Here is a 115,343-nt window from a genome sequence, read left to right as displayed (position 1 = left end):
CTTCGGCGGCGAATAGCCGTCGTCGTAGGAGATGAACTTGATCGTGCGGCCGCCGATGCCGCCCTCGGCATTGATCTTGTTGAAATAGGCTTCCTCGGCCTTGCCGATCGCCGCATAGGCGGAGGCCGGGCCGCTATAGGGCATGATGTTGCCGATTTTGATCTCGGTATCGGAAGCGCCGCTGTCGTATTTCTTCTGCGCCAGGACCGGGCCGCTCATCGCAGTGCACAACGCGAATGCGGCCAGAACGCCCGCAACCTGAAATCGAACGGCAGTCATCTTTCTCCACCCGGAACGGATCGCCGCCGCATTGAACAAGATTGATGCGGGACGTCAACAAAAAGCCCCCGCGATTCGTTCGCGGGGGCTTCTCGATGTGTCGGACTATAGCGTCAGAGCGTCACTCCGTGGCGATGTCGCCGCTGATGATCTCGCCGAAGAGTTCCCACTTCTCGCCCTTGAAACGCTGCATCTGGAGCTGGGCGATCAGGGCGAAGTCGGTTGGGCTGGTGTTGATCTTGACGCCGGGCAGCAGGGTATCCGGTGCGAAATCCTTCAACGAGGCCGCCTGCTTCATGATGTTGGCCCGGGTCAGATCGTCGCCGCACATCTCCAGGACCTTGGCCAGCGTCGACGCCGCGCCGTAGCCGTAGACCATGCTGGTGTCGGACTTGTCGGCACCCGGCATGTACTTGTCGACGAACTCGTTCCACTTCTTCATGCCGGGGTCGTTGGCCCACTGCGGGTCCGTGGAGTCCTTGGCATAGGCCGCCGACAGCACGCCCTGCGAGGCCTCGAAGCCGGCCGGCTTCATCACGCTGCCGACCGAGATCGACACGTTGGTGAGGATCTGCAGCGGCTTCCAGCTCAGCTCGGCGGTCTTCTTGATGGTCTGGGCCGCGAACTTCGGCGTCGCGTAGATCAGCAGGACGTCGGGATTGGCCGCCTTGATCTTGACGATGTGACCGTCGATCGAGGGTTCGGACACCTCGTAGCTTTCTTCCATGATGATCATGGACGCGCCCTTGGCGCCCAGGCCGTCCTTGGTGCCCTTGAGGTAGTCTTTGCCGAAATCGTCGTTCTGATAGAGGATCGCGATCTTGGCGTCCGGCTTTTCCTTCAACAGCCATTTCGCGTAGATCTGCGCTTCGCTCTGGTAGGACGGCTGCCAGCCCATGGTCCAGGGGAAGTTCTTCGGGTCATTCCACTTGGTGGCGCCGGTGGCGACGAACAGCTGCGGGATCTTCTTGGCGTTGAGGTATTTCTGGATCGCGCTGTTCGAGGGCGTGCCGAGCGGGTTGAACACGACGATCACCTCGTCGCTCTCGACCAGCTTGCGGACCTGCTCGACGGCCTTCGGCGGCGAATAGCCGTCGTCATAGGTGACGAAGTTGATCTTGCGGCCGTTGATGCCGCCCTTGTCGTTGATCATCTTGAAGTAGGCTTCTTCGGTCTTGCCGATGATGCCATAGGCCGAGGCCGGACCGCTATACGGCATGATGTTGCCGATCTTGATCTCGGTATCGGACGCGCCGGTGTCATATTTTTTCTGGGCGAATGCGGCGCCGGAGGTGAGAGTGATGACCGCCGTTGCCGTCACCAGCGCAGCGGTTCGCAGTGTTCTTTCAAAAAACAATTCGGGTCTCCTTAGCTTAATCAACGGGTTGTCAGTTCTTTCTGAGCCGGCCGACGAGTTGCTGGCCCATGATCGCAATCTGCCTCGCGCCGTGCGGCACGAGGTAGATGACGGCGAACAGGAGTACGCCGAACACCGCGCCGGAGAGGCCCTTGGAGATGCCCTCCGCCATGTTCGGCACGAAGATGATGAAGGCGGCGCCGACGAACGAGCCGGGCAGCCAGCCGACGCCACCGACGACCATGCCGAGGAACAGCGAGATCGCCAGCGTGATCGTGTAGCTGTCGGGCGCGACGAACTGCACGGCGATGGCGCCAAGCGAGCCGGCAACGCCGGTGATGCCGGCGGACACGCCGAAGGCCAGCGTCTTGTACAGTGCGACGTTGACGCCCATCGAGGAGGCCGCGATCTCGTTGTCGCGGATCGCCATGAAGGCGCGGCCCGACCGGGAGCGCAGCAGGTTGACCGAGAAGATGTAGATCGCGAGCACGACGGCGAGCGAGAAGTAGTAGAGCCAGGTGTCCTGCGACATAGGCAGCCCGAACGGCGCGTCGGGCTTGGTGACGACGAGGCCCTGCACGCCGCCGGTCCAGTGCTCGAGGAAGTTCAGCTTCAGCAGCTGCGGCATCGCGGTGGCAAGCGCAAAGGTCGCGAGCGCGAGATAGACGCCCGACAGCCGCAGCGCCGGCTTGCCGAACAGGTAGCCGAATGCGAAGCAGACCGCGGCGGAAATCGGAATTGTCAGCGCATAGTTGACGTTGAAGTACTCCATCAGCACCGCCGACGTATAAGCGCCCACGGCGTAGAAGGCGCTCTGGCCGAGCGAGAACTGGCCGGAGCCGCCCGTCAGGATGTTCAAGGCCAGCACCGCGAGCCCGTAGATCAGGAGCATCGTCATCTGGAAGATGATGAAGTTCTTGACGAACACCGGCACGATCAACAGCACCGCCAGCACCAACAGAGAGGTGCCCGTGCCCAGCGTCATCGCCCGCTTCGGAACCGCCTCGACGGCCGGGGCTTCCGTGACGACGTCTTCTGCAGCGCTCATGATCAAACTCGCTTGACGATTTGCCGGCCGAACAGGCCAGCGGGTTTGACGACCAGGACGGAAATGATCAGCGCGAGCGCGATCGGAAGCTTCAGCTCGTTGCCGACGCCGGGAATGTAGGTGCCGGCGAGGTTCTCGAAGACGCCGACCAGGAAGCCGCCGACCACGGCGCCGAACGGGCTGGTCAGTCCGCCGAGCACCGCCGCGGCGAAGCCGTAGATCAGCACGCCGCCCATCATATTGGGCTCGAGGAACACGACCGGTGCGATCAGCATGCCGGCGATCGCACCGATCGCGGACGCCATGCCCCAGCCGAGCGCGATCATCCAGCTCGTGTTGATGCCGACCAGTCGGGCCGATTCAGGCACGGAGGCGGCCGCGCGCATGGCGAGGCCGATCTTGGTGTACTGGAAGAAGAAGTAGAGGCCGAGCAGCAGCAGCACGGTGACGCCGATCATGCCGGCCTGGTGGGTCGAGATCAGCTGGCTGCCGAGGAAGGGCGAGGAGCCGAACGGGGTCGGATACTGCTTAATGGTGAAGTCCCAGATCAGGCCGGCCGAGGAGTTGATGATCGCGAACAGCGCGATAAAGCCGGCGACGTTGGTCAGCACCGGCGCCTTGGCGAGCGGCTTGAACAGGATGCGCTCGATCGCGATGCCGCCGACAAAGGACAATGCCAGCGTGATCACGAAGGCAGCCCAATATGGGATGCCCCATTGCATCAGCTGCCAGGAGATGAAGGTCGAGAACATCGCCATCTCACCCTGGGCGAAGTTGAGATGGTCGATCGCCTGATAGATCATGACCACGGCGAGCGCCATGCAGGCGTAGATCGCGCCCGTGGCGATGCCGGCCAGCACTTGGTTGGTGAACAGCTCCATCGTGCCGGCTCCTCAGTAACCCAGGTAGGATTTGCGGATTTCTTCGTTGTTCGCGATGTCCTTGGCGTTGCCCGACATCACGATGCGCCCGGTCTCGATCACATAGGCCTGGTCGGCGAGCTCCAGCGCGAGCTGGGCGTTCTGCTCGACCACCAGGATCGACACCTTGTCCTCGCGGTTGATCTTGCCGAGGATGCCGAACAGGTCGCGCACCACCAGCGGCGCCAGGCCGAACGAAGGCTCGTCCAGCAGCATCAGCCGCGGCCGCAGCATCAGGGCGCGGGCGACCGCCAGCATCTGCTGCTCGCCGCCCGAGAGCGTGCCGGCCTGTTGGGTATGCCGCTGCTTCAGCACCGGGAAATGCGCATACATGCGCTCGATGTCGGAGACGATGCCGGCGCTGTCCTTGCGGGTGATCGCGCCGAGCTGGAGGTTTTCCTCCACCGTCATGGTGGTGAAGGTGCCGCGGCCCTGCGGCACATGGGCGATGCCGAACCGCACGATGCTCTCGGTGGAGCGGTTGTTCAGCGGCTTGCCGTCGAACTCGATGCCGCCGGTTGAGCGCACCATGTTGCAGATCGCGCGCAGCGTGGTGGTCTTGCCGGCGCCGTTGGCCCCCAGCAACGTGGTCAGCGATCCCTCGCTGAGCGAGAAGGACAGACCGTGGAGGGCCTGGACCTGGCCGTAATAAGCGCGCAGGTCCTTGACGTTGAGCAGCGTCGTCATTGGTCCTTGCTCCCGAGATAGGCCTTGATGACGTCGGGATCCGCCTGCACCTGGGCGGGCGTGCCTTCCGCGAGCTTCTTGCCGAAATTCAGCGCGACGACGTGGTCGGCGATCGACATCACGAGGCCCATGTGATGCTCGACCAGCAGCACGGTCATGTGGCGTTCGTCGCGGATGCGGCGGATGAGGTCGCCGAGCACGTAGACTTCCTCGTGGTTGAGGCCGCCGGCGGGCTCGTCGAGCAGCAGGATCTTCGGATCGGCAGCGAGCGCGCGCGCCAGCTCGACGCGCTTCTGCGTGCCGAACGGCAGGCCCGACACGACGGTGTGGGCGACGTCCTCGAGGTCGAGATAGGCGAGGATCTCGTGCACCTTCTTGTTGACGTCGCTCTCGCTGCGGCGAACCCAGGCCAGCCGCAGCGAGTCGCTGATGATGTCGCTGGAGGTGCGGGCATGGGTGCCGACGCGGACATTGTCCATCACCGACAAATTCGGAAACAGCGCCACGTTCTGGAAGGTGCGGCCGATGCCGATCTCCGCGATCCGGTGCGGCGGGCGCGTCAGGATGCTCGCGCCCTCCATCAGGATGTCGCCGGACGACGGCTGGTAGAGCCGCGAGAGGCAGTTGAAGAGCGTGGTCTTGCCGGCGCCGTTAGGGCCGATCAAGCCGAGGATCTGGCCCTTGTGCATGTCAAAGGACACACCATTGAGCGCGACGATGCCGCCGAACACGACGCTGACGTCGCGAACCGCGAGCAGGGGCGATGTCCCCTGCGCGAGCTGTGCCTGCGTCATCTCGTCTCGCCCACTGTGTTCAGTGAGCGAAGGGGCGATGTGAACCGCTCCCGATGATGACAAAGGCTATCTGATCCCCTCGGCCACACGCGCAACTTTCCCTCCTGATTTCAGCTTTTTGCTGACGTCTTTTTTGGAATGCGGCATCAGACCCCCGAGTGCCGCTTCGATGTTCCTTACCATCGCAAGCAGACGCGGTCCAATGTCGTTGATCAAACGCTCTTCCGTGAAGCGGAATGCGGGCGCGCCGCAATTGAATGCGTAAGGACCGGTTCCGTCGTTGAGTCTGAGCGCGACGCCGGCGGCGCCGATGTCGTCGTGCCAGTCGCCGACCGAAATCGCAAATCCATATTTCGCGACCGTCTCGCCGGAGCGTTCCAACCCGTCGCGCATCTTGGGCCAGCGGCTGCCGTAATGTTCGCGCAAGACACGAGACAGTTCAGCGCGATTGTCTTCGTCGAGTGCCCAGAAATAGGCGCGGCCCATCGCGCTGGTTGCAATCGGCACGCGGGAGCCGACGTCCAGTTGAACGCCAACCGTCTCGCTGCCACGGCTCTGTCCGAAATAGATCATGCTGTGCCGGTCGCGGCCGCCGATGGCGACGGCGCCGCCGGTCGCACGCATCATTTCCTCGCGAAACGGCTCGGACAAATGCCGAACGCCGAGATTGGACAACGCGGCGTAGCCGAGCGCCATCGCGGCCGGCGCAAGCTGATATTTCTCGAAGCGGGGAACCGGCGTCAGATAGCCGAGCTTGGTCAAGGTATAGGTCAGCCGCGAAACGGTCGGCTTGGGCAAATTGGTGCGGGCCGCGATTTCCTGATTGCCAAGAAGTCCGTCGCTGGGCTGGAATGCGCGCAATACGTCAAGTCCGCGGGAAAGCGCGACGACGAAATTCCGATCGGTCGCTGTCTTCTTTCCTGTACGCTTCATCCCTGATCTGCTTCTTGCGCGGAGTCGTTGACAAGCCACGTGCTTCAAAATAACCCTGCCGTCAAGATGCGGAATTAAATTCTGCAGTGCGAAATTGAACAAAGTTACCCCACCAAGGAGGGACACCGTGAGCGAAGTGGTCAAGCTTGAGCGTCATGACGAAGTCGGGATCGTCACGGTCGACAGCCCTCCGGTCAACGCGCTGAGCGCCGCGGTTCGTGGCGGAATTCTGGAGTGCATCAAGGCCGCGGTCGCCGATCCCGCCATCAAGGGCATCGTGCTGACCTGTGCCGGCCGCACCTTCATCGCGGGCGCCGACATCACCGAATTCGGCAAGCCGCCGAAGCCGCCCGCCCTTAACGACGTGCTTTCCGAGATCGAGAATTCACCGAAGCCGGTCGTGGCCGCGATCCACGGCACCGCGCTCGGCGGTGGCCTCGAGGTCGCGCTCGCCTGTCATTTCCGCGTCGCGGTGAAGGAAGCCAAGCTCGGCCTCCCCGAGGTGAAGCTCGGCCTGCTGCCGGGCGCCGGCGGCACCCAGCGCCTGCCGCGCGCGGTTGGACCGGAGCTCGCGGTCAAGATGATCGTCGGCGGTGATCCGATCGGAGCGGCGGAAGCGCTGAAGAACGGTCTGATCGAGGAGATCGTCGAGGGTCCGGCCGCCGGTGGCGAAGCCTTCGTACGAAAGCTGCTGGCTGAAAAGCGTCCGCTGCGCCGCCTGCGTGACGACGACTCCAAGATCGCGGCGGCCAAGGCCGACCGCTCGATCTTCACCAATGCGGTCGCCGCCATGACCAAGAAGTCGCGCGGCCTGGAAGCGCCGTTCGCGGCGGCCGACGCCGTCGGCTACGCCATCGACCTGCCGTTCGACGAAGGTCTGAAGAAGGAGCGCGAGGGCTTCCTGAAGCTCGTCGCCAGCGATCAGTCCAAGGCGCAGCGTTATGCCTTCTTCGCGGAGCGCGAGGCCAGCAAGATCGCCGGCGTTCCTGAAGGGACCAAGCCGCGGCCCGTGAACCGCGTCGCCATCCTCGGCGCCGGCACGATGGGCGGTGGCATCGCGATGTCCTTTGCCAATGCCGGCGTTCCCGTCACCCTGATCGAGACAGGCGAGGAGCAGCTCAAGCGCGGCATGGGCATCATGCAGAAGAACTGGGAAGCGACCGCGGCACGGGGCGGCATCCCGGCGGATGCGCCCGCGAAGCGCATGGCGCTGATCAACGGCGTCGTGGGCATCGAGAACGTCGGCGACGCCGACCTCGTCATCGAAGCCGTGTTCGAGACCATGGCAGTGAAAAAGGAAGTGTTCGGCAAGCTCGACCAGTACGTCAAGCCGGGCGCCGTGCTCGCCTCCAACACCTCCTACCTGAACATCGACGAGATCGCGAAGTCGACCAAGCGTCCGCAGGACGTGCTCGGCATGCACTTCTTCTCTCCCGCCAACGTCATGAAATTGTGCGAGATCGTGCGCGCCGACAAGACCGCGCCGGATGCCCTTGTGACGGCGGTCTCGATCGCGCGCAAAATCGCAAAAGTGCCGGCCGTGGTCGGCGTCTGCGACGGCTTTGTCGGCAACCGCATGCTGGCCCAGCGCGGCAAGCAGTCCGAGAAACTGCTGTTCGAAGGCGCGCTTCCGCAGCAGGTCGACGCCGTCGTGACGAAGTTCGGCATGCCGATGGGGCCGTTCGCGATGGGTGACCTCGCCGGCCTCGACATCGGCTGGCGCTCGCGCAAGGACCGCGGCATCAAGTCGGAGATCGCGGATGCGCTCTGCGAAGCCGGACGCTTCGGCCAGAAGACCGGCAAGGGCTATTACAAATACGAAGCCGGCTCCCGTTCGGCGCTGCCCGATCCCGAAGTCGAGAAGCTGATCGACGAGACGCTGCTTCGTTTGGGCCGCAAGAAGCGCGTCGTCAGCGACGATGAGATCCTCGAGCGCATGATGTACCCGATGATCAACGAGGGCGCGAAGATCCTGGAAGAGGGCATTGCCGCGCGCCCGTCCGATATCGACGTGGTCTGGCTCTATGGCTATGGCTGGCCGATCTACCGCGGCGGCCCGATGTTCTGGGCCGACACCGTCGGCCTCAAGCACATCGCCGATCGGCTCTCCTTCTACGCCAAGGAGACCAACGATCCGAGCCTCGAGCCCGCGCCGCTGCTGAAGAAGCTCGCGGCCGAAGGCAAGACCTTCGCCTCGCTCGCGGCGGGCTCGAAAGCGGCGTGATTGGATTGGCGGTGGCTGTGATGTCTCGTCCCGGGCAACGCTCTCTCCGTTCCCTCCCCCGTTGTGGGGGAGGGTCAGGGACGGGGGCAGGCCCGGGCGCCGGCGTTTGTGGCCACCTCCTTCCCCAACCTTTCCCCACAAGGGGGAAGGGAGCCGGTCCGCTTGTGCCCACCTCACACGGTATCGTCGCGGCCGCCTTGCAGAGTAACGACCCCTAATGACCCATCCCGGCGAACAGTTTTATCCCGAGGGCGTGCGCTGGGACGACACCATCGTCCAGGGCACGCTGCCTGATCTGCTGGCAAAAGCCGCCGCCGAGTACGGCCCGCGCACCGCGCTGGAATTCCGCGACCATCCGATTACCTACAGCGAACTCGCCGCGATGGCTGAGCGCGCAGCCGCCGCCTTCCTGCGCGCCGGCTACGGCAAGAACAGTTCGGTCGCGCTGTTCCTCGGCAATACGCCGGACCATCCCGTCAATTTCTTCGGCGCGCTGAAGGCCGGCGCCCGCGTCGCGCATCTCTCACCGCTCGACGGCGAGATCGCGCTGACGCACAAGGTCTCCGATTCCGGTTCGCGCCTGCTCGTCACCTCTAACCTGGCGGCGTTGCTGCCGACCGCGCTGAAATTCCTGGAGAAGGGCCTGATCGACCGCCTGGTGGTCTGCGAGGACGATAATTGGGGTAAGGTCGGCACGCCGCAGGCTGCGATCCCCAGCGATCCCCGCATCGTCACCTTCAAGGCCTTTGTCGAGGGCGCCACCGCGCCGGCAGAGTGGCCGCAAGTGAGCGCCGACGATGTCGCGCTGCTGCAATATACCGGTGGCACCACCGGCTTGCCCAAAGGCGCGATGCTGACCCACGGCAATCTCACCTCGGCCGTGTCGATCTACGACGTCTGGGGCAAGCCGTCGCGCGCGACGCGTGGCGACGTCGTCGAGCGCGTGATCTGCGTGCTGCCGCTGTTCCACATCTATGCGCTCACCGTCGTGCTGCTGTCCTCGCTCAGGCGCGGCAATCTGATCTCGCTGCATCAGCGTTTTGACGTCGAAGCGGTGATGCGCGACATCGAAATCAAGCGCGCAACCTACTTTCCCGGCGTGCCGACGATGTGGATCGCGATCGCAGCCCTTCCCGATCTCGACAAGCGCGATTTCTCCTCGCTGGCGACGATCGGCTCCGGGGCGCGCCGCTGCCGGTGGAGATCGCGAGTTTCTTCGAGCGCAAAGTCGGCAAGAAGCTCCGCAGCGGCTGGGGCATGACCGAGACCTGCTCGCCCGGCACCGGCCATCCGCCTACAGGTCCCGATAAGCCCGGCTCGATCGGCCTGATGCTGCCCGGCATCGAGCTCGACGTCGTTTCCCTGGACGATCCCTCGAAGGTGCTGCCGCCGGGCGAAGTCGGCGAGATCTGCATCAAGGGCCCGAACGTCACCAAAGGCTACTGGAATAAGCCCGAAGGATCCGCGGAGGCCTTCGTCGACGGCCGCTTCCTCACCGGCGACATCGGCTATGTCGATACCGACGGCTATTTCTTCCTGGTCGACCGCAAGAAGGACATGATCATCTCTGGCGGCTTCAACGTCTATCCGCAGATGATCGAGCAGGCGATCTATACCATACCAGGCGTGCACGAGGTGATCGTGCTCGGTATTCCCGACCAGTACCGCGGCGAGGCCGCCAAAGCCTTCATCAAGCTGAAGACGGATGCAAAGCCGTTCTCGCTCGACGAGCTGCGCGCTCAGCTCGCCGGCAAGCTCGGCAAGCACGAATTGCCGGCGGAGGTCGAATTCGTCCACGATCTGCCGCGCACGCCGGTCGGAAAGCTGTCGCGCCACGAATTGCGCCAGCGGCAGAAACCGTCACAATCCGCCCAACTTGCCACCCGACTTGCATCAGGAGATCGCGCTTGACCGACGCCGTCATCGTTTCCACCGCCCGCACCCCGATCGGGAAGGCCTATCGCGGCGCGCTCAACGCCACCGAGGGCGCAACGCTGCTCGGCCACGCCATCGGCGAGGCCGTCGCGCGCGCCAAGATCGACCCCAAGGAGGTCGAGGACGTCGTGATGGGCGCAGCACTCCAGCAGGGCGCGACCGGCGGCAACATCGCGCGCAAGGCGCTGCTCCGTGCCGGTCTCCCCGTCACCGTCGCCGGCACCACTATCGACCGGCAATGCGCCTCGGGCCTGCAGGCGATCGCGCTCGCCGCGCGTTCGGTGATCTTCGACGGTGTCGAGATCGCGGTCGGCGGTGGCGGCGAGTCCATCTCGCTGGTGCAGAACGACAAGATGAACGGCTTCCACGCGCAGGACCCGGCGCTGCTCGAGATCAAGGGCGAGGTCTACATGCCCATGATCGACACCGCCGAGATCGTCGCCAAGCGCTACGGCATCTCGCGCGAAAAGCAGGACGAATATTCGCTGGAGAGCCAGCGCCGCACCGCCGCGGCGCAGCAGGGCGGAAAGTTCAAGGATGAGCTCGCGCCGATCACCACCAGGATGGCGGTGACCGACAAGGCCACCGGTGCAGTCTCGTTCAAGGACGTCACGCTGTCGCAGGACGAGGGCCCGCGCCCCGAGACCACCGCAGAAGGCCTCGCCGGCCTCAAGGCCGTCCGTGGCGAGGGATTTTCGGTCACCGCCGGCAATGCCAGCCAGCTTTCGGACGGGGCCAGCGCGAGCGTGATCATGAGCGACAAGGAAGCGGCAAAGCGCGGGCTGAACCCGCTCGGCATCTTCCGCGGCTTCGTCTCCGCCGGCTGCGAGCCGGACGAGATGGGCATCGGCCCGGTATTCGCCGTGCCGCGCCTGCTCAAGCGTCATGGCCTGACCGTCGACGACATCGGCCTGTGGGAGCTGAACGAAGCTTGCGCGGTGCAGGTGCTGTATTGCCGCGACAAGCTCGGCATCGACCCCGACAAGATCAATGTCGACGGCGGCGCGATCGCGGTGGGCCATCCCTACGGCATGTCGGGCGCGCGCCTCACCGGCCACGCTCTGATTGAAGGCCGCCGCCGCAAGGCGAAGTACGCGGTCGTCACCATGTGCGTCGGCGGCGGCATGGGCGCGGCGGGGCTTTTCGAGGTGTTGCAGTAGCCGTCGTCCAGTAACCGTCGTCCCGGCGAAAGCCGGGACCCATACTCCGCAGCAGGAGTGTGGCACGCGAACAACAATGGCCTTCGCAAACCAACGAAGGCCGGTGGTTATGGGTCCCGGCCTTCGCCGGGACGACACATTCACAGGAGGATCCGATGGATCTCGCATTCACGAAAGAAGAGCAGGCGTTTCGCGAGGAAGTGCGGTCATTCTTCCGCGACAACGTGCCGCCGGATACGCGGCGCAAGCTGGTCGAGGGCCGCCACCTCTCGAAGGACGAGATGGTGACGTGGTGGCGCATCCTCAACAAGAAGGGCTGGGGCGTCAGCCACTGGCCCAAGCAATATGGCGGCACCGGCTGGACCTCCGTGCAGCACTATATCTTCAACGAGGAGCTGCAGTCCTATCCGGCGCCGCAGCCGCTCGCCTTCGGCGTCAGCATGGTGGGTCCCGTCATCTACACCTTCGGCAATGAAGAGCAGAAGAAGCAGTATCTGCCGCGCATCGCCAATGTCGACGACTGGTGGTGCCAGGGCTTCTCCGAGCCCGGCTCCGGCTCCGACCTCGCCTCGCTGAAGACGAAGGCCGAGCGCAAGGGCGACAAGTGGATCATCAACGGCCAGAAGACCTGGACCACGCTCGCCCAGCACGCCGACATGATCTTCTGCCTCTGCCGCACCGACCCGTCCGCCAAGAAGCAGATGGGCATCTCCTTCATCGTGTTCTCGATGAAGTCGAAGGGCGTCACGGTGCGCCCGATCCAGACCATCGACGGCGGCGCCGAGGTCAACGAGGTGTTCTTCGACGACGTCGAAGTGCCCATCGAGAACCTGATCGGCGAGGAGAACAAGGGCTGGGATTACGCGAAATTCCTGCTCGGCAATGAGCGCACCGGCATCGCGCGGGTCGGCGTCTCCAAGGAGCGGCTCCGCCGCATCCGCGATCTCGCCTCCAAGGTCGAATCCGGCGGCAAGCCGATCATTCAGGACGCGGCCTTCCGCGACAAGCTCGCGGCCTGCGAGATCGAGCTCAAGGCGCTCGAACTCACCCAGCTCCGCGTCGTCGCCGACGAAGGCAAGCACGGCAAAGGCAAGCCCAATCCGGCTTCCTCGGTGCTGAAGATCAAGGGCTCCGAGATCCAGCAGACCACCACCGAGCTGCTGATGGAGGTGATCGGCCCGTTCGCGGCACCCTATGACGTGCACGGCGACGACGGCTCGAACGAAGCCATGGACTGGACCGCCCAGATCGCGCCGAGCTATTTCAACAACCGCAAGGTCTCGATCTACGGCGGCTCCAACGAGATCCAGCGCAACATCATCGCCAAGGCGGTGCTGGGGCTTTGATCGTACACCATCAACACGCACTCACCGTCACGGCCGGGCCTGACCCGGCCATCCACGCCTAGCGCCACGAAAGAACGTGGATGCCCGGCATAAGGCCGGGCATGACGAAATCGATACCGGAGAGCAAAGAACATGGATTTTGATCTGAACGAGGAGCAGCGGCTTCTCAAGGAAAGCATCGACGGCCTCTTGACCGATTCCTACGATTTCGAGAGCCGCAAGAAGTACATGAAGGAGAAGGGCGGCTGGAGCAAAGCCGTTTGGGGCAAGCTCGCCGACCAGGGCCTGCTCGGTCTGCCCTTCGCGGAGGCCGATGGCGGCTTCGGCGGCGGCGGCGTCGAGACCATGATCGTGATGGAAGCGCTCGGCAAGGCACTGGTGCTCGAGCCTTATCTCGCAACCGTCGTGATCGGCGGCGGCTTCCTGCGCCATGCGGGCAGCGATGCGCAGAAGGCCGCGCATGTGCCCGGCATCGTCGACGGCAGCAAGACGCTCGCCTTTGCCCAGCTCGAGAAGAACTCGCGCTACGATCTCTTCGACGTCACCACGACGGCGAAGAAGAAGGGCGACGGTTGGGTCATCGACGGCGAGAAGTTCGTCGTGCTCAACGGCGAGAACGCAGATACCCTCATCGTCACCGCGCGCACCAGGGGCGAGCGCCGCGACAAGAGCGGCATCGGCGTGTTCCTGGTGCCGGCCGACGCCAAGGGCGTCGCCAAGAAGTCGTACCCGACCCAGGACGGCCTGCACGCCGCCGACATCACCTTCACCGGCGTCGAAATCGGTGCCGATGCGGCGCTCGGCAATCCCGACGACTCGCTCGCGCTGATCGAGCGTGTGGTCGACGAAGCTCGCATCGCGCTCTGCGCCGAAGCGGTCGGCCTGATGGACGAATCGCTCAAGACCACGGTCGAGTACATCAAGACGCGCAAGCAGTTCGGGGTGCCGATCGGCTCGTTCCAGTCGCTGCAGCACCGCGCCTCCGACATGTTCGTCGCCACCGAGCAGGCGCGATCGATGTCGATGTTCGCGACCATGGCTGCTGATTTCGAGGACGCCAAGGAGCGCAGCAACGCTATTGCCGCGGCCAAGGTGCAGATCGGCAAGTCGCTGAAGTTCGTGGGACAGCAGGCGATCCAGCTCCACGGCGGCATCGGCATGACCATGGAGGCGAAGATCGGCCATTACTTCAAGCGCCTGACCATGATCGAGAACTCGTTCGGCGACACCGACTACCACCAGCGCCGCGTGGCGGACGGTGGCGGGTTGATCTAGCTACAAGGTCGCTGTCATCCCCCTCGCAGGCGGGGGATCCAGTACGCCGCGGCCCCTTGGTTCGAGTCTCGCCGTCTCTGGAATACTGGATCGCCCGGTCAAGCCGGGCGATGTCGTCTGAACAAGTGGCCTCAACGGAGCCCAACAACAATGAAGAACACCCCGTTCGATCTCACCGGCAAGGTCGCCGTGGTCACCGGCTCCAGCCGCGGCATCGGCCGCTCCTCCGCCGAGCTGCTCGCAAAGCTCGGCGCCAAAGTGGTGGTCTCCTCGCGCAAGGCCGACGCCTGCAAGGCAGTCGCCGACGGCATCAAGGCGGCCGGCGGCGAGGCCACCGTCATCCCCTGCAACATCGCGCGCAAGCAGGAGGTCGAGGCGCTGATCGCCGGCACGATCAAGCATTACGGCAAGATCGACATCCTCGTCTGCAACGCCGCGGTCAACCCGTATTACGGCCCGCTGCTCGACATCACCGACGAGGCCTTCGACAAGATCATGGGCAGCAACGTCAAGAGCAACATCTGGCTCTCCGCGCTTGCGATCCCGCAGATGGCGGAGCGCGGCAGCGGCTCAGTCGTCATCATCTCCTCGATCGGGGGCTTGCGCGGTTCGACCGTGATCGGCGCCTACGGCATCTCGAAAGCCGCCGACTTCGCGCTGTGTCGTTCGCTCGCCGGCGAATGGGGCCCGAAAGGCGTCCGCGTCAACTGCATCGCGCCCGGCCTCGTCAAGACCGACTTCGCCCGCGCGCTGTGGGAAGACGAAGCGAATCTGAAACGCCGCACGGCCACCACGCCGCTCCGCCGTATCGGCGAACCCGACGAAATCGCAGGCGCAGTGGCCTACCTCGCCTCCGACGCGTCGAGCTTCATGACGGGACAAACGATCGTCATCGACGGCGGCGTGACCACGGCGGCGCCGTAACTTCTGCTCTACTTGCAATGGTACGCCGGGCGCGCTTCACTTTTCCTCCGCTAGAGGGGGAGGGTCGCTTCGTGTTGCCCAGAGCGCAACGCGAGGCGGGGTGGGGTGAAGCCGCAAAGGCGGTATCGCTTGCGTCGACGAGACGGCTGCTGCTCAGAATTCGAAGCGCCAACTTCGCGGATAGTCTGTCACCCCGTCCCGGTTCGCGTTCCACTTCGCTGCATGCGAGCCCACCCTGCCCTCCAGGGGGAGGGTGGGAGGACAGCCGTCTTGACCTTGCCGCCCTAATCCGCTCCCTTTGGCGAAACACAATAGCCCCTCACCGGACAACGCCGGGAAAACGCCAAAGAAACCCCAAGGTTTGATTCCATGTCTTTCGTCCTCGCCATCGACCAGGGCACCACCTCCTCGCGCGCGATCGTGTTTCGCGGCGACATTTCCATTGCGGCGAAGGCGCAGGCCGAGTTTCCGCAGCATTTCCCCGCCTCGGGTTGGGTCGAGCACGAGCCCGAGGACATCTGGACCTCGACCGTGACGGTCTGCCGCGACGCGATCGCGCAGGCCGGTATCGGCGCAAAGGACATCGCCGCGATCGGCATCACCAACCAGCGCGAGACCACCGTGGTGTGGGACCGCGCCACCGGGCAGGCCGTGCATCGCGCCATCGTCTGGCAGGACCGCCGCACCGCCGACATCTGCGCGAAACTGAAAGCCGACGGCCGCGAGCCCGTGATCTCGCAGAAGACCGGCCTGATCATCGATCCCTATTTCTCCGGCACCAAGGCCGCCTGGATTCTCGACCACGTCCCCGGCGCACGGGCGCGCGCTGCCCGCGGCGAGCTGATGTTCGGCACCGTCGATTGCTATCTGCTGTGGCGTCTCACCGGCGGCAAGGTCCACGCCACCGACGCCACCAACGCCTCGCGCACGCTGCTGTTCAACATCCACACCGGCCAGTGGGACGACGAACTGCTCGAGATCATCGGCGTGCCGCGCTCGATGCTGCCCGAGGTGAAGGATTCCTCCGCCCGTTTCGGCGAGAGCACGCCGGATTTGTTCGGCGGCGCCATTGCGATCTGCGGCATCGCCGGCGACCAGCAGGCCGCGACCATCGGCCAGGCCTGCTTCCGTCCGGGGATGATGAAATCGACTTACGGCACCGGCTGCTTCGCCCTGCTCAACACCGGCACCACGCCCGTGGCCTCGAAGAACAAGCTGCTCACCACCATCGCCTACCAGCTCGGGGGCAAGCGCACCTATGCGCTCGAAGGCTCGATCTTCGTCGCAGGTTCGGCAGTGCAGTGGCTGCGCGACGGCCTCGGCATCATCAAGCATGCCGCCGAGACCGGACCTCTCGCCGATCAGTCGGACTCCATGCAGAGCGTCTATCTCGTCCCGGCCTTCGTCGGCATGGGCGCGCCGTACTGGAATCCGCGCGTGCGCGGCGCCCTGTTCGGCCTCACCCGCAACACCGGCCCGGCCGAGCTTGCCCACGCCGCCCTGGAAAGCGTCTGCTACCAGACCTTTGATCTCTGGGCCGCAATGCGCGCCGACTGGCCGAGCTCGGAGGTGGCAAGCGTCGTGCTCCGCGTCGATGGCGGCATGACCGCATCCGACTGGACCATGCAGCGCCTCGCCGACCTGCTCGATGCGCCGGTCGATCGCCCCGTGATCCAGGAGACGACGGCACTGGGCGCCGCCTATCTTGCCGGCCTCCAGGCTGGCGTCTATCCCGAGCCGACCAAATTCGCCGACAACTGGCGCCTCGAGCACCGCTTCAAGCCCAACATGAGCCAGGCGACGCGCGAGCGGAAGCTCGCGGGATGGACAAGGGCGGTGAAGGGCGTGCTCGCGAGCGACGAGGGCGAATAACGGGCGCGCACGACGCGCCAAACAACAACAAACGGGAGAAACGACAATGAACACGGATCTCAACCGGGTCGTCCAAAAGCTCTGCGGTGCCGCGATCTGCGCCGCGCTGCTCACCTCGACCTCCCTCGCGCGTGAGAAGCCGGACCCGCTCGGAAGCGCGCGTCAGGTCAAGACCGACGTCGCCGGTCTCAATGCTCCCGCGCAGATTCTGGTCGATGTCTGGGGCATCCCCCACATCTATGCAGACAATGAGCACGACCTGTTTTTCCTGCAGGGCTTCAACGCCGCGCGCGACCGGCTCTGGCAGATCGATCTCTGGCGCAAGCGCGGACTTGGTCTGCTGGCTAAGGATTTCGGCCCGGCCTATGCCGAACAGGACAAGGCGCTGCGGCTCTTTCTCTATCGCGGCGATATGAATGCGGAATGGGCGGCTTACGGCCCCAAGGGGAGGACCTATGCGGAGGCATTCGTCGCCGGGGTCAACGCCTATGTCGCCGATGTGCGCGCGGGCAAGCGCCCGCTGCCGATCGAATTCAGGATCGCCGGTACCAGGCCGGATCCGTGGACGGCGGACGACATCGTCCGCATCCGCAGCCACGGCCTGACGCGCAATGTCGCCTCCGAGGTCAAGCGCTCGTTGGTCGCCTGTGCGGCCGGCCTCGATGCCGATCGGTTTCGCGTCAAGCTCGAGCCGGCCTGGACGACGAAGATTCCCGATGGTCTCGATCCCTGCAGCGTGCCGAAGGCGGTGCTGGCGCCTTACGATCTGGCAACGCGTCCGGTCGCCTTTGCCGCGCCGAAAGATCGCCAGGCCGCACTCGCGCACGATCCCGACAAGTACCTCACCGAGGCCGACCAGCAACGCGACACCATCGGCTCCAACAATTGGGTGATCGCGGCGTCGCGGACCGCGACGGGACGGCCGATCCTCGCCAACGATCCGCATCGCGAGCACAGCGTGCCGTCGCTGCGCTACATCGTCGGCCTCAATGCGCCCGGCCTCTCCGTGATCGGTGCGGGCGAGCCGGCGCTGCCCGGCATCTCAATCGGCCACAACGGCACCATCGCCTTCGGTCTCACCATCTTCAACGTCGACCAGGAAGACCTCTACGTCTACGAGCTCAATCCGGAGAATCCCAACCAGTACCGCTATGGCACTGGCTGGGAGGACATGCGCATCGTCCACGAGAAAGAGCAGGTGAAAGGCGAGAGCGATCGCGATCTCGAGCTGAAATTCACCCGGCATGGTCCGGTGATCTATGTCGATGACGCCAACAAGCGCGCCTTCGCCGTGCGCTCGATCTGGTTCGAGCCCGGCACCTCGGCCTATTTCGGCTCCTCCGACTACATGACCGCGAAGGACTGGAACGGATTCCTCGGCGCAATGCGGCGCTGGGGCGCGCCGTCGGAGAATCAGGTCTATGCGGACACCAAGGGCAATATCGGCTGGGTCGCCGCCGGCAAGACGCCGCGGCGCGCCAACTATGATGGCCTGATGCCGGTGCCCGGCGACGGCCGCTACGAATGGCAGGGTTTTCTCTCGCTCGACGAACTGCCCAAGGCCTATCAGCCCAAGCAGGGCTTTCTCGCCACCGCCAACCAGATGAACCTGCCGGCGGATTATCCCGTCAGCGAGCGCAAGGTCGGCTTCGAATGGGCGGACAGTGCGCGCTGGCAGCGTATCACCGAGGTCCTGAAGGCCAACAGCAAGGTGACGCTGGCCGATGCCATGGATCTGCAGAACGACGACACCACGATGCTGGGCCGGCGGCTGGTCAAGCTGTTGCAGCCGCTCACTTCGGACGATGCCAACGTGAAGAAGGGCCTCGAACTGCTCAAGCCGTGGAATGCCCGTGATGCCGCCGACAGTGCCGCTGCTGCGGTGTTCGAGGTCTGGATCGCCAATCATCTTGGACCGGTACTGTTGAAGACCACGGCGCCCAAGGCCGCCGACCTGATCGCGCCCGAGGCGTCGAGCATTTCGGCGCTTGTTGCCTTCTTGGAATCTCCAGACGCGTCGTTTGGCTCCGATCCCGCCGCCGCGCGCGACCAGATCCTGCGCGACAGCCTCGGCGCCGCGGTGGCCGATGTGACGGCCAAGCTCGGGGCCGATTCCTCAACCTGGCGCTGGGGCCGCCTGCACGTCGCAAAATTCGACCATGCTCTGATGCCGCTTGCCGACAAGGCGACGGCCGCTCAGCTCTCGGTCGGTCCGCTGGCCTACGGCGGCGCGGCCAATGTGCCGCGCGCGGCCACCTACCGCCGCACCGATTATCAGCTGTTCGCCGGCGCCTCGTTCCGCATGGTGCTCGACGTCGGCAATTGGGATGCGAGCCGCACCATCAACACGCCGGGCCAGTCGGGCGATCCCTTCAGCGGCCACTATCGCGACCTCGCGCCGCTGTGGGCGACCGGCCAGTATGTGCCGCTGCTCTACAGCCGCGCTGCGGTCGAAGCGGCGGCGGCGGAGGCGATCACGCTGACGCCGCGGTGAATGAGGCGTATCCACAAACTCCGCCGTCGTCCTGGCGAAAGCCAGGACGACCCGGAATGTGTGGCCGGCGCTCAGCTTCAAAGGGACGCATCCCATGATCCTCCCCGACGGCTATTCCGACATCCCCGCCGGCAAGATCGCCGCCGTCGTTACCCATCTCGAGATGACCGCGCGCCCCGCGCGCCGCGCCGATCCGCCCGGCGCTCCATCAGGTCTTTGGACCCTGCGCAAGGTCGATACCCCCGCGCTTCATTGGTATCGCGACCTCCATCGCCGCGTCGGCGAGGAGTGGTTGTGGTTTTCGCGGGCGCGCATGAACGATGCCGAGCTCGCTGCCGTCATCCATGCGCCGGGCGTCGAGGTCTATACGCTTGTCGTGGACGGCCGCGATGAAGGCCTGCTGGAGCTGGACTTTCGCGAGGCCGGCCAGTGCGAGCTGGTGTATTTCGGCGTCACCGCAAAACTGATCGGCAGTGGTGCCGCCCGCTTCATGATGAACCATGCACTTGAAATCGCATGGTCACGCGATTTGTCCCGCGTCTGGGTGCACACCTGCACCTTCGATCATCCGTCGGCCGTTGCGTTCTATCAGCGCTTCGGCTTCCGCCCGTTCCGCCGCCAGATTGAGATCGCCGACGATCCGCGGCTCGATGGCACGGTGCCGCGGACGGCGGCGAGGCATATGCCGATCATCGGATAGTGCAGAGCTGCCTCCTACCCGTCATTGCAAGGAGCCCTTGCGACGAAGCAATCCAGTCTGTTTCCGCCGAGAGATACCGGATTGCTTCTCTGCGCTCGCAATGACGGAGCGTGGCACCGTCGTCCCTTTTCATTCGGGCTACGCGCTCCAGATCATGCGAAGCTCGCTAGCTGTTGAAATTCACCGCATTGGTGTTGGCGCCACAAACCAGTACCGCGACCCGCTCGCCGGGTGAGGGGCGATAGCGACCGGAGAGCAAGGCGGCAAATGCGGCGGCGCCGCCGGGCTCGGCCACCAGGCGCAGGCTCGACCACAAGGCCGACTGCGCCTGCTTGATCGCGTCGTCGGCGACCAGGACGACCCGCTCGACATGGGCCCGCGCAATCGGAAACATCAATTGTCCGACACGTCGCGGGGCGAGACTATCGGCGGCGATGCCGCCCGCCGGCGCATCGATCGGCGCGCCTGCCGCGAAGGCGGCGTGAAGCGTTGGCGACTGCTCCGGCTCGACCGCGACGATGCGCGTCCTGCCGGCACTCCAGGCCGCCATGCCACCGATCAGGCCGCCGCCGCCGACTGCAACCAGCACCGTGTCAATGCCCGGTGCATCCTGCTCCAGCTCCATTCCGACACTGCCCTGACCGAGCAAGGTCTCGACCTGGTCGTAGGCATGCACCGCCATGGCGCCGGTCTGCGCGACATGGGTTTCGCTTGCGGCGAGCGCGTCGGCATAGCGGCTGCCCGCAATCACGAGTTTCGCGCCATAGCCTCTGATACGCTCGGCTTTGGCCGGCGAGGTGATCTCGGGCACGAAAATCGTGGCCGGGATGCCGAGCCGCTGCGCCGCATACGCCACCGCCGCGCCGTGATTGCCGCCCGATGCGGCGACGACACCGGCTTCCGGCAGCCGGCGCAACAGCAGGTTGGCGAAGGCACCCCGCGCCTTGAACGATCCGGAATGCTGCAGCATCTCGAGCTTGAACGTGACGGGAGAAGCCGGCAGGCCAAAATCGGCGAGATCGGCCTCAACGAGCGGCGTGCGCCGTATGTGCGGACGGATGACGGCCTCGGTCGCCGCGATCCGCTCCCGATTGATGTCCATTGTTGCTGTCATGATGCCGTCCTTGATAACGCATCCGGCAGCCGCTGTCGCGGCGCCGTTGCATGCAGCGCAATGCTCCACTTCCATGATTTTGCTTGCGCCACTGCGGCCTTGCCGTGGAAACTGATCGGCCCTGCCTCGTCCAAAAGCCAGAGAAGAGCGCAAAACCATGTTCCTGATCGGCCAATATGATTCCCCCTTCGTCCGCCGCGTCGCGATTGCGCTGCGGCTTTACGGCCTCGCCTTCGAGCACAGGCCGTGGTCGACCTTCGGCGACGCCGACAAGATCGCGCCCTATAATCCGCTGCGCCGCGTGCCGACGCTGGTGCTCGACGACGGCGAGGCGCTGATCGAGAGCACGTTCATCCTCGATTATCTCGACGAGCTCGCCGGGCCGGAGAAGGCGATGCTGCCGCGCTCCGGCGCCGAGCGCCGGCATCACTTGCGCATCTGCGCGCTCGCGTCCGGCCTCGGCGACAAGGCCGTGAGCCTGCTCTACGAACGCGTGCTGCGGAAGGAGCAGCTTACGCTATGGGTCGAGCGCTGCCAGGCGCAGATCGCGGACGTGCTGAAAGCGCTGGAGGCCGAGCGCGCCAAGGTGACCACGCCGTACTGGCTGGGTGACCGCATCGGCCACGCCGATATTGTGGTCGCCTGCGTCGTCCGCTTCACCCGCGAGGCCCATCCGCAGTTGTTCGAGCCATCGCGCTATCCGGCGCTGTCGGCGCATGCCGACGCGTGCGAGGCGCTGGCGCCGTTCAAGGAGATCGTGCAGCCACTGTCACCGCCGAAGGGGTGATCGCCGCTACGCGAACCCGACCTTGATCAGGATCGTCAGGAACAGGCCGCCGACGACCGCGCAGACCGCGGCACCGATCAGCGGCCCCAGCGCGCCTCCCCGGCTTGCAGGCTCCAGCACGGCTTGTCCGGGCTGGTCCGGATCGTAATAGACTTGGACGCTCTTCCCAGGCCGATATTTCGCCGCGGCCTCTTCGGCGACCTCGCGCAGGCCGGAGATCATGGTGCCGTTCCAATCGACTTCGGTGCCGATGAAGTCGCGCTTGCCGACTCTGTAGGCGTAGCGCAGGTCGACCTGATAGCGGTGGACGAGCTTTGAAGTCGTCGGTCGATTGTCGTGCTCGGTCTTCTCTTCGATGATTTCCTCGATCACGTCGCAATGGGTGACCCTGCCCGACGCGGTCGGCCAGCGCAGGCTGGCGCTCGCCCGCCGGCGCGTCCGGACATAATCGGCGGCGAGGAACACCCCGCCCACGAGCACGATGATCGGCACCGCGAACGCGAACAGCGGGACGCCCTTGTCGGCGTAGAGCACGTGGCCCGCGAACGAATGCGCGGTCAGGGTGGCGGCGATGACGCCGAACACCATTGTGAACGCCACCAGGGCCGCGACGTTCTGCGCGGCGGCAGGCTCCAGCAGCGCCTCTGTCGGTTGCTTCGGATCGACATGGACCTCGACATGGGCGCCGACCGGATAGCGTCCGGTCAGTTTTGCGGCCAGGACCCTCGTCGTGATGACGGTGCCGCCGACAAAGATCTTGTCGCCTTCCAGCTCCTGGCCGCCGGCCTGATAGCGATAGCGGATGATGGGCTTGGCGTCGTTCCGATCGTCCGAGGAATGCGCCGTCGGCTGGTCGACTTGGGAGACCGTGATGATGCCCTCAACCTTGTCCCAGCTCCGCGCCGCCACCATCCGGCCCCGCATGCGGATCAGATTGAACAGCGTCAATCCAAACAGCAGCACGGCGATGCCGGCGGCAATCTGTGTCCACATCAATTGTTGGGCGTTCAGCATCCGATTCCCCTGCGCTTCGGCGGCGACCGCCATTGGTCGCGGCGAACGCGCTTTGCGTTCGATGCTGTGCGTTGCCCCAGCACATGCCAGGCATAGCTTCACCAATGTCGTCCTGGCGAAAGCCAGGACCCATTGCCCCAGCGGGTCATTTGGCGAAGATTGGTCGTTCGGTATTGCCTGCGATGGCCACCAATGGATCACCCGGTATGGATGGCTTTCGCCAGGACGACAGCGAACGTGTGGCACGCGCCGTGATGGCGACTGGCGAGGGAGTATCAAACGGGCACGGTCGGCGATGATGGAATGTTACAGGTGTTTTGCCCGACGCCGCAAGCAATTTCGGTAAATCGAAAAATTATTCGGTGACACCGCAAAAATTATCGAGCTTTTTCAACCCCATGCCTACTGTGCATGGGGTTGATTTCTCGTTTTCTGTTTGGAGGGCGCCTAACCCGCGCCCGCGCGCTTCTTCTGCCAGACCAGGTGCACCGCGCAGGTGCAGCCCGGCGGATGCGACGCAAGCTCCTTCGACGTCTCGTCGTTCGCCGGCGTTGCCGTGAACGCCGCCTTGTCGCTCGCACCCTCTCGCGTCGGGATGTAGTTCAGAATCGGCGCGAGCCAGCGCTCGGTCTCGGCGACGCTCATGCCCTTGCGCGCAGCATAATCCTCGACCTGATCGCGCTCGATCTTGCCGACTCCGAAATAATAGCTCTCTGGATTGGCGAGATAGAGCCCCGACACGGAGGAGCCCGGCCACATCGCATAGCTCTCGGTCAGCTTCACGCCGGCGGTGTTCTCGGCATCGAGCAGCTCGAACAGCGTGGCCTTCTCGGTGTGATCGGGTTGCGCGGGATAGCCGGGGGCGGGACGGATGCCCTGATACTTTTCGAGGATCAACTCGTCGGTCGAGAGCGCCTCGTCCGGCGCATAGGCCCAGAACTCGCGGCGGACGCGGGCATGCATGCGCTCGGCGAAGGCTTCGGCCAGGCGGTCGGCCAGCGCCTTGCACAGGATCGACGAGTAGTCGTCATTGGCCATCTTAAACCGGTCGGCGACCACATCCTCGCCGATGCCGGCGGTGACGACGAAGCCGCCGACATAATCGGGCACGCCGGTGTTGGCGGGCGCGACGAAGTCGGACAGCGCCGCGTTGAAACGGCCCTCGCGCTTCTCGAGCTGCTGGCGCAGCGTGTGCAGCGTCGCGATCGTCCTGGTCCGGCTCTCGTCGGCATAGAGCACGATGTCGTCGCCCTGCGCATTGGCCGGCCAGAAGCCGACGGTGGCGCGCGCGCGGAACCATTTCTCCTTGACGATCAGGTCGAGCATCTTGCGCGCGTCGTCGTAGAGCGAGCGCGCAACTTCGCCGACCTTGGCGTCGTCGAGGATGGCAGGGAAGCGCCCGGCGAGCTCCCAGGTCTGGAAGAACGGCGTCCAGTCGATATAGGGCACCAGCTCGGCGAGATCGTAGTCGTCAAAGCTTCGGGTGCCGAGGAAGGTCGGCTTCACCGGCTTGTTCGCGGTGAAGTCGACCGGCACGCGGTTGGCGCGGGCGGTCGCCAGCTTCAGCCGCTTCTTGTCGGCCTGGGCGCGCATATGGGCGTCCGAGATCTTTGCGTATTCGGCGCGGACTTCGGCGGCATAGGCCTCGCGCCTCTCGGGCGACAGCAGCGCCGACGCAACACCGACGGCGCGGCTGGCGTCGTTGACATGCACCACGGGGCCTGCGCGATAGCTCGGGTCGATCTTGACCGCGGTATGCACGCGGCTCGTGGTGGCGCCGCCGATCAAGAGCGGCAGCTTGAGGCCTTCGCGCTGCAATTCTGCGGCGAAGAACGCCATCTCGTCGAGCGAGGGTGTGATCAGGCCGGACAGCCCGACGATGTCGGCCTTCTCCGCCTTCACCGTCTCGACGATCTTGGCCGCGGGCACCATCACGCCGAGGTCGATGACCTCGTAATTGTTGCACTGGAGCACGATGCCGACGATGTTCTTGCCGATGTCGTGGACGTCGCCCTTGACGGTCGCGAGCACGATCTTGCCGGCGGACGAGGAGCCTTCCGTGCCGATGCCGTTGGCGAGATTGCGCGCCTTCTCCTCCTCCATGAACGGCATCAGCCAGGCGACAGCCTGCTTCATCACGCGGGCCGACTTCACCACCTGCGGCAGGAACATCTTGCCGTCACCGAAGAGATCGCCGACCACATTCATGCCGGCCATCAGCGGTCCCTCGATCACGTCGAGCGGGCGCTTCGAAGCCTTGCGGGCCTCTTCGGTATCCTGCTCGATGAACTCGGTGATGCCGTGCACCAGCGAATGCGACAGCCGCTTCGCCACCGGCCATTCGCGCCAGGCGAGATCGGCTTCCTTGGTCTGAGTCTTGTTGCCGCGGAATCTTTCCGCAAGCGCCAGCAGACGCTCGGACGCACCGGGGTCACGGTTGAGGATGACGTCCTCGCACACCTGGCGCAATTCGGGATCGATATCGTCATAGACGATCATCTGCCCGGCATTGACGATGCCCATGTCCATGCCGGCCTTGATGGCGTGATACAGGAACACCGAGTGCATGGCCTCGCGCACCGGCTCGTTGCCGCGGAACGAGAACGACAAATTGGACACACCACCAGAAATGTGCGCGCCCCGCAGATTCTTGCGGATCCAGCGCGTCGCTTCGATGAAGTCGACGCCGTAATTGTTGTGCTCCTCGATGCCGGTTGCGATCGCGAAAATATTGGGATCGAAGATGATGTCTTCCGGCGGGAAGCCGACGCGGTTCACCAGGATGTCGTAGGCGCGCTTGCAGATCTCGGTCTTGCGGGCGAACGTGTCGGCCTGGCCGACCTCGTCGAACGCCATCACCACGACAGCCGCGCCGTGACGGCGGGCGATCTTGGCCTCGTGAATGAACTTGTCCTCGCCTTCCTTCATCGAGATCGAGTTGACGACCGGCTTGCCCTGCACGCATTTCAGGCCGGCCTCGATCACGGAGAATTTCGAGCTGTCGACCATTACGGGGACGCGGGCAATGTCGGGCTCGGCGGCGACGAGGTTGAGGAAGGTCACCATCGCGGCTTCCGAGTCCAGAAGACCCTCGTCCATGTTGACGTCGATGATCTGCGCGCCGTTCTCGACCTGGTCGCGCGCGACCTGCAGCGCGGCGGTGTAGTCGCCGGCGGTGACCAGCTTGCGGAAGCGGGCGGAGCCGGTGACGTTGGTGCGCTCGCCGACGTTCACGAAGGGAATGGCGTCGGTCAGGATGAACGGCTCGAGGCCGGAGAGCCGCAAGCGAGGTTCGATCTCCGGCACGATGCGCGGCTTGTGCGGCGCGACCGCAGCCGCAATCGCCGCGATATGGTCCGGCGTGGTGCCGCAGCAACCGCCGACGATGTTGACGAGGCCATCGCGCGCGAACTCGCCGACCAGGCGGGCCATGTATTCCGGGGTCTCGTCATACTGGCCGAACTCGTTGGGCAGGCCGGCATTGGGATAGGCGCAAACAAGCGTGTCGGCGACGCGGCCGATATCGGCGATATGCGCGCGCAGATCTTCCGCGCCGAGCGCGCAGTTGAAGCCGATGGTCACAGGCTTGGCGTGCTGCACCGAATGCCAGAACGCTTCCGGCAACTGGCCGGACAGCAGGCGGCCGGACTTGTCGGTGATGGTGCCCGACACCATCACGGGCATGTCGATGCCACGTTCTTCCGTGATCTCGGCGATCGCGTACAGCGCCGCCTTGGCGTTCAGCGTGTCGAAGATGGTCTCGACCAGCAGCAGATCGACGCCGCCATCGAGCATGCCGTTGATCTGCTCGCCATAGGATTTGCGCAGGTCGTCGAACGTGACGGCGCGGTAGCCGGGATTGGACACGTCAGGCGAGATCGAGGCGGTGCGGTTGGTCGGTCCGATGGCGCCGGCGACGAAGCGCGGCTTGCCGTCCTCGGCCTCGACGCGGCGTGCGGCGTTGCCGGCGAGGCGGGCGCCTGCGCGCGCCATCTCGTAGACGATGTCGGCGAGATCGTAATCGGCCTGGGCGATCGAGGTCGTGGAGAAGGTGTTGGTGGCGACGATGTCGGCGCCGGCGCGCAAGTAAGCGGCGTGGATGTCCTCGATCGCCTGCGGTTGGGTCAGGATCAAGAGGTCGTTGTTGCCGCGCAAATCGCGATGGAAGTTCTTGAATCGCTCGCCGCGGAAGGCGGCCTCGTCGAACTGGAGATTCTGGATCATCGTGCCCATGGCGCCGTCGAGCACGAGAATGCGCTCGCGCGCGGCGTTGAGCAGGGTGGTTCGCTTGGGAGAGGTGGATACGGTCATGCTGTCTTAAGCCGCCTTCTGCGCGCTCTTGGCGCGGATGCCGAGCAAATGGCTGATCGCGAACACGAGATCGGCGCGGTTCATGGTGTAGAAATGGAAGGTGTCGACGCCGTGCTTCGCCAGCTTCTGCACCTGGCCGGCCGCGACGGTCGCCGCCACCAGCTTGCGGGTCTCGGCGTCTTCGTCGAGCCCCTCGAATTTCGCGGCGAACCAGTCCGGCACGGAGGTGCCGGCGCGGGTGACGAAATTGCGAGCCTGCTTGAAATTATGCATGGGCATGATGCCCGGCACGATCGGGATGTTGATCCCGCGCGCGCACGCGGTCGAGATAGCGGAAATAGAGGTCGTTATCGAAGAACACCTGCGTGATCGCGCGGGTCGCACCTGCATCGACCTTGGCCTGCAGCGTGTCGATGTCATCGTCGAAGTCGCGCGCCTCGGGATGCTTCTCAGGGTACGCCGAGACCGACACCTCGATATCGCCGTGCCGCTTCTTGATGCCGGCGACGAGGTCGGCGGAGCTCTGGTAGCCATCGGGATGGCTGGAATAGGCCGTGCCAATGCCGCCCGGGGGATCGCCGCGCAGGCCGACGATGTGGCGGACGCCGACCTCGTGATAGCGGTCGACGATCTCGTCGATCTCCCCGCGGGAGGCGCCGACGCAGGTCAGATGCGCGGCCGGCAGCAGCGCGGTTTCTTTCAGGATGCGCGAGATGGTCGCGTGGGTCCGCTCACGGGTCGAGCCGCCGGCGCCATAGGTCACCGAGACGAATTTCGGGTCGAGCGGGGCCAGCCGGTTGATGGTGTCCCAGAGATTGCGCTCCATATCTTCGGTCTTGGGCGGAAAGAACTCGAAGGAAATCGCAGGCCGCTTCAGGTACCCGTCTTGCCCGCCGGTGTGGGCAGGCATTGTCGCGTCAGTCATGGGCACCACTCACTCTCCAAGGGCGCGCCGGGTCGTTGGCGGCCGGCGGTCAGGTCTAGATTGCGAAAGGCCAAGATAAGCCAAAGCGGCCGCATCCGACAGCCCATCGGTAATGGGAATTGGCCCACTTTGGCGGTGTTGGCATAAAATATTTCGGTGATTTAGAATCGAAGTGGGAAGCTCGATTTGGTATAAAAAGATAAATATATCAGCCAAGTAGGGAGAACTTGCGGATTAACTGGCGCAATATATTGAGTGGGCAATATGAAAGTCATGTTGCCAGATTGATCATTGTCCCAACGCCGCGGCGCGGGTCCGGAGCGCGCGGGCCCTGGCCTGCACGTCAGATCTGCGCGCCCTCCCATTGCCGCCGCGCTGCCCTCCACTACGTTAGCGCGCCATGATCCCGCTCTCAGTCCTCGACCTCTCCGTCGTCACCACCGGCACAAAGCCCGCCGCGGCGCTGCGCAACAGCATCGACCTGGCGCGCCATGTCGATGGGCTCGGCTATGTCCGCTATTGGCTCGCCGAGCATCACAACCTCGCCTCCGTCGCGAGCCCGGCGCCCGACGTGATGATCGGGCAGATCGCGGCGGTGACCAAGCACATCCGCGTCGGCTCCGGTGGCGTGATGCTGCCCAATCACGCGCCGCTGGTCGTGGCCGAGCGCTTCAAGATGCTGGAGGCGCTGTTTCCGGGCCGCATCGATCTCGGCCTCGGCCGCGCCCCTGGCACCGACGGCGCCACGGCCTATGCGCTGCGCAGCCGGCTCGACCGTCGCGAAGGCGACGATTTCCTCGAGCGGCTGCACGAATTGATCCTGTGGCAGACCCGGGAATTCCCCTCGGGCCATCCCTATCACAACGTCGTTGCGATGCCCGACGATACGCCGTTGCCGCCGATCTGGCTGCTCGGCTCCAGCGATTATTCGTCGGAGCTCGCCGCGCAAATCGGCATGGGGTTCGCATTCGCCCATCATTTTGCGTCCCACGATGCGATCGATGCGATGGTGTATTATCGCAATCGTTTTCAGCCCTCGGCCTGGAGTGCGAGCCCGCGCGCGATCCTCGCGGTCGCCGTCATTGCGGCCGACACGGATGACGAAGCCGAAAAGCTCGCCGCGTCTTTCGACCTCAACCGCCTGCGCCGGGACCGCGGCCAGTATCTTCCGTTGCCGAGCGTCGAAGAGGCGCTGGCCTATCCCTATACCGACTCGGAGCGCGCCTCGATGCGGCGCAACCGTTCCCGTCTGTTCGTCGGCAGCCGGGCAACCGTGCAGAAGACGCTGCAGCCGTTGATCGATGCGAGCAAGCCGGACGAGTTGATGGTGATTACCGCCGTGTACGATCACGAGGCACGAAAGAAATCATATTCGCTGCTGGCGGAGGCGTTCGGGCTTAAGGCGGTCGGATAAGGCTCTGGTGCTCCGGCTCGCGCTTCGCGCGTCCGGGACACGAATCTATTCCATCGTCGCGCGGAACGGGTGCCCCGGATACACGCCAACGATGCGGAATTCGCGTGAGAAGAATTTCAGCTCCTCGATCGCGAAAGCGAGGCCCTTGTCCTCGGGGTGGCCGTCGACGTCGGCATAAAACTGCGTGGCGAAGAAATTGCCGTCGACCATATAGCTCTCGAGCTTGGTCATGTTGACGCCGTTGGTGGCAAAGCCACCGAGCGCCTTGTAGAGCGCGGCGGGCAAATTGCGCACCCGGAACACAAAAGTCGTGACCAACGGACCGGAGCCCTGTGCGGCCCATTTCGGTTCGCGCGCGAGCACCACGAAGCGCGTGGTGTTGTGGGCCTCGTCCTCGATGTCCTCCGCGAGGATGTCGAGGCCGTAGATCTGCGCGGCGAGGCGCGAGGCGATCGCGGCGACGGACTTGTCGTTACGCTCGGAAATGTCGCGGGCGCTGCCGGCGGTGTCGGCGTGCACGATTGGCTTGATGCCAAGCTTGCGAATGATGCGCCGGCATTGGCCGAGCGCGTGCACGTGGCTCTCGACGCTCTTGATGTCCTCGAGCCTGGTCCCCTTCACCGCCATCAGCTGATGCCGGACCGGCAGAAACCATTCGCCGATGATGAAGAGGCCGGAGGCCGGCAGCAAATGATGGATGTCGGCCACGCGGCCTGCGACCGAATTCTCGATCGGAATCATGCCGAGATCGGCTTCGCCCGACGAGATCGCCGACAAGGCGTCCTCGAAGGTGGCGCAGGGCATCGGCTCGGCGTCGGGATAGGCCTCGACGATGGCGATGTGCGAATTGGCCCCAGGCTCGCCCTGGAATGCGATTTTCAGCTTGCTCATGCTCGGCCTTGTAACAGCGGCTCAGGATTTGGAAAGGATGCTGCGGGCGGTTTCCAGGTCCGCCGGCGTGTCGACCCCGCGGGGCACGGTATCGACAATGGTGAAGTCGATGCGCATTCCGGCCTCGAGCGCCCGGAGCTGCTCGAGCTTCTCCTGCAATTCCAGCGGCGACGGCGGAAGCCGGACGTAGCGCTCCAGCGCGGCACGGCGATAGGCATAGAGACCGATATGGTGGTAGCGCGGTCCGTCGCCGGTCGGCGCGGTTGCGCGGGTGAAATAAAGTGCGCGCATGCGTCTGCCGCCGAGCGAGGTTCCGATCGCCTTCACGACGCTCGGCGCGAGGTCCTCCTCCTCGGTGTGGATCTGCGACGCCAGCGTTGCGATATCCACGGCGGGGTCTTGCAGCGGCGGCAACACCTCGCGGATGTTGTCGATCGTGATGGTCGGGAAATCGCCCTGCAGATTGACCACGATCTCGGCTTTGCCGTCCGGATCGAGCTTCTGCATGGCCTCGTGGATGCGGTCGGAGCCGGACGGATGCTCCGGGCGGGTCATCACGGCCTCGCCACCATGGGCGGTCACGACGGATGCGATCTCCGCGGTGTCGGTTGCGACCGCGACCCGGCCTATCCCGGCCGCTTCGGCACGGCGCATCACGTGCACGATCATCGGCTGCCCCGCGATATCGGCTAGCGGCTTGCCGGGCAGGCGGGTGGCGGCCATGCGGGCCGGAATCAGCACCAGGATGCGGGGATCGATCATCGGTTCAAGGGCCTGGAAACGGGGCGTTTTCCGCGCCGGGAAATGGGGTGGGGACGGGGGTGAAGCCCGCTCGCTTATACGGGTTGCCAGACCCCGGGCAAACCGATATCTCAATGGCAAAACTCGGGGAAACAGTAAGGAACGTTGATTCTCCGAGGCTCGTCCTGGCGGCCGCACTGGGCCGCTCGATCCTTCTTGCGGTGTGGGGCCTGGCCGGAAATGGACTCTTTCGAACTGAACAAGATTCTCGGTGCCGTGCTCGGCACCTGTCTCCTTCTGCTGGTGACGAGCTTCACCGCCAGTGCGCTGTTCTCGCCCAAGATGCCGGAGAAGCCGGGCTTCGAGATCGCCGTGAAGGAAGACGCCGGCCACGGCAAGGAAGGCGGCGCTGCCGCCGCGGCTGCCGAGCCGATCGAAAAGCTGCTCCAGACCGCCTCGGTCGAGAAGGGCGCCGCCGCTGCCAAGAAGTGCGGCGCTTGCCACACCTTCGAGAAGGGCGGCCCGAACCGTGTCGGTCCGAACCTCTATGGCGTCGTCGGCGACCATGTTGGCGAGGGCCGCGGCGGCTTCAACTTCTCGGCCGCGATGAAGGCCAAGGGCGGCACCTGGGACTTCGATGCGCTCAACAAGTTCATCGCCAATCCCAAGGCAGCTGTCCCGGGCACCGCGATGGGCTTTGCTGGCATCCCGAAGGATAGCGAGCGTGCCGACGTGATCGCTTACCTGAACAGTCTCTCCGACAGCCCGAAGCCGCTGCCGACCGCGGCGAAGTAAGGCCTATCGACTTCGATCTTAGTACGCGGCCAGGCTGAAAAGCCTGGCCGTTTGCTTATCCGGGCCTCGCGGCGTTGTTATCGGGGCGTTTGGCCGCAGCGATCGGCCAGCTGGCCCTCCAAGATGAGGAAAAAGCAACATATTCCGTCGAAACCTCGCCTATATTGGGAACTTAAAGGAGTAGCCTCCTTCAAGACAGGAATGTTGATTTGGCCCTTACCCGACGCGATCTCCTGCTCACCGGCACTGCTGCCGCAACGCTCCCCGCCCTTGGTTCCGTAGGGGGCCTTTCCGGCGTCGGCGTGGCACACGCGCAATCCGCCAACGAGCCCACCTGGCGGCACGCGCTGTCGCTGTTCGGACAGATCAAATACCCGGCGGATTTCAAGCGCTTCGACTACGTCAATCCGGAAGCGCCCAAGGGCGGCGTCGCGCGCCAGATCGCCGTCGGCACATTCGACAATTTCAACATCGTCGTCTCCGGTGTGAAGGGGCAAGTCGCCGGTGCCGTGGCGTTCATCTACGAATCCCTCACGACGGCCTCGCTTGACGAAGTCTCGACCGAGTACGGCGCGCTGGCCGAGGCCGTCAGCCATCCGGATGATTTCTCCTTCGTGACTTACCGCTTGCGGCCGCAAGCCAAATGGCACGACGGCAAGCCGGTAACCGCGGATGACGTGATCTTCTCGCTCGATTCCTTCAAGAAGCACCACCCGCAGTACTCGGCCTATTACAGCCATGTGACGAAAGCCGAGAAGGTCGGCGAGCGCGAGGTAAAATTCGTGTTCGACGCGCCGGGCAACCGCGAACTGCCGCAGATCGTCGGGCAGCTCACGGTCCTGCCGAAGCATTGGTGGGAGGGCACGGATGCGCAGGGCCGCAAGCGCGATGTCTCCGCCACCACGCTTGAAGTGCCTCTAGGTTCCGGCCCCTATCGGGTCAAGGAATTCGTTGCCGGGCGGTCGATCGCGCTGGAGCGCGTCAAGGATTATTGGGGGCGCGACCTCGCCGCCAATGTGGGCCGCAATAATTTCGACGAGCTGCGCTATGAGTATTTCCGCGACGCCACCGTGGCGATTGAGGCATTCAAGGCCGATCAGGTCGATTGGCGCACCGAGAACAGCGCGAAGAACTGGGCGACAGCCTACGATTTCCCGGCCGTCACCGAAAAACGCGTGATCCTCGAGGAGTTCGCCAATCGCAGCTCGGGCGTCATGCAGGCCTTCGTGCCGAACCTGCGCCGCGCCAAGTTTAAGGATCCGCGCGTGCGACGCGCGCTCAATTACGCGTTCGACTTTGAGGAGATGAACAAGCAGATCTTCTACGGCCAGTACAAGCGCATCAGCAGTTATTTCGACGGCATCGATGAGCTGATGGCGACCGGGTTGCCGCAGGGCAAGGAGCTCGAGATCCTCGAGACAGTCCGCGCCGAGGTCCCGCCCGAAGTCTTCACCACGGCCTACACCAACCCGGTCGGCGGCAGTCCGGAAGCCGTTCGCGACAATCTGCGCGAGGCGCTGCGCCTGTTCAAGGAAGCTGGCTACGAGGTGCGCGAGCGCAAGCTGATCGACGTCAAGACGGGCGCCCAGTTCTCCCTTGAATTGCTGAACTCGGATCCAAGCTTCGAGCGGATCACGCTGTTCTACAAGCCGTCGCTGGAACGGCTCGGCATTGCTGTCAGCGTGCGGACGGTGGATCCCACTCAGTACGAGAACAGGACGCGCGAGTGGGATTTCGACATCGTCACTAACTCCTGGGGCGAGTCGCAGTCGCCGGGTAACGAGCAGCGCGAATTCTGGTCCTCGAAGACGGCTGACATCGCCGGTTCACGCAACATCACCGGCATCAAGAATCCGGCGGTCGACAAGCTGATCGAGCGGGTGATCTACGCCAAGGGTCGCGACGATCTCGTCGCGGCAACCAAGGCACTCGACCGCGTGCTGCTGTGGAATCACTACGTCGTACCGCAGTGGACTTATACGAAGGTGCGCACCGCGCGCTGGGATCGGTTCGGCCGGCCGGCGGAATTACCCAAATACGGTCAGTCCGGCTTCCCGTTCATTTGGTGGTACGACGCGGACAAGGCGGCGCGGATCGCAAAGAAGTCGTGAAGGGCATTTCTCGCATGGCGCAGCTTTCACGCCGGCATGTGCTGGCCTTGGGTGCCGGTGGCGCGTTCAGCGCCGCCTGGCTCCGGGGCGCGACAGCGTCCGAGATGCCTGCAGAGGCCCACGGCATGTCGGCCTTCGGCGACCTCAAATATCCCGCCGACTTCCATCACTTCGACTACGTCAATGTCGACGCGCCGAAGGGCGGCACCTTCTCGCTTATCCCGTCGGTGCGCGCGTACAACCAGTCCTACCAGACCTTCAACTCGCTCAATGCCTTCATCCTCAAAGGCGATGGCGCGCAGGGCATGGACATGACTTTTGCGCCGCTGATGGTGCGAGCCAATGACGAACCGGACGGGATGTACGGGCTTGCCGCCAAGTCTGTAAATATATCGGCAGACAGGCTGGTCTATCGCTTCACCATGCGGCCAGAGGCGAAATTCCATGACGGCACCAAGCTTACCGCTCACGACGCGGCGTTTTCGCTGACGTCGCTGAAGGCCAAGGGGCATCCGCTGATCATCGTGCAGATGCGCGACATGGTCAGCGCGGAAGCCGTTGACGATGCGACGCTGGTCGTCACCTTTGCCAAGGGACGCGCGCGTGACGTGCCGCTCTATGTGGCGAGTCTGCCGATCTTCTCGAAAGCATATTATGCCTCTCGCGCTTTCGACGAAACATCGCTCGATATCCCGTTGGGCTCGGGCCCGTACAAGGTCGGCAAGTTCGAGGTCAACCGCTACATCGAATACGAACGCGTCAAGGATTGGTGGGCTGCCGACCTGCCCCCCTGTCGTGGCAGCTACAATTTCGACGTCGTGCGCTACGAATTCTACCGCGACCGCGATGTCGCTTTTGAAGGTTTCACCGGCAAGAACTATCTCTACCGCGAAGAGTTCACCGCTCGTATCTGGGCGACCCGCTATGACTTCCCCGCGGTCAAGGAGGGTCGCGTCAAGATGGAGGTCGTGCCCGACGACACGCCGTCCGGCGCGCAAGGATGGTTCATCAACACGCGGCGCGAAAAATTCAGGGATCCTCGCGTGCGTGAGGCACTGATCGACGCCTTCGACTTCGAGTGGACCAACAAGACCATCATGTACGGTGCTTATGCCCGCACGGTATCGCCATTTCAGAACTCGGACCTCATGGCGAGCGATGGGCCTCCGCCGCCGGAAGAGCTGAAGCTGCTGGAGCCGTTTCGCGGCCAGGTTCCGGACGAGGTGTTCGCCGCACCGTTCACGCCGCCCGTCTCCGACGGCTCCGGGCAGGATCGCAGCCTGTTGCGCAGGGCGCAGCGATTGCTGAGCGAGGCCGGCCTGCCGATCAAGGACGGCAAGAGGATGCTGCCGAACGGCGAGATCTTCAGGATCGAATTTCTGTTGGACGAGCCTTCGTTCCAGCCGCACCATGGGCCCTACATCAAGAATCTCGCGACGCTTGGCATCGAAGCGAGCGTGCGCCTCGTCGACGCCGTGCAATACAAGGTACGCCAGGAAGATTTCGACTTCGATATGACGACCCAGCGCTTCAGCATGTCGGCAACGCCGGGCGACGCCATGCGCTCGTTCTTCTCGTCGCAGGTCGCGGCAACGAAGGGCTCGTACAATCTTGCGGGCGTCGCCAATCCGGCCATCGATGCCATGATCGAGAAGATCATGGCGGCCGACAGCCGCGAGGAATTGACCGTCGCCTGCCGCGCCTTCGATCGCCTGTTCCGCGCCGGCCGTTATTGGGTGCCGCACTGGTTCAACAAGACGCACCGGCTTGCTTATTGGGACCAATTCGGTCATCCGCAGAAGCCGCCGCGTTATGCCAACGGCGTCGGCGCTCCCGACATCTGGTGGTACGATGGCGGCAAGGCCGCCAGGCTCGAGCAGGCGAAGCAGCCATGAGCGCCTACATCGCCCGCCGCATCCTGCTGATGATCCCGACCTTGCTCGGGATCCTCTTCGTCTCCTTCATCGTCGTGCAGTTCGCGCCGGGCGGCCCGGTCGAGCGCGTGATCGCGCAGCTCTCGGGCGCGGACACCGGCGGGACCTCGCGCATTTCGGGCGGCGGCGACTTTGCGCAGCGCGCCCCGGGGCAGTTGGGAGCCGGCGGCGACGCCATCAACTCGAAGTATCGCGGCGCGCAAGGCCTCGATCCCGATTTCATCAAGAAGCTGGAAGTGCAGTTCGGCTTCGACAAGCCGGCGCCGGAGCGCTTCGCGCTGATGGTCTGGAATTTCGCCCGCTTCGATTTCGGCAAGAGCTATTTTCGCGACGTCAGCGTCCTGCAGCTCGTCAAGGAGAAGTTGCCGGTCTCGATCTCGCTCGGCATCTGGCTGACGCTGCTGACCTACCTGATCTCGATTCCGCTCGGCATCCGCAAGGCGGTCAGGGACGGGACGCGCTTCGACACCTGGACGTCGAGCGTGCTCGTACTTGGCTACGCGATTCCCGGCTTTCTATTCGCGATCCTCCTGATCATCCTGTTTGCCGGCGGTTCGTTCTTCAACTGGTTCCCGCTGCGCGGACTGACGTCAGACGGCTGGTCGCAGTTTCCGTGGTATTGGAAGATCATCGATTACTTCTGGCATTTGACGCTGCCGCTGATCGCCATGGGGCTCGGTGCGTTCACCACCATGACGTTCCTGACCAAGAACTCGTTTCTGGACGAGATCCGCAAGCAATACGTGATGACCGCGCGCGCGAAGGGCTGCAGCGAGAATCGGGTGCTTTACGGTCACGTTTTCCGCAACGCGATGCTGATCGTCATCGCCGGCTTTCCCTCGACCTTCATTCACGCCTTCTTCTCGGGCTCGCTTCTGATCGAGACCATCTTCTCGCTGGACGGACTGGGACTGCTCAGTTTCGAGAGCGTTCTCAATCGCGACTACCCCGTGGTGTTCGGCACGCTCTTCATCTTTTCGCTCGTCGGCCTCGTGATCAACCTGATCTCTGACCTGACCTATATGTGGATCGATCCACGAATCGATTTCGAGGCGCGGGAGGTCTGATGACGCTGGCCGCCCCCACCACGCCGATCGAAACCACTGCGAAGTCGCCGCTCGGCAGTGCCGTGCCGATCACTCGCAAACCGTTCGTGCCGTCGCCGCTCAACAGGCGCCGCTGGCAGAATTTCAAGGCGAACCGGCGCGGCTATTGGTCGTTCTGGATCTTCCTGATCCTATTTGTGGTGTCGCTGTTCGCCGAGCTGATCGCCAATGATCGGCCGTTCCTGATCAAATATGACGGCCACCTTTATTGGCCGTCCGTCGTCACCTATTCGGAAACCACTTTCGGCGGCGACTTCGAAACCGCGGCCGACTATCGCGATCCCTATTTGCAGAAGCTGATCAGGGACAAGGGCGGCAGCATCGTCTGGCCGCTGATCCGCTATTCCTACGACACCCACAATCTCGATCTGCCGACGCCGGCGCCGTCGCGGCCGACCTGGATGTTGACGGAAGCGCAGTGCAAGCCCGTCGTCGAGAAGAAAGGCCTCAAGAGCTGCCGCGATCTCGAATACAACTGGCTCGGCACCGACGATCAGGGCCGCGACGTGGTGGCGCGGCTGATCTACGGCTTCCGCATCTCAGTGCTGTTCGGCCTCTGCCTGACCATCGTCTCCTCCATCGTCGGCATCGCGGCCGGCGCGGTGCAGGGCTATTTCGGCGGCTGGATCGACCTGTTGTTCCAGCGTTTCATCGAGATATGGACTGCGATCCCTTCGCTCTATCTGCTGCTGATCTTGTCGTCGGTGCTGGTGCCCGGCTTCTTCGTGCTTCTCGGCATCCTGTTGTTATTTTCCTGGGTGTCGCTGGTCGGACTCGTGCGCGCGGAATTCCTGCGCGGGCGCAATTTCGAGTATATCCAGGCGGCGCGGGCGCTCGGCGTGTCGAACAAGGTCATCATGTTCCGGCATCTGTTGCCGAACGCGATGGTCGCGACGATGACGTTCCTGCCGTTCATCGTGTCGAGTTCGGTGATGACGCTGACGGCGCTCGATTTCCTGGGGTTCGGACTGCCGCCCGGCTCGCCGTCGCTCGGCGAGTTGCTGTCGCAGGGCAAGTCCAACGTGCAGGCGCCGTGGCTCGGTTTTTCCGGCTTCTTCTCGGTCGCGATCATGCTGTCGCTTTTGATCTTCATCGGCGAGGCCGTGCGCGACGCATTCGATCCGCGCAAGACGTTCAGGTAAGCCAATGGACGCGATCAACCAGCCTTTGCTCAGCGTGCGCGACCTCTCGGTGGCCTTCCACCAGGGGGCGCCACCACGCTCGCGGTCGACAAGGTCTCGTTCCAGATCAAGCGCGGCGAGTGCCTGGCGCTGGTCGGCGAGTCCGGCTCCGGCAAGTCGGTCAGCGCGCTCTCGATTCTCAAGCTCTTGCCCTATCCAAATGCCTCGCATCCCTCGGGCAGCATCCACTTCAAGGGCCAGGAACTGATCGACCGGTCGGAGCAGGAGATGCGGGAGGTTCGCGGCAGCGACATCTCGATCATCTTCCAGGAGCCGATGACCTCGCTCAACCCGCTGCATACGATCGAGGCGCAGATCGGCGAGATCATTCAGCTGCACAATCCGACCAGCAATGCCGAGGCGCGCAGGCGGACGCTGGAATTGCTCACGCAGGTCGGCATTCCCGAGCCTGAAACGCGGCTGAAGAGCTATCCGCACCAGCTCTCCGGCGGCCAGCGCCAGCGCGTGATGATCGCGATGGCGCTCGCCAACGAGCCGGACCTCCTGATCGCGGACGAGCCGACCACGGCGCTCGACGTTACCGTGCAGGCGCAGATCCTGACGCTGCTCGCAGAGATCCGCGGCCGGCTCGGCATGAGCTTGCTCTTCATCACCCACGATCTCGGCATCGTGCGCCGCATCGCCGACCAGGTCTGCGTCATGAAGGGGGGCGAGATCGTCGAGCAGGGGCCGGTCGAGCAGGTCTTCAAGACCCCGAAGCATCCCTATACGCGCGACCTGCTCGCCGCGGAGCCGAAGCCGGATCCGGCGCCGCCGCAGCCGGATGCCCCGGTGGTGATGTCAGCCGACGACCTGAAGGTCTGGTTCCCGATCAAGCGGGGGCTGATGCGCAAGACGGTCGGTCACATCAAGGCGGTCGACGGCGTCAGCATCGCTGTGCGCAAGGGCGAGACGCTCGGCGTCGTCGGCGAGTCCGGCTCGGGCAAGACCACGCTGGGGCTCGCGTTGCTGCGGCTGATCTCCTCGAACGGACGCATTGTGTTCCTGGGAAAAGATATCCAGGGCCTGCGCTTCAAGGAGATGCGGCCGTTCCGGCGCGACATGCAGATCGTGTTCCAGGATCCGTTCGGCTCGCTCAGCCCGCGCATGTCGGTCGCCGACATCGTCGCCGAAGGCCTCACCGTGCATCAGCCGCAGCTCTCGCGAGGCGAGCGGGAGGAGCGTGTCGTCAAGGCGCTCGAGGACGTCGGACTGAAACCGGATACTCGCCACCGTTATCCGCATGAATTCTCCGGCGGCCAGCGCCAGCGCATCAGCATCGCGCGGGCGGTGGTGCTGGAGCCGGATTTCGTCGTCCTGGACGAGCCGACCAGTGCGCTCGACATGCTGATTCAGGCGCAGATGGTCGATCTGCTGCGTGAATTGCAGCGCCGGCGCGATCTCACTTACATGTTCATCTCGCACGATCTGCGCGTCGTCGCCTCGCTCGCCAGCCATCTGATCGTGATGCGTGGCGGCAAGGTGGTCGAGGAAGGCCAGGCCGCCGAGCTCTTCAAGAACCCGAAGACGGGTTACACGCGCGCGCTGTTTGCGGCGGCGTTCCGGCTGGAGACGGCGGAGAACGGGTCCGCGGCGACGTAGCCTCCGTCAGAGCCGCTTGATCGCGGCGACCTCGCTGCCGGCTTGCTTGATCCTTGCGATTGCCGGCTCGATCGGCTCGATCACCGTTGCCATGTGATGCGCATTGGCGTGAACCATGGTGCTGCCATCGCGGACGATGGCGACATGACCTTTCCAGAAAATGAGATCGCCGCGCAGCAAGCTGCTTTGCTCATGGGGCTCCAGCGCGCGGCCGAGGCCGGCCTGCTGCATGTCGCTGTCGCGCGGGCAGCCGATGCCCGCCGATGTCAGCGACATCTGGACCAGGCCGGAGCAATCGACGCCAAGGCTGCTCTTGCCACCCCAGAGATAGGGCGTGCCGACGAAACGCTCGGCGACTGCGACGAAATCCGGCTCGCAATGACCAAGCGGGGCGAGATGGGCCTTCGGCAGATAGTGTCCGTCGCGTGTCACGGCGAAGCTGCCGTCCTCGCGTGCAACCGCGATCTTCGATCCCATCACCAGCGTGTCTGCTGGCGGCAGCTTGATCGAGGGACCGGGGAAGGCAAAGGTTCGTAAAGCACTGACCATATGGGTCGGCGCGGCCGCGGGCTTCATGAGCGCTGCGTCCGGCAGCCAGCCGACATAGCCGTCACCTGAAAGTTGACCCCATGCCCAGCCTTCGCCGTTGCGGTCGTAAACCGTGACGCCCTCGCCGCGCAACGCTTGTGTCATTAGCATCGCGTTCGACGACGGCTGCTCGCGCACGGGCGCGATCGCCTCGATGATCTCGAATTCCTCGCCCGTGACGAAACGATCCGCCTGCACCTTGCTTTCGAGGTATTTCGCGGCGATGTCGCCGCGCGACGGTGTCAGCCTTGGATCGTATCTTGGATCGTGACTTGGATCGTGGCTTAGATCGTGTTCTGGATCACGCATAGCGCTCGCTCAGCAATGTGTAGATCGCGCGCGCGGCCTGGCACTCGCCGCCCTCGGGGCGTGCGGGCTTCGCCGACGGCGTCCAGCCGTAGATGTCGACATGCAGCCAGCTCCTGGCATGCTCGACGAAGCGTTGCAGGAACAGCGCGCAAATGATCGAGCCGGCAAAGCCGCCTGATGGTGCGTTGGTGATAGTGGCGGTCTTGGAGTCCAGCCACGCATCGTATGGCGGCCACAGTGGCATGCGCCACAACGGATCGTTCTCCTCGCCGCGCATCGTGCGACGTCAGCGGCAAGCGTCTCATCATTGGTGTAAAAGGGCGGTAAATCCGGCCCCAGCGCGACGCGTGCCGCTCCCGTCAACGTGCCGAGATCGATCAGCAGGTCCGGCTTTTCCTCGTCCGCAAGCGCCAGCGCGTCGGCGAGCACCAGCCGCCCCTCTGCGTCCGTATTGCCGATCTCGACCGTGATGCCCTTGCGCGAGGTGAAGATGTCGAGCGGGCGGAAGGCATTGCCCGCGACCGCGTTCTCCACGGCCGGAATCAGCACGCGCAGTCGCACCTTCAGCTTCGCATCCATCACCATGCGCGCCAGCGCCAGCACGTTGGCGGCGCCGCCCATGTCCTTCTTCATGATCAGCATGCCGCTCGGAGGCTTCAAGTCGAGCCCGCCGGTGTCAAAGCAGACGCCCTTGCCGACCAGCGTCACCTTGGGATGAGCCGGGTCGCCCCAGCCAATGTCGATCAGCCGCGGCGCGCGGCTAGATGCCATGCCGACGGCGTGGATCAGTGGAAAATTCGTCTTTAAGTCGTCACCGATGGTGCAGGCAAAGCTTGCGCCGAATTCGGCGGCGAGATCCTGCGCGGCTGCGGCCAGCTCCTCCGGCCCCATGTCGTTGGCCGGCGTGTTGATGAGGTCGCGCGCCAGCATTGCGGCGTCCGCCATGCGGTTGATGTCAGTCGCGTCGACGCCGTCGGGGGGAACGAGGCTGACCTCGGGGCGATCGGCCTTGCGGTACCGGGCGAAGCGGTAGCTGCCGAGCGCGAAGGCGAGTGAGGCGAGCCGTGCATCGTGCGGTGCATTGGCGAAGCGATAGATGCCCGGCGGCAGCAGGCCGGGCAGGGCGCCCGGTCGGAACAGGTCGCGCGATTTTGCACCCTCGTCCTCGAGCCCGAACAGCACTTGCGCGATCGCGCCATCGGGCGCGGGCAGCGCGAGATAGCCGCCCGGCTTTGCGGTAAAGGCGCTCGCAGTGGCGAACTGGCGTTGCGCCGCCGGTAGCCCCTCGGCGACCTGATCCCAGCTCGACTTGGTGACGAAGGTGATCGGGATGGCGGTAGGCGACGTCTCGAAGACAGAAGGCATTGGCGGGTCCGGATCGTCAGATCGAGCGGGTCATACGAACGGACGAGATTTCGCAGAGTTTTGCCGCCGCCGCAATCAGCTTTGCTGCCACCGTTCGGCGGTCCGCTACTCGCAGCAAAGGGGCCATGCTAGGTTCCGGCAACGGCCGTCAGGTGTGCAGATCTCCGGCGGCCGACGACAAAGCCGGCCGGGAGGAAATGCAATGGAATTTGTGTGGAGCGTGGTCACATTCATCGGGCAGGCGGTCGAGGCGATTTTTGGCTATGTCGAGCATCATCATTGGATATTCGCGTTCCTTGCCGGCGGTTACGTCTTCTATCTCCACGACCGCTCCGTTCACGCGCGGTTCGATGCATTGGACAAGCGCATCGATGAAATTCGCAAGAGGCTCGCTATCGAATATTGATCGGGTGAGCGAAACCACGGGCGAGCCCCGTCTCATGCCGAGGACACGATCCACGCGAGCGGCCGCAGGGCTTTACTAGCGCTGCGGTTGTGGCATTATTGCCCAATATTTTAGATTGTGTCGTACGGTTCTGCACGGAGTGCAACAACAGGGGATGGGGTCAATTCTTACCCGGCTCATCATGGCCCGGGCTGATTGATACCGGACTGAACCTGATCGTCGAAGGCATTTCTCTCATCGTTTGCGCGGCGCGGCATTCGCAAATAAGCGACGCAAAATGGATAGATCGTTCGTCATCGTACAGATTTCCGACCTGCATCTGGACGGGTCTGGTCGACTGCTTGCGACCATCGAGACGCTCAATGCCGCAATTCGCGAGAGGATGGCGGACTTCGCGGATGTTCCCGATCGCATCCTGCTGATCACCGGCGATATCGTGGACGACCCGACGCCGCCTGCGCTCGACGAAGCGCTCGCCGTCATTGCGTCCTTCCGGCAGACCGGGCTGTTCACCGACATTCAGGCAATTGCCGGCAATCACGACGTCAAGCGCCCGAGCCGGCGTGCAGGCCGCCACGACGTATATGATTACCTGCATTTGCCGCGAACCTCGAAGAGCGTCTACTACCGTCAGGCCGGTCTCGATCTGGTGCTGCTGGATTCCAATCGCGCGAGCCTCACGACGCTCGCGAGCGGCAATGTCGACCAGAGTGCCTATAACGCCATGGTTTCGGATGCCGCGCGGCTGAGCGCCGAGCTCGCGGGCAGCCTCGGGTCTGGCGGCCGCGCCGATTATGCCGAGCCGGTGGAAAACCTCGTACGTGTGCTGGCGCTGCATCATCATCCACTGCCGCAGGCGACCGGAGAAGGAAAGCGGTTTCTCGGCGTGCCTGACGAGCCGCTGATGTATCTCGCCGCGCCCGCGACCTTCCTCGAGGCGGCGACATCGCTCAACGTCGATCTGGTTCTGCACGGACACCGGCATGTCGAGGGGCTGACGCGCTATTCGATTCCCAATCCGCGCACCACGTCGAACGAGAGCGATGAAGCATTCTGGCGCACGATCTACGTCCTGTCCTGTCCGTCATCGACCGGGCAGGCCGGTGACGACGCCGGCTTCAACGTCATTCATTTCGGCCCGATGTCCGACCCGATGTCCCATGGCGGCCGCACAGAGTATCACTTCGCGATCACCCGCTACTCACGTCCGCGCAAGGATGGTGTCTTCAGGCCGCTCGATTCCAACCTGCCGCACGGCGTCGTCAGACTGCCGGCCGGACGGGATTTTTCCCGAGATCCGGCCGTCCAATCGGGCATCGAGATCGACGCATGCACCACGCTGAAACGGAATCAGGTCGCAGCATTCGCGCGCCGGCTCCTGCTGCGCCGCGCCTTCTATGCCGACGACGAGGTGGATTGGGCCAATTTGCTCCACGTCTATCTCCTGACCTCTCATGTCTGGGCCGATCTGGAAAGCAAGTTCTCGAGATCCGCACGCAAGCATGATGTCGAGGCCGCGGTGACGTCACTACTGCGCCGACTGATCGAGCAATCTGCAAATGTGCTCGGCATCGACGACGTTCAGCTCGACGAGCTCCGCGCGAGGCGTCTGGTCAATCGTGACGATCTTCGACGCGAATTGCCGAGGGTCGTGCGTCCGGGCATCGATGTCGAGATCGAGACGCGGCAACGACTGCAATTGCTGCGGGACCTGAACGAGCAGGCGAAGGCGCTCGGCCTCGATGCGGGTCTCGGCGGCGAGGTGCCGCCGCAGGCGCCGCAGTGACGGGCTCGGGCCGGGAGCATTAACCGGCCGTTAGGGTTAACAGTCTATTGCTGGCGCGTTCGGCTCGATCAATCGGCTCGAGAGTCAAAGCGTCATGCGTCAACGGTTCAGTCGTGAACGGTTAAGTCTTGCCCGGCTTCTTGCGTCCACCTCGCTGGTCGCAGCGGTGGCCATGGGCCTCGGCGGCTGCACGGCGGTGTCGAAACTCTCCGACGTCACGGGCTCGGTCGGGCCGCGGGCGGAAGCCGCTCCCACCGATCCCGCGCGCGCTGCTGAAGTCTATGGCGAGCGCTATCGTGCCAATCCCAAGGACGCCGACGCGGCCCTCGCCTACGGCCAGGCCCTGCGCGCCAACGGCCAGCGCGCCCAGGCTGCCGCCGTGCTCGAGCAGGCGACCATCGCCAATCCCGGCAACAAGGCGCTGATGGCCCAATACGGCCGCGCGCTCTCCGACAACGGCAATTTCCAGCAAGCCTTCGACGTGCTGTCGAAGGCGCATTCGCCCGATAACCCGGATTGGCGCCTGCTCTCGGTGCAGGGTACCGCGCTCGATCAGATGGGTCGTCACGAGGAAGCGCGCTCCTATTATGCGAGTGCGCTCAAGATCGCGCCTGGCGATCCCGGCGTGCTCTCCAATCTCGGCCTGTCCTACATGTTGTCGAGAGATCTGCCGAAGGCCGAAGACGCGCTGCGCCAAGCCTATGCCTCGCCGCACGCAAGCGCGCGGGTGCGGCAGAATCTCGGTCTTGTCGTCGGTCTCCAGGGCCGCTTCGCCGAAGCCGAGACCATCGTGAAGGCGGACCTGCCGCCGGACCAGGCTACGGCCAATGTCGCCTATCTCAAGGAAATGTTGACCCGCAGCGACGTCCGGCGTGGTGCGCCGAAGCGGACGCCGGTCGCCTCGCTCGGCCAGCCCGACTGATCAGACGTGATCTTCCGATCTTGATCTTCCAATCTTGAAGGCATCCTCGGACCGTACGCGGTCCACGTCTAAGGTCATTGCATCTCGGTGACCTTGATGCCAGTCGGTCCAAGGATGACGACGAACAGCACCGGCAGGAAGAACAGGATCATCGGTACCGTCAGCTTCGGCGGCAGTGCCGCGGCCTTTTTCTCGGCTTCGTTCATGCGCATGTCGCGGTTTTCCTGCGCCATCACCCGCAAGGATTGGCCGAGCGGGGTGCCGTAACGCTCCGCCTGCTGGAGCGCGAGACATACCGACTTGACGCCCTCGAGCCCGGTGCGCCGCGCGAGGTTCTCGTAGGCGACCTTGCGATCCTGCAAATACGATAGCTCGGCCGTGGTCAGGGTGAACTCCTCCGACAGCGCGATCGACTGGCCCACGATTTCGACTGCGACCTTCCGGAACGCCATCTCAACCGACATGCCGGATTCGATGCAGATCAGGAGCAGGTCGAGCGCATCGGGAAAGGCGCGCTTGATCGAGAGTTGGCGCTTGGAGATCGCGTTCCTGAGAAACAGCATCGGCGCCTGAAGTCCGAGATAGGCCGCACCGACGCAGATGCCGATCTTGATCGGCATGGACTGCTGCATATGCGCGATCAGGAACACGTAGACGACCGAACCGACGAACAGCACGATCGGGGCAACCAGGCGGGCAAACAGGAAGGTGATGTAGGGCGCCTGGCCTCGATAGCCGGCCATGATGAGCTTGTCCCGCGCAGCTTCCTGCGCGAGCCATTTGGTCAGGTTGAAGTCATCGACGACCTTCGAGACGAGCTGCTTCGGCGTCTGGCGCAGCGAGACTTTTTCACTCTTGTGGAGGCGCTCGCGCTCGCGCTGCCGGATGCGCTCACGTTCGTTCGCCACCGCCTTCATGCGCTTGGAAAGGCCCTCGCCGGCGAACAGCGGCATCACCAGCGTATACACGGTGGCGCTGGCGGCAATGGCCGCCAGCAGCATCGTCATGAAGTGGACGTCGTGAAGTTTCGCAACGAGGAACTCTACCATAAGACACCATCAGAAGTCGAAATTGATCATCTTCTTCATCACCATGATGCCGATCGACATCCAGACGACGCAGCCGACCAGCATGAGCTGGCCGGTGGGATGAGTCCAAAGCATCGAGATGTATCCTGGCGTTGTGAGGTAGACGAGGAACATCACGATCGGCGGCAGCGAGCCGATGATGCCGGCCGAGGCCTTGGCTTCCATCGACATCGCCTGGATCTTCTCTTTCATCTTCTTGCGGTCGCGCAGCACCTTGGAGAGGTTGCCGAGCGCTTCGGAGAGGTTGCCGCCCGATTTCTGCTGGATCGAGATGACGATGCCGAAGAAATTGGCCTCGGGCAGCGGCATGCGATCGTAGAGCCGCGTGCAGGCCTCGCCGAGCGGCATGCCGATCGCCTGCGTCTCGATGATGGACAGAAACTCGGAGCGCAGCGGCTCTGGCGCGTCGGCGGCGACCACCTTGATCGATTCGAACAGCGGCAGGCCCGCCTTGATGCCGCGGACGATGACGTCGACGGCATCGGGCAAGGCGGCCAGGAACTTGTTTTCACGGCGCTTCTTCAGGAAGCCGAGCGCCCAGCGGGGCAGACCGAGTCCGCCGGCAAACGCGAAGCCGGCGGCACCGAGCAGGCCGCCGCCGATGAACAAGGCGACTGCGAACAGCACGCCCGCCACGACGGCGGACACGATCCAGAATTTCTGCGGCGCCCAATCGAGGCCGGCCTGCGACAGGCGGACACTGAGCGGTACGCTCTTCTCCTGCTGGCGCCGCGCCTCGAGATCCTTGAGCGAGGTTTCGACCTGCTCGCGGCGCGAGCGCTGCGTCTTCTCGGCGGCGCGGGCCGTGGGCGCCTCGGCCCGCGAGATGGAGGCGCGGCGGCTCTCGGCCTTCCGTTCCCCGGACAGCATTGGATAAAGGAAGACCCAGGCGAGGCCGCCGACGGTGGCGGTGGCAAGGAAGGCGAGGGCAAGGACTTGCATGTTCATGGCTGCGTTGACCTGCTCACGTCGTGGGCGCCACTTCCGCCGCGTCGAGCGCCGCGGCAAGGCGCTTCTCTTCGCCGTAATAGCGGGCGCGTTCCCAGAATTTCGGGCGGCCGATTCCGGTCGACCGGTGCCGGCCGATGATCTTGCCGTTGGCGTCCTCGCCGACCATGTCGTAGAGGAAGACGTCCTGGGTGATGATGGTGTCGCCTTCCATGCCCATCACTTCGGTGATGTGGGTGATGCGGCGCGAACCGTCGCGCAGGCGCGCGGCCTGGACGATGACGTCGATCGAGGCGCAGATCATCTCGCGGATGGTGCGTGAAGGCAGGGAGAAGCCGCCCATCGTGATCATGGATTCGCAGCGCGATAGCGCCTCGCGCGGATTGTTGGCGTGCAGCGTGCCCATCGAGCCGTCATGGCCGGTGTTCATGGCCTGGAGCAGGTCGAACGCCTCGGGTCCGCGGACTTCGCCGACGATGATGCGCTCGGGACGCATACGCAGGCAGTTGCGCACCAGCTCGCGCATGGTGACCTGGCCCTCGCCCTCGATGTTGGGCGGGCGGGTTTCCAGTCGCACCACGTGCGGCTGCTGGAGCTGGAGTTCGGCGGCGTCTTCGCAGGTGATGACGCGCTCGTCGTGCTCGATGTAGTTGGTCAGGCAGTTGAGCAACGTGGTCTTGCCCGAGCCGGTACCGCCGGAGATCAGCACGTTGCAGCGGACGCGGCCGATGATCTGGAGGATTTCCGCGCCTTCCGGCGAGATTGCGCCGAACTTGACGAGCTGATCGAGCGTCAGCTTGTCCTTCTTGAACTTGCGGATCGTGAGCGTGGGGCCGTCGATTGACAGCGGGGGCACGATGGCGTTGACGCGGGAGCCGTCGGCCAGGCGGGCGTCGCAGATCGGCGAGGATTCGTCGACGCGCCGGCCGACCTGGCTGACGATACGCTGGCAGATGTTGAGGAGCTGCTGATTGTCGCGGAAGCGGATACCGGTGCGTTGGATCTTGCCGGCGACCTCGATGTAGACGGTGTCGGCGCCGTTGACCATGATGTCGGCGATGTCGTCGCGCGACAACAGGGGCTCCAGCGGACCGTAGCCGAGGACGTCGTTGCAGATGTCGTCGAGCAGCTCTTCCTGCTCGGCGATCGACATCACGATGTTCTTGATCGCGATGATCTCGTTGACGATGTCCCGGATTTCCTCGCGCGCGGACTCCGAATCGAGCTTGGCGAGCTGGGCGAGGTCGATGGCCTCGATCAGCGCGCCGAAGATGGTCGCCTTGACCTCGTAATAATTGTCCGAGCGGCGGGCTTCCATGGTCGGCGCAGGCTTCGCCGGGGCGAGCGGCGGCGAGGAGATTGCCGGCGGCGGCGGCACGCGCGACATGGCGGGCGCCGAAGCCGGGGCAGGCTCTGGCGACACGGCACCGGGCTTCGGGGCCCGGGCGTCGGCGTCTGTTCCGCTACGCTTACCGAACACTTAAAAACTCCATGCGGCGACCTATTTTCCCCGCAACTTGTCAATCAGGGGTGAAAGCAGGGACGACTTTTGCTTCTTCGTTTCGCTGCGGCCGGTCAGGCGCTGGGCGATCTGAAGGAACATCTCGATCGACTTATGGTTGGCCGAGATCTCCGCGATCATCTGGCCGTTATTGGCCGCCGAGCCGAAGATCTGCGGCTCGAACGGAATCGAGACGACCGGCTGGCTCTCGATCGCCTTGGCGAACTCCGCCGCGGCGATTTCGGGCCGTTTCGGCACGCCGACCTGGTTCAGGCAGTAGAGCGGCGGCCGGTCGTTGGGGCGCGCGGCCTTCAGGAGATCGAACAGGTTCTTGGTGTTGCGCAAATTGGCGAGGTCGGGCGCCGCCACGATCAGGATGTCGTCCGCTCCGATCAGGGCGCGTTTCGTCCAGCCCGACCATTGGTGCGGAACGTCGAGGACGATGCAGGGCATCGTGGAGCGCAACGTGTCGAACACGGAATCGAAGGCGTCGGCGCCGAAATCGTAGACCCGGTCGAGCGTCGCCGGCGCCGCCAGCAGACTGAGGTGGTCGGTGCATTTCGACAGAAGGCGGTCGATGAAGGCGGTGTCGACGCGATCGGGTGAGAATACGGCGTCGGCAATGCCCTGCGGTGGATCCTGGTTGTAGTCGAGTCCGGCCGTGCCGAAGGCGAGGTCGAGGTCGGCGACGACCGCGTCCATCGCGAGATCGCGGGCGATCGCCCAGGCGACATTGTGGGAGATGGTTGATGCGCCGACGCCGCCCTTGGCCCCGACCACGGCGATAATGCGGCCGACGGCCTTGGCTTCCGGCGCCGAGAACAGGTTGCAGATCGAGCGCACGACGTCGATCGCGCCGACCGGCGCGAGCACGTAGTCGCTGACGCCGCGGCGGACCAGCTCGCGGTAGAGCGTGACGTCGTTGATGCGGCCGATCACGACCACGCGGGTGCCGGCATCGCAGACGGTCGCGAGATGGTCGAGCCCGCCCAGGAGGTCGTTGCGGCCGTCGCTTTCGAGCACGATCACGTTCGGCGTGGGGGCCGAGCGGTAGGCTTCCACCGCAGCCGCCATTCCGCCCATCTGGATCTTCAGATGGGCCTTGCCGAGACGGCGATCTTCACCGGCTGACTGCACGGCGGCCGCCGTTTCCACGGTCTCGCAGAAAGCCTGGACGGAAACGCGGGGCGCCGGCGCAATATGCTCCTCGACCGGTGGGAGCGATGCCTCGGACTGATCTTCTTGGGGCTGGCGAGCGTAGCTGATCATCTGCCGGTGTCGCTGAGTTTGGCCTTGTCGGCCTCAGGATAGGCGACCGCCGTCGGCATTCCCTTGCGATACTTCTCGAACGCGGCGGTCCGCCGCGGCGTGTAGGACGGCGTTTCGGGCCGCGGCTGCTCGAGATCCGACGGATTGTCGACCATCGCTGCGAGGTTGCGCTGATAGGCGCAGCCGTAATTGTAGTAGTCCTTGTTCTCGAACCAGCTCTTGTTCTTCATCGAAGGGCCGATATCTTCCGGCCACAGGCCGCAGGGACCCGCGACTGCGGCGATCTTGGAATAGGTGAGCCGGATCGGCGGCAGGAATCGCTTGTCGTCCGGCGTGTAAGAGCGGGCGTTGACGCCGTGCGGCGGAACGCCCGCCGCCGACAGCATTGCCTGGATTTCGCGCATGGTGTCCGCGACCGGACGCGCGTTGGGCGTGCCGGACGGTACGTCGATCCGGATCGCGCCGCTGCCTTCGTGCATCCAGGCCGACGCGACGCCCATCACGTCGGCGCGCTGGGCGGCGGTCAAGCCGCCGCGGGCATGGCCGACGAAGACGACGATGGAACGATTCTGCTCCTCGATCGCGATCGGATGGCGCTGCTTGTAGTCGTCGGGAATGGAGGCCGTGACCGCTTCGTCATGCTGGCAGCCGCCTAGGGCGAGCGCCATGCCGACGAGCGCGCCGCCGAGGTGGATGGCGCGCCTGCGAATCTGGGGTGGTCTAGTGATCTTCATGAAGTCCCCGTTCCGCCTCAGTCGGTGATGAAGCCGTAGGTGCCGCGGTAGTTCTTGGCCGGTTCGGTCCGGCCGGGCACGCCGTAGATCCGGTTGATGTTGCCGAGCAGTTCGGCCTGCGGATCAGCCGGTGCGGAGAAGCCATCATCCGGCCGCGACAGGTCCTTTTGCGCAACTGCGCGAACGATGTAGGGCGTCACGATCACGACCAACTCGGTCGCGTTGTTGACGAAGTCGCGGCTACGGAACAGCGTGCCGAGGACCGGGAGCTGCATCAGACCTGGCAGTCCGCTGACCGCTTGCTTGGTCTGCTGCTGGATCAGGCCAGCCATCGCCATCGCGCCGCCTGAGGGAATTTCCAGCGAGGTTTCTGCGCGGCGGGTCTTGATCGAGGGCACCGTGAGCGAGTTGACCGAGGTCGAGGTCACGGCCTGGGACAGCGTGATCGCGTTTTCGTTCGAGAGCTCGGACACCTCGGTCATTACCCGCAGGCTGATCTTGCCCTCCGTGAGAACGACGGGGGTGAAGTTGAGCGAGATGCCGAACTTCTTGAAGCTGATCTGGGTGGTACAGACGTGCGTGGTGGGGTCGCACGCATAGCCCGCAGGCACCGGAAATTCACCGCCGGCAATGAACGTTGCCGATTCACCGGAGATCGCGGTCAGGTTCGGTTCGGCCAGCGTCCGGATCACGCCCGCGGTCTCCATCGCACGCAGCGTGGCCTGCACCGACGGGGCCGCGCCGAACTTCGTGGTCAGGTTATTGCCGTCGACGAGGTTGTGGCCGAGAGCCGTGAACGGATTGGAGTTGCTGAAGCTGACGACCGAGGTGCCGTAGCTGAGGTTGGCGGTGAGGTCGATTCCGAGCTGCTTCACGATGCTGCGCTGCACTTCCGCGACCGTCACCTTGAGCATGACCTGATCGCGGCCGCGGACCACGATCGAGTTCACGACCTTCTCGGGGCCGCCGGCGAGGCGCACTGCGAGGTCGTTGGCCTGCTGGGCTTCGGCTGGATTCGCGGCCGAGCCGGTCAAGATGATGCCGTCGCCTAGCCCGTCGATCTGGATGTCTGAGTTCGGCAGGACCTGCTTCAGCGCGGCCCGCACGCCGTTGAGGTCGCGCTTGACCGCGATGTCATAGGCCGCGATCTGCTGGCCGGCGGAATCGAAGAACACGATGTTGGTCTGCCCGATCGAGGCGCCAATGATGTAGGCACGCTGCGCCGAGCGGACGACCGCGTTGGCGATCTTCGGATCGGCGACAAGCACGTCCTTGATGTCGCGCGGAAGGTCGATCACGATCGACTTGCCGATGCCGAGCGAGAGGAATCGCGCGTTCATCTGACCGTCGGCCGCAGCCTGCGCCACAGGGCGATAGTCGGCGGCGACCACAGGGGTGAGCACCGGGTTGAGCGCGAGCGCGACGGCGGCCGAAAACGACAGGGCGCGGACCACCGGGGTTCGCATCGTCGCCAAATTCGCCCTGCATTTCATGTCGACAGTCCTCATCGTGCCTTCGCCGTCGAGCTTGGGATACCGTACCGAATGATCGAAATGCCCTCGCGCTTCTGTGCGGAGTCATCGAGCGTGATCTCGCTCAGCTTGACATCGACGATGCTGCGCAGCGCCAGCGACAGCGTGCCGCTCTGGCGTGCGGAGGAGAGCGTCGCAGTCTGCGCAGGATTGAGTTCGAGAGTGACGGTCTTGCCGACCACCGCGTTCTGGCCGTCCTTCTCCTTGGGAGCCTGGTCGATGGCCAGGACGCGGATATTGGCCAGGATGATCTCGGACGTGACGACATCGGGAGCGCCGCTGCTCTGGTCCGGGTTCTTGAGACGGCGCGTCAAAAGCACGTCGACGCGGTCGTTGGGCAGGATGAAGCCGCCTGCGCCGGTTTCCGGCGAGATCTCGGTCGAGATCGCCCGCATGCCGGTGGGCAGGATTGCCGCCATGAAGCCGGAGCCTTCGGCCTTGACCAGCTTCTGGTCCCGGATCGGCTCGCCCTGGATGAAGGGAGATCGTGCGATCGAGCCGGTGACCTGGGTTACCCCCTCGGGGCGCTCGTTGCGGCGGATGAAGGTGGCGCTGGCGGTCGCGGACGGCCAGGTCTGCCATTGCACGTCTTCCGGCTTGACGGTCTGGCCGAGGCCGATGTCGTTTTTCGCGACCAGGACGTCGACGGTGGGAAGCTGCGCGACCGGAGCCGGAGGCGGTGCAGAATTGTCCGAGCCGCTCGCCAGATACGCGGCGACACCGCCGGCGCAGATGGCGACCGTCAGGACGACAATGCGTGCCCTATTCATACGCTTCACTTTCCAACAAACGCCGCGACGCTGACGCCGCCGTAATCGGCAGTTGACCAGCTATTCGTCAAAGCATGGTTAATGAGGCGTATCTAAATCGCCTTAAGGCCGGGTTTACCCGATGCGTTCAGCGCAATGCGAGGTGAGCGAGGTCGATCGCCTTCACCCATTCGGTCTCCGGGTAGACCATCAGCGCGCTCAGTGCGAGCGCGATGCCGTAGGGAATGCCGCTGTCCTTGGCGTGCAGCCGCGCGAGCCAGGTCTGGCCAGCGAGCCCGTAAGGCAGCGGCCACTGCCGGAACTGGAGCAGGAGCAGCGTCAGCGCCCCGCCGAACAGCGAGGCGTAGAGCAGGAAGTTCATCAGCTGTGCGAACCCGAACCAAAGCGCGACGGAGGCCGCCACCTTGGCATCGCCGCCACCGACCCAGCCCATCGCAAAACAGGTGAAGGCCACGACCAGGACGAGCGCGCCGGCGCCGACATGGCCCAGCATCTCGTAAGGTGCCATGCCACCGGCGAGAGCGAGCGCGAAAAAGCCGGCGACCAGCGCCAGCGATACGCGGTTGGAGATCGTCATCGTGAAGAGATCGCTTGCGGCGGCAAACGCCATCAGGGCCGGGAAGAGCAGAAGGCGCGCAAGGTCGAGGATCATGGGCTGCGTCTTGAGGCCTGGGTGTGCCGCGGAGCTGGCGTCGCCGGATTCTAGCCGGCAGTGCTAAACAAACCGAAAACGGCGGCGGCGGTCTTGAGGGGTAGAACCAGCCGAAGGCGTGCTCACCAGAGGGAGGCGATGCGTGCGGCGAGCGCGACGGTCGCAAGCAGCAGGGCCAGGCAGACCCAGTAAGCCGGCGAGCCGGTCTGCGCCGCCTCGGCCGCGTTCGCCGCGACCACGGCATCGGTTCTGTACTTGCTCAACGCCACTGGAACTCGCCGTCTTAAAAACAAAGGCCCCGGAAATCCGGGGCTTTTGCAGTCGTTGGTCGATCGCCTACTTCAGCGAGCTGCTGATCGAGGTGAACTTGGCGTTCAGCGTGGTGCCGAGATTGTTGACGACGGTGATGATGGCCAGCGCGATGCCGGCGGCAATCAGACCGTATTCGATGGCGGTGGCGCCGGATTCATCTTTCGCGAAACGCGCAATCAGGTTCTTCATGAACAAAACTCCATCTGGGGTGGGATCGCCTCGTTCGGCGGTGTGCTTGACGCAACGACCATGAGATCCGAGCTCTTTCGGGAGAGTTAATTCGATCGGGCAAACGCGCTTGCCGCTGGCCAGAGTGAATTTCGCCTTAAGGCAGCCAGCTGCAATTCGTTCCGGTTCCGGATGTGCAGCAAGCGCAGCACCGGCTTCACCCTCCCTTAAATTTGGGGGAGTACGCGTAGGCGGGACCAGCAATTCGCAAGAGAGGCGACAATGTCGAGCCTGCCCATGGAAATCGCCCTGATGCTTGGCGAGACCATCGCGAAGGTGATCCCCGCGACCTTCGCGCTCGCGGTGGTCTTCACCGTGCTCGAGCATGTCTGGGCCTGCAATCCCGGCGTGCCGTGGTGGCGCAAGCGGGAGATCGTCACGGACATCTGCTACTGGTTTATCGTTCCGGTGTTCGCACGTGTCATGCGGATCGGCCTTCTGATCGTCGGTGCGAGCTTCGTCTTCAACATCCATGATGCCGACGGGCTCATCGCCTTCTACGACAATGGCCACGGCCCGCTGGCGCTATTGCCGCTCTGGGTCCAGGCCATGCTGTTCCTGGTGCTGTCCGATTTCATGCTGTACTGGCTGCACCGGTTGTTCCACGGCGGTGGGTTCTGGAAGTACCACGCGATCCACCACTCCTCGGAGGAGATCAGCTGGATTTCTGCGGCCCGCTTCCATCCCGTCAATCTCGTGCTCGGTACCATCGCGGTCGACGTCGTGCTGCTGATGGCCGGCATTTCGCCGAACGCCATGGTCTGGCTCGCCCCGTTCACGACCTTCCATTCGGCCTTCGTGCACGCCAACCTGAACTGGACCTTCGGGCCGTTCAAATATGTGTTGGCGACGCCGGTGTTCCACCGTTGGCACCACACCGCGCTAGCAGAGGGCGGCGACACCAATTTTGCCGGCACGTTCCCGATCTGGGACTTGCTGTTCGGCACTTTCCGCATGCCCGAGGGGCAACTGCCGCAGGATTACGGCAAGGATGAAGCCACCATGCCGAAGGAAATCGGAGGGCAGCTTGCCTATCCGTTCCGCCGCTAGGTTCTCGAGAGCCGCGAACGCCAGTCCGTTCAAACAATAGTCCGAGAGTTTGCGGAACGTTCACGAATTGAGGGCAGGTTAGCCGGGTCGGGCACCGGCTCGGCTGTTATCTGATCGCTTCTGCCGGTTTGTGACGTCCCGGGGGTAAGAGTATGCGTAAACAACTGCTGCGCCGTCATGCGCGCGTCTGTCTTCTGGTTGCGACAGCGGTGCTGGCATCGCCGGCTGCCGTCATTGCCGAGTCCGCCGATACCATCGCCGTCAATGTCGACCAGGCCAAGCTGGTGCGGCTGCCTGGCAAGGTGGCAACCATCGTGGTCGGCAATCCCCTGATCGCCGACGTCACGCTCCAGCCCGGCGGCATGATCGTCGTCACCGGAAAGGGCTATGGCGCCACCAATTTCATCGCGCTCGACCGCGGCGGCGAGATCCTGGTCGACCGCCAGGTCCAGGTCGAAGGTCCGAGCGACCGGCTCGTTACCGTCTATCGCGGGATCGAACGCGAGTCCTACAGCTGCGCGCCGCTTTGCCAGCGCCGCGTGACGCTCGGCGACAGCGACACCTACTTCAACAGCACGATGAGCCAGGCCGGTTCGTTGAGCAGCTCGGCGAGCGGCAGTGCCGGTGCGGGCGCCAAGACGAACTGACTAAGGCGAACTGAGCAAGACGAACCAAGTAAGACCAACCAGCAAGTTTGATTGGCGGATTTGGGGGCAAGGATCGTCCCCGCCCGCCGCACGCGCGCGAGTTTCTCTTTCCGTGTCCTCGTCTCCCTGGTCCGGGTCGTTCGCGGTTAACGCGCTCTTAACGGCCCGGGCCGCCGGGTGCGGATCGCCTGAAACACTTAAACAATCAGTTTCCGCTATTGAACATGGCAGATGATTGCTGCTGCTGGGGAATTTGATGCCTTCGCCTGCACCTACGAGATTCACGCTCCTCGCCACGTTGCGCCGGTTTCGTGGCAGCCGCCGCGGCTCCGCAGCCGTCGAGTTCGCGCTCGTTGCGCCGATGTTCTTTGCGTTGCTGTTCGCCATCATCGAGTCGGCGCTGATGTTCCTGGCGAGCCAGGTGCTCGAGAGTGCCTCGCAAAATTCTGCGCGCGTGTTGCTGACCGGGCAGGCGCAATCCGGCACGCTCACGGCCTGCGCGGTCTCCGGCGTCAGCACACCCTGCTCGCAAACGACGTTCAAGGCTTACGTCTGCAGCCAGATCCCGGCGCTGTTTGATTGCACCAAGCTCTACGTCGACGTCGTGAGTACAAACTCGTTCGGAGCGCTGAGCCTCACCAATTATGGTGATTCCTGCAGCTTCAATCCAACCGGCGTGCAGTACAGTGCCGGGGCCGCCAACCAGGTCGTCGTGGTGCGGCTGTTCTATCAGTGGCCGCTCTTCGTCACTGGCCTTGGCTTCAACATGGGCTGCAACAACAAGCGGCTGCTGATTGCGACCGCGGCCTTCAAGAATGAACCCTTCTGAGACAGATGGATCCGAGCGGACAGATGCAGGCGATTGCGAATATCTGGAGGAATGCCCGTAGCTCCGTGCGCGACTTCGTCGCCGACACGCGTGCGATCGCGGCGACCGAGTTCGCGGTCATCGTGCCGCTGATGCTGGTGATGTTCTTCGGGACCGTCGAATTTTCATCGGCCGTGGCGATCAATCGCAAAGTCACAATGATTGCACGGACTCTGTCCGATTTGACGTCGCAGTCGACATCGGTCGACGATGGCGACATGCAGGACACGTTCACGGCAAGCATATCGATGATCATGCCGTACGACGCTACGCTCGTGAACGGCACGGTCCTTCAGATCTATATCGACTCAAGCAAGGTCGCCAAGATTCAATGGAGCAAGTCCGCCACCATTGCCAACGGTGCGACGCAGGCCACGCTGACGGCTCCGCCCCCGACTCTGGTAGCTGGCACCACGGTCACCTCGATGATTCCGCCATCGCTCTTGATCGCGTCGACCTACCTTATCTTCAGTCAGGCGAGTTACGTCTACACGCCTTCTGTCAAATTCGTCCTGAAGACGGGCATCACGCTGAGCGATGTCTCCTACACGCGGCCGCGCCAGGTCACCTGCGTTCCTTACACGGGTGTAAAGTCGCCGTGCTGAAATACGAGAGCAGATCCTGGAATAAAAAAAGGCCGGGCATCGCGCCCGGCCTTTTCATTGATTGGTTCGCTCGAGCCGATCGGGGCCCGTAAGCGGTAGGCTCAGCCGGCGGAGCGGAGGTTGTCGGCTGCCGACTTGCCGGAACGGCGGTCGGCGACGATCTCGTAGGAGATCTTCTGACCTTCGCGCAGCGTGCCGAGGCCTGCACGCTCCACAGCGCTGATGTGAACGAACACGTCCTGGCCGCCATCGTCGGGCTGGATGAAGCCGAAGCCTTTGGTCGCGTTAAACCACTTCACGGTTCCCATGCTCATGGGGGTAGTCCCTTCTCAGATAACACAATGTCAGAGCCCGCTTGCGCGGACAGGTTAGATCGAATTTTTGGAAGGGTCGTCAGCGTGTCTGAACCGGCTGTACCGGTGGATGCTAATGTCGTCCGGCCGAAAATCGATTAAGTCATTTTATTGGAAACAGACACCCAAAACAATGCTGACGTGCACGATTTTTTGATCCGCCGTGATGGTCACGGCGGATCAGCATACACGTCGGAATTACAGGTCCGCGCTCGCGCGCTGGGGCCCCGCTAGCGGCGGCGGAACTGGCCGCCGCGCTGTCCGGGACGCGGAGGTCCGCCCATCCCGCTCGGACGTTCGTCCTTGTGGCGGAAAATCAGCCGGCCCTTTTCGAGGTCATAGGGCGACATCTCTACCGTCACGCGGTCGCCCGCCAGAGTCTTGATGCGGTTCTTCTTCATCTTGCCGGCGGTGTAGGCGACGATCTCGTGTCCGGCGTCGAGCTGCACGCGGTAGCGCGCGTCGGGGAGGATTTCGGTGACCAGTCCTTCGAACTGGATCAGCTCTTCCTTAGCCATGAATTTCTCCAGGTCGTGGACGGCTAGTGCGAATGGGGTTTGCGGTTCGGTTGGCCGTTCGGCCGACTCGCGGCGCAAAAAGGCAACGCCTTGTATCCCATCAGACGCCCCGGCGCTATGCGCGGAACGCTGTTCCGGACGGGCGTTTGGCGAAGAATGCGCCTTGCCTCCGGAGCGGCTGCGAGGAGCTGCCTTCGGGCCACTGCCGGGCCTTCCGTCGCCCTGCTTGGCGGCACTGTGGTGGCGCCCGTCCGCATGCCTTTCGTCGGCACGGCGACCGTCAGCGTGGCGTCCCTCACCATGCCTTGCGCCTTGCGGACGCTGGCCCGGGCGGCCCGGCCGACCCTGTCGTTGCTGCTGCGGGGGAGGGCCCGCATCGCGGCGGCCGGCGTCGGTGCGGCGATCCTCACGCGGCAGCGCCACTTTGATCAGCCGCTCGATGTCGCGGAGATAGGCGAGTTCCTCGCCGCCTGCGACCAGCGAGATCGCGGTGCCCTCGGCACCCGCGCGCGCGGTGCGCCCGATGCGGTGCACATAGGTCTCCGGCACGTTGGGCAGATCGAAATTGATGACGTGGGTGATGCCGTCGACATCGATGCCGCGGGCGGCGATATCGGTGGCGACCAGGGTACGGATCTCGCCGGTGCGGAACAGAGCGAGTGTCCGTTCGCGGTGGTTCTGCGACTTGTTGCCGTGGATGGCGCTGGCGGGGATGCCGGCCTTCTCGAGCGTCTTCACCACCTTGTCCGCGCCGTGTTTGGTGCGGGTGAAAACCAGCGCGCGGTTGACCTGCTCCTGCTTCAACAGCTGGGCGAGGAACGCCGGCTTGGCGGAGAAGTCGACCTGGATGATGCGCTGCTGGATGCGCTCCACGGTCGAGGAGACCGGGGTCACCGCGACGCGGGCGGGGTCGCGCAGCATGGCGTCGGCCAACTCGGCGATGTCCTTCGGCATGGTGGCCGAGAAGAACAGCGTCTGCCGCTTGATCGGCAGCTTGGCGACGATTTTGCGGATGTCGTTGATGAAGCCCATGTCGAGCATGCGGTCCGCCTCGTCGAGCACGAGGAATTCGACGCTGCCAAGCTTCAGTCCGTTGCTCTGCACGAGGTCGAGCAAACGGCCGGGGGTGGCGACCAGCACCTCGACGCCCTGCATCAGCGAGCGGACCTGACGGCCCATCGGCACGCCGCCGATGGCGAGCGTCGAGGACAGGCGGATGTGACGGCCATAGGCGTTGAAACTGTCGAGGATCTGGCCGGACAGTTCGCGGGTCGGCGACAGCACCAGGACGCGGGTCGTCTTCGGCTGCGGCTTGATGCGATTCTCGAGCAGGCGGTGCAGGATCGGCAGCGCGAAGGACGCGGTCTTGCCGGTTCCGGTTTGGGCGATGCCGACGACGTCGCGGCCGGTCAGCGCGGTCGGAATTGTCTGGGCTTGGATGGGGGTGGGGGTGACGTAGTTCTCTTCGGTGAGAGCACGGGCGATGGGCTCGGCGAGGCCGAAATCCTGAAACGAAGTCAAAAGATGGGTTCTTTCCATGTCAAAAGCGGGCGCCCGGCGCATTCGGCGCGGCGCGCGCAAAAGGGTGTCGAGTGGGACACCTGCGTGTTTGGGGTGTCGGATGGCTTGATGGGATGGGGCAAGCCAGACGCCCGTAAGGGCTTAAGAACACGCGGCTCGCAACGGTCTCCTGATCTGCAAGAGACCTCGACCTCATATGGAACATTGAGGCGGCGCTTTCAAGGCACGCCCCACAGAAACGGCGATCGCGGTGCAGAAATAGTTATGCCGGAAATTTAGCCAGAGTGACAATTTGCTCAGAAAATAACCTGCCTGCCGCATTCGCATACATTAGAATTGCTCAATGTTTAGGCGGCGCGGCCCGTGCAATACTTCGTTTTCTGCCAATTTCACCAGCAAAAACAATCGGTTGAAGGGTGTCTAATCCATGGCACAGTTCTTGCGAATCCGTTAATCGCAGGCGGCCGTTGGGGCCGTTTCGCAGCGTTTTTCACGTCTGCGTCAGGGAGATGAGACACTCATGCATAGCAAATCCACTCACGATATAGCGGCGCCATTTAGCCGCCGTGGCGTTCTCGCCGCGACCGCCGGACTGATGCTTGGTCTGGCTTCCATTTCTGGTGCGAAAGCCGCGGACGACACCATCAAGGTCGGCGTGCTTCACTCCCTCTCCGGCACCATGGCCATCAGCGAAACCACGCTGAAGGACACCATCCTCTTCCTGATCGACGAGCAGAACAAGAAGGGCGGCGTCAACGGCAAGAAGCTCGAAGCCGTGGTCGTCGATCCCGCTTCGAACTGGCCGCTGTTCGCCGAGAAGGCGCGCGAGCTGATCACCAAGGACAAGGTCTCGGTCGTGTTCGGCTGCTGGACCTCGGTGTCACGGAAGTCGGTGCTCCCGGTGTTCAAGGAGCTGAACAGCATCCTGTTCTACCCCGTGCAGTACGAGGGCGAGGAGAGCGAGCGCAACGTGTTCTACACCGGCGCCGCGCCGAACCAGCAGGCGATCCCCGCCGTCGACTATCTGATGAAGGACGAGAAGGTGAAGCGCTGGGTGCTCGCAGGCACCGACTACGTCTATCCGCGCACCACCAACAAGATCCTGGAAGCCTACCTGAAGTCCAAGGGTGTCGCCCAGGAAGACATCATGATCAACTACACGCCGTTCGGTCATTCCGACTGGCAGACGATCGTGGCCGACATCAAGAAGTTCGGCTCGGCCGGCAAGAAGACCGCTGTGGTCTCGACCATCAACGGCGACGCCAACGTTCCTTTCTACAAGGAGCTCGGCAACCAGGGCATCAAGGCGAAGGACATCCCGGTCGTCGCGTTCTCGGTGGGTGAGGAAGAAATCGCCGGCATCGACACCAAGCCGCTGCTCGGCCATCTCGCCGCCTGGAACTATTTCCAGTCGATCAAGTCGCCGGAGAACGAGAAGTTCATCAAGGCGTGGCAGACCTACACCAAGAATCCGAAGCGCGTGACCAACGATCCGATGGAAGCGCACGTGATCGGCTTCGACATGTGGATCAAGGCGGTCGAGAAGGTGAAGTCGACCGATCCGGACAAGGTGATCGATGCGCTCCCCGGCATCGAAGCCAAGAACCTGACCGGCGGCACCTCCAAGATGCTTCCGAACCATCACATCACCAAGCCGGTGTTCATTGGCGAAATCAAAGCCAACGGCCAGTTCGACGTGGTGTGGAAGACCCCGGGTCTTGTCGCGGGCGACGCCTGGTCGAAGGAGCTCGACGGCTCCAAGGACCTGGTCGGCGACTGGGTCGGCAAGAAGTGCGGTAACTTCAACACCAAGACCAACAAGTGCCTCGGTTCGGGCTCCTGATCCGGATCTGACGCTCCATTGCACGATCGGAGAGGGCGGCGATCCCGCCGCCTTCTCCACCCTTTTCTGCCGGGGTCTTTCACAGTGCCAGCCAATTTGTCCGCCCGCCTCTGTTCGCTCCTGCTCTCGTTCTTCCTGATCGCGTTCGCACTGCCGGCCTTGGCCGGCCCGTTCGAAGATGCGGTCGCCAAATTCGCCAACGACGATTATTCCGACACGGAAGAGGCGATCGGCGTGGTCGCGGGCAGCGGCAATACCCTTGCCTTTCCGATCATCAGCGCGCTTCAGGACGGCCGGCTCATGGCCGACCCTGATAGCAAGAAGGTTTACGTCACCGGCACCGACGGCAAGTCGATCGATGCCGCGACCGGTCAGGCCGTGGCCAGCGTGCCCGACAGTGCGAGCGCGGTCCGCCTCAACAACCGCCTTCGCCGCAGCGTCGATGCGGCGATCGGCAGCCTGACGCTGCAGTCACCCGACATCGGAGCGCGGCTCCAGGCCGCGCAATCCGTCTTCAAGTCGCATGAGGAGACGTCGCTCGAAGCGGTCGATGGCGCGCTCGCCAAGGAAACCAACCGATCCGTCAAGGCTGCGCTGGGCGACGCCCGCGCGGCGATCCTGTTGTTCAAGCCGGATGCCACCGAGCTCGAGAAGCTCGAAGCCGTTGCCACCATCAAGGCGCGCGGCGACCAGGAGGCGATGGCGCTGCTGACCGGCATGGGCGACCAGCCGGCCTCGGTGACCAAGGCTGCCGCGAGCGCAATCGGCTCGATCCAAAGTTCGCTCGCGGTCTGGTCGATGGTGCAGAATGCCTGGTACGGCCTCTCGCTCGGTTCGGTGCTGCTGCTTGCTGCGATCGGGCTTGCCATCACGTTCGGCGTGATGGGCGTCATCAACATGGCCCATGGCGAGATGGTGATGATCGGGGCCTACACCACCTTCGTGGTGCAGGAGGTGATCCGTACCCGCTATCCCGTCCTGTTCGACTATTCGCTGCTGATCGCCGTGCCGCTCGCCTTCCTGGTGGCCGGCGCGCTCGGCGTCGTGATCGAGCGCAGCATCATCCGCTTTCTCTATGGCCGTCCGCTGGAGACGCTGCTGGCGACCTGGGGCCTGTCGCTGGTGCTGCAGCAGGCCGTGCGCACCATGTTCGGCCCGACCAACCGCGAGGTCGGCAACCCCTCCTGGATGAGCGGCGCGTTTGAGATCGGCCAGATCACGGTCACCTATAACCGGCTCTGGATCCTTGTCTTCACGCTCGCGGTGTTCGTCATTCTGCTCGCGATGCTGCGCTACACGGCACTCGGGCTCGAGATGCGCGCGGTGACACAGAACCGGCGCATGGCGGCTTCGATGGGCATCGCCACTTCGCGGGTCGACGCGCTGACTTTTGGTCTCGGCTCGGGCATTGCGGGCATCGCCGGCGTGGCGCTGTCGCAGATCGACAATGTCAGCCCCAATCTCGGCCAGAGCTACATCATCGACAGCTTCATGGTCGTGGTGTTCGGTGGCGTCGGCAATCTCTGGGGCACGCTGGTCGGCGCCTTCACGCTCGGCATCGCCAACAAATTCCTGGAGCCGGTCGCCGGCGCCGTGCTCGGCAAGATCGCCATCCTCGTTCTCATCATCCTGTTCATTCAAAAACGGCCGCGCGGCCTGTTCGCGCTCAAGGGCCGCGCGGTGGAAGCATGACCCCTCACATGCTGACGCGATCGCTGGACCGCGGCGCGACCATCTTCCTTGCCATCGTCGTGGCCTGCGGCATCCTCATCCCGCTCTCCAACCTGCTGCTGCCCGCAGGTTCGTTCCTGCAAGTGCCGACCTATCTCGTCGCGCTCTGGGGCAAATATGTCTGCTACGCGATCCTGGCGCTCTCGATCGACCTGATCTGGGGCTATTGCGGCATCCTCTCGCTCGGTCACGGTGCCTTCTTCGCGCTCGGCGGCTACGCCATGGGCATGTACCTGATGCGGCAGATCGGCAGCCGCGGCGTCTACGGCAATCCGATCCTGCCGGACTTCATGGTGTTCCTGAACTATTCGAAGCTGCCCTGGTACTGGTACGGCTTTGACATGTTCTGGTTTGCCGCGCTGATGGTGCTGATCGTGCCGGGCCTGCTCGCCTTTTCCTTCGGCTGGCTCGCCTTCCGCTCGCGCGTCACTGGCGTGTATCTGTCAATCATCACCCAGGCGATGACCTATGCACTGCTGCTCGCCTTTTTCCGCAACGATTTCGGCTTCGGCGGCAACAACGGCATGACCGACTTCAAGGACATCTTGGGCTTCAACGTGCAGGCCGAGGGCACGCGTGCTGCGCTGTTCGCGCTGAGCTGCCTGGCGCTGATCGCCGGCTTTCTGATCTGCCGCGCCATCGTCTCGTCCAAGCTCGGCAAGGTGCTGATCGCCGTGCGCGATGCGGAATCGCGCACGCGCTTCCTCGGCTACCGGGTCGAATCCTACAAGCTGTTCGTGTTCACAGTGTCGGCCTGCATGGCCGGCGTCGCCGGCGCGCTCTATGTGCCGCAGGTCGGCATCATCAACCCGAGCGAATTCGCGCCGGGCAATTCGATCGAGGCCGTGATCTGGGTCGCGGTCGGCGGCCGCGGTACGCTGGTCGGCGCCGCGCTCGGCGCCGTCGTCGTCAACTACGCAAAGACGTTCTTCACCTCCGGCATGCTCGCGCCCTACTGGCTGTTCATGCTGGGTGCCATGTTCATCCTGGTAACGTTGCTGCTGCCTAAGGGCATCGTCGGCACTTTCAACGCCTGGTGGGACTCGTCGAAGGAAAGGCGCGACGCCGCGACCATTGCGAGCGCCGCGGCCGAAGACGGCGTCACCCAACCCAAAATGGCGGAGGAGGCGCAATGAACGTCATGGACACCCGCGCGACCTCCGCAATGCTGTATCTCGACGGTGTGCACGTCTCGTTCGACGGCTTCCACGCCATCAACAACCTCTCGCTGACGCTCGAGCCCGGCGAGATGCGCGCCATCATCGGCCCGAACGGCGCCGGCAAGACCACGATGATGGACATCATCACCGGAAAGACCAAGCCCGACGAAGGCACCGTGCTGTTCGACGGAGTCACCGATCTGACGCGACTGGACGAGACCCGCATCGCCGAGCTCGGCATCGGCCGTAAATTCCAGAAGCCGACCGTGTTCGAGAGCCAGACCGTGCAGGACAATTTGCTGCTCGCGCTCAATGTCGACCACAGCGTCAAGGGTACGCTGTTCTGGCGCGGCAGCCGGGCGGAGGCCGAGCAGATCGACAAGGTGCTGGAGACGATCCGCCTCACCGATGCCCGCAACCGTCTCGCCGGCAGCCTCAGCCACGGCCAGAAGCAGTGGCTCGAGATCGGCATGCTGCTCGCCCAGGATCCGAAACTACTGCTCGTCGACGAGCCCGTCGCCGGCATGACCGACGTCGAGACGCATCTCACCGCCGAGCTGCTCAAGGAAATCAACAAGACCCACACCGTGATGGTGGTCGAGCACGACATGACATTCGTGCGCGAGCTCGGCGTCAAGGTCACTTGCTTGCACGAGGGTACCGTGCTCGCGGAAGGCACCATCGACCAGGTCTCGTCCAACGAGCGGGTCATCGAAGTTTATCTGGGGCGCTGAGCGATGCTTGAGGTCAAGGACATCAACCTGTTCTACGGCGCGGCGCAGGCACTACGCGGCGTGTCGATTGCGGCCGAGCCCGGCAAGGTCACCTGCGTGCTCGGGCGCAACGGAGTCGGCAAGACCTCGCTCCTGCGCGCCATGGTCGGGCAATACCCGATCTCCTCGGGCGCCGTCGTGCTCGACGGCAACGATATCACGGGCCTGAAACCCTATGAGCGCGCGCGGAAGGGTATCGGCTTCGTGCCGCAGGGGCGCGAGATATTTCCGCTTCTGACGGTCGAGGAGAATCTCAAGACCGGCTTCGGGCCGCTCAGGCGCGAGGACAAGCACATTCCGGACGACGTGTACTCCCTGTTTCCGGTGCTGCAATCCATGCTCGGACGGCGTGGCGGCGATCTCTCCGGCGGCCAGCAGCAACAGCTCGCGATCGGGCGCGCGCTGGTGATGCGGCCGAAGCTGCTGCTGCTCGACGAGCCGACCGAGGGCATCCAGCCCTCGATCATCAAGGACATCGGCCGTGCCATCTCGTACCTGCGCAATCTCGGCAACATCGCCATCGTGCTGGTCGAACAATATCTCGACTTTGCCTGCGAACTCGGCGACAGTTTTGCGGTGATGGATCGCGGCGCGGTGAAGTTCACCTGCGACCGCTCCAATCTCGACGCGAGCGAAATCAGCCGCCAGATGGCGCTGTAGGCCATTCTGCCGCGACCGGCTGGGGGGCGGATGCGCAGCGACGTTCTAACGGCATCTTCGGTGTTCGACGCCAACCGTGCCCGCGGCGCGGTGCGCTTCGACGTCCACGCGCGCGACGGTGTGACACGTCGCGGGATATTGCATGAGTCCGGCTCCCTGCGCGTGCGCTTCCCTTCGCCGGAGGACGAGGGGCTCTCCGGCGTGTTCGTCAACACGGCCGGTGGTGTCGCCGGCGGCGATCGCTTCGACATCGAGATCGCTGCCGCAGATGGTTCGAAGCTGACGCTGACGACGGCGGCCGCGGAAAAGGTCTATCGCGCGCCAGGGCAGGCGGCGGAGCTCAATATAGCGCTGAAGGTTGCCGCAGGCGCACATCTCGGCTGGCTGCCGCAGGAGACGATCCTGTTCGACCGCGCGCGCGTGCGCCGTCGCTTCGACATAGACCTCGATGCGACTGCCTCGCTCCTGCTGTGCGAGATCGTGGTGTTCGGCCGTACCGCGATGGGCGAACGGATGGAGCAGGGTGAGTTCGTCGATCGCTGGCGGCTGCGTCGCGGCGGCAAGCTAGTGTTCGCCGAGACCGTCAGGCTCGACGGCAATATCGGCGCAAAGCTTGCGCGATCGGCGGTGGCCAGGGGCGGCGCTGCGATTGGCACGGCGCTGATCGTGCCCGGCGACGAGGCCCTGATCGAGCGCATCCGCGAGGCCTCGGAATCCTTCGCCAGCGAGGTCGGGATATCCGCCTGGAATGGCTTTGCAATGGCGCGGTTCTGTGCCCAAGATGCGGCGCGTCTGCGCGCAGACATGATGACCGTGCTGGCGCGCACCGGCGCGGCGCTGCCGCGGCTCTGGTTGAATTGACGAAGTGAACGGAAGAGATTTCGTATGAACCTGTCTCCTCGCGAAAAGGACAAGCTTCTGATCTCGATGGCGGCGATCGTGGCCCGCCGCCGGCTGGATCGCGGCGTCAAGCTCAACCATCCGGAGGCGATCGCGCTCATCTCCGATTTCATCCTCGAAGGCGCGCGGGATGGCCGCACCGTCGCCGAGTTGATGCAATCGGGTGCGCAGGTTCTCACCCGCGACCAGGTGATGCCGGGCATTCCCGAGATGATCCACGACATCCAGGTCGAGGCGACGTTTCCGGACGGGACCAAGCTCGTCACTGTGCACGAGCCGATCAGGTAGGAGCGAAGCATGATCCCCGGCGAACTCTTCATCCAGGACGGCGAGATCGAGCTCAACGCCGGCCGCAAGACGGTGACGCTGACGGTCGCCAACACCGGCGACCGCCCGATCCAGGTCGGCTCGCACTACCATTTCTTCGAGACCAACCCGGCCCTGAAGTTCGACCGCAAGAAGGCCCGCGGCATGCGCCTCGACATCGCCGCCGGCACCGCGGTCCGCTTCGAGCCCGGCCAGACCCGCGACGTCCAACTCGTCGCGGTGGCCGGCAAGAAGACCATCTACGGCTTCCGCGGCGACGTGATGGGGAAGCTGTGAATTCCACAGGAACGAGCGTGGCGCGGCATGGTTGAGGCGAAACGGAGGACTTTGCCATGCTGTCACCTGTCCGCCTCGTCTCCGAAGCCGCCGAACTCGCCGCGCGCCGTCACAACGGCATGGCGCGCAAGGGCCGCGGTCATGAGCCTTACATCAACCACCTCGCCGAGGTCGCGAACCTGCTTGCGACCGCGACCGACGGCGCCGACGCCGAACTGGTTGCAGCCGGCTGGCTGCATGATGCGATCGAGGACACCGACACCACGCGCGAGGAGCTCGCGCAAAAATTCTCCGACCGTGTCGCGTCGCTTGTCGACGAGTGCACCGACGATATGAGCCTGTCGAAGCCGGAGCGGCGGCGGCGTCAGGTGCTCGACGCACCGAAAAAATCGGCTGGCGCCAGGCTGATCAAGATCGCCGACAAGATCAGCAATATCGGCGCGCGCGTACATTCGATCCGACGGCCGAGGAACGTGACGATCTCGTCGATTATACCGACTGGGCCGAACAGGTTGTCGCTGGTTGCCGCGGCGGTAACTCTTGGCTCGATACGACCTTCGACGACATGGTGCTCACAGCGAGAACCTCTCTGTGAGCACCGATCCAGAATTCCAACGCAAACGGGGCTTGTGATGTCCGTCAAAATAAAGCGTTCCGTCTATGCCGACATGTTCGGCCCGACCACCGGCGACAAGGTGCGGCTGGCCGACACGGATCTCATCATCGAGGTCGAGAAGGACTTCACCAGCTACGGCGAGGAAGTGAAGTTCGGCGGCGGCAAGGTGATCCGCGACGGCATGGGCCAGTCGCAGGTCACCAACAAGCAGGGCGCGGCCGACACAGTCATCACCAATGCGCTGATCGTCGATCACTGGGGCATCGTGAAGGCCGACGTCGCGATCAAGGACGGCATGATCGCCGGCATCGGCAAGGCCGGCAATCCCGACATCCAGCCCGGTGTCACCATCATCATCGGCCCCGGCACGGACGTGATCGCGGGTGAAGGCAAGATCCTCACCGCGGGCGGCTTCGACAGCCACATCCATTTCATCTGTCCGCAGCAGATCGAGCACGCGCTGATGTCGGGCGTCACCTCGATGCTAGGGGGCGGCACCGGCCCCTCGCACGGCACGTTCGCCACCACCTGCACGCCGGGGCCGTGGCACATGGGGCGGATGATCCAATCGTTCGACGCATTCCCGGTCAATCTCGGCGTCTCCGGCAAGGGCAACGCCTCGCGGCCCGCCGCGCTGGTCGAGATGATCAAGGCCGGCGCCTGTGCGCTGAAGCTGCACGAAGACTGGGGCACCACGCCTGCCGCGATCGACAATTGCCTGTCGGTCGCCGACGACTACGACATCCAGGTGATGATCCACACCGACACGCTCAACGAATCCGGCTTCGTCGAGGATACGATCAAGGCGTTCAAAGGCCGCACCATCCACGCCTTCCACACCGAGGGCGCCGGCGGCGGTCACGCCCCCGATATCATCAAGGTCGCAGGGCTGAAGAACGTGCTGCCGTCCTCGACCAACCCGACGCGGCCCTTCACGCGCAACACCATCGACGAGCATCTGGACATGCTGATGGTGTGCCACCACCTCGATCCCTCGATCGCGGAAGACCTGGCGTTCGCCGAAAGCCGCATTCGTAAGGAGACCATCGCGGCCGAGGACATCCTGCATGATCTCGGCGCGCTCTCGATGATCTCCTCGGACTCCCAGGCCATGGGCCGCCTCGGCGAGGTCATCATCCGGACCTGGCAGACCGCCGACAAGATGAAGAAGCAGCGCGGTTCGCTGCCGCAGGACAAAGGCAAGGACAACGACAATTTCCGCGTCAAGCGCTACATCGCCAAATACACGATCAATCCCGCGATCGCCCATGGCGTTTCGAAGCTGATCGGCTCGGTGGAGAAGGGCAAGCTCGCCGATCTCGTGCTGTGGTCGCCGGCCTTCTTCGGCGTCAAGCCGGATTGCGTCGTCAAGGGCGGCATGATCGTCGCCGCTCCCATGGGCGATCCCAACGCCTCGATCCCGACCCCGCAACCGGTGCATTATCAGCCAATGTTCGGCGCCTTCGGCAAGGCGCGCACCGCGTCCTCGGTGGTGTTCACCTCGAAGGCCGCCATCACCGGCGGCCTCGCGCGTAAGCTCGGCATCGACAAGAAGCTCTATGCGGTCCAGAACACCCGCGGAAAAATCTCGAAGAAAAGCATGATCCACAACGACGCCACGCCCAATATCGAGGTCGATCCTGAGACCTATGAGGTCCGCGCCGACGGCGAGCTTTTGACCTGCGCCCCCGCCGAGGTGCTGCCGATGGCGCAGCGATATTTCATGTACTGAAATAGCGCCTCAACGCATGTCCCAGGACCATGTCCTGGTCGCATATCCGGGAGCGGCTTTTCCGGGTTTTGCGTTCGATCCCGCCTGGTCTAAGGTCCCGCCCGGTATCTGAAGCCCAGAAGAAAAGCCGGGAGGATTTCTCGTGATCTACGTCGTCGCCACCTTGACCATCAAGCCTGAAACGCGCGCCGAATTCATTGCAGCCGCCACCGCCTGCATCAAGGAGACGCGGAAAGAGCCCGGCAATATCGCCTATGATCTGCATGAGAGCGTCACCGATCCCGCCAAGATGGTGTTCGTCGAGCAGTGGGAGAATGCCGAGGCGCTGGTGCCGCATCGCGCCATGGAGCACATGAAGACGTTCGGCCGCGTCGCGGTGAAGTGTTTTACGGCGCCGCCGAAGATCGAAGTGATCACGCCCGAGAAGGTCGAGACACGGTAACGGGGTAAACGCGCATGATCCGGGCGACGCAGGTCAGGGGACAACACCGCTTCGCGGAAGCGCCGGCGGATACGGTCGTGCTCGATTTCGACGATCGACACCGCCGCCGCATGGCAATGACGGGGACGCGGGGACTCGAGTTCCTGCTCGACCTGGAGAATGCCGTCGCACTGCGCGGCGGCGATGCGCTGGTGTTGGAGGACGGCCGGCTGGTCGAGGTGGTCGCTGCGCCCGAGCCGCTGCTCGAGATCCGCGGCCACGATCCGCACCACCTTATTCGTGTCGGCTGGCATCTCGGCAATCGCCATCTGCCGACGCAGATCATGGCCAAGAGCCTGCGCATCCGCCGCGACCACGTCATCGAAGCCATGGTGAAGGGCCTCGGCGCGCGCGTGATCGAGATCGAGGCGCCGTTCGATCCCGAAGGCGGCGCCTATGCGGATGCCGGACATGCGCATGGACACGACGACCACGCGCATCACGATCACGGCCACGATGATCATCACGGTCATGATCACCATCATGATCATGCCGCACATGGCGACGGTCACGATCACCATCACCACCACGACGAGCATTGCGATCACCCCGACCATCACCACGGCCACAAGCATGCTCATGACCACAAATGAGCCGGTCGCGGCCCGCGACCTCGCGGAGTGCGAGGCGGCGGCGCTGTACCGGTTGATGACCTGGCTGTCGCCGGCGTTTCCCGTCGGGGGCTTTTCCTACTCCAGCGGCATCGAATGGGCGGTCGAAGCCGGTGACATCAACGACACCGCGTCGCTGGCGGACTGGCTCGATGCGATGCTTCGCGATGGCTCTGGCTTCTGCGATGCGACGTTTCTGGTCCACGCCTATCGCGCCACTGAAGCGGGCGAGGGCGACACCTTGGGCGATATCGCCGAGCTCGCCGCGGCCTTCGTGCCGTCGCGCGAGCGGCAGCTGGAGACGACATCGCAGGGCCGTGCCTTCATCGACATCGCCCGCGCCGCGTGGGATGCAGACGGGCTGGATGCGATGGTTGCGGCATGCCGTACGCCACTGGTCTATCCCGTTGCCGTTGGCGTGGTCGCTGCGATGCACGGCGTGCCGCTGGCGCCGACGCTGCACGCCTTCCTGCATGCGCTGGTCTCGAACTGGATTTCCGCGGCCAGCCGGCTCATTCCGCTCGGCCAGACCGACAGCCAGCGCGTGCTGGTGAGGCTGGAAGCCGCGGTTGCCGCGACGGCGAATCGTGCGCTGAATGCGACATTGGACGATGTCGGCGGCGCGACGTTCCGCGCCGACCTCGCCAGCGTGCGGCACGAGACGCAATATACGCGGCTGTTCAGATCTTGAGCGGGTTCGTCGCTTTCACTGTCGTCCTGGCGAAAGCCAGGACCCATAACCACGGGTGCGCGTGGTTATGCACAGATGTGGCTGCAGCGTGCCGTGACAATCGGATTCAGTGGTAACGGGTCCTGGCTTTCGCCAGGACGACGATAGGAAAAAAAGCAATGGCTACATCTCACGGCCCCTTGCGTGTCGGCATCGGCGGTCCGGTCGGATCGGGCAAGACTGCGCTGATGGACCTGCTCTGCAAGACCATGCGCGAGCGCTACGACATCGCCGCGATCACCAACGACATCTACACCAAATGGGATGCGGAATTCCTGGTACGCTCGGGCTCGCTGACGCCGGATCGCATTGCCGGGGTCGAGACCGGCGGCTGCCCGCACACCGCGATCCGCGAGGACGCCTCGATGAATCTCGCCGCGGTGGCGGATATGCGCGCCAAGTTTCCCGGACCTCGATCTCGTGCTGATCGAATCCGGCGGTGATAACCTCGCTGCCACTTTTTCCCCGGAGCTCGCCGATCTCACCATTTACGTCATCGACGTGGCGGCCGGCGACAAGATCCTGTCCAAGGGCGGCCCCGGCATCACCCGGTCCGACCTCCTTGTCATCAACAAGATCGACTTGGCGCCCCATGTCGGCGCCTCCCTGGAAAAGATGGAGACGGACGCCAGGCGGATGCGCGGCGAGCGGCCGTTCGTCATGACCAACCTGAAAAAGAGCCAGGGGCTGGACCGCATCATCGGCTTCATTGAGGCCAAAGGCGGCTTGAAACGGGCCGGCTGACCGGCGCGACGACCTAACGCAGGCGTTTCCCCCGTTAACACCGTGGGCAGAGCCGTGTCCGCGGAACAAATTTCGGTCACGGCAATTGATTACCTCCGGTGCCCGGAGCAAATCCAACTCGGCCGGACCATCGGCGGGCCGATTTAAGCTTCTCAGGCGACCAAGTTGCGTACCGATGCCTCCTCCTTCATTATCTCGGCGATTGGGGTTCACCCTGTTTCGGCACGTGCCCGTTCGAGCGGCGTCCATATGCTCCGTATTTATTGCCGACCTCCTGCTTTCGCCTGAGTAGTCGCGTGGTCCGGCTGGGTTTCATCATCGGCTTCATTGCTCTTCTCGGGGCCTTGCTCTCCGGGCTTGCGGCTTATCGCGTCCACGACCAGGAGCTGGCGCTGGACCGGATCGCGCTGGCGCGCGCGATCGATGTCCATGCGAGCCTGGTCCAGGACCGGCTCACCGAGCGCGAACTGCTCGCGCGGGTTGCCTCCGGCCTGTTCCGGGCGCCGTCGGTGCTCAAGCCCAACATGCTCGAGCCGCTGCGCTCGGCCATCTACGCCTTCAAGACCGATTTCGTGGTGGCGGGCTGGGTCGCCCGCCTGAAGCCGAACGAGCTTGCCGCAGCACAAGCCGCGATCGCGAGCGCCGGCTTCCCCAATCCGCGAATCCGCAGCTATGAGGACAAGCCGATCGATCCGGCAGGTGTCACCCAGCCGATCGATGTGCTGATGGATCTCGAGCCGCGCAGCAACGAGACCAAGGGGCTGCCCGGCCGCAGTTACGACCAGGATCAGGTGCGCGGCGCCATGCTGGCGCGCGCCAGAGTGGAGAAGAGGTCGGTTGCCTCAGAACCGGTTGCCCTCCTGCGTGGCGACGGGTCGATCGGCATCATTGTGGCGGCTCCCGTCATCCCCGAGGGCGCGACGGAGCCGGCGGGCTTCATCACATTTTCCTATGAGCTCTCTTCCCTGATGCTGACCAACGACGACATGTCGTTGTTCGCGGTTGCGCTGAAGGATCCGCGCCGGGAGGGTGGCGAGTTGGTCGCCAACGATCAAGGCGTGGTCTCGGCCCGCCCGACAGCGGCCGATGGGCCGGCGCCGTCGGCGACGCGCACGGTGAGCTTCGGTGGTCGCGACTGGCAGCTCGGCTATTACGCCAAGACCAATTCGGCGCGCCGCGCCGAGCAGACTGCGATCATCGTGGCGGCGATCGGCCTTGCGATCACCGCGATGGTGTGCGGCCTGTTCGGCTATGTCGCCTACAACAATTTGCGGCTCAGCCGGGAAATCCAGGTCAGAATCGGCTTCGAGCGCCGGCTGACGGCTGTCATCGACGAGCTCAACCATCGGGTCAAAAACATCCTGGCGGTGATCCAGTCGATCGTGACCCGCACGCTGCGCCATGGCTCCGACATCGATGTCGCGCGCGAGCTCCTGATCGGCCGCATCCACGCCATGTCCAACGTCGTCTCGCTGCTCAGCGAGAGCCAGTGGCAGGGTGTCAAGCTGAAGGGCCTGTTCGAGGCGCGCGCCATCCCGCATGCCGACCGCATTGCCGTCACCGGTCCTGATATCGCAGTCAGCGCGCGCGCGGCGCAGAGTCTGTCGCTGCTGTTCTTCGAGCTCGCCTCGCACTCCGACGAGGGCCTGTCGCTGGTCGGCAAGCATCCGCACATCACTGCCAATTGGACGGTGACGAACGAGGGGTCCGGCGAGGTCTTCTATTTCCGCTGGGAGGAGTTCAACACCAGCGAAGCGACGCGCCGCCCCGATTCCGACTTCGGCCTGATCCTGCTCGACCGCGTCGCGCCCGAGGCGCTCGGCGGCACCGCCAAGCGCTATTTCACCGACGTCTCCTATGTCTACGAGCTGACCGCGCCGATGGAGACGGTCGAGGACATGACCGAGCGCGACCGCACCGACAAGCTGTCAGCACCGATCCGGCCTGCGCGGTAATTCGAGGCTAGCTCTTCGGCCGCAGCACGAGGTCAACCAGGGTCCGCGCGTAGGCCGGCGTGATCGGCGCGATGCCGAAGACGTAGCGGTAGAACAGGCTGCCATAGATCGCGTCGTAGAGATCCTGGGGCGGTGCTTCCGCCAGAATGCTGCCGTCGTTCTGGCCCGCGGCGATCATCTCGATCAGCGCGTCGCGGCGGAATTGCAGGTAGCGGGCGTAGAACAGCTCCGCCGAGCCGGTCTTGGAGATGCATTCGGAGATGACGGCGAGCTGGACCTTGCCGAACTCGCCCTGGAGGGCTTCGGCATAGGCGGCGGCATGGCGGCGTGCGCGCGCGGCGGGGCTGCCCGAGCTTGCATGCGGCAGCGGCAGCATCTGCGCGGCATGGTGAAGAAAGGCGTCGATCAGCAAGGCTTCGCGCGACGGCCACCATTTGTAGATCGTCATCTTGGAGACGCTGGAGTGGCGCGCGATCGCGTCAATGGTGGTGGCGGCAAGGCCGGTAGTGGCCATCAGCGCATAGGCGCTTTGGAGAATGGCGTTGGTGGTCTCGATCGACCTTGGCCGGCCGCGCCGGGGCGCGCCGTCGGCTCCCTCATCCCCGCCATTCGCCATCACCACGCCCGGCCTCCCCATGCAATCCGCTGCCGCTCCGCATAGCCCAGCCGTAATGGCCGGCCTAGGGGAATCGGAAGGTGCCGGGTTAGGCCTGTTGCCGCAAGGCCGCGGGCAGGTCCTGCCGCTTCGACCAGGCGATGTAATATGCGACCGCGGCCATCGCCGCGAAGCCGGCCAGGCTCACGGCAATCTGCATCACCACCAAATTGGCGCCGGTGATCAGGATGAGATGGCCGGCAAACGACAGGAACACGCCGACGCAGAACACCGCGAGCCATTCCTCGCCGCATCTGATCACCGCCTGAAGCGGCTTCAGTCGCAGGCCGGGATGATCGGCCGGGACGAAATATGTCGCGAGGAAAGCGAGCGCGAGGAAGTGGACCACGCAATAGGGGGCGAGGTCTTCCTTGTCGGTCGGCGTGATGGTGTTGAGCACGATATCCGGCAAATAGGCCGCTAGCGTCGGCGAGTGTCGCATCAGCGTGATTGCCATCGCGAATACGAGATAGGCGCCTGCGAGCACGCGCAGCCAGGACAGGCCATGCAGCGCGCGGCCCGACGTGCCGGTCACGGCAAACCAGCCGCCCAGCACCATCAGCATCTGCCAGCAGAACGGGTTGAAGGTCCACTCCTGGTCCGGATAAACCCGGAAATTCCAGCCGAACCAGCGCGCCGCAACGTACAGCGCGACCGACGCCGCCAGCGTCAGGTTCGGACGCCGCAACAGCCCCCACAGCGCGAGTGGAAGGAGGGCCATCAGCGGGATCATCAGCTGAAGAAGATCGAGGTTCAGCGGCTCTTCCTGAAGCACCAGTCCGCGTATCAGGATCCGCAGCGGATGCTCGATGATGCCCGAGATGTTGTATTCGTTGATGATCTCGGGCGCCATCGATTGCGAGGCGACATAGGCGATGGCGTCGATGTAGATCACGAACAGGACGACATAGGCGGCGTAGAGCCGCCACATGCGCTGGAAGATGCGCGTCGCCGCGACGACGTAGCCGCGCTCCAGGGCGATCTTGCCGTGAATGATGGCCATGCCATAGCCGGCCACGAACACGAACAAGTCTGCGGCGCCGCTGAAGCCGAAATTGCGCAGCGTCAGCAAATTGACGACGTTGTTCGGGATGTGGTCGACGAAAACCGACCAGTTGGCGATACCGAGCGTCAAATAGAGCCGGGGGTCGTGTTGAAATGCGGCGAGGTTCGCCTGGACGGACGGTTTCATCGAAAAAATGGCTTTTGGAATCAGGGGCGCTGCTTTTAGCGGCAACCGCCTGCCTATCCGAGTAGCGTTTGCGTGATGGCGCAGGCAAACGGCGCGAAATTGGCGCGGGGCCGCCGGTGCCGATTGGATAGGCGCGTTCGCGGGACCCGTGACGAAATTTTCTAACCCGGTAGCTGCTACTCGGCAGGCTCAGCCGAGGCCTCGTCGGGTACGCCGGCGCGGCTCGCCATGAGTCCGAGGGCGACGCCGCCGATCGCCAGGATCGGCAACAGCCGCTTGATCCCGATGGCGCGAACGATCTGGAGACCGGTGGCGAGCAGCATGGGGTCCGCGAGCATGCTCGAGGCCGCCGATTTCGTGGCGCGCTCGGCCGCGATATGAGCTTGCTTGCGCAGCTGCCGTTTGTAGACCCAATAGCTCACCGCCGCGGTGAGGGTCAGCAGAAAGAAAATGCCCGCACCGGCGAGGCAGGCCTGCACCGGACCATATTTGTTGAGCACCGAAATGAATGCCGCCGCGCACAGGAAGCACGTGGTGATGAAGAGTGCGAACGCCGCGCCTGCTGCCAGCGAGGTCAGCCGCACAGTGGTGCCGGTGGATGCGCTGATCCCGTCGATGATGCGCTGAAACATGGTCTTGCTCCTCAGATCCCCACAAGCCGGCACCGGCGGCGCCGCTGCGCCACCGTCTCGATACCCGTTCGCGATCTCAGCGACGCCAGACCGCGCCGATCAGGAAGCCGATGCCGAGCGCAAGCCCGACGGTCGCGAGCGGCCGCTGCGTGATCGCGTCCTCCAGCGTCTCCTCGATCGAGCCGTAGGCCTCCTGTGCCGCGCCCATCATCGCGCTGCCGCGTTCCGACATGTCGTCGATCGCGGAATCCACGTTTTCGCGCGCTTGGCTATAGCCGCGGCGGGCTTGCTTGCTGGAGGAGTTGGCAAAAGTATTGAGCGCGTCGGTGATCTGATCAGTGAGGGCGGCGATATCGCTTTTCACGGCTGCTACATCCTTCTCGAGGCGTTCTCTGGTGGCTTTGTCGGTCCAGTCTCTCATCCCGGCTTCGGCATTGGTGGTGGACATCAGGGGCTCCGGGCTGTTGACGGTTGAGACAGCCGGGAAACGTTTCGTCGTGGTGTAAGTTCCGTTCACGGAAACCGGTCAGTCCTGCGGGAGCTGCGGCGAATCCTCAGGCAACAGATGCTCCTTCAGGATCAGGGCGACGATCAGCAGCGGCGACGACAGGAACGCGCCCATCGGGCCCCACAGCCAGGTCCAGAACGCCAGCGCCAGCAGCACCGCGAGCGCATTGAGCGCCAGCCGCCGGCCGATGATGGTCGGCGTGACGAAATGTCCCTCCAGGAAGGTGATGCCGCCAAAGGCGAGCGCCGCCATCAGGCCGCCGCTGACGGTCGGGAAGGTGACCAGCCCCACCACGACCAGAATGGCGAACATGGCCACCGGTCCGATGATCGGAATGAAATTGAGGGTGGCCGCCAGCGCGCCGAGGCCAGCCGGATTGGGCATTCCGGTGAGGGCGCAGACGATTCCGGCGGCGACGCCGACGCCGACGTTGATCAGGGTCACAGTCAAAAGGTAGTTGCCGAGATGGACCTCGATCTCGTTGAGGATGCGAAGCGTGCGCAGCCGTGCGTCGTGATCGCTGAAGGTCATGATCATTGCCCGTCGCAGGTCGCGCCAGCTGGCGATGAACAGGATCAGGGTGACGAAGAACAGCAGGAATTCGGTAAAGGTCGGTGACAGGAATTCAATCGTTGGCTGCACCCACTCGAATTTCGGCATCTGGAAGCTTGGCAATCCCTCCGAGCCGCCGAGCATCGTCTGCAGCTCTCGCCACAGCGCCAGCGGCCGGTCGAACACGTGGACCTTGTCTTTCAACTGCGCGCCGAGTTCGGGCAGGCGCGAGCTCCATTCCATCGCCGGCGAGGCGATCAGCGCGACGATGAAGCCGACCACGGCGGTCACCGCGAACACGATCAAGACGGCGGCAAGCCCGCGCGGCACTTTCCGGTACTCCAGAAAGGTCGCTGCCGGCGAGAGCATCGTGCCGGTGACGAACGCCATCACGACAGGCAAAAAGAACGCCTTTCCGACATAGAGCACCGCGACGATTGCGATGAGGAGCAGTCCGGCGAGCGAGAAGGCGACGAGTTCGGTGCGGCGGATCACCGGCGGGAGTTCGCCGTGGCTCTCGGGAAGCGGAGTGCCTTCGCCATTGCCGGGAGTCATACGTTCACTGGGAAGGACGCGCACAATACCTCTCCGGCACGGAGACTTCAGTCCTCGCGCCCATGACCAGGGGAGAACGTCCTCGCGCCCTGCGGGTTCCATCGCGGCTTCGCGAAGAAGCGCTCGCTTGACTGTGACGTCGCTGCTGCATCCCGCCGCGGAACTTGTAGCGGTTGGACCGCGTTGAACAAACCAGCGCATCACCCTGATGCAGGCATCCACACGGGGCAGCACATGACGAAGTTCTCTGCAGTCCGACGCCGCTTATCGCAGCGCCGCATCACCGCTTTTGCCTTTGCAACCGCTTTGCTGGCAGTGCCGTTCGGCGCCGCAAGCGCACAGACGCTGGGCTACACCTATCCGCAAGATCAGGCTTACCCGCAGGACCAGGGCTATTCGCAGGGTTATGCGAGCCCAAGCTATGCGAACCAGGGCTATGCGAACCAAGGCTATGCAAGTCAGAACGCGCAAGCGCCCGACGAGGATGCCGCGCTGCCAGATCGCCTGCGCAGGCAGATTGTCAGCTTCGACCGCAGCGAGCCGGCCGGCACCATCGTCATCGATACCAACAATACTTACCTTTACTATGTGCTCGGCCAGGGCCGCGCGATCCGTTATGGCGTCGGCGTCGGCCGCGAGGGCTTCACCTGGTCGGGCGTGCAGAGCGTCAGCCGCAAGGCGGAGTGGCCGGACTGGCATCCGCCGGCTGAGATGATCGCGCGCCAACCCTATCTGCCCCGCTTCGTCGCTGGTGGCCCCGGCAATCCGCTCGGCGCGCGTGCGATGTATCTCGGGTCGAGCGAATACCGCATCCATGGCACCAACGATCCCACCACGATCGGGAAGTTCGTTTCGTCCGGTTGCATCCGCATGACCAATGAGGATGTCACCGACCTGTTCGGCCGTGTCAATGTCGGCGCCAAGGTGGTCGTGCTACCGAAGAACGCGCCGCTGATGGCGAAAGGCAGTGATTCCGTGCGCAAGCGCCCAGCCGTGACCGCGCTGCCCTCAGGCCGGCAGGCGCTGAACATTTCGAATTCGGCCGTGAACTAAGGGTCGAGTGAGGTCACATGAAGAGACGTTCGATCGGCAAACTCGCCGGGGGCGCGGCGGCGTTCGTCGCCATTGCCTCCTTCGGCCTCGCGCTGACGCCATCCGCCCATGCGGAGGACTTTTTCTCGGCGCTGTTCGGCGGCTTCCGCGGACGGCCGGCGCCCGAGATCTGCATGCCTTTCCAGACCGATGACACGCCGCGCTACGACCCGCCGCGCCAGCGGGCCTCCTACGGTGGCGGCACGGCCTATTGCGTGCGCGGCTGCGACGGACGTTATTTCCCGGCGCAGGGAAACGATTCCGAGAGCAAGGCGCAATCCTGCAAGAGCTTCTGCCCGGCCTCGGAGACCTCGCTGGTCTATGGCGGCAACATCGACGACGCGACGACGGATAAGGGGAAATCCTATTCCGACCTGCCTAACGCGTTCCGCTATCGCAATGAGATTGTCGCAGGCTGTACCTGCAACGGCAAGGATCCGGTCGGGCTCGCTCAGGTCAAGGTCGACGACGATCCCACCTTGCGCAAGGGCGACATCGTCGCGGGCGCGGACGGCCTGGTGGTCGCCAGCCGCAATGCCAACGACCGCCGCGGCGTCGCGATGAATTTCTCGCCGCTGCCCGAGTCGGTTCGCGCAAGATTCCGCCAGGTGCCGGTGGTGGCGAAGGAATAGGCCTCAACGTCGTCCTGGCATTCGCCAGGACGACACCAAGAGTGTGGGCTATGCCGCCCGGATCTTGCCGAGGAAGTCGCTGACGTCATGGCCGAGCTGGCGGCTCTGGCTCTCCAGCATCTCGGAGGCGTGTTTCACGTTGTCGGCGGCAGCGGCAGCAGCGTCTGCATCGGATTTGACGCCGGTGATGTTGTCCGAGACGTTCTTGGTGCCCTGCGCCGCAAACTGGGTGCTGCGGGTGATCTCTTGGGTGGCCGCTCCCTGCTCCTGCACGGCGGCGGCGATTGCGGTCGCGACCTCGTTCACTTCGCCGATGATGCCGCCGATGGTCTGGATGGCGCTGATGGCGTCGGCCGCGACCTTCTGGATGTCGGCGATCTGCTCGGAGATCTCCTCGGTCGCCTTCGCCGTCTGGCTCGCCAGCGACTTCACCTCGGAGGCGACCACGGCAAAGCCGCGACCGGCCTCGCCGGCGCGGGCCGCCTCGATCGTGGCGTTAAGCGCGAGCAAATTGGTCTGCTGCGCAATGGTGTTGATCAGGCCGACGACCTCGCCGATGCGGCCGGCCGACTTTTGAAGTCCCTGCACCGTGCCGTCGGTCTCGCGCGTCTGGGTCACGGCGCGGCTGGCGATGCCCGCGGCATGCGCGGCCTGCTGACTGATGTCGTTGATCGAGGCGCTCAGCTCTTCGGCGGCGGCGGCGACGCTGTCGACGCTCATGGAGGCGTCATTGGAGGCCTTGCCGGCGATCTGCACGCGGTCGTTGGTCTGCCGCGACACCGCGGAGAGATCGCCCGAGGTCTTGCGCATCTCGCCAGAGGCTTCGCTCAATTCGCCGAGCGTTTTGCGCACCGCGCCCTCGAACTCGCCGACATAGGTCTCGACCGCGCGCTGGCGCGCGGAGGCGCCCGCATTGCGTTCGCGCTCCTGCGCCTCGATCGTGAGCTTGTCGTTGGCCTGCTGCTTGAAGGTCTCCAGCGCGCCGGCAAGCGCGCCGATCTCGTCGTTGCGGTCGAGATAGCCGCTATCGACGGCAAGGTCGCCGCCGGCGACCTTCAGCATGGCGTCCCGGATGGTGTTGAGCGGAGTGATGACGCGGCGGCTGACCAGCATGATCGCGCCGACGGCAAGCCCCACGGCGAGCGCCAGCAGCGTAAGCTGCACGATCAGTGCGCGCTGTGCGGCGCCGCGCTGCTCCTGCGTGTGGATCTTGGCAGCATCGAGCGCACCTTCTGCCACTGTGACGGCGCTCGCCATACGGGCGACCGTGAGCGGGCTCCATTGGTTCGCCGTCATCTCGGGCTTCTCACCCTTGACCAGCGCGTCCGTGAGACGGTCGCGCAAGGCCAGATATTGCGGCTCGAAATACGAGGTCTTGGCGGAGGCCATCGCGGAGGCGAGCCCCGACGGCAACTGCATGCCGGACGTCGACAGCTCCAGCGCCTTCCACATCGCGCTCGTGCCGCCGACATGTTGGGTATAGGCGTAGCGGCCCTCCGTCGTGATCTTGCCGGCGGCCAGCCCGGTCGAGACGATCAGCGATGCTTCGCCTGCGGTGTTGCGGAGCAGCCAGGCGTTCTGCTTGATCGACAGCAGCTGGTCGATCGCGGCGTCCAGGTGATTGACCGTGGCGGCCAACGTGTTCGAGAGCTTGTCGAGCGTGTCGAGCAGGCCCTGCGTTGTCTCCATATATTCCTTGGGCAGACCGGCGCGGCGTTGGTCCTTCGGCTTGGCTACATCCTCCCAGAACTGCTTCTGCTCCTCGATCAGCAGCTTGTAGAGGCGCGCAAGCTCCGGTACCAGCGTGCCTGATTGCGGAAAGTCCATGGCCGGCAGCAGCTCGATCGCGCGCGCCATGGCGGGCATTTGGGCATCGCGCAGCGCGCGCAGATATTTCTCGATCTCGCCGTCCATCGGCTCGGTCGCATTCAGGAGGCGGACCGTGGTCGAGCGGTCGGTGCGCAGATTGTGCATCGCCTTGAACAGATCGGCGGACGTGTCGGCGATCTGCGAGATGCGGTTGGCGGTCTTCAGGCGATCCCAGGACTCGTAGGCGGTGAGCGAGAGCGCGATCACCACGCAGATCGACGTGATCGCGATCACCGCCTTCAGCAGCGCGGATACGGTCAGACGATTCAGCATCGAAGTCCCCCAATTCCCAATACAAAGTTCGTAAAGGCGCCCCGGCAACAGCAGAAAAAGGGGCCCGTCAGACAAGGCAATCGCATGCCGTTTGCGGCTCAGGGCCCAAACGGTTTCCGCATCTGAAAGGAAAAGGGTAAAGTTTTCAGCAGGCCGGCTGATCGTAGAAGTACGTATTTACTAGAAGTTGCAAAGGGTTGCGTCGATGGAACCAAGCCACGAGCTGCGCGTTAGGAGACTGTCAGCAATTTTGCCTAAAGGGGGGTCCTAGCGATGCTGGTCGGCGTACTCGTCACCTTTCTCGTCGTCATTCTCGTACTTTACCTCATCAACATGCTGCCGATGGACGGCCGCGCCAAGCAGATCGCGCGCGTCGTCGTCATCATCATCGGCATCGTCTCGCTGCTGAAATATCTGGCAGTGTTTTAGCCGGGCGCTTAGCTAGCGCAACGAAAAAGCCCCGGCGCGAGCCGGGGCTTTTGGTGTTCTAGTCGGGTCGGCAGGCCGCCTTGTCAGCAAGGCGTTGTCAGCCAAGTACTTTGGCCTCGCGGCGGCGGGCGGTGAGGATGTATTCGGTGTAGCCGTTCGGCTGCTCGCGTCCCTTGAAGATGAGGTCGCTGGCCGCCTTGAAGGCTGTGCCGTCGAAGGCGGGCGCCATCGGCTTGTAGATGGGATCGCCCGCATTCTGCTTGTCGACGACCACCGCCATGCGCTTGAGCGATTCCATCACCTGCGCCTCGGTGATCACGCCCTGATGCAGCCAGTTGGCGAGGTGCTGGCTGGAGATGCGCAAGGTGGCACGGTCTTCCATCAGGCCGACGTCGTGGATGTCAGGCACCTTCGAGCAGCCGACGCCCTGGTCGATCCAGCGCACGACATAGCCCAGAATGCCCTGGCAGTTGTTGTCGATCTCCTGCTTGACGTCGTCGGGCGCCCAGTTCGACTTCGACACGGGGATGGTGAGGATGTCTTCGAGCTTTGCCCGTGGGCCGCCCTTGGCGAGCTCCTGCTGGCGCGCGGTGACGTTGACCTGGTGGTAGTGCAGCGCGTGCAGCGTCGCGGCGGTCGGCGAGGGCACCCAGGCGGTGGTAGCACCGGCCTGCGGATGGGCGAGCTTCTGCGCCAGCATGTCCGCCATCTTGTCCGGCGCGGCCCACATGCCCTTGCCGATCTGGGCATGGCCGGGCAGGCCACAGGTCAGGCCCATATCGACGTTCCAGTCCTCATAGGACTTGATCCAGGGCTGCGCCTTCATCTCGTTCTTGCGGATCATCGGACCCGCCTCCATCGAGGTGTGGATCTCGTCGCCGGTGCGGTCGAGGAAGCCGGTGTTGATGAACATGATGCGCTTGGAGGCGCGCTGAATGCAGGCCTTGAGGTTGACGGTGGTGCGCCGCTCCTCGTCCATGATGCCGACCTTGAGCGTGTTCTCGGGCAGCGACAGCATCTTCTCGACGCGGTCGAAGATCTCGCAGGTCAGCGACACCTCGTCGGGGCCGTGCATCTTCGGCTTGACGATATAGGCCGAGCCGGTGCGGCTGTTCTTGACCTTGGAGTTGCCTTTCAGATCATGGACAGCAAGAAGCCCGGAGACGGCGGCGTCGAGCAAGCCTTCCGGAATCTCCTCGCCCTTGTCGTCCAGCACCGCGTCGGTGAACATGTGGTGACCGCAATTGCGCATCAGCAGCAGGCTGCGGCCATGCAATTTCACTTCGCCTTTGCCGTCAGGCGTCTTGTAGCTGCGGTCGGCATTGAGCGAGCGCGTCAGCGTCTTGCCGCCCTTCTCGAAATCGGCCGACAGCGTGCCGTTCATCAGGCCGAGCGTGTTGCGATAGACCAGCACCTTGTCCTCGGCATCGACGGCAGCGACCGAGTCTTCCATGTCGAGAATCGTGGAGACGGCGGACTCCATGACCATGTCCGCGACGCCGCCCGGATCGTCCTTGCCGATCGCGCTGGTGCGGTCGATTTTTACCTCGACGTGCAGGCCGTTGTTGACGAGCAGTACCGCGCTCGGTGCGGCTGCGTCGCCCTGGAAGCCTGCGAATTGCGCGGCGTTCTTCAGGGCGGTGGCGTTGCCGCTCTTCAGCTTCACCGCGAGCTGGCCCGCGACCACGCTATAGGCGGTGACGTCGGTGTGACTGCCGGTCGCCAGCGGCACGGCGGCATCGAGGAACGCTTTTGCCTTGGCGATCACCTTGTCGCCGCGCGCCTTGTTGTAGCCCTTGCCGCTCTCGGATGGATCGTGCGGGATCGCGTCGGTGCCGTAGAAGGCGTCATAGAGCGAGCCCCAGCGCGCATTCGCCGCGTTCAGCGCATAGCGTGCGTTGGTCAGCGGCACGACGAGCTGCGGGCCGCAGATCTTGCCGATCTCCTCGTCCACATTGGCGGTCTCGACCTTCTGCGTCGCCGGCTCCGGGAGGAGATAGCCGATCTCCTTCAGGAAGGCGGTATAGGCGTTGAGGTCGAACGCCTTGCCCTTGTTGGCCCGGTGCCAGTCGTCGATCTTGGCCTGCAACGTGTCGCGCACCGCCAGCAGCGCGCGGTTCTTCGGCCCCAGCTCCTTGATGATGGCGGCGAGCCCGGCCCAGAACGCATCCGGCGCGATCCCCGTCTTCGGGGCCGCTTCCTTGGCGATGAAATCGAACAGGACGGGAGCGATCTTCAGTCCGTGGGCGTCGACGCGTTTCATGATGGGCTTTCTTGTTGGAAATGGCTGTTTTTGGCTGCTTTTGACCCGACAGCAGCAAAATGCGCTCCAAGGAGCGGCTTTCGGGGTCTTATTAGCCCCAAAATCGGGGCCGTGAGAAGGCCCCCAAAAGTTGTCAAAATGTCAAGGCGAGGTGGGCGGCCCACGCACGGTGTCATTCCCCGCGAAGGCGGGGAAATCCAGTACGCCGCGGCCTCTCGCCTGAATCACTGCTGTCGGTGGAATGCTGGGTCGCCCGGTCAAGCCGGGCGACGACAGCGGAGCAGCAGCCCGGCTTCAAATATTCGCGGCGAGGTCCACGAGTTCGTCGAACAGCACGCCGGTCGTCTTGAGCATCTGTTCGATCTCGTCCGCCGCCTCGGCGACCGTCCGCGTCGAGGTGTCGATCACGAGCTCGGCGGCCTCGGGCCGCTCGTAGTCGGTGCCGATACCGGTGAACGACGCGAGCGTGCCGGCGCGGGCCTTCTTGTAGTGGCCCTTGGGGTCGCGCTCCTCGCAAATTTCCGCCGGCGTCGCGACGTAGATCTCGCGGAACGACGTGTCGGCGATGCGGCGCGCGGTGGCGCGGTCCTCGCGGGCGGGCGAGACGGCGGCGACAATGGCGATGTGGCCGTTACGGGCGAGATGCGTCGCGACTTCGGCGAGGCGACGGATGTTCTCGCTGCGATCGGCGGCCGAGAAGCCGAGATCGCTGTTGAGCCCGGCACGCAGCGTGTCGCCGTCGAGCAGGATCGGTGAGCCGCCATTGCTGAACAACCGCCGCTCCAGCGCCTTGGCTAGAGTCGACTTGCCGGAGGCGGGGAGGCCGGTGAGCCAGACCACGGCGCCGTTGTGACGATAGCGCGCGGAGCGTTCGTCGGGCCGCAGCGCGGATTCCACCGGCACGATGTCGACGGGCAAGGCGCGCTGGCCGGCATCGACCGACAGCACGAGACCGCCGCCGGCGATGCGCCCGGACACCTCGATCACGAGACGGCCGGTGCGCGGATTTTCCGTGTAGGGATCGGTGGCAATCGGATTCGAAAGGGATATGTCGATCTCGCCGACATGGTTGCGGCCGATTGCCTTGTTCTCGACGCTCGACAGCTCACCGGGATCGACCGCCTTCTCGATGGCGACGACGGTGGCACGGCTTTCCTTCGGTCCGCAGCGAACCAGGAGCTGGTCGCCCTTGGCCAGCGGCTTGTCGTGCAGCCAGAAGATCCGCGCGCGCAGCCGTCGTGTCTCGCGCGGCGCGCTGTTGGCATGCGCGATGATGTCGCCGCGCTCGAGGAACAGCTCGCGGTCGAGCGTGATGCCGACCGAGCGGCCCGCACCCTGGCGGCCTGCGACCGGCGTCACCGGCCAGCTCTCGACCGTCTTGATTCTGGCGATCTTGCCGGCGGGCATGATCACGATTTCGTCGCCGGCAACCAGGCTGCCGGATTCGATCCGGCCCGCCACGATGCGGCGATCGTCGAATTTGTAGATCGCCTGCACCGGCAGCCGCAGCGCCAGCGCTTCCAGCGGCCGGGCCGGCTCGAGCCGGTCAAGCGCTTCGACCACGGTCGGACCCTTGTACCAGCCGATGCGGTCGGTGCGCTCAGCGACGCCGTCGCCCTCGCGGGCGGAAATCGGGATCACGGCCGTGGGCTTCACACCGAGGCCTTGCAGATGCGCCGAGATCTCGTCGCTGATCTCCTTGAAGCGCGCTGCGGAGAAGTCGACGCGGTCCATCTTGTTGACGACGACCGCGACCTGCTTCACGCCGAGCAGATGCAGGAGATAGCCGTGCCGCCTCGTCTGGTCGCGCACGCCTTCGAGCGCGTCGATGATCAGCACCGCGCCGTCCGCCTGCGAGGCGCCGGTGATCATGTTGCGCAGGAATTCGGCGTGGCCGGGCGCGTCGATCAGTACGATGTCGCGCGAATTGGTGCGGAAGCGGATCTGCGTGGTGTCGATGGTGATGCCCTGGTCGCGCTCGGTCTGGAGCGCGTCGAGCAGAAACGACCATTCGAACGGCATGCCGCGCCGCGCGCTGACGGCCTTGAGCATGTCGAGCTTGCCGTCGGGCAGGCTGCCGGTCTCGTGCAGCAGGCGGCCGACCAGCGTCGACTTGCCGTGGTCGACATGGCCGACGATGACGATGCGGACCTGCGGACGCGTGGTGCCGTTCGGGGTGACGATCATGTTCATACGACGCTCGCGTCCTTGATCAGAGATAGCCGGCGACGCGCAGGCGCTCGAAAGCGTCCTCGGTCTCGTGGTCGAGCGCGCGGCCGGAACGTTCCGGCACCTTGGTCTGCTCGAGTTCGATCAGGATCTCGTCGATAGTCGACGCGTTTGAGGCGACCGGATTGGTGATGTCCTGATCGCCCAGCGAGCGATAGCGTTTGCCGTTTTGCGACAGATACAGCGGGATGATCGGGATGTTCTCGCGCTTGGTGTAGGCCCAGATGTCGGACTCGGTCCAATGCAGGATCGGATGGATGCGCAAATGCGCGCCCTGCGGCGGCGACGCATTGAAATGATCCCAGAACTCCGGCGGCTGGTCGCGCACGTCCCAATTACCCTCCAAGCCGCGCGGCGAGAACACGCGCTCCTTGGCGCGCGTCGCCTCCTCATCGCGGCGAATGCCGGCGATCAGACCGTCGAAACCGTATTTGGCGAGCGCCATCTTGAGGCCCTCGGTCTTGCGCGCGGCGGAACGGGCGGCGGGCGGCAGCGTTGGGTCGACGGCATCAATCGGCGGGCAGGGCTCGACGCGCAGATCGAGATCCCATTCCTTGCCGTAGTGATCGCGGAAGCGATACATCTCCGGAAACTTCTTGCCGGTGTCGACATGGAGGGCCGGGAACGGCAGACGGCCGAAGAACGCCTTGCGCGCCAGCCAGATCATGACATTGGAGTCCTTGCCGAGCGACCACAGCAGGGCGATCTTCTTGAGGCGGCCGAAGGCTTCGCGGAAGATGTAGATGCTCTGGGCCTCGAGCTGGTCGAGATGGTCCATGCTCGGGGCAAGGTCAGAAGAAAATTCTTGCGCGGGCACGCGCTCGGCGAGAGCGGGGCTGCTCAGCCCGCCAGCAGTGGAATTGTCCTTGAGAAGATGCATCTCTGCCACTTTGCGTTTGGAGGCGAAAATTCTATAGTTGCGGTGCAAGAGAGAAGAAAAAATTTTCTCTTTGCGCGCTTGAAACGACACATATATAGAAAATAATTCCAGTCAACCCCGCATGTGGGGTAAGCGAGTATCGTATGCGGTTCTTGCCCGTGTTCCTCGATCTCAAGGCCGGTCCGGTGGTCCTCATCGGTGCGGGTGAGCTTTTGCGCGCCAAGCTGCGCGTGCTGGCCGCTGCCGGTGCGCGCATTCGCGTGCATGCGATCGATGGCAATCACGACCTGGGTCTGAGCTCCGAGGACGCGGCGCGTATCGACATCTCGGCCACCGATCCGCTGACCGCCGATCTCTCGGGAATCATCGCAGTGGTTTGCGCCGGCGCCGGCGATGTCGGCGTGGCGATGTCGGTCCGCGCCAAGGCGCTCGGCCTGCCGGTCAATGTCATGGACGATCTCGAGCATTCGAGCTTCATCTTTCCGGCGATCGTCGATCGCGGCGATGTCGTGGTCGCCGTCGGCACTGGCGGCACGTCGCCGGTGGTGGCGCGGCGCGTGCGCGAGAAGATCGAGGCGCTGCTGCCGGCGCGCATCGGCGAGCTCGCCGAGTTCATCGGCGGCTTCCGCAAATCCATCAACGAACGTATTGCCGAGTTTCCGCTGCGCCGCCGCTTCTGGGAGCGCGTCATCGACGGCCCGATCGGTGCCGCCGTATTGGCCGGCCGCAAAGGCGAGGCGGACGCAGCGCTCAAGGCGATTTCAGATCCATCCGCGTTCGCGCGGGCCGACAAGCCGGAAGGATCCGTCGCGCTGGTCGGCGCCGGGCCTGGCGATCCGGATTTGCTCACCATCAAGGCGTTGCGCGCGCTCCAGGATGCCGACATCGTCTTCCATGACGAGCTGGTCTCGCCTGAAATTCTCGACCGCATCCGCCGTGACACCACGCGCGTGCCGGTCGGCCGCCGCGTCGGCAAGCCCGGCATCGGGCAGGACGCCATCAACAAGCGCATGATCGAGGCCGCGCAATCCGGCCAACGTGTGGTGCGGCTGAAGGGCGGCGATCCCTTCGTGTTCGGCCGCGGCGGCGAAGAAGTCGAAGCGTTGCGTGCCGCCGGCATTGCCTATTCGATCATTCCCGGCATCACCGCAGGTCTCGGCGGCGCCGCCGATTTCGAGGTGCCGCTCACCTATCGTCACGAAGCAACGCGCATCACCTTCCTCACCGCGCACAAGGCGCGCGACGCGGAAGTCGTGGACTGGTCGACGCTGACCGACGCCAGGATGACCGTCGTGGTCTACATGGGCATGACGGCTGCGCCAGCCATACGCGCCGGCCTCTTGGCCGCCGGCCGTTCGCCGGAGACGCCGGTCGGCGTGTTCGCCCGCGTCACGCGTCCCGATGCGCAAGGCGCGATTGGTACGCTGCGCGATCTGCCTGAACTGGTGCGACGGACAAATGGCGGCCCTGCCATTCTCATCATCGGCGATGTGGTCCGGCATGCCGGCTCGCTTCGCCGCCAAACCCCAAAACAAATCACCTCTGACCTATTGGATGCAGCCGAATGACCTCCCCGCTTGAACAGAAGAAGATCAAGATCGCCGGCCCCTCCGTCGTGACCGCCAACCGCACTTGGGACGGCATCGTGGTTTACCGCACCGCCGCCAAGAGCTGGTCCGCGGACCTGTCGGAAGCCGCGATCGTGCGCAACTCCGACGAGGCGAAGGCGTTGCTTGCGGAATCCGTTGCCGATGACGTCGGCGCGATCGGCCCCTATATCGCGCCGGTACAGGTCGGTGCGGACGGCAAGGTCGAACCCGGCAATCTGCGCGAACAGATCCGCCGCACCGGCGTGACCATCGGACAGCCGGTTCAGGTTTAAGGCGCTTTCTTATGTATGCTTACGATGAAATCGACCGCACGCTCGTGAACGAGCGCGTCTCGGAATTCCGCGACCAGGTGAAGCGCCGCCTCTCTGGCGAGCTCACCGAGGACGAGTTCAAGATCCTGCGGCTGCAGAACGGCGTCTATCTGCAACTGCACGCCTACATGTTCCGCGTCGCTATCCCCTACGGGACGCTGGCGTCGAACCAGCTGCGGGCGCTCGCCCACGTCGCGCGCAAATACGACCGTGGCTACGGCCATTTCACGACGCGGCAGAACATCCAGTTCAACTGGATCAAGCTCGCCGAATTGCCGGATGCGCTGGCCGATCTCGCCGAGGTCGGCATCCATGCGATGCAGACCTCCGGCAACAACATGCGCAACGTCACCTCGGATCAGTGGGCCGGCGTCGCGCCCGGAGAGATCGAGGATCCCCGCATCTGGTCGGAGCTGATCCGCCAGCACACCACGTTGCATCCGGAATTCTCGTTCCTGCCGCGCAAGTTCAAGATCGCGATCACCGCGTCGGACCACGACCGGGCCGCGATCAAGATCCACGACATCGGGCTGAAGCTGATCAAGAACGAGAAGGGCGAGACCGGCTTTGAGGTGCTGGTCGGTGGCGGGCTCGGACGCACGCCGTTCATCGGCAAGACCATCAAGCATTTCGTCCACGGCCGCGACATTCTCAGCTACATCGAGGCGATTCTGCGCGTCTACAACCAGTACGGCCGCCGCGACAACATCTACAAGGCGCGCATCAAGATCCTGGTGCACGAGCTCGGCATCGAGAAGTTCTCGCGCGAGGTCGAGGAGGAGTGGCAGCACATCCGCAACTCCTCGCTCCAGATCGACGACGAGGTGGTCGAGGACATCCGCTCGCGCTTCACCTATCCTGCCTACGAGAAGCTGCCGCACATGCCGGACGAGCTGCGCCAGGCCGCGGCCGATCCCGATTTCGAGGCATGGCGCAAGAACTCGGTGGCCCCGCACAAGGCCCAGGGCTATTCCATCGTCACGATCTCGCTGAAGCCGATCGGCGCGCCTCCGGGCGATGCCACCGCCGAGCAGATGGATGCGCTCGCCGATCTCGCCGACGAATACTCCTTCGGTGAGATCCGCGTCGGCCACGAGCAGAACCTCGCTTTGCCGCATGTCGCCAAGCGTGACTTGCCGGCGCTGTGGAAGGCGCTCGACAAGCTCGGGCTGGCGACGCCGAACGTCAATCTGATCACTGACATCATCGCCTGCCCGGGTCTCGACTATTGCTCGCTGGCCAATGCGCGCTCGATCCCGATCGCGCAGGAACTGACGCGGCGCTTCGCCAATCATGAGCTGGCCAATCTGATCGGCCGGTTGCACATCAACATCTCCGGCTGCATCAACGCCTGCGGCCATCACCATGTCGGTCATATCGGCATTCTCGGCGTCGAGAAGAACGGCGAGGAGGTCTACCAGATCACCATCGGCGGGCGCGCCGACGAGAGTGCCGCACTCGGCAATCTGATCGGCCCCGGCGTCAAGTTCGACGAGGTCGCCGACGTCGTCGAGGACATCGTGGAAGCCTATCTGGCGCTGCGCGAGCGGCCCGAAGAGCTGTTCATGGACACCGTAAAACGCCTCGGCGTCGAACCCTTCAAGGAGCGCGTTTATGCCACTCGTTAACGGCGGAAAGATCGCCGACGACAGCTTCGTCAAGCTCGCCGTCGACACGCCGCTGCCCGAGGGCGGCGACATTCTGGTGCCGGCCGAGCGTTTCGTCGGCGAGGCGGATGCGTTGCTCAAGCGGACCGGCAAGGTCGGTGTGATCTGGCCGAACAATCGCGACATCGCCGAGCTGGTGCCCTATCTCGGCAAGATTGCCGTCGTCGCGCTGGTGTTCCCAACCTTCCGCGACGGACGCGCCTACAGCCAGGCGCGGCTGCTGCGCGAGCGTTACAATTACCGCGGCGAGTTGCGTGCGACGGGCCAGATCCTGCGGGACCAGTTCGTGTTCATGCTGCGCGCTGGCTTCGATTCCTTCGACGTCAAGAAGCAGGCCGACGCGGAAGCGTTCATGCAGACCGCGAAGCGCTATTCGGTCTTCTACCAGCCCACCGGCGATGGCCGCATCACGGCGCTGCACCGGCGCATGCAGCTGCGTCATTCCGAGGGTGTCGGCACGTGAACGCAATCGCGTCTCCAATTTCGGCAATCTCCGCCTCGGCGCTGCCCTCGGCGGAGGACCTCGATCGCGCCTTGCGCGATGCCTCGCCCGCCGAAATCATCGCCGCTGCGCTGAAGACGGTCGGGCGCGACAAGCTTGCGCTGGTGTCGTCCTTCGGTACGGAATCGGCGACGCTGCTCAAGGTGATGGCGGATGTCGATCCGGCGATCCCGGTGATCTTCCTCGACCCCGGCTGGCTGTTCGAGGAGACGCTGGCCTATCGTGATACGCTGATCGCGACGCTGGGCCTGAAGGACGTCCGCTCGATCAAGCCTGCCGAGGAGACGCTGTCGCGCGAAGATCCCGACCGCGACCTCTGGTTTTCCGATCCCGACGCTTGCTGCCGTATCCGCAAGGTCGAGCCGCTGGCGCGGGCGCTGAAACCGTTCGATGCATGGCTCAACGGCCGCAAGCGCTTCCAGGGCAACTCGCGCGCCGACATCCCGGTGGTCGAGGACGACGGTACGCGGTTGAAGTTCAATCCCTTCGCCAATGTCTCGCGTGAGGAACTCGAGGCGATTTTCGCCCGCGCCAAATTGCCGCGTCATCCCCTGGTCGCGTCGGGATTTCTATCGGTTGGGTGTATGCCTTGCACGAGCAGAACGGCCGAAGGCGAGGATGAGCGTGCCGGTCGCTGGCGTGGCCGGGCCAAGACGGAATGCGGCATCCACACGATGAAGACTTCATAGCAAAGTTACGCTGCCCGGCTACGAACAAGAAAATCCGGTTCCGTTGACTTAAGCGCGTTTCGCCCCGAGTTATGCCTGCCATCGATGACGCCGACGTCATTGATGTGAATGGAGATGGACATGATGCGTCGTATCGTTCCGCTCGCGGCAGGACTGCTCGTGACAGGCTTGTTGGCAAGCGCGGCTCTTGCCGCTGACATCACTCTGCTGAACGTCTCGTACGATCCGACGCGCGAGCTCTATGTCGAGTTCAACAAGGCCTTCGCGAGTGCCTATCAGAAGGAAACCGGCAAGAGCGTCGAGATCAAGCAGTCGCATGGGGGCAGCGGTTCGCAGGCGCGCGCCGTGATCGACGGATTGCAGGCCGACGTGGTGACGCTTGCGCTCGCCTACGACATCGACGCCATCGCGGGCAAAGGCCTCACGACGGCCGACTGGCAGAAACGGTTGCCGCAAAACTCGTCGCCCTATACCTCGACCATTGTGTTCCTGGTCCGCAAGGGCAATCCCAAGGCCATTAAGGACTGGGACGATCTGCTCAAGCTCGGCGTCGCCGTGATCACGCCGAACCCGAAGACGTCAGGCGGCGCGCGCTGGAATTATCTGGCCGCCTGGGGCTTTGCGCAGAAGAAATACGGCTCGGCGGACAAGGCCAAGGATTTCATCGGAAAGCTCTATCAGCAGGTGCCGGTGCTCGACACCGGTGCGCGCGGCGCGACCGTGACCTTCGTCGAGCGCGGCGTCGGCGACGTGCTGCTCGCCTGGGAAAACGAGGCGTACCTGGCGCTCAAGGAATTCGGTCCGGAGAAATTCGAGATCGTGGCGCCGCCGCTCTCGATCTTGGCGGAACCGCCGGTGACGATCGTCGATAAGGTTGCCGATAAAAAAGGCACCCGTAGTGTCGCCGATGCCTACCTGCAATATTGGTACACCAAGGAAGGTCAGGAAATCGCGGCGCGCAACTTCTATCGTCCGCGCGATCCCGAGATCGCCAAAAAACATGAAAACTCCTTCGCGAAGGTCGAGCTGTTCACGATCGACGAACTTTTCGGCGGCTGGACCAAGGCGCAGAGGGAACATTTTGCCGACGGCGGCGTCTTCGATCAGATCTACAAGAACTGATCGGGCGCTGTCGGCGGGGCTTAAATAGGGGGCCTGGTGAGCGCAATCGCAGCACGACGCCGGACATTGCCGGGCTTCGGTCTCACCATGGGGCTGACGCTATCCTGGCTGTCGATCATCATCCTGATTCCGCTCGCTGGCCTGTTCCTGAAATCGCTCGAGCTGAGTCCCGAGCAGTTTTGGAACATCCTCTCCAGCCGCCGCACCCTGAATGCGTTGCGCGTGTCCTTCGGACTCGCCTTCGCAGCCGCCTGCGTCAATCTGGTGATGGGCAGCATCATCGTCTGGGCGCTGGTGCGCTACCGCTTCCCCGGTCGGCGGCTGTTCGATGCCATCGTCGACGTGCCGTTCGCGCTACCTACGGCGGTTGCCGGCGTCGCGCTGACCGCGTTGTTCGCCGAGAAGGGCTGGCTCGGCGCGCCGCTTGCGGCGGCCGGCATCAAGGTGGCGTTCACGCCGGTCGGCATCTTCGTCGCCATGATCTTCATCGGTATCCCGTTCGTGGTGCGCACGGTGCAGCCGGTGCTCCAGGATCTCGACCCAGAGATCGAGGAGGCCGCGGGCAGCCTTGGCGCGAGCCGCTGGCAGACCATCATTCGCGTGATCCTGCCCTCGCTCGGTCCGGCGCTGCTCACCGGACTCGCGCTCGCCTTCGCGCGTGCGGTCGGCGAATACGGCTCGGTGATCTTCATCGCCGGCAATCTGCCCAACGTCTCCGAGATCGCGCCGCTGCTGATCGTGATCCGGCTCTCCGAATTCCGCTATGCCGATGCGACCGCCATCGCGGTTGTCATGCTGGTCGTGTCCTTCGTCATTATCTTCGCGGTCAACCGGCTCCAGCGCTGGGCGCAGAGCCGGATTCCGGTGCGGTGAGGACGGGGCCATGACGATGCAGATCGCAGATTCCGTCCCACTCCCGGCCTCCGACGCCAAGGCACGCGCGTACGCAGCCGCCGCGCGGAACAACCTTCGCACCGAACCGCGCGCGGTCCGCATCGTCATCATCGCGCTGGCGATGACCTTTCTATCAGTCTTCGTCGTGTTGCCGCTGGTCGTGGTGTTCGCGCAGGCCTTCTCGAAGGGAATTGGCGCTTATTTCGCCGCGCTGACCGACCCGGAGGCGCTGTCCGCGATCAAGTTGACGCTGTTGGTTGCTGCAATTTCCGTCGGCCTCAATCTCGTCTTCGGCCTGGTCGCGGCTTGGGCGATTGCAAAATTCGAATTCTCGGGCAAGACCTTCCTGATCACGCTGATCGATTTGCCGTTCTCGGTCAGCCCGGTGATTTCGGGCCTCGTCTTCGTGCTGCTGTTCGGCGCGCAGGGCTATTTCGGCGGCTGGCTGCGCGATCACGACATCCAGATCCTGTTCGCGGTGCCGGGCATCGCGCTTGCGACCACCTTCGTGACCTTCCCCTTCGTGGCGCGGGCGTTGATCCCGCTGATGCAGGAGCAGGGCACGCAGGAGGAGGAGGCCGCGATCTCGCTCGGCGCCTCGGGCCTGCAGACCTTCTTCCGCGTCACGCTGCCCAATATCAAATGGGGCGTGCTGTACGGCGTCCTGCTCTGCAACGCGCGCGCGATGGGCGAGTTTGGCGCGGTCTCCGTCGTTTCCGGCCATATCCGCGGCGAGACCAACACGATGCCGCTCCTGGTCGAGATTCTCTACAATGAATATCAGTTCGTCGCGGCGTTCGCGATCGCCTCGCTGCTCGCGATGCTGGCGCTGATCACGCTGGTCGCGAAAACCGTTCTCGAAAATCATCTCGACGAAGGACATGACGCAAGTGAGCATTGAAGTCAGGAATCTCGTCAAGAAGTTCGGCAGCTTCAAAGCTCTCGACGGCGTCGACCTCAAGGTCAATGACGGCGAGCTGCTCGCGCTGCTCGGTCCGTCTGGCTCCGGCAAGACCACGCTGCTGCGGATCATCGCGGGGCTGGACTGGCCCGATTCCGGGGAGGTATCTTTCAACGGCGAGGACGCGCTGGCGCAGGGCGCGCGCGAGCGGCACGTCGGATTCGTATTCCAGCACTACGCGCTGTTCCGCCACATGACGGTGTTCGAGAACGTCGCCTTTGGCCTCCGCGTGCAGCCGCGCGCGATCCGCAAGGACGAAGCGACCATCCGTGCGCGCGTCAAGGAGCTACTCGATCTCGTGCAGCTCGATTGGCTCGCCGACCGCTACCCGAGCCAGCTCTCCGGCGGCCAGCGCCAGCGCATCGCGCTGGCCCGCGCGCTCGCGATCGAGCCACGTATCCTGCTGCTCGACGAACCCTTCGGTGCGCTTGATGCCAAGGTGCGCAAGGAGCTGCGTAAATGGCTGCGCTCGCTGCACCACGAGATCAACGTCACCTCGATCTTCGTCACCCATGACCAGGAGGAGGCGCTCGAAGTCGCCAACCGCGTCGTGGTGATGGACAAGGGCAAGATCGAGCAGATCGGCTCGCCCGATGACGTCTATGAGAGCCCGGCGACCGCCTTCGTCCACAGCTTCATCGGCGAATCCATCGAGCTTCCGGTCCTGATCGCCGACGGCGTCATCAGGCTCGGCGACCGGCCGCTTCAGCTCGCGGCAGACGGGCTTGCGCCTGGCGCGTCAAGACTGTTCGTGCGGCGGCACGACATGCTCGTTGGCCCGCCCGGCAGCGGTGCCTTCGAGGGCGCCGTGCAGCACGTCCGGAATTTCGGTCCCGTGCAGCGGGCCGAGGTGGCATTATCAGGTGGAGAGACCATCGAGATCGACGCTCCGCGGGACAGGGAACTGCGCGCCGGCGACACGATCGGCCTGGAGCCCCGCCGCTACCGGATATTTGGGGGCGCCTGAGCGGGGTCAACCGGTCAATTTTTCCTCAATATTCACCTTTCAGCCACGGTTGGTATGCAACAACGGCGCCTGATTTGGGGGGCTCCTGTTCATGCGCGTCGCGGCCGCGATATCAATCCTTTTGCTGCTTGCCGGCTGCGCCGGCAACGAAGCACCGGTCCAGCAGCCCTCAATGTATGCCGATATGGCTGTCCCGGGCGCAAAGCTCGACGCGCAGGCCGCAGCGATCATGATCTCGCAATACCGCCAGAACAACGGGCTCGGCACCGTCGTGATCGACCCCGAACTGATGCGGCTTGCCGAATCCCAATCGCAGGCGATGGCGGCGGCCAACAAGATGGACCATGACGTCCGCGCGCCGCTGGCCAAGCGCCTCAGCGCCGGCGGCTATCCGGCGACCGTTGCGGTCGAGAACGTCTCGGCCGGCTATCATACGCTGGCGGAAGCGTTTTCCGGCTGGCGCGACTCGCCCCCGCACCGCGCCAACATGCTCAAGAGCGGTGTCACAAAATTAGGCATCGCGGCGGGCTATGCTCCCGGCACCAAATACAAGGTGTTCTGGACCATGATCCTGGCCTCGACGGACGCCCGATAAGCCAGACTTGATCCCGGGATACATTGACGCCGCGGCAGACTGTCGCCACGGTCGCTCGCCATCTGCTAGTGTTCCCGCATGACCGATCATAGTCCAGAAGTCGCAACAATCCCCGCAAACGCGCAACGTGTCCTGGTCCTCCAGGGCGGCGGCGCGCTCGGCTCCTATCAGGCCGGCGCCTATCAATCGCTCTGCCATGCCGGCTTCGAGCCGGAATGGGTCGCCGGCATCTCGATCGGCGCGATCAACGCCGCGATCATCGCCGGCAATGAAGGGCAGACGCGCGTCAAGCGGCTCAAGGAATTCTGGGAGATGGTCTCCGCGCCGGTGCCGTGGAAGCCGATCGGCAAGAGCGACCACAGCCGCGAACTGTTCAACTCGACCAGCGCCGCATTGATCGCGACCTTCGGCGTGCCCGGCTTCTTCACGCCGCGCATCCCGCCGGCGCCGCTCTGGCCGCCCGGCAGCCCGCAGGCCGAGAGCTATTACGACACCGCCCCGCTGAAGAAGACGCTGGAGCGTCTGGTCGATTTCGACCGCATCAACGATCTGAAGACGCGGCTGTCGGTCGGTGCGGTCGGCGTTACCTCCGGCAACTTCAAATATTTCGACAATTTCGAGTTCAGGAAGCTCGGCAAGAAAATCGGACCCGAGCACATCATGGCCTCCGGCGCGCTGCCGCCCGGCTTTCCGTCCATCGTGATCGACGGCGAGCATTATTGGGACGGCGGCATTGCCTCCAACACGCCGCTCGACTACGTGCTGGACGCCGAGACCGACCGCGATCTCCTGATCTTCCAGATCGACCTGTTCAGCGCCCGCGGCGATCTGCCGACCTCGCTACTCGAGGCGACCGAGCGCGAGAAGGACATCCGCTTCTCGAGCCGCACGCGGATGAACACCGACAAGAACAAGCAGGTGCACAACGCCCGCAGGGCCGTGCGCGACCTGATTTCCAAATTGCCCGATTATCTCAAGAACGACCCTTCCGTGGAATTCCTTGCCAAGGTATCGCGCGAAAGCACCGTGACTGTGGTGCACCTGATCTACCGCAGCAAGAACTACGAATCCTCGTCCAAGGATTACGATTTCTCGCATGTCGCCATGGTCGAGCATTGGGAAGCCGGCGTGCGTGACGTGCATCTGTCGATGCGCCACAAGGATTGGCTCGAGCGGCCGCAATCCGGCGAGACCATGGTGACCTACGATCTCACGGGGGACGTCACTGCGCCCCCGCCAAGAAGGAGCGAATAATATGGGTAGTCTGTCAGGCAAGAACGCCGTCGTGACCGGGTCGACCAGCGGCATCGGACTTGCCTATGCGCGCGCCTTCGCCGCCGCCGGCGCCAATGTCGTCATCAACGGGTTCGGCTCGCCGGAGGACATCGAGAAGGAGCGCGCCAAGATCGAGTCCGATTTCGGCGTGAAGGCGGTCTATTCGCCGGCCGACATGACCAAGCCGGCCGAGATCGCCGGGATGGTCGCGCTCGGCGAGAAGAGCTTTGGTTCGGTCGATATTCTCGTCAACAATGCGGGCATCCAGTTCGTCTCGCCGATCGAGGAATTCCCGCTGGAGAAATGGGATCAGATCATCGCGATCAACCTGTCCTCGGCGTTCCATGCCATTCGCGCCGCCGTCCCGGGCATGAAGAAGAAGGGCTGGGGCCGCATCATCAATACCGCTTCCGCGCATTCGCTGGTCGCCTCGCCCTTCAAGTCGGCCTATGTCTCGGCCAAGCACGGCATCGCCGGCCTGACCAAGACCGTGGCGCTCGAGGTCGCGACCAGCAAGATCACCTGCAACTGCATCAGCCCCGGCTATGTCTGGACGCCGCTGGTGGAGAAGCAGATCCCCGACACCATGAAGGCCCGTAACCTCACGCGCGACCAGGTCATCAACGACGTGCTGCTCGACGCGCAGCCGACCAAGGAGTTCGTCACCTCCGAGCAGGTCGCAGCCCTCGCGCTGTTCCTGTGCGGCGACGATGCCGCGCAGATCACCGGCACGAATCTGTCGATCGACGGCGGCTGGACCGCGGAGTAGACCGCGATCGCTGGCGAATGGCGGAGCCGAGCTCCGCCATTTTCGTTCAGTGCGTCCAGGCCAGCGCCGTCTCGAATGCCGAGGACAGGTGCAGCTCCGCGAACATGATCTTGCCGGCGACCACGAACAGCACGCTGGCGAGTGTGAGGCGCAGCACCGTCTCGGGCACGCGCGTCGCGCTAAAGCTGCCGACGACGATGCCGGGCAGCGAGCCCAACAGCAGCACGCCCATCAGCGCCCAATCCACGTCGCCAAGCGCCCAGTGCCCCATTCCGGCGATCAGCGTCAGCGGGACCGCATGGGCGATGTCGGAGCCGACGATGGTCGCCACCGGCAGGCGCGGATAGAGCAGCAGCAGAACGGTGACGCCGACCGCGCCCGCGCCGACCGATGAAATCGAAACCAGCACGCCGAGCACGATTCCGGTGACGACCGTCGCAATCGCAGTGGTGCGGTCATCGACCTGCTCCAGACGCCGACGATAGCGCTCCATGATCGATCTGCGGAAGATCAGCGAGGTCGCGGTCAGCAGCAGCGCGAAGCAGAGCACGAGGTTGACGAGATTGCGCTCGGAGTCGCTCTTGAGGTCGAGCTTCCACAGCACGAGCAGCGTCAGCGCGCTCGCCGGAAGGCTGCCGCAGGCGAGCCGCAGCACCGCCGGCCAGTGCACGCTGCGCGACCAGCCATGCACCACGCTGCCGCCGGTCTTGGTGGCGGCGGCATAGAGCAGGTCGGTGCCGACCGCGGTCGATGGATGAATCCCGAACAGCAGGATCAGCAGCGGCGTCATCAGCGAACCGCCGCCGACGCCGGTCATCCCGACCAGCAGGCCGACGCCGAAACCAGAGGCGACGTAGAGTGGATCGATCATGTCCAGGGAATCTTAGGTTTATCTCGTCAGTTGGGCAATACGACGTAGAATAAACTTTCCCTGCGGTGCAACCGCTTGGGCCAAATAAGAAAAATCGTGCTGTGCCCTTGGCAATAAATAGGTGTTTCGCGTTGTTCCGGGGCATGCTTCGAAGCAGCCGTTCCCCGAGAGCAGCACGCGAAGGCAGTCGGAAGTCTATTTCCCAAACGCCAGCACGTGCAGGCCGAGCCGCTGTCGCACGATCCAGAACAGCAGCACCGTCTCGAAACTGAGCGAGATCGAGGTCGCGGCCGCCGCGCCATGGCCGCCGAAGCGCGGCACCAACGCGATGCAGAGCACCAGGTTCATCGCAAAGGCCAGCGCATAGGCCAGCGCGCAGAGCTTCTGCTGGCCGAGCATGTTGAGCAGCCGTTCGACCGGGCCGATCGCGGCACGGACCACGAGGCCAATCGCGGCGACGAACATGATGTCGTAGCCGATCACGAATTGCGGCCCGAACAGCCAGAGCAGGGGCTTGCCGAGCGCGAGCAGCACGATGGTCGCCGCCAGCGACGGCCAGAACGTCCAGTTGATGGCATGCGCCACGTAAGCCGACAGCCGCGCCTTGTCGCCAGCCGCGTTGTATTCGGCGAAGCGATGCGCGGTCGTCGCCGACATCGCGTAGTGGATGAAGGAGACCAGCGCCAGCGTCTTCACCACGGCAAAATAGACGCCGACCTCGTCGGAGGGGCGGAACTGCTGAAGCACCAGCACGTCGGTATAGGACAGCAGCAAATAGAAGCTTTCGACCAGCAGGATCGGCAGCGACACGGCGAGCCAGCCGCCGACGTCGTAGGCCTTGGGGCCCGCCTCGATGTGATCGGCGAGCTTGCGGTTCAGCACCACCATCTGCCCGGTCATCGCGATCCACACCGCGCCTGCGCTCGCGATCATCGCGGCAACCGCGCCGAGATGATAGCCGAGCAGGAAGGCGCAAGCCGTGATGCCGATGATCAGTGTCTGGCGGATGATGAATTGCGGCATCAGGCCGAGTTGCATCCAGTCATGCGAACGGGCGATGCCGTCCTGGGTGTTGGCGACGACGAAAGCGGGCAGCGTCATGCAGCCGATGTAGAGCGGCAGCACTTCGGCGGGATCGATCCAGGGCGAGAGCAATTTGACGATGCCCGCGAGGCCGAGCGAGACCAGCGTGGAGGCGCAAAAGGTCAGCCAGCGGCTGCCCGAGAGAAAGCCGCGCAGCAGCGCATGCTCGCCACGGCTGCGGTATTCCGGAATGATCTTTTGCGCGGAGGCCGAGATGCCAAAGTCCATCATGCTGCCGAGCAGCAGCACCCAGGTCCAGACATAGACATAGACGCCGTAGTCCGACGTCCCCATCCAGCGCGCGAGCAGGACCTGCGAGAAATATGCAAGGCCGGCGCTGATCACGCGGATGAGGAAGATGGTGCCTGCGAGCCGCCGCGTCAGCGACGCTTCGCTCGACCCGCCCGTCAATTTGTCGCGCAGCCGCGCGATGAGGCCGGCAGGTCCGGTCGTTGCGGGTTCTGCATCCATCACGGCCAATTCGAAGGATCCCGAGGCGCACACGAATGCTGCGGCAGACTTGCCGCAGTAGCCCTGGGGATTAGCAACCATTCGTTAAGATTCGGTTGGATCAAAGATGTCGTCCGGGCGAACGCCAGGACGACCACTCACTCCAGATTGGTATTGAACTCGTACGACTTCTCCGGTCCGACCAGCGTGAACTTCAGCGCTGCGCCGCCGGGCTGGGCGCCCGGCGGCAGGCCGTCGAGCTCGAAAGAAAATCGCTTCACGCCCGGTGGGCTGGGCTCGACCGGTGCCGGGATGGGCAGCGCCCAATCGGGCGTCGGACCTTCCACGAACAGATTGACGGTGCGCGCATCCGGAACGACCACGTCGACCACCACATTCTTGGGTCCGTCACGCTTGACGTCGCGGATGGTGAGCGGGTTGGGATCGCCGATGGTGGCAGGCTTGGGCACGGTGTCGAGCGCTGCACGCAAATTGGCGTCCTCGGTCGAGGCGACGCTGTTGAAGCCAAGCTCGGCGCGGGCCTCGACGGGAATGCAAAGCTTTTCGCACACCGCATAATTGATCTCGGCGCGCAACGTCACTGGCTTGTCGGCCGCCTTGGCGATGATGCGCAGGGGCAGCACGATCTGGTCGTGATAGCCGATCGAATGGCCGCCCGCGCCGTCGTCGAATTTCTGCGGGGCCGGCCACATCACCGTCACCGCTTCGACATTGTCGGATTTCGAGAAATCGAACCGCGGCGGAACGCCGGAATCGCCCGGCATGCGCCAATAGGTTTTCCAGCCGGGCTGGATCTGGAAGGCGATACCGCCGAGCAGGACGGCGCCGCTGCGCGATCCTGCCAGCAACCGCACCGCGGAATGTCCGTCGCGCTGCCACGGCGATGCGTCGTCGGCACGGGCCGCAAGCGCCAGCGACGACGCGAGCAGGGTTGTCGCGACGCCAATCGCCGCACGCCGGGGAACTCTTGTCAGCATGGTACGTCTTTACAGGGTCGCCCCGCGGCAAACCATTGAATTGCTTGTGATGGATGCACTTGAATCAAGTCCCTGAAAGCCTTGATTTGACAGCGGCCCGGCCCGACATCAGGATAGGAATGAAACCGGAGTGCTTCACCGATGGCTCCCACAGGCAAGAGGACGGGCGAAAGCACCCGCAAGCCAGCCCCCGCGCTCCCGAGTTCGGCGGGCTACCTCGACGGCCAGCTGTTGATCGCCATGCCCGTGATGGGCGACGAGCGCTTCGAGCGCTCGGTGATCTATCTCTGCGCCCACTCCGCCGAAGGCGCGATGGGCATCATCGTCAACCACCCGGCCGGCAGCATCGACTTCCCCGAGCTGTTGCAGCAGCTCGGCATCATCAACAAGGGCGAGCACATCAAGCTGCCGGAGAATGCCGAAAGCATGAAGGTGCTGCGCGGCGGTCCGGTCGATACCGGCCGCGGCTTCGTGCTGCATTCCAGTGATTTCTACATCGAGAACGCGACGCTGCGGATCGACGACGGCGTCTGCCTCACCGCGACCGTCGACATCCTGCGCGCGATCGCCAACGGCTCCGGCCCCAAGCACGCCATCCTGGCGCTCGGCTATGCCGGCTGGGCGCCGGGCCAGCTCGAGACCGAAATCCAGAGCAATGGCTGGCTGCATTGCGACGCGGATTCGGATTTGATCTTCGGCGACGACGTCGACGAAAAATACGGACGCGCGCTGCGCAAGATCGGCATCGATCCTGGCATGCTCTCGAACGAGGCGGGGCACGCGTAGCGCCTCAGTGTCGTCCTGGCGAAGGTCAGGACCCATTACCCCAGGCTGCAATTGTTGAAGCAGGCTGGCAACCACCAGCCTTCGCCGAACTGGACATCGGTGGTAATGGGTCCTGGATCGGCGCTGCTTCGCTCGCTGGTCCAGGACGACTGGAGAACTACTCCGCCGCCTGCTGCTGCACCGTTGGCTCCGTGCCCGCCACCGTCGCGCGGCGCATGTCACGGGGCTGCGACTGGTCGTAGCGGCGGACGCGGTGCATGGTCTGGCGGTTGTCCCACATCACGAGGTCATGCAGCTTCCATTTGTGGACGTAGACGAACTCGCTTTGTGTGGCGTGCTCGTTGAGATCGCGCAGCAGCAGCCTTCCCTCGGGGACGCTCATGCCGACAATCTTGCCGGCATGCGATGAGAGATAGAGCGACTTGCGGCGATGGACCGGGTGGGTGCGCACGAGACGTTGCATCACCGGCTTGAACATCTCCTTCTCCTCGTCGGTGTATTCTGTGAAGCCCAGCGATCCCCGCGAATACATCAGCGAGTGCTCGCAGACGAGATCCTCGATCTCCGCCTTGGTCTCGTCGTCGAGCGCGTCATAGGCCGCCCGCATGTCGGCGAATTCGGTATTGCCGCCCTTCGGGTTGAGCACGCGGGCCGACAGCAGCGAGAATTTTGCCGGGATAGGGCGGAACGAGCTGTCGGAATGCCACAAGCAATTGCCGAGGTTGAACAGGTGCGCGCGGCTGTCCTTTGCCAGCGGCTTGCCGTCCTTGCCGAGATTGGAAACGTCGTTCAGGCCCGATTGGAGCCGGTAGTCCTTCTCCTTCGTGACCGTGCCGCCGCGCGCGTCCTCGCGCTGGCCGAAGTTTAGCGCAAAGGCCATCTGCTGTTCGTCGGTGATGTCCTGGTCGTGGAACACCAGCACTGCATATTTGTCCATGGCGGCTTCGATCTCGCGCGCCTCGGCCTCGGTGAGAGGTTGCCGCAGGTCGAGGCCCGAGACCTCGCCGACAAAATGTTTGTGAAGCTGCCGGATGGCGATCGTCATGACGTTTCTCCCGCGAACCGCGAGCGGTTGGTCCCGCTCTGTCGAGGAAAAAGTTACTCCCGTAACAAGCGATGTCAACGCTGGGCGCGCATAGCTGCCCGTAGCCCGGATGGAGCGAAGCGTAATCCGGGGAGTCTTCCTGCGATGTGAGAACCCCGGATTGCGCTGCGCTCCATCCAGGCTACGCACCTTTGGTGCCGCTTACGCGTTGCGCGCCATCAGGCCGCCGTCGACAGGGATGACCGCGCCGGTGAGGAAGGACGCTGCCGGCAGGCACAGGCTCAGAGTCATGTGCGCGACCTCTTCCGGATCACCGTAGCGGCCGAGTGCCGTGCGGCGCTTGGCGTAGATGGTCTTGTGCTCTTCCGAGATCCGGTCGGTGATGGCGGTGCGGATCGGCCCCGGGCAAATGCAGTTGACGGTGATGCCCTCGCGGCCAAGCTCCACCGCGAGCGAGCGGGTGAGGCTGGCGACGCCGCCCTTCGCCGCCGAATAGGGGCCGTGCAATGCGGTGGCGCCGAGCGCCTCGGTCGAGGCGATGTTGACGATGCGCGGGCTCTTCGACTTGCGCAAGTGAGGCAGCGCGGCGCGGATGATGCGCGGATGCGCCGTCAGCATCACCGCGAGGCCCTTGGCCCAGGCTTCCTCATAGGCGTCGTCGTCGATCGCGACGCGCACGGAGATGCCGGCATTGTTGACGATGATGTCGAGTCCACCGCAATGTGCAGCGACGTCGCCGACCACGCGCTTGATCTTATCGCCGTCGGCAACGTCGAGCTTCCAGGCTTTCGCGGCGCCGCCGCTTGCCACGATCTCCTTCGCGACGGCCAGCGCGCCCTGCTCGTCATAATCGGTGACGGCAACGTTCGCGCCCTCAGTGGCAAACACGCGCGCCGTCGCGCGTCCCATGCCGCTGGCCGCGCCGGTAACGAGAACGGTCAGGCCCTTCACGGACCGGCTGAGTTGTTTGAAATCGGCCATGCTGTTTCCTCTGAGCCCTGCTTGTTCTTGTTGTGATTGACAAGGCTGTCATCGATCCGCAGACAGGTCAAACAAGCAAGACAATGAGGGAGGCCAGCGATGACGAACGAGCTCGATTTCTCAGGCAAGCAGGTGCTGGTTGTCGGCGGATCCAGCGGCATCGGCAACGGCATTGCGCAAGCCTTTCGCGTCAGGGGCGCGCAGGTTGCGGTCTGCGGCACGCGTGCTCACGCGAAGGAATATTCGCAAGCTGAAGGCTCGGATCTCACCGGTCTTTCCTATGCGCAGCTCGACGTCGGCAATGCCGGAGCGGTCGAAGCGTTCAAGCCGTCGTTCGATCGGCTCGATATCCTGGTGCTCGCACAGGGCGCGGTGCTCTATCGCCGCGGCGAGTTCGAGATGGCGGGCTTTCGCAAGGTCGTCGAGGTCAATTTGATGAGCCTGATGGCCTGCGCCACGCGCTTCCATCCCATGTTGCGGGACGCGCGGGGATCGCTGATTATGGTGTCCTCGACCGCGGCCTATCATTCCACCATGGGCAATCCCGCTTACAACGCGTCGAAGACCGGCGCGGTCGGACTAACGCGGACGCTGGGCGAGGCCTGGGCCGAAGATGACATCCGCGTCAACGGCATCGCGCCCGGTCTGGTCGACACCAAGATGACGAAGGTGACGACCGACAATCCCAAGCGGCTCGAAGGTGCACTTTCACGCATTCCGCTGCGGCGATTGGGCACCCCGGCTGACATGGCGGGCGCGGCGCTGTTCCTGGCATCGCCGCTGTCGTCCTACATCATCGGCCAGACATTGGTCGTCGACGGCGGGCTGATTCTCTGAGTCCAATTTCAAGTCAGATGGAACTGCGCCGCTCCTGATCGGTTACTTGGGCTGACCCCCGAGGAGGAGCATCATGGATAAGGATCGGATTGTCGGATCGGCCAAGGAATTCGCCGGACGCGCGGAAGGCGCTATCGGAGATTTGGCTAGCGATACGCAGACACAGGCGTCCGGCAAGGCACGCGAAGCCGCCGGCAGTGTGCAGAATCTTTACGGCCAGGCCAAGGATGCCGTACGTGACGCCACGGACACCGCGGCAAGCTATGCCAAGGACGCCTACGACAAGCCGGCCGAAACCTTGCGTGACGGCTCGCAGGCGATTGCCCAGAAGGTGCAGGACAACCCGATGGGCGCGCTGCTGGTCGCCGGCGGCATCGGCTTTGCACTGGCACTGCTGATGGCGCGGCCTTCGCGCCGCCCGCCGCCGCGCTGGCGCTACTAGGCTAAAGCCAACGCGCGATAAGCATCAGGGCCCCGGACGCAGCGCGGCGCGTACGCCGCGTTGCCGAGCCGGGGCCCATTCTTTTTGTGACTGTCGGACGAGCTGGGTCCCGGCTCTGCGCAGCAGCGTTTCCCGCTGCAGCGCGTCCGGGACACGAGAGCTCAGCTTAGAAATTATCGGAACACTTCCGCCGATCGCCCGACGTTGCCAGGCGGACGCGGGATCGCAGGGTTGGGATTCGGATTGCGCGGCGCCGGCGCCAATTGACGCGGCGGGGGCGGCGGCGAGCCAAAGCCGAAGAAATCGCGCATCGATGGCGCTGCCTGTGCCGGTTGCTGCGGCGCCGGTGGCTTCTTCGGCGCAAGCTTTGGCGGGGCGATCGCCGCGGCCGCACCCGGCGTACCGCCATCGGGTGTCGTCGTGGCGACCGGCGTATCGCCCTTGGCCTGCTCGCGGCCGACTTCGCGGCGCGGCCAGGCATAATCGTCGGCGCGGCCGGCGGGCGCAGCCAGTGGCTCGCCCTTCACCATCGTCTTCGCAGCGAGCGCATCGACGGCGGCAGGACGTGAGCCCGGCCCACCCAGCAATTGATCGGTCGAGATCGAGGCCGCAACCAGCGGCACGATCGGACCGGCCAGCGGCCGCGGCGCGGGCTTGCCGGGTTCGGCACTGGTGTCGGGGGTCGCCGGTTCGCTCGGCAGCGCGATCGGGCCGGAGCGCCCGGCGAGCAGGCGGGTGATCTCGCGCTCGACATAGTGGGCGAGCTTGCGCGCGCCGGGTTTCGTGAAATAGACGCCGTCACCGCTGCGGAGCTGACGGATCTGGCCTTCGAAGTCCGGGCCCTTCTGCAAGAAGCGGCCGGCTTCGTCGACAAAGCCGTCCCAGACGTCGACATAGGTGATGCCGGCCTTGGCCGCGCCTTCGCGATAGAGCGAATCCAGGAACAGCATGTCCGCAGTGCCCTTGGGGCCACGGATGGCGGGCAGGCCGACCCAGAGCACCGGCACGCCCTTGGACTTGAGGACGTTGGCGAGCTCCTCGATCTTCTTGCCGTAGAGCTCGACCCAGCGCTCGTCGCGGAATTCGTAAAGGCCGTTCGGGTTGCGCGCGGTCTTCTCGGGCGCGGCGACCGCCGGTGCGTCAGCGTTGTCGGCATCATCCTGGGGCAGGTCGGCATCGGCCGGCTTGTCATCCGGCTTCGCGGCGGTGTCGCCGGGCTTGGCATCGGCAGGCTTGGCCGGTGGTTTGCCGCGCGCGCCCTTGTCGTTCTTCTTGTCCTTGTCCGTCGCCTTGTCCGATTTATCGGGTGCTGCCGCCTCGCGGATCGCGATGCGGTCGTTGAGGCCGAGCATCACCACGATCACGTCGGGCTTCTCGGTCTCGAGAATGCCCTTCGCAGCAGCGGTCCAGTCCGAGGGCTCGCCTTTGGGCTGGTACTTGATCAGGCCCGACGTGGTCTTGTGCTTGCGGATCACGCCCATGTCGGGCTGCTCGGTGTAGGCGTCCTCCAGGCCGTAGGCGAGCCAGTCAGCCATGGCGTCGCCGATCACCAGCACGTTCCTGTCGGGAATGGTGTCGCGCTTGGCCGGCGCCGGTGCGCGCGAAAAATCCTGGCGCGGCGCTTGCGGCTGTTGCTGCTGGAACGGCGCGAAGAAGTCGCCGCCGAACCATCCGCCGCCTCCGCCTCCGCCGTTGCGCGGCGGCGGCGGAGCCGAGCGCTGCGGCGGGCCGCCGAAGCCGGGGAAGTTGAAGAACTGCGCCGAGGCGGGTCCCGCGACCGACACCAGAATCGCAAGCGCCGTCCCCAGCGCGATCAGCGGGCCAGTCTCGGTCAGCACCTTGAACAGGGACTTCTTCGACATGCGATCTCGGCACGTGCAATAGGGATCAGGACAGGCTCGATATAATAACGGAATCGGGCGCCAAACGGGCAGATTCTCTTTCAGATTCTCTTCAGATCCTTGAGATCCGTGCCCAGAATTATTGGCCCATACACGGCGAACCGCCGCCCCGGTCAAGACTGCCGGCCAAAATCCCTGTTCAGGGTTACTTTCGGCGCGATTTTATTGCCCGCGCAGCCGATTCAGCGCGTCAGAGGAGGCAAATCCGTCCGCGGGGACCCCGATCGAGGCCTGGAAGTTGCGCAGGGCTTCCCGGGTCTGGCCGCCGAACTGGCCGTCCGGGGTGCCCTTGTAGAAGCCGCGCTGGGCCAGCAGCTGCTGGAGTTCCAGCCGCTCGGTCCGGGACAGCTCCCGTTCCTGCCGCGGCCAGGGCTGAACGAACGGCTGGCCGCCGCGGAGGCGATCGGCGAAATGGCCAATCGCCAGCGCATAGGCCTCGGCCGGGTTGTACTTCATGATGACCCGGAAGTTCTGCAGCATCAGGAAGCCGGGCCCTTGGGCACCGGCCGGCGCCAGCAGATAGGCCTTCTCGGCTGGATGCGGGAAGGGCTGGTTGGTCGGGCGCTTGAGGCCGAGCTTCTCCCACTGCGCTACCGTCATCGCCTTGGCGCGGTCGGCCAGCATGTAGTTGAAGCCTTGGGGCACCACGACCTCGTAGCCCCAGGTCTGGCCGGCCTGCCAGCCGTCCTTCTTCAGATTGTTGGCGGTCGACGCAATCAGGTCGGAGGGATTGTCGACGACGTCACGCCGGCCGTCGCCGTCGCCGTCCACGGCAAAGCGCTTGAATGCGGTCGGCATGAACTGGGTCGGGCCGAAGGCGCCGGCCCAGGAGCCGCGCAATTGTTCGGGCCTGAGATCGCCGCGGTTGAGGATCTCCAGCGCGGAGAGGAATTCGTCCTTGAAGTAAGCCTGGCGGCGGCCGATGCAGGCGAGCGTCGCGGTCGATTGCAGCACGCTGCGGTCGCCCATCTGCGTCGAGTAGTTGGACTCGATGCCCCAGATCGAGGCGATGACATAACGATCGACGCCGGTGGCTTTTTCGGTGGCCTCGAACTGCGCCTTGTATTTGGCCAGGACCTCGCGGCCCTTGGCGAGGCGGTTGTCGTTCACGAGGATGTCGAGATAATCCCAAATCGACTTGGTGAACTCGGGCTGCGAATCCATCAGGTCCATGATGCGCAGATCGGGCGCGAGGCCTGCCGTGAAGCGCTGGAAATTTTCCTGCGTGATGTTGCGCCGTGCGGCATCGGGCCACATGCCTGCGACGCAATTGTTGAAGTTACCCGCGGCCTCTCGGATCGCGGCGGCTGTCATCAGCGGATGCCCGGAGGCGCCATCCTCGCCGGTCCAAGGTTGAACTCCCGTTTGAGCGCCGCTGGGCCCGGGCGCTGCTGGCGAAGGCGCCTGGTTCGGGCCGGAGAAAATACCGCCGAACAGATTGGACAAACCGTTCTGAGCCTGCGCGCTGGCGGGAAGTGGGAACAGCAGGGCGGTCGCAATCATCGTCGCACCGGTCACGGACCCGCCCCGTTTTGCCAGCCCTGCCATTGATTGCATCATGTCCACACCTGTCCGGCCAAAATCCGCCCTCAGGAGGCCTGGTTACGGTTGCCAACAGCTTAACAAAGGTGAAATTTTGATGGTGGCCTTTTTCTTAACTCTGTGAGGATGAGGCCCCACATCCGCCTTTGTTGGCGGCTGCAAACAAGCTAGCAAGATGCCATTGCTCCCTTCACGTGTTCCTCAGGTATTCGATCAATCCCATGAAAATCCGCAAAGCCGTATTTCCCGTTGCCGGCCTCGGCACCCGCGTCCTGCCCGCCACCAAGGCGATGCCGAAGGAAATGCTGACGATCGTCGACAAGCCGCTGATCCAGTACGTCTATGACGAGGCGAGGGAAGCCGGCATCGAGCACTTCATCTTTGTCACCGGCCGCAACAAAAGTGTCATCGAAGATCATTTCGACCGGATGTTCGAGCTCGATGCGACGCTGGCCGCGCGCGGCAAGAAGACCGAGCAGGACGTTCTGGCGCAGAACCAGCCGGAGGCCGGCGCCGTCAGCTTCACCCGCCAGCAGGCGCCGCTCGGCCTCGGTCACGCGGTCTGGTGCGCACGCGACATCGTCGGCAACGAACCGTTCGCGGTCGTGCTGCCGGACGAACTCGTGCTCAATTCGCCCGGCTGCCTGAAGCAGATGATCGACACCGCCAGCAAGCTCGGCGAAAAATCCAACGTCATCGCGGTCGAGGCGGTGCCCGACCATCTGACCCATCAATACGGCATCTGCGGCGTCGGCAAACGCACCGGCAAGATGTTCGAGGTCGACGGCATGGTCGAGAAGCCGGCCAAGGGCACCGCGCCCTCCAACCTCTCGATCACCGGCCGCTACATCCTGCAGCCGGAGATCTTCAAGATCCTGGAGACCCAGGAGCGCGGCGCCGGCGGAGAGATCCAGCTCACCGATGCCATGATCGGCCTCGCCAGATCGCAAAGCTTCTACGGCGTCGAGTTCGAGGGCGAGCGCCATGATTGCGGCTCCAAGCCCGGCTTCCTCCGCGCCAACATCGCGTACGGACTGAAGCGGCCGGAGCTGCGTGACGGGCTCATTGCGGAAATGAAGAAGTATTTGGGGCAGTAGCGCTCCGCTCGTCATTGCGAGGAGCGAAGCGACGAAGCAATCCAGGCTGTCTTCGCGGAGACAGTCTGGATTGCTTCGCTTCGCTCGCAATGACGGAACGAAACCCTCACGCCACCAGCGACAGCTTCGGCAAGCTTGCGACCACCGACTGGTTGCGGCCGCCGGCTTTGCGGCGTAGAGCGCCTTGTCGGCGGCGGCGACCAGGATCGGCCAGTCCATGCCGGTGGTGGGAACGAGGCTCGCGATGCCGCAGGACACCGTCGAGCTCGTGTGGTCGTCGGACCATCCCTGCACCTTGGCGCGGATCTTCTCGGCCACCAGGAGGGCGTCCGTGACCGAGGTGCCCGGCAGCAGCACGGCGAATTCCTCACCGCCATAGCGCGCGGCGCAGTCGCCGGCGCGGCTCACCGAATCGGAAATGCAGATGGCGATGCCGACCAGCACCTGGTCGCCGGCCTGGTGGCCGAACGTGTCGTTGTAGGCCTTGAAGTGATCGGCATCGATCATCAACAGCGCGATCGGCGTCTGCTGCCGCATCGCGCGGCGCCATTCGACGTCGATCACCTGGTCGAACTTGCGGCGGTTCTTCAGGCCGGTGAGCGCGTCGGTCGTCGCCATCTCCTCGAGCTTGCGCTCGGCCTCGGCGCGCCGGCCGATCTCGCGCGCGAGCACCAGCGTCGATGCCAGCATGAACAGGCTGAGCGCCACGACCACGGCGCCGATGCGGTAGGCTTCCCTCTGCCAGAGCTCGAACACGGTGTTCAGTGGCTTACCTGCCACCACGAATAGCGGGCTGGTCCCACCGCTGCGGACATAGAGCCGCGGCGTGCCGTCGATCGGCCCCTGTCCGGCGAATGCGCTGCCGACCTTCAGATTTTCGGCCTTCCAGACCGGCCGGTCGGCCAGATTCGTGCCGATCACGTCGAGATCAAACGGCCGCCGCATCATGACGGTACGGTCGCGCCTGAGCACGGTGATGGTATCGTCGGGATCGAGGCTCAGCCGCTCGAACAATTCGTGGAAATAGCTGAAGCGGATCGATCCGGCGACGACGCCGAGAAAGCCGCCGTCGGTATCGCTGATGCGCCGGCTCAGCACGATCGAATAAGCGCCGCGGAACAGCATGGGACGGCTGATGAAGAGCCCGGCTTGCGGATTGTCCCGATGGGCCTTGAAGTAATCCTCGTCGCCCCGGTTCACGACAAGGGGATCGAGCGTCGAGGCGTCAATGGTCAACCGGCCGTCGGCGTCGAACACCTGGATCGCGCCGAAATGCCTCGCCGTGGTCGAATGGTCGAACAGGATGAGGTGACGGATCGGCTTCGAGACCGTGGCGATTTCCGGCAGCAGCATGTTGCTGGCGACCGCCTTAAGGGCCAGATCGTAGATCTCGATGTTGCGGCTGACGTCGGACTCGATGGTCGTCGCCAGGTTTTCCAGCGTCTGGCGGGCGAGCGCCTCCTCGCCGCGGCGCATGTCCAGCATGACGTTGACGCAAATGGCGGAAAAGCCGATCACCGTCACCACGGACGAGATGATCAGCAGCTTCGCCGAAAGCCGCCATGGCCGGCGGGCCGTGACGTCGCGCCATCGAGACAACATCGTTTGCTCCCGACACCAGTGAATGCGCCCGAAAGCTTGAGTAGTGTTTAAGCCGGGACGGCGCTGCCGGAATGAGTTAAAAATTGGTTTCCGCGGCTCACGTTTTTGGGCAAAGCGGAGCTTCGACCAGCGAAGAGGACAGCGGTGAACGACTACGACGCGTTGCGCGATTATCTGATGCGGCAGAAGCAGGCGGAATTCGTGCTGACCTATGAACAGATCGAAGAGATTATCGGCGCGGCCCTGCCGCGCGCGGCGAATCGTGCCTCATGGTGGGACAGCCTGCGCAGCCCGGATATCCAGATGCCGCAACGCGAAGCCTGCCTCGCCGCGGGTTTCAAGGCGATGCGGATGCCGGACGGTGCGAGCGTGCGGTTCACCAAGCTGAAGAGTGACCGGCGCAGGCCTGGGTGAGGCGAAGGGAAGCTAGCTCGCCGCTTCCAGGCGCACTTCCGTGAGCAGGCGCATCGCGGCGTCGGCATCCATGGGTTCGCCAAAGGCAAACCCTTGCGCGTATTCGCAGCCCATCTGGTAGAGCTCGACCGCGTCGGAATCGGTCTCGGCACCTTCGGCGACCACGTCCATGCCGAGGTCGTGCGCGAGCGCGATGATGGACTTCAGGATCACCGGGCGGGTGCCGCGGTTGGTGGTGCGCACGAAGGACTGGTCGATCTTGATGGTGTCGAACGGGAAGCGCTGCAGATAGGCCAGTGACGAATGGCCGGTGCCGAAATCGTCGAGCGACAGCCCGGTGCCGAGTTCGCGGATGCGCGTCAGCATCTGCGCCGCGTGCTCCGGATTCTCCATCACCAGCGATTCCGTCAGCTCCAGCTTCAGCGTGCCGCGCGCGACCGAGGAGCGCGACAGCACGGTGCGGATGTCGTGGATCAGATCGTGGCGCAGCAATTGCCGCGAGGAGACGTTGACCGATGCGAAGATCGGCTCGCGCGAGCGCATCGCGCGCTGCCAGATCGAGAGCTGCTTGGCGGTCTGGTCGAGCACGAACATGCCAAGGTCGATGATCAGGCCAGTCTCTTCCGCGATGGTGATGAATTCCGAGGGCGCCATGCGTCCGAGCTTGGGATGATCCCAGCGCACCAGCGCCTCGAAGCCGGCGACCGAACGGTCTTCAAGCCGCACGATCGGCTGGTACAGGATCGTGAGCTCCTGCCGCTCGATGGCGCGGCGCAGTTCGCTCTCCAGCGTCAGCCGGTCGGTTTTTCGCGCGCGCATCGCGGACTTGTAGACGTCGATGCGGTCGCCGCCGATGCGCTTGGAGTGATACATCGCGAGCTCGGCGTCCTTGATGATCTCGTCCGTGAGCTGAACTTGCGGATCGGACAGGGCGAGGCCGATCGAGGCCGTGAGAAAGATCTCGCGTTCGTTGAAGGCGATCGGCGCGCGGATGGTCTTGCGGATGGTCTCGGCGAAGGCGGTGATGCGGGCGGGGTCCTGCTCCGAGAGCAGGATCAAGCCGAACTGGTCGCCGGCGAGCCGCGCCAGCGTATCCTGCGGCTTCAGGATGCGGGTGAGGCGGCGGGCCAGCGTCAGCAGGATGGAATCGCCGACCGCGATGCCGACGGAATCGTTGACCTGCTTGAAGCGGTCGAGGTCGATCACCATCAGCGTCGGCCGCAGCGTCGGCATGGTCTTGGCGAAATGCGCGACGGCGCCGAGCCGGTCCATGAACAGCTTGCGGTTGGGCAGGCCGGTGAGATTGTCATGCACCGAATCGTGCAGCAGGCGCTCCTCGGCGTTGCGCAGCTCGGTGACGTCGGTGAGGGTGCCGACCACGCGCGAGACCTCGCCGTCGGAGCCGACCACCGGGCGCGCCTTCAGCGCGAACCACATGAAGTGACCGTCCGGCGTGCGCAGGCGGAAATCCTGCACCAGGCGGCCGCGGCGCTGGTCGAGCACGCTGTCGAGCGCGGCGCGGAAACGGTCCTGGTCGAGCGGGTGCAGCACTTCGAGCCAGGAGGCGGCCGGGCCTTCAAGCGTGCCGCGCTTGAGGCCGAGCAGGGCCTCGGTCTCAGGGCTGGTAAAGACCTTGTCGGCGGACACGTCCCAGTCCCAGATCAAATCGCCGGAACCGGCCAGCGCCAACGCGCGGCGCTCGATGTCGGAGACGACGCCGGTGGTGGCGCCGCCGCCCGCGAACGCATGCTGCATCACCGTGAAGCCGATCAGCATCACGATCAGC

The 115,343-nt window shown here is 64.2% G+C and carries 97 protein-coding genes and 8 pseudogenes (2 of these 105 only partly in view); 59 read left to right on the top strand and 46 right to left on the bottom strand.

Annotated features, from left to right (window positions below; genetic code table 11):
* From AB3L03_RS14040 to AB3L03_RS14010, 7 genes are all read right to left on the bottom strand, one after another.
* Nucleotides 1–279, bottom strand: partial view of an ABC transporter substrate-binding protein gene (locus AB3L03_RS14040; protein ID WP_368508814.1) — the beginning only. 948 nt of this gene lie to the left of the window's left edge; the window shows 279 of its 1,227 coding nt (coding positions 1–279); it begins with the start codon at nt 277–279; the stop codon falls past the left edge of the window.
* 121 nt (nt 280–400) lie between these two features.
* The gene (locus AB3L03_RS14035; protein WP_368508813.1) at nt 401–1,636 is read right to left on the bottom strand and encodes an ABC transporter substrate-binding protein; all 1,236 of its coding nucleotides are present in this window, start codon (nt 1,634–1,636) and stop codon (nt 401–403) included.
* 31 nt (nt 1,637–1,667) lie between these two features.
* Nucleotides 1,668–2,684, bottom strand: coding sequence for a branched-chain amino acid ABC transporter permease (locus AB3L03_RS14030; protein ID WP_026233593.1), 1,017 nt, complete (start codon nt 2,682–2,684; stop codon nt 1,668–1,670).
* A 2-nt stretch (nt 2,685–2,686) separates the two neighbouring features.
* Nucleotides 2,687–3,565: a branched-chain amino acid ABC transporter permease gene (locus AB3L03_RS14025; protein WP_007599708.1), complete on the bottom strand. Its 879-nt coding sequence runs from the start codon at nt 3,563–3,565 to the stop codon at nt 2,687–2,689.
* Nucleotides 3,566–3,577: 12 nt separating this feature from the next.
* Nucleotides 3,578–4,291, bottom strand: a complete 714-nt coding sequence (locus AB3L03_RS14020; RefSeq protein WP_007599709.1) for an ABC transporter ATP-binding protein — start codon at nt 4,289–4,291, stop codon at nt 3,578–3,580.
* Nucleotides 4,288–5,085, bottom strand: a complete 798-nt coding sequence (locus tag AB3L03_RS14015; RefSeq protein ID WP_007599710.1) for an ABC transporter ATP-binding protein — start codon at nt 5,083–5,085, stop codon at nt 4,288–4,290. The genes AB3L03_RS14020 and AB3L03_RS14015 overlap by 4 nt, the downstream gene beginning before the upstream one ends.
* 66 nt (nt 5,086–5,151) lie before the next feature.
* Entirely contained in the window at nt 5,152–6,018 is an 867-nt protein-coding gene (locus tag AB3L03_RS14010; RefSeq protein ID WP_018458483.1) for an IclR family transcriptional regulator, read from the bottom strand.
* A gap of 127 nt (nt 6,019–6,145) precedes the next feature.
* Between AB3L03_RS14010 and AB3L03_RS14005 the strand changes: the two genes are divergently transcribed.
* The 9 genes and pseudogenes from AB3L03_RS14005 to AB3L03_RS13965 all read left to right on the top strand — a co-directional run bounded on the left by AB3L03_RS14005 (nt 6,146) and on the right by AB3L03_RS13965 (nt 19,948).
* Entirely contained in the window at nt 6,146–8,242 is a 2,097-nt protein-coding gene (locus AB3L03_RS14005; protein ID WP_354159505.1) for a 3-hydroxyacyl-CoA dehydrogenase NAD-binding domain-containing protein, read from the top strand.
* A 217-nt stretch (nt 8,243–8,459) separates the two neighbouring features.
* Nucleotides 8,460–10,153: pseudogene (gene pimA, locus AB3L03_RS14000) on the top strand (dicarboxylate--CoA ligase PimA).
* Nucleotides 10,150–11,337, top strand: coding sequence for an acetyl-CoA C-acyltransferase (locus AB3L03_RS13995; RefSeq protein ID WP_368508812.1), 1,188 nt, complete (start codon nt 10,150–10,152; stop codon nt 11,335–11,337). Before pimA ends, AB3L03_RS13995 begins: the two are co-directional and overlap by 4 nt.
* 155 nt (nt 11,338–11,492) lie before the next feature.
* Complete coding sequence (gene pimC / locus AB3L03_RS13990) at nt 11,493–12,683, top strand: pimeloyl-CoA dehydrogenase large subunit (RefSeq protein ID WP_018454712.1); 1,191 nt, start codon at nt 11,493–11,495, stop codon at nt 12,681–12,683.
* 132 nt (nt 12,684–12,815) lie between these two features.
* On the top strand, nt 12,816–13,958 hold the full coding sequence (gene pimD, locus AB3L03_RS13985; RefSeq protein WP_368508811.1) for a pimeloyl-CoA dehydrogenase small subunit: 1,143 nt from the start codon (nt 12,816–12,818) through the stop codon (nt 13,956–13,958).
* A gap of 150 nt (nt 13,959–14,108) precedes the next feature.
* A complete protein-coding gene (locus AB3L03_RS13980; RefSeq protein ID WP_368508810.1) occupies nt 14,109–14,882 on the top strand; it encodes an SDR family NAD(P)-dependent oxidoreductase in 774 nt (257 codons plus the stop codon).
* A 369-nt stretch (nt 14,883–15,251) separates the two neighbouring features.
* Entirely contained in the window at nt 15,252–16,754 is a 1,503-nt protein-coding gene (gene glpK, locus AB3L03_RS13975; RefSeq protein ID WP_368508809.1) for a glycerol kinase GlpK, read from the top strand.
* 46 nt (nt 16,755–16,800) lie between these two features.
* The gene (locus AB3L03_RS13970) at nt 16,801–19,248 is read left to right on the top strand and encodes a penicillin acylase family protein (protein WP_085361629.1); all 2,448 of its coding nucleotides are present in this window, start codon (nt 16,801–16,803) and stop codon (nt 19,246–19,248) included.
* A 94-nt stretch (nt 19,249–19,342) separates the two neighbouring features.
* Nucleotides 19,343–19,948, top strand: coding sequence for a GNAT family N-acetyltransferase (locus tag AB3L03_RS13965; protein WP_085361676.1), 606 nt, complete (start codon nt 19,343–19,345; stop codon nt 19,946–19,948).
* Nucleotides 19,949–20,114: 166 nt separating this feature from the next.
* Here AB3L03_RS13965 and AB3L03_RS13960 read toward each other — a convergent pair whose 3' ends face one another.
* The gene (locus AB3L03_RS13960) at nt 20,115–21,062 is read right to left on the bottom strand and encodes a threonine/serine dehydratase (RefSeq protein ID WP_085385090.1); all 948 of its coding nucleotides are present in this window, start codon (nt 21,060–21,062) and stop codon (nt 20,115–20,117) included.
* Between the two features lie 157 nt (nt 21,063–21,219).
* Here AB3L03_RS13960 and AB3L03_RS13955 point away from each other — a divergent pair, with 157 nt between their 5' ends.
* A complete protein-coding gene (locus tag AB3L03_RS13955; RefSeq protein ID WP_368508808.1) occupies nt 21,220–21,849 on the top strand; it encodes a glutathione S-transferase family protein in 630 nt (209 codons plus the stop codon).
* A 6-nt stretch (nt 21,850–21,855) separates the two neighbouring features.
* Here the strand turns inward: AB3L03_RS13955 and AB3L03_RS13950 are convergent, their stop codons facing one another.
* The 3 genes and pseudogenes from AB3L03_RS13950 to metF all read right to left on the bottom strand — a co-directional run bounded on the left by AB3L03_RS13950 (nt 21,856) and on the right by metF (nt 28,099).
* Nucleotides 21,856–22,863, bottom strand: coding sequence for a DUF3592 domain-containing protein (locus AB3L03_RS13950; protein ID WP_368508807.1), 1,008 nt, complete (start codon nt 22,861–22,863; stop codon nt 21,856–21,858).
* A 447-nt stretch (nt 22,864–23,310) separates the two neighbouring features.
* A complete protein-coding gene (metH, locus tag AB3L03_RS13945; RefSeq protein ID WP_368508806.1) occupies nt 23,311–27,174 on the bottom strand; it encodes a methionine synthase in 3,864 nt (1,287 codons plus the stop codon).
* A 6-nt stretch (nt 27,175–27,180) separates the two neighbouring features.
* Nucleotides 27,181–28,099 (bottom strand): annotated as a pseudogene (gene metF, locus AB3L03_RS13940) (methylenetetrahydrofolate reductase [NAD(P)H]).
* A gap of 400 nt (nt 28,100–28,499) precedes the next feature.
* Between metF and AB3L03_RS13935 the strand changes: the two are divergent.
* Nucleotides 28,500–29,513, top strand: a complete 1,014-nt coding sequence (locus tag AB3L03_RS13935; protein WP_368508805.1) for an LLM class flavin-dependent oxidoreductase — start codon at nt 28,500–28,502, stop codon at nt 29,511–29,513.
* 45 nt (nt 29,514–29,558) lie between these two features.
* Here the strand turns inward: AB3L03_RS13935 and AB3L03_RS13930 are convergent, their stop codons facing one another.
* On the bottom strand, nt 29,559–30,404 hold the full coding sequence (locus AB3L03_RS13930) for a prephenate dehydratase (RefSeq protein WP_085351723.1): 846 nt from the start codon (nt 30,402–30,404) through the stop codon (nt 29,559–29,561).
* 21 nt (nt 30,405–30,425) lie between these two features.
* Nucleotides 30,426–31,166 (bottom strand): 3-deoxy-manno-octulosonate cytidylyltransferase, encoded by a 741-nt coding sequence (locus AB3L03_RS13925; protein WP_018454699.1) that lies wholly within the window; start codon nt 31,164–31,166, stop codon nt 30,426–30,428.
* Between the two features lie 219 nt (nt 31,167–31,385).
* On the opposite strand from AB3L03_RS13925, the gene AB3L03_RS13920 reads away from it, so the two are divergent.
* The 6 genes and pseudogenes from AB3L03_RS13920 (at nt 31,386) to AB3L03_RS13895 (ending at nt 39,874) form a co-directional block, all read left to right on the top strand.
* Nucleotides 31,386–31,940 (top strand): cytochrome c family protein, encoded by a 555-nt coding sequence (locus tag AB3L03_RS13920; protein WP_018454698.1) that lies wholly within the window; start codon nt 31,386–31,388, stop codon nt 31,938–31,940.
* Between the two features lie 209 nt (nt 31,941–32,149).
* Entirely contained in the window at nt 32,150–34,051 is a 1,902-nt protein-coding gene (locus AB3L03_RS13915; protein ID WP_026232797.1) for an extracellular solute-binding protein, read from the top strand.
* A 14-nt stretch (nt 34,052–34,065) separates the two neighbouring features.
* Complete coding sequence (locus AB3L03_RS13910; protein WP_018454696.1) at nt 34,066–35,946, top strand: extracellular solute-binding protein; 1,881 nt, start codon at nt 34,066–34,068, stop codon at nt 35,944–35,946.
* Nucleotides 35,943–37,052 (top strand): microcin C ABC transporter permease YejB, encoded by a 1,110-nt coding sequence (locus AB3L03_RS13905; protein WP_018454695.1) that lies wholly within the window; start codon nt 35,943–35,945, stop codon nt 37,050–37,052. Before AB3L03_RS13910 ends, AB3L03_RS13905 begins: the two co-directional genes overlap by 4 nt.
* Nucleotides 37,052–38,233: an ABC transporter permease gene (locus AB3L03_RS13900; protein WP_018454694.1), complete on the top strand. Its 1,182-nt coding sequence runs from the start codon at nt 37,052–37,054 to the stop codon at nt 38,231–38,233. The genes AB3L03_RS13905 and AB3L03_RS13900 overlap by 1 nt, the downstream gene beginning before the upstream one ends.
* 4 nt (nt 38,234–38,237) lie before the next feature.
* A pseudogene (locus AB3L03_RS13895) lies at nt 38,238–39,874 on the top strand (ABC transporter ATP-binding protein).
* A gap of 6 nt (nt 39,875–39,880) precedes the next feature.
* On the opposite strand, the gene AB3L03_RS13890 reads toward AB3L03_RS13895, so the two are convergent.
* Nucleotides 39,881–40,771: a C40 family peptidase gene (locus AB3L03_RS13890; protein ID WP_368508804.1), complete on the bottom strand. Its 891-nt coding sequence runs from the start codon at nt 40,769–40,771 to the stop codon at nt 39,881–39,883.
* Nucleotides 40,764–42,136, bottom strand: a pseudogene (locus AB3L03_RS13885) (M17 family metallopeptidase). Before AB3L03_RS13885 ends, AB3L03_RS13890 begins: the two are co-directional and overlap by 8 nt.
* A 202-nt stretch (nt 42,137–42,338) precedes the next feature.
* Here AB3L03_RS13885 and AB3L03_RS13880 point away from each other — a divergent pair.
* The 3 genes from AB3L03_RS13880 to AB3L03_RS13870 all read left to right on the top strand — a co-directional run bounded on the left by AB3L03_RS13880 (nt 42,339) and on the right by AB3L03_RS13870 (nt 45,250).
* Complete coding sequence (locus tag AB3L03_RS13880; RefSeq protein WP_018454690.1) at nt 42,339–42,542, top strand: hypothetical protein; 204 nt, start codon at nt 42,339–42,341, stop codon at nt 42,540–42,542.
* A gap of 277 nt (nt 42,543–42,819) precedes the next feature.
* Complete coding sequence (locus AB3L03_RS13875) at nt 42,820–44,328, top strand: metallophosphoesterase (protein ID WP_368508803.1); 1,509 nt, start codon at nt 42,820–42,822, stop codon at nt 44,326–44,328.
* Nucleotides 44,329–44,422: 94 nt separating this feature from the next.
* A complete protein-coding gene (locus tag AB3L03_RS13870) occupies nt 44,423–45,250 on the top strand; it encodes a tetratricopeptide repeat protein (protein WP_204513277.1) in 828 nt (275 codons plus the stop codon).
* 74 nt (nt 45,251–45,324) lie between these two features.
* Here the strand turns inward: AB3L03_RS13870 and AB3L03_RS13865 are convergent, their stop codons facing one another.
* The 10 genes from AB3L03_RS13865 to AB3L03_RS13820 form a co-directional block, all read right to left on the bottom strand.
* The gene (locus tag AB3L03_RS13865) at nt 45,325–46,299 is read right to left on the bottom strand and encodes a type II secretion system F family protein (protein WP_018454686.1); all 975 of its coding nucleotides are present in this window, start codon (nt 46,297–46,299) and stop codon (nt 45,325–45,327) included.
* Between the two features lie 9 nt (nt 46,300–46,308).
* The gene (locus AB3L03_RS13860; protein ID WP_026232794.1) at nt 46,309–47,286 is read right to left on the bottom strand and encodes a type II secretion system F family protein; all 978 of its coding nucleotides are present in this window, start codon (nt 47,284–47,286) and stop codon (nt 46,309–46,311) included.
* Nucleotides 47,287–47,302: 16 nt separating this feature from the next.
* Nucleotides 47,303–48,766 carry a CpaF family protein gene (locus AB3L03_RS13855; RefSeq protein ID WP_204513278.1) on the bottom strand — a complete coding sequence of 488 codons (1,464 nt, stop codon included), beginning with the start codon at nt 48,764–48,766 and terminating at the stop codon, nt 47,303–47,305.
* 21 nt (nt 48,767–48,787) lie between these two features.
* Nucleotides 48,788–50,056: an AAA family ATPase gene (locus tag AB3L03_RS13850; protein WP_204513279.1), complete on the bottom strand. Its 1,269-nt coding sequence runs from the start codon at nt 50,054–50,056 to the stop codon at nt 48,788–48,790.
* Nucleotides 50,053–50,790, bottom strand: a complete 738-nt coding sequence (locus AB3L03_RS13845; RefSeq protein WP_368508802.1) for a CpaD family pilus assembly protein — start codon at nt 50,788–50,790, stop codon at nt 50,053–50,055. The genes AB3L03_RS13850 and AB3L03_RS13845 overlap by 4 nt, the downstream gene beginning before the upstream one ends.
* 17 nt (nt 50,791–50,807) lie before the next feature.
* Entirely contained in the window at nt 50,808–52,283 is a 1,476-nt protein-coding gene (locus tag AB3L03_RS13840; protein WP_026232792.1) for a type II and III secretion system protein family protein, read from the bottom strand.
* 11 nt (nt 52,284–52,294) lie between these two features.
* Complete coding sequence (gene cpaB, locus AB3L03_RS13835) at nt 52,295–53,092, bottom strand: Flp pilus assembly protein CpaB (RefSeq protein ID WP_018454680.1); 798 nt, start codon at nt 53,090–53,092, stop codon at nt 52,295–52,297.
* Between the two features lie 127 nt (nt 53,093–53,219).
* The gene (locus AB3L03_RS13830) at nt 53,220–53,744 is read right to left on the bottom strand and encodes a prepilin peptidase (protein ID WP_018454679.1); all 525 of its coding nucleotides are present in this window, start codon (nt 53,742–53,744) and stop codon (nt 53,220–53,222) included.
* Nucleotides 53,745–53,866: 122 nt separating this feature from the next.
* Nucleotides 53,867–54,007, bottom strand: coding sequence for a hypothetical protein (locus AB3L03_RS13825; protein WP_162496356.1), 141 nt, complete (start codon nt 54,005–54,007; stop codon nt 53,867–53,869).
* Between the two features lie 73 nt (nt 54,008–54,080).
* Nucleotides 54,081–54,245, bottom strand: coding sequence for a Flp family type IVb pilin (locus tag AB3L03_RS13820; RefSeq protein WP_007599783.1), 165 nt, complete (start codon nt 54,243–54,245; stop codon nt 54,081–54,083).
* A 261-nt stretch (nt 54,246–54,506) separates the two neighbouring features.
* On the opposite strand from AB3L03_RS13820, the gene AB3L03_RS13815 reads away from it, so the two are divergent.
* From AB3L03_RS13815 to AB3L03_RS13800, 4 genes are all read left to right on the top strand, one after another.
* Nucleotides 54,507–55,334 carry a sterol desaturase family protein gene (locus tag AB3L03_RS13815; protein WP_085351734.1) on the top strand — a complete coding sequence of 276 codons (828 nt, stop codon included), beginning with the start codon at nt 54,507–54,509 and terminating at the stop codon, nt 55,332–55,334.
* 152 nt (nt 55,335–55,486) lie between these two features.
* Nucleotides 55,487–55,981, top strand: coding sequence for a pilus assembly protein N-terminal domain-containing protein (locus tag AB3L03_RS13810; RefSeq protein WP_018454676.1), 495 nt, complete (start codon nt 55,487–55,489; stop codon nt 55,979–55,981).
* Between the two features lie 256 nt (nt 55,982–56,237).
* Nucleotides 56,238–56,810, top strand: coding sequence for a TadE/TadG family type IV pilus assembly protein (locus AB3L03_RS13805; RefSeq protein ID WP_085351837.1), 573 nt, complete (start codon nt 56,238–56,240; stop codon nt 56,808–56,810).
* A gap of 5 nt (nt 56,811–56,815) precedes the next feature.
* A complete protein-coding gene (locus AB3L03_RS13800) occupies nt 56,816–57,454 on the top strand; it encodes a TadE/TadG family type IV pilus assembly protein (RefSeq protein ID WP_085351735.1) in 639 nt (212 codons plus the stop codon).
* A 101-nt stretch (nt 57,455–57,555) separates the two neighbouring features.
* Here the strand turns inward: AB3L03_RS13800 and AB3L03_RS13795 are convergent, their stop codons facing one another.
* From AB3L03_RS13795 to AB3L03_RS13785, 3 genes and pseudogenes are all read right to left on the bottom strand, one after another.
* Entirely contained in the window at nt 57,556–57,768 is a 213-nt protein-coding gene (locus AB3L03_RS13795) for a cold-shock protein (RefSeq protein WP_007599788.1), read from the bottom strand.
* A 269-nt stretch (nt 57,769–58,037) separates the two neighbouring features.
* A complete protein-coding gene (infA, locus tag AB3L03_RS13790; RefSeq protein ID WP_007599789.1) occupies nt 58,038–58,325 on the bottom strand; it encodes a translation initiation factor IF-1 in 288 nt (95 codons plus the stop codon).
* A gap of 23 nt (nt 58,326–58,348) precedes the next feature.
* A pseudogene (locus AB3L03_RS13785) lies at nt 58,349–59,888 on the bottom strand (DEAD/DEAH box helicase).
* A gap of 478 nt (nt 59,889–60,366) precedes the next feature.
* Here AB3L03_RS13785 and urtA point away from each other — a divergent pair.
* The 15 genes and pseudogenes from urtA (at nt 60,367) to AB3L03_RS13710 (ending at nt 74,385) form a co-directional block, all read left to right on the top strand.
* Nucleotides 60,367–61,689, top strand: coding sequence for an urea ABC transporter substrate-binding protein (gene urtA, locus AB3L03_RS13780; protein ID WP_368508801.1), 1,323 nt, complete (start codon nt 60,367–60,369; stop codon nt 61,687–61,689).
* Between the two features lie 84 nt (nt 61,690–61,773).
* Nucleotides 61,774–63,381, top strand: coding sequence for an urea ABC transporter permease subunit UrtB (gene urtB / locus AB3L03_RS13775; RefSeq protein ID WP_085351737.1), 1,608 nt, complete (start codon nt 61,774–61,776; stop codon nt 63,379–63,381).
* Nucleotides 63,378–64,556, top strand: coding sequence for an urea ABC transporter permease subunit UrtC (urtC, locus tag AB3L03_RS13770; protein WP_026232788.1), 1,179 nt, complete (start codon nt 63,378–63,380; stop codon nt 64,554–64,556). Before urtB ends, urtC begins: the two co-directional genes overlap by 4 nt.
* Nucleotides 64,553–65,314, top strand: coding sequence for an urea ABC transporter ATP-binding protein UrtD (gene urtD, locus AB3L03_RS13765; RefSeq protein WP_018454669.1), 762 nt, complete (start codon nt 64,553–64,555; stop codon nt 65,312–65,314). Before urtC ends, urtD begins: the two co-directional genes overlap by 4 nt.
* A 3-nt stretch (nt 65,315–65,317) precedes the next feature.
* On the top strand, nt 65,318–66,013 hold the full coding sequence (gene urtE / locus AB3L03_RS13760) for an urea ABC transporter ATP-binding subunit UrtE (RefSeq protein WP_368508800.1): 696 nt from the start codon (nt 65,318–65,320) through the stop codon (nt 66,011–66,013).
* Nucleotides 66,014–66,043: 30 nt separating this feature from the next.
* Entirely contained in the window at nt 66,044–66,874 is an 831-nt protein-coding gene (locus tag AB3L03_RS13755) for an urease accessory protein UreD (RefSeq protein WP_368508799.1), read from the top strand.
* Between the two features lie 24 nt (nt 66,875–66,898).
* Entirely contained in the window at nt 66,899–67,201 is a 303-nt protein-coding gene (locus AB3L03_RS13750; RefSeq protein ID WP_018454667.1) for an urease subunit gamma, read from the top strand.
* A 9-nt stretch (nt 67,202–67,210) separates the two neighbouring features.
* Nucleotides 67,211–67,516 carry an urease subunit beta gene (locus AB3L03_RS13745; RefSeq protein ID WP_007599812.1) on the top strand — a complete coding sequence of 102 codons (306 nt, stop codon included), beginning with the start codon at nt 67,211–67,213 and terminating at the stop codon, nt 67,514–67,516.
* A gap of 56 nt (nt 67,517–67,572) precedes the next feature.
* Nucleotides 67,573–68,111: pseudogene (locus tag AB3L03_RS13740) on the top strand (HD domain-containing protein).
* Between the two features lie 37 nt (nt 68,112–68,148).
* Nucleotides 68,149–69,864 (top strand): urease subunit alpha, encoded by a 1,716-nt coding sequence (gene ureC, locus AB3L03_RS13735; RefSeq protein ID WP_085351739.1) that lies wholly within the window; start codon nt 68,149–68,151, stop codon nt 69,862–69,864.
* Between the two features lie 142 nt (nt 69,865–70,006).
* Nucleotides 70,007–70,306 carry a putative quinol monooxygenase gene (locus AB3L03_RS13730; RefSeq protein WP_007599815.1) on the top strand — a complete coding sequence of 100 codons (300 nt, stop codon included), beginning with the start codon at nt 70,007–70,009 and terminating at the stop codon, nt 70,304–70,306.
* 14 nt (nt 70,307–70,320) lie between these two features.
* Complete coding sequence (locus AB3L03_RS13725; RefSeq protein WP_018454664.1) at nt 70,321–70,938, top strand: urease accessory protein UreE; 618 nt, start codon at nt 70,321–70,323, stop codon at nt 70,936–70,938.
* On the top strand, nt 70,919–71,647 hold the full coding sequence (locus AB3L03_RS13720; protein ID WP_018454663.1) for an urease accessory protein UreF: 729 nt from the start codon (nt 70,919–70,921) through the stop codon (nt 71,645–71,647). The genes AB3L03_RS13725 and AB3L03_RS13720 overlap by 20 nt, the downstream gene beginning before the upstream one ends.
* 158 nt (nt 71,648–71,805) lie before the next feature.
* Nucleotides 71,806–72,430 (top strand): annotated as a pseudogene (gene ureG, locus AB3L03_RS13715) (urease accessory protein UreG).
* A gap of 296 nt (nt 72,431–72,726) precedes the next feature.
* Nucleotides 72,727–74,385: an HWE histidine kinase domain-containing protein gene (locus AB3L03_RS13710; protein ID WP_018454661.1), complete on the top strand. Its 1,659-nt coding sequence runs from the start codon at nt 72,727–72,729 to the stop codon at nt 74,383–74,385.
* A gap of 7 nt (nt 74,386–74,392) precedes the next feature.
* Here the strand turns inward: AB3L03_RS13710 and AB3L03_RS13705 are convergent, their stop codons facing one another.
* The 5 genes from AB3L03_RS13705 to AB3L03_RS13685 all read right to left on the bottom strand — a co-directional run bounded on the left by AB3L03_RS13705 (nt 74,393) and on the right by AB3L03_RS13685 (nt 78,503).
* Nucleotides 74,393–75,022, bottom strand: a complete 630-nt coding sequence (locus AB3L03_RS13705; protein ID WP_026232784.1) for a TetR/AcrR family transcriptional regulator — start codon at nt 75,020–75,022, stop codon at nt 74,393–74,395.
* Nucleotides 75,023–75,089: 67 nt separating this feature from the next.
* Nucleotides 75,090–76,232, bottom strand: a complete 1,143-nt coding sequence (locus tag AB3L03_RS13700) for an OpgC domain-containing protein (RefSeq protein WP_368508798.1) — start codon at nt 76,230–76,232, stop codon at nt 75,090–75,092.
* Between the two features lie 176 nt (nt 76,233–76,408).
* Nucleotides 76,409–76,864 carry a hypothetical protein gene (locus AB3L03_RS13695; RefSeq protein ID WP_018454658.1) on the bottom strand — a complete coding sequence of 152 codons (456 nt, stop codon included), beginning with the start codon at nt 76,862–76,864 and terminating at the stop codon, nt 76,409–76,411.
* A 76-nt stretch (nt 76,865–76,940) separates the two neighbouring features.
* Nucleotides 76,941–77,312 (bottom strand): YqjD family protein, encoded by a 372-nt coding sequence (locus AB3L03_RS13690; protein WP_026232783.1) that lies wholly within the window; start codon nt 77,310–77,312, stop codon nt 76,941–76,943.
* A 78-nt stretch (nt 77,313–77,390) separates the two neighbouring features.
* Entirely contained in the window at nt 77,391–78,503 is a 1,113-nt protein-coding gene (locus AB3L03_RS13685; protein WP_026232782.1) for an AI-2E family transporter, read from the bottom strand.
* A 210-nt stretch (nt 78,504–78,713) separates the two neighbouring features.
* Between AB3L03_RS13685 and AB3L03_RS13680 the strand changes: the two genes are divergently transcribed.
* Together AB3L03_RS13680 and AB3L03_RS13675 are read left to right on the top strand one after the other, a co-directional pair.
* Complete coding sequence (locus AB3L03_RS13680; RefSeq protein WP_204513289.1) at nt 78,714–79,532, top strand: L,D-transpeptidase; 819 nt, start codon at nt 78,714–78,716, stop codon at nt 79,530–79,532.
* Between the two features lie 17 nt (nt 79,533–79,549).
* Nucleotides 79,550–80,203: a DUF2865 domain-containing protein gene (locus tag AB3L03_RS13675; protein ID WP_368508797.1), complete on the top strand. Its 654-nt coding sequence runs from the start codon at nt 79,550–79,552 to the stop codon at nt 80,201–80,203.
* A 48-nt stretch (nt 80,204–80,251) separates the two neighbouring features.
* Here the strand turns inward: AB3L03_RS13675 and AB3L03_RS13670 are convergent, their stop codons facing one another.
* Entirely contained in the window at nt 80,252–82,345 is a 2,094-nt protein-coding gene (locus AB3L03_RS13670; RefSeq protein ID WP_368508796.1) for a methyl-accepting chemotaxis protein, read from the bottom strand.
* Nucleotides 82,346–82,618: 273 nt separating this feature from the next.
* On the opposite strand from AB3L03_RS13670, the gene AB3L03_RS13665 reads away from it, so the two are divergent.
* The gene (locus AB3L03_RS13665; protein ID WP_007599832.1) at nt 82,619–82,774 is read left to right on the top strand and encodes a Thivi_2564 family membrane protein; all 156 of its coding nucleotides are present in this window, start codon (nt 82,619–82,621) and stop codon (nt 82,772–82,774) included.
* A 97-nt stretch (nt 82,775–82,871) separates the two neighbouring features.
* Here AB3L03_RS13665 and AB3L03_RS13660 read toward each other — a convergent pair whose 3' ends face one another.
* The 3 genes from AB3L03_RS13660 to cysD all read right to left on the bottom strand — a co-directional run bounded on the left by AB3L03_RS13660 (nt 82,872) and on the right by cysD (nt 88,044).
* Nucleotides 82,872–85,037, bottom strand: a complete 2,166-nt coding sequence (locus tag AB3L03_RS13660) for a malate synthase G (protein ID WP_204513292.1) — start codon at nt 85,035–85,037, stop codon at nt 82,872–82,874.
* Between the two features lie 294 nt (nt 85,038–85,331).
* The gene (gene cysC, locus AB3L03_RS13655; RefSeq protein ID WP_204513293.1) at nt 85,332–87,230 is read right to left on the bottom strand and encodes an adenylyl-sulfate kinase; all 1,899 of its coding nucleotides are present in this window, start codon (nt 87,228–87,230) and stop codon (nt 85,332–85,334) included.
* 19 nt (nt 87,231–87,249) lie between these two features.
* Nucleotides 87,250–88,044 (bottom strand): sulfate adenylyltransferase subunit CysD, encoded by a 795-nt coding sequence (gene cysD / locus AB3L03_RS13650; protein WP_026232781.1) that lies wholly within the window; start codon nt 88,042–88,044, stop codon nt 87,250–87,252.
* Nucleotides 88,045–88,289: 245 nt separating this feature from the next.
* Between cysD and cysG the strand changes: the two genes are divergently transcribed.
* The 12 genes from cysG to AB3L03_RS13590 all read left to right on the top strand — a co-directional run bounded on the left by cysG (nt 88,290) and on the right by AB3L03_RS13590 (nt 99,508).
* Nucleotides 88,290–89,714, top strand: coding sequence for a siroheme synthase CysG (cysG, locus tag AB3L03_RS13645; protein ID WP_204513294.1), 1,425 nt, complete (start codon nt 88,290–88,292; stop codon nt 89,712–89,714).
* Nucleotides 89,711–90,028, top strand: coding sequence for a DUF2849 domain-containing protein (locus AB3L03_RS13640; protein ID WP_007599842.1), 318 nt, complete (start codon nt 89,711–89,713; stop codon nt 90,026–90,028). Before cysG ends, AB3L03_RS13640 begins: the two co-directional genes overlap by 4 nt.
* Nucleotides 90,029–90,039: 11 nt before the next feature.
* The gene (locus tag AB3L03_RS13635; protein WP_018454649.1) at nt 90,040–91,695 is read left to right on the top strand and encodes a nitrite/sulfite reductase; all 1,656 of its coding nucleotides are present in this window, start codon (nt 90,040–90,042) and stop codon (nt 91,693–91,695) included.
* The gene (locus tag AB3L03_RS13630) at nt 91,682–92,197 is read left to right on the top strand and encodes a DUF934 domain-containing protein (RefSeq protein WP_018454648.1); all 516 of its coding nucleotides are present in this window, start codon (nt 91,682–91,684) and stop codon (nt 92,195–92,197) included. Before AB3L03_RS13635 ends, AB3L03_RS13630 begins: the two co-directional genes overlap by 14 nt.
* Nucleotides 92,194–92,925, top strand: a complete 732-nt coding sequence (locus AB3L03_RS13625; RefSeq protein WP_204513295.1) for a phosphoadenylyl-sulfate reductase — start codon at nt 92,194–92,196, stop codon at nt 92,923–92,925. Before AB3L03_RS13630 ends, AB3L03_RS13625 begins: the two co-directional genes overlap by 4 nt.
* A 108-nt stretch (nt 92,926–93,033) precedes the next feature.
* A complete protein-coding gene (locus AB3L03_RS13620) occupies nt 93,034–94,047 on the top strand; it encodes a sulfate ABC transporter substrate-binding protein (RefSeq protein ID WP_018454646.1) in 1,014 nt (337 codons plus the stop codon).
* A gap of 87 nt (nt 94,048–94,134) precedes the next feature.
* Entirely contained in the window at nt 94,135–94,920 is a 786-nt protein-coding gene (gene cysT / locus AB3L03_RS13615) for a sulfate ABC transporter permease subunit CysT (protein ID WP_231190982.1), read from the top strand.
* A gap of 10 nt (nt 94,921–94,930) precedes the next feature.
* Entirely contained in the window at nt 94,931–95,842 is a 912-nt protein-coding gene (gene cysW / locus AB3L03_RS13610; RefSeq protein ID WP_085361616.1) for a sulfate ABC transporter permease subunit CysW, read from the top strand.
* Nucleotides 95,832–96,869: a sulfate/molybdate ABC transporter ATP-binding protein gene (locus AB3L03_RS13605; protein ID WP_026232778.1), complete on the top strand. Its 1,038-nt coding sequence runs from the start codon at nt 95,832–95,834 to the stop codon at nt 96,867–96,869. Before cysW ends, AB3L03_RS13605 begins: the two co-directional genes overlap by 11 nt.
* A gap of 91 nt (nt 96,870–96,960) precedes the next feature.
* Nucleotides 96,961–97,464, top strand: coding sequence for a CAP domain-containing protein (locus tag AB3L03_RS13600; protein ID WP_085351841.1), 504 nt, complete (start codon nt 96,961–96,963; stop codon nt 97,462–97,464).
* 78 nt (nt 97,465–97,542) lie between these two features.
* Nucleotides 97,543–98,718, top strand: coding sequence for a DUF3734 domain-containing protein (locus tag AB3L03_RS13595; protein ID WP_204513296.1), 1,176 nt, complete (start codon nt 97,543–97,545; stop codon nt 98,716–98,718).
* A 1-nt stretch (nt 98,719) separates the two neighbouring features.
* Nucleotides 98,720–99,508, top strand: coding sequence for a 3-hydroxybutyrate dehydrogenase (locus AB3L03_RS13590; protein WP_085351753.1), 789 nt, complete (start codon nt 98,720–98,722; stop codon nt 99,506–99,508).
* A gap of 46 nt (nt 99,509–99,554) precedes the next feature.
* Here AB3L03_RS13590 and AB3L03_RS13585 read toward each other — a convergent pair whose 3' ends face one another.
* The 3 genes from AB3L03_RS13585 to AB3L03_RS13575 form a co-directional block, all read right to left on the bottom strand.
* On the bottom strand, nt 99,555–100,379 hold the full coding sequence (locus tag AB3L03_RS13585) for a sulfite exporter TauE/SafE family protein (RefSeq protein ID WP_027515482.1): 825 nt from the start codon (nt 100,377–100,379) through the stop codon (nt 99,555–99,557).
* A 195-nt stretch (nt 100,380–100,574) separates the two neighbouring features.
* The gene (locus tag AB3L03_RS13580; RefSeq protein WP_204513297.1) at nt 100,575–101,933 is read right to left on the bottom strand and encodes a flippase; all 1,359 of its coding nucleotides are present in this window, start codon (nt 101,931–101,933) and stop codon (nt 100,575–100,577) included.
* A gap of 137 nt (nt 101,934–102,070) precedes the next feature.
* Nucleotides 102,071–102,910 (bottom strand): protein-disulfide reductase DsbD domain-containing protein, encoded by an 840-nt coding sequence (locus AB3L03_RS13575; RefSeq protein ID WP_204513298.1) that lies wholly within the window; start codon nt 102,908–102,910, stop codon nt 102,071–102,073.
* A gap of 141 nt (nt 102,911–103,051) precedes the next feature.
* Between AB3L03_RS13575 and AB3L03_RS13570 the strand changes: the two genes are divergently transcribed.
* Nucleotides 103,052–103,696 (top strand): YqgE/AlgH family protein, encoded by a 645-nt coding sequence (locus tag AB3L03_RS13570; RefSeq protein WP_018454636.1) that lies wholly within the window; start codon nt 103,052–103,054, stop codon nt 103,694–103,696.
* Nucleotides 103,697–103,853: 157 nt separating this feature from the next.
* Here the strand turns inward: AB3L03_RS13570 and AB3L03_RS13565 are convergent, their stop codons facing one another.
* Both AB3L03_RS13565 and AB3L03_RS13560 read right to left on the bottom strand, forming a co-directional pair.
* The gene (locus AB3L03_RS13565) at nt 103,854–104,741 is read right to left on the bottom strand and encodes a TauD/TfdA family dioxygenase (RefSeq protein ID WP_018454635.1); all 888 of its coding nucleotides are present in this window, start codon (nt 104,739–104,741) and stop codon (nt 103,854–103,856) included.
* A 201-nt stretch (nt 104,742–104,942) separates the two neighbouring features.
* Complete coding sequence (locus AB3L03_RS13560) at nt 104,943–105,722, bottom strand: SDR family NAD(P)-dependent oxidoreductase (protein WP_368508795.1); 780 nt, start codon at nt 105,720–105,722, stop codon at nt 104,943–104,945.
* Nucleotides 105,723–105,821: 99 nt separating this feature from the next.
* Between AB3L03_RS13560 and AB3L03_RS13555 the strand changes: the two genes are divergently transcribed.
* Both AB3L03_RS13555 and AB3L03_RS13550 read left to right on the top strand, forming a co-directional pair.
* The gene (locus tag AB3L03_RS13555) at nt 105,822–106,559 is read left to right on the top strand and encodes an SDR family NAD(P)-dependent oxidoreductase (RefSeq protein WP_018454633.1); all 738 of its coding nucleotides are present in this window, start codon (nt 105,822–105,824) and stop codon (nt 106,557–106,559) included.
* Between the two features lie 73 nt (nt 106,560–106,632).
* Nucleotides 106,633–107,001: a CsbD family protein gene (locus AB3L03_RS13550; protein WP_018454632.1), complete on the top strand. Its 369-nt coding sequence runs from the start codon at nt 106,633–106,635 to the stop codon at nt 106,999–107,001.
* A gap of 173 nt (nt 107,002–107,174) precedes the next feature.
* On the opposite strand, the gene AB3L03_RS13545 is transcribed toward AB3L03_RS13550, so the two are convergent.
* On the bottom strand, nt 107,175–108,863 hold the full coding sequence (locus tag AB3L03_RS13545; protein ID WP_204513299.1) for an SGNH family hydrolase: 1,689 nt from the start codon (nt 108,861–108,863) through the stop codon (nt 107,175–107,177).
* Between the two features lie 201 nt (nt 108,864–109,064).
* On the bottom strand, nt 109,065–110,462 hold the full coding sequence (locus tag AB3L03_RS13540; RefSeq protein WP_204513300.1) for a lytic murein transglycosylase: 1,398 nt from the start codon (nt 110,460–110,462) through the stop codon (nt 109,065–109,067).
* A gap of 203 nt (nt 110,463–110,665) precedes the next feature.
* Between AB3L03_RS13540 and AB3L03_RS13535 the strand changes: the two genes are divergently transcribed.
* Entirely contained in the window at nt 110,666–111,541 is an 876-nt protein-coding gene (locus tag AB3L03_RS13535; protein ID WP_026232775.1) for a UTP--glucose-1-phosphate uridylyltransferase, read from the top strand.
* A 106-nt stretch (nt 111,542–111,647) separates the two neighbouring features.
* On the opposite strand, the pseudogene AB3L03_RS13530 reads toward AB3L03_RS13535, so the two are convergent.
* Nucleotides 111,648–113,143 (bottom strand): annotated as a pseudogene (locus tag AB3L03_RS13530) (diguanylate cyclase).
* 144 nt (nt 113,144–113,287) lie between these two features.
* Between AB3L03_RS13530 and AB3L03_RS13525 the strand changes: the two are divergent.
* Nucleotides 113,288–113,557, top strand: coding sequence for a hypothetical protein (locus AB3L03_RS13525; RefSeq protein WP_018454627.1), 270 nt, complete (start codon nt 113,288–113,290; stop codon nt 113,555–113,557).
* A gap of 12 nt (nt 113,558–113,569) precedes the next feature.
* On the opposite strand, the gene AB3L03_RS13520 is transcribed toward AB3L03_RS13525, so the two are convergent.
* Nucleotides 113,570–115,343: the 3' portion of an EAL domain-containing protein gene (locus tag AB3L03_RS13520; RefSeq protein WP_368508794.1), read on the bottom strand. Its footprint extends 1,103 nt past the window's final position; 1,774 of the gene's 2,877 nt are visible here — the last part of the coding sequence; the start codon falls outside the window, past its right edge; its stop codon occupies nt 113,570–113,572.

The sequence above is a fragment of the Bradyrhizobium lupini genome (genome assembly GCF_040939785.1).
Taxonomy (GTDB): Bacteria; Pseudomonadota; Alphaproteobacteria; order Rhizobiales; family Xanthobacteraceae; genus Bradyrhizobium; species Bradyrhizobium canariense_D.
The sequence above is the reverse complement of the archived record's forward strand: the minus strand, read 5'-3'. Positions and strand labels throughout refer to the sequence as shown.

Bases quoted from the DNA above. Each gene is read 5' to 3' on its own strand.
- cysC (WP_204513293.1), bottom strand. From the start codon at position 87,230: ATGAACATGATCGTCACCCCGAACGGCACCACGCGTCCGCAGGTCCGC.
- AB3L03_RS13800 (WP_085351735.1), top strand. From the start codon at position 56,816: ATGGATCCGAGCGGACAGATGCAGGCGATTGCGAATATCTGGAGGAAT.
- AB3L03_RS13745 (WP_007599812.1), top strand. From the start codon at position 67,211: ATGATCCCCGGCGAACTCTTCATCCAGGACGGCGAGATCGAGCTCAAC.
- AB3L03_RS13550 (WP_018454632.1), top strand. From the start codon at position 106,633: ATGGATAAGGATCGGATTGTCGGATCGGCCAAGGAATTCGCCGGACGC.
- AB3L03_RS13810 (WP_018454676.1), top strand. From the start codon at position 55,487: ATGCGTAAACAACTGCTGCGCCGTCATGCGCGCGTCTGTCTTCTGGTT.
- AB3L03_RS13860 (WP_026232794.1), bottom strand. From the start codon at position 47,286: ATGAACATGCAAGTCCTTGCCCTCGCCTTCCTTGCCACCGCCACCGTC.
- AB3L03_RS13630 (WP_018454648.1), top strand. From the start codon at position 91,682: ATGCCACTCGTTAACGGCGGAAAGATCGCCGACGACAGCTTCGTCAAG.
- AB3L03_RS13540 (WP_204513300.1), bottom strand. From the start codon at position 110,462: ATGATGCAATCAATGGCAGGGCTGGCAAAACGGGGCGGGTCCGTGACC.
- AB3L03_RS13830 (WP_018454679.1), bottom strand. From the start codon at position 53,744: ATGATCCTCGACCTTGCGCGCCTTCTGCTCTTCCCGGCCCTGATGGCG.
- AB3L03_RS13690 (WP_026232783.1), bottom strand. From the start codon at position 77,312: ATGTCCACCACCAATGCCGAAGCCGGGATGAGAGACTGGACCGACAAA.
- AB3L03_RS13585 (WP_027515482.1), bottom strand. From the start codon at position 100,379: ATGATCGATCCACTCTACGTCGCCTCTGGTTTCGGCGTCGGCCTGCTG.
- AB3L03_RS13595 (WP_204513296.1), top strand. From the start codon at position 97,543: ATGACCGATCATAGTCCAGAAGTCGCAACAATCCCCGCAAACGCGCAA.
- cysD (WP_026232781.1), bottom strand. From the start codon at position 88,044: ATGGACCATCTCGACCAGCTCGAGGCCCAGAGCATCTACATCTTCCGC.
- AB3L03_RS13950 (WP_368508807.1), bottom strand. From the start codon at position 22,863: ATGCTGAACGCCCAACAATTGATGTGGACACAGATTGCCGCCGGCATC.
- AB3L03_RS13900 (WP_018454694.1), top strand. From the start codon at position 37,052: ATGACGCTGGCCGCCCCCACCACGCCGATCGAAACCACTGCGAAGTCG.
- AB3L03_RS13920 (WP_018454698.1), top strand. From the start codon at position 31,386: ATGGACTCTTTCGAACTGAACAAGATTCTCGGTGCCGTGCTCGGCACC.
- AB3L03_RS13720 (WP_018454663.1), top strand. From the start codon at position 70,919: ATGCTCATGACCACAAATGAGCCGGTCGCGGCCCGCGACCTCGCGGAG.
- AB3L03_RS13635 (WP_018454649.1), top strand. From the start codon at position 90,040: ATGTATGCTTACGATGAAATCGACCGCACGCTCGTGAACGAGCGCGTC.
- AB3L03_RS13960 (WP_085385090.1), bottom strand. From the start codon at position 21,062: ATGACAGCAACAATGGACATCAATCGGGAGCGGATCGCGGCGACCGAG.
- AB3L03_RS13700 (WP_368508798.1), bottom strand. From the start codon at position 76,232: ATGAAACCGTCCGTCCAGGCGAACCTCGCCGCATTTCAACACGACCCC.
- urtD (WP_018454669.1), top strand. From the start codon at position 64,553: ATGAACGTCATGGACACCCGCGCGACCTCCGCAATGCTGTATCTCGAC.
- AB3L03_RS14020 (WP_007599709.1), bottom strand. From the start codon at position 4,291: ATGACGACGCTGCTCAACGTCAAGGACCTGCGCGCTTATTACGGCCAG.
- AB3L03_RS13965 (WP_085361676.1), top strand. From the start codon at position 19,343: ATGATCCTCCCCGACGGCTATTCCGACATCCCCGCCGGCAAGATCGCC.
- AB3L03_RS14010 (WP_018458483.1), bottom strand. From the start codon at position 6,018: ATGAAGCGTACAGGAAAGAAGACAGCGACCGATCGGAATTTCGTCGTC.
- AB3L03_RS13555 (WP_018454633.1), top strand. From the start codon at position 105,822: ATGACGAACGAGCTCGATTTCTCAGGCAAGCAGGTGCTGGTTGTCGGC.
- AB3L03_RS13590 (WP_085351753.1), top strand. From the start codon at position 98,720: ATGGGTAGTCTGTCAGGCAAGAACGCCGTCGTGACCGGGTCGACCAGC.
- AB3L03_RS13925 (WP_018454699.1), bottom strand. From the start codon at position 31,166: ATGATCGATCCCCGCATCCTGGTGCTGATTCCGGCCCGCATGGCCGCC.
- AB3L03_RS13845 (WP_368508802.1), bottom strand. From the start codon at position 50,790: ATGAAGATCACTAGACCACCCCAGATTCGCAGGCGCGCCATCCACCTC.
- AB3L03_RS13805 (WP_085351837.1), top strand. From the start codon at position 56,238: ATGCCTTCGCCTGCACCTACGAGATTCACGCTCCTCGCCACGTTGCGC.
- AB3L03_RS13875 (WP_368508803.1), top strand. From the start codon at position 42,820: ATGGATAGATCGTTCGTCATCGTACAGATTTCCGACCTGCATCTGGAC.
- cpaB (WP_018454680.1), bottom strand. From the start codon at position 53,092: ATGAATAGGGCACGCATTGTCGTCCTGACGGTCGCCATCTGCGCCGGC.
- AB3L03_RS13750 (WP_018454667.1), top strand. From the start codon at position 66,899: ATGAACCTGTCTCCTCGCGAAAAGGACAAGCTTCTGATCTCGATGGCG.
- infA (WP_007599789.1), bottom strand. From the start codon at position 58,325: ATGGCTAAGGAAGAGCTGATCCAGTTCGAAGGACTGGTCACCGAAATC.
- AB3L03_RS13705 (WP_026232784.1), bottom strand. From the start codon at position 75,022: ATGGGGAGGCCGGGCGTGGTGATGGCGAATGGCGGGGATGAGGGAGCC.
- AB3L03_RS13840 (WP_026232792.1), bottom strand. From the start codon at position 52,283: ATGAAATGCAGGGCGAATTTGGCGACGATGCGAACCCCGGTGGTCCGC.
- AB3L03_RS13870 (WP_204513277.1), top strand. From the start codon at position 44,423: ATGCGTCAACGGTTCAGTCGTGAACGGTTAAGTCTTGCCCGGCTTCTT.
- metH (WP_368508806.1), bottom strand. From the start codon at position 27,174: ATGACCGTATCCACCTCTCCCAAGCGAACCACCCTGCTCAACGCCGCG.
- AB3L03_RS13535 (WP_026232775.1), top strand. From the start codon at position 110,666: ATGAAAATCCGCAAAGCCGTATTTCCCGTTGCCGGCCTCGGCACCCGC.
- AB3L03_RS14025 (WP_007599708.1), bottom strand. From the start codon at position 3,565: ATGGAGCTGTTCACCAACCAAGTGCTGGCCGGCATCGCCACGGGCGCG.
- AB3L03_RS13665 (WP_007599832.1), top strand. From the start codon at position 82,619: ATGCTGGTCGGCGTACTCGTCACCTTTCTCGTCGTCATTCTCGTACTT.
- AB3L03_RS13600 (WP_085351841.1), top strand. From the start codon at position 96,961: ATGCGCGTCGCGGCCGCGATATCAATCCTTTTGCTGCTTGCCGGCTGC.
- AB3L03_RS13620 (WP_018454646.1), top strand. From the start codon at position 93,034: ATGGAGATGGACATGATGCGTCGTATCGTTCCGCTCGCGGCAGGACTG.
- AB3L03_RS13930 (WP_085351723.1), bottom strand. From the start codon at position 30,404: ATGAGCAAGCTGAAAATCGCATTCCAGGGCGAGCCTGGGGCCAATTCG.
- cysG (WP_204513294.1), top strand. From the start codon at position 88,290: ATGCGGTTCTTGCCCGTGTTCCTCGATCTCAAGGCCGGTCCGGTGGTC.
- AB3L03_RS14015 (WP_007599710.1), bottom strand. From the start codon at position 5,085: ATGACGCAGGCACAGCTCGCGCAGGGGACATCGCCCCTGCTCGCGGTT.
- AB3L03_RS13695 (WP_018454658.1), bottom strand. From the start codon at position 76,864: ATGTTTCAGCGCATCATCGACGGGATCAGCGCATCCACCGGCACCACT.
- urtA (WP_368508801.1), top strand. From the start codon at position 60,367: ATGCATAGCAAATCCACTCACGATATAGCGGCGCCATTTAGCCGCCGT.
- AB3L03_RS13545 (WP_204513299.1), bottom strand. From the start codon at position 108,863: ATGTCGAAGAAGTCCCTGTTCAAGGTGCTGACCGAGACTGGCCCGCTG.
- AB3L03_RS13680 (WP_204513289.1), top strand. From the start codon at position 78,714: ATGACGAAGTTCTCTGCAGTCCGACGCCGCTTATCGCAGCGCCGCATC.
- AB3L03_RS13570 (WP_018454636.1), top strand. From the start codon at position 103,052: ATGGCTCCCACAGGCAAGAGGACGGGCGAAAGCACCCGCAAGCCAGCC.
- AB3L03_RS13910 (WP_018454696.1), top strand. From the start codon at position 34,066: ATGGCGCAGCTTTCACGCCGGCATGTGCTGGCCTTGGGTGCCGGTGGC.
- AB3L03_RS13580 (WP_204513297.1), bottom strand. From the start codon at position 101,933: ATGGATGCAGAACCCGCAACGACCGGACCTGCCGGCCTCATCGCGCGG.
- AB3L03_RS13795 (WP_007599788.1), bottom strand. From the start codon at position 57,768: ATGAGCATGGGAACCGTGAAGTGGTTTAACGCGACCAAAGGCTTCGGC.
- AB3L03_RS13905 (WP_018454695.1), top strand. From the start codon at position 35,943: ATGAGCGCCTACATCGCCCGCCGCATCCTGCTGATGATCCCGACCTTG.
- AB3L03_RS13890 (WP_368508804.1), bottom strand. From the start codon at position 40,771: ATGCGTGATCCAGAACACGATCTAAGCCACGATCCAAGTCACGATCCA.
- urtC (WP_026232788.1), top strand. From the start codon at position 63,378: ATGACCCCTCACATGCTGACGCGATCGCTGGACCGCGGCGCGACCATC.
- AB3L03_RS13575 (WP_204513298.1), bottom strand. From the start codon at position 102,910: ATGCTGACAAGAGTTCCCCGGCGTGCGGCGATTGGCGTCGCGACAACC.
- AB3L03_RS13850 (WP_204513279.1), bottom strand. From the start codon at position 50,056: ATGATCAGCTACGCTCGCCAGCCCCAAGAAGATCAGTCCGAGGCATCG.
- AB3L03_RS13660 (WP_204513292.1), bottom strand. From the start codon at position 85,037: ATGAAACGCGTCGACGCCCACGGACTGAAGATCGCTCCCGTCCTGTTC.
- AB3L03_RS13755 (WP_368508799.1), top strand. From the start codon at position 66,044: ATGCGCAGCGACGTTCTAACGGCATCTTCGGTGTTCGACGCCAACCGT.
- AB3L03_RS13820 (WP_007599783.1), bottom strand. From the start codon at position 54,245: ATGAAGAACCTGATTGCGCGTTTCGCGAAAGATGAATCCGGCGCCACC.
- AB3L03_RS13880 (WP_018454690.1), top strand. From the start codon at position 42,339: ATGGAATTTGTGTGGAGCGTGGTCACATTCATCGGGCAGGCGGTCGAG.
- AB3L03_RS13815 (WP_085351734.1), top strand. From the start codon at position 54,507: ATGTCGAGCCTGCCCATGGAAATCGCCCTGATGCTTGGCGAGACCATC.
- AB3L03_RS13640 (WP_007599842.1), top strand. From the start codon at position 89,711: ATGACCTCCCCGCTTGAACAGAAGAAGATCAAGATCGCCGGCCCCTCC.
- AB3L03_RS13670 (WP_368508796.1), bottom strand. From the start codon at position 82,345: ATGCTGAATCGTCTGACCGTATCCGCGCTGCTGAAGGCGGTGATCGCG.
- pimC (WP_018454712.1), top strand. From the start codon at position 11,493: ATGGATCTCGCATTCACGAAAGAAGAGCAGGCGTTTCGCGAGGAAGTG.
- cysW (WP_085361616.1), top strand. From the start codon at position 94,931: ATGACGATGCAGATCGCAGATTCCGTCCCACTCCCGGCCTCCGACGCC.
- AB3L03_RS13725 (WP_018454664.1), top strand. From the start codon at position 70,321: ATGATCCGGGCGACGCAGGTCAGGGGACAACACCGCTTCGCGGAAGCG.
- AB3L03_RS13980 (WP_368508810.1), top strand. From the start codon at position 14,109: ATGAAGAACACCCCGTTCGATCTCACCGGCAAGGTCGCCGTGGTCACC.
- pimD (WP_368508811.1), top strand. From the start codon at position 12,816: ATGGATTTTGATCTGAACGAGGAGCAGCGGCTTCTCAAGGAAAGCATC.
- glpK (WP_368508809.1), top strand. From the start codon at position 15,252: ATGTCTTTCGTCCTCGCCATCGACCAGGGCACCACCTCCTCGCGCGCG.
- AB3L03_RS13560 (WP_368508795.1), bottom strand. From the start codon at position 105,722: ATGGCCGATTTCAAACAACTCAGCCGGTCCGTGAAGGGCCTGACCGTT.
- AB3L03_RS14030 (WP_026233593.1), bottom strand. From the start codon at position 2,684: ATGAGCGCTGCAGAAGACGTCGTCACGGAAGCCCCGGCCGTCGAGGCG.
- urtE (WP_368508800.1), top strand. From the start codon at position 65,318: ATGCTTGAGGTCAAGGACATCAACCTGTTCTACGGCGCGGCGCAGGCA.
- AB3L03_RS13565 (WP_018454635.1), bottom strand. From the start codon at position 104,741: ATGACGATCGCCATCCGGCAGCTTCACAAACATTTTGTCGGCGAGGTC.
- AB3L03_RS13935 (WP_368508805.1), top strand. From the start codon at position 28,500: ATGATCCCGCTCTCAGTCCTCGACCTCTCCGTCGTCACCACCGGCACA.
- AB3L03_RS13970 (WP_085361629.1), top strand. From the start codon at position 16,801: ATGAACACGGATCTCAACCGGGTCGTCCAAAAGCTCTGCGGTGCCGCG.
- AB3L03_RS13865 (WP_018454686.1), bottom strand. From the start codon at position 46,299: ATGGTAGAGTTCCTCGTTGCGAAACTTCACGACGTCCACTTCATGACG.
- AB3L03_RS13955 (WP_368508808.1), top strand. From the start codon at position 21,220: ATGTTCCTGATCGGCCAATATGATTCCCCCTTCGTCCGCCGCGTCGCG.
- AB3L03_RS13675 (WP_368508797.1), top strand. From the start codon at position 79,550: ATGAAGAGACGTTCGATCGGCAAACTCGCCGGGGGCGCGGCGGCGTTC.
- ureC (WP_085351739.1), top strand. From the start codon at position 68,149: ATGTCCGTCAAAATAAAGCGTTCCGTCTATGCCGACATGTTCGGCCCG.
- cysT (WP_231190982.1), top strand. From the start codon at position 94,135: ATGGGGCTGACGCTATCCTGGCTGTCGATCATCATCCTGATTCCGCTC.